Raw genomic sequence first — 115,343 nt, forward strand, 5'->3', positions numbered from 1 at the left:
TTAACCGTTTTACAAACCCGTGTTGGCCCGTCAACCCCGGCCGGGTTGTTCCGTGGTCTAATCCCCCCCCGGGTGGGCCCTTTTTTAACCCCCCCGCGTTTAACAAAGGCGCACAGCAGTTTCTAGCGAGGGTTCTCAGCTCCGACAGCCTGCGTAATCGACGAGAAGCCTGCCGCGCGCACGCGCTTGGCGATGCCTTTGTGGATGCTGCGAGCCCAGAACGGTCCGCCGTAGATGAAGCCGGTGTATCCCTGCACCAGCGTCGCGCCGGCGAGGATCCGTTCCCACGCCTGATCGGCCGTCTCGATACCGCCGACCGAGATGATGGTCATCTTGTCGCCCACTCGGGCGTACAGGCGCCGAAGTACCTCGAGCGAGCGCTCGGCAACCGGTGCGCCGGACAGCCCGCCCGCGCCGAGTGCAGCTACCTCGGCGTCCGGGGTCTTCAAACCGTCGCGTCGGATCGTGGTGTTGGTCGCGACGATTCCGGCAAGTCCGAGTTCGACGGCCAGATCGGCGACGGCGTCGACGTCGTCGTCGGAGAGATCGGGAGCGATCTTCACCAGTACCGGCACGCTGACGGTATCGAGCACGGCCTGCAGGATCGGGCGCAGTGATTCGACGGCCTGTAGATCACGGAGTCCGGGTGTGTTCGGCGAGCTGACATTCACGACCATGAAGTCGGCCAGCGGTCCGAGAAGCTGCGCGCTGGCGGTGTAGTCGGCAGCGGCGTCGGCGGCTTCGACGATCTTGGTCTTGCCGATGTTGGCGCCGATCGGCACCGTGACGCGGCGCTGCCGGAGGAAGTTGGCTGCATGACCGGCGCCGTGGTTGTTGAAGCCCATCCGGTTGATCAGAGCGTGATCGGCCGGAAGTCGGAACAGACGCGGCGCGGGGTTACCGGGCTGAGCCTGGGCCGTCACCGTTCCGACCTCGGCGAAACCGAAGCCCAACGGGCCCCAGGCGTCGACTCCGGTGGCGTCCTTGTCGAATCCGGCCGCCAGACCGAGAGGTGCGGGGAACGTCAGACCGAAAGCCTGACTGCGCAATACCGGGTCGTCGACGACAAGAACTTTTGCGACCAGCCAGCGAAGGGGAGCGAACCGTGTCACCAGTTTCATCGCGGTGAAGGCAATGTGGTGGATGCGTTCCGGTGGTACCCGGAACATCAGGCTCAGCAGCAGTTGGTACACGATTCTCCAGCTCTTCGGTGGTGTGATGTTGTCAGCGGCTTCGACAGCGGCGGGCCCTGGTCGTCTGTTGGACGATCAGTGCTGAATGCCGTCCGGATCGGTCACGTGCAGCGGCGTCTTCTTGCGCTTGAGAAGCACACGTCGGCTGCCGTCGGGATAGAGACGAACACGGGAGAGTTCCCAACCGCCGAACTCGGCGGAGATCGCCAGGCGCATCGACGCCGTGACCCGCGAAACATTCGGCGGTAGCCGGAGTGGCACGTAGTCGAACTTGTCGTCCGACGTTTCCCACTGCGCGGGGATCCCGCGCGCACGCTTTTCCATCAGTTCTCCCGTGACGGGATGACCTGCAGCCCGTCACCGGTTGCCGATCCGACGATCAGATTGCCGTTGGAAGAGTCTACGGCCAACGAATTCGGCTGTCGCACCGTCTTGAACCGTCCGGTCTCCACAGGGATGCCGGACGACAGGTCGAAGCCGACTACCTCGTTGGTTGCGGTCAGCGTGACCCACACTCGATCCGCGGTCTCGTCGTAGGCAACGGCGTACGGCGACTCGCCGACGGGGTAGCGCTGGTGCATCAGGAGCGGATCGGCAGTGAAGACGAGCAGTTCGTTGCCGGTGGTGTCGGTGACAAGGATGCGTCCGAAGCGATCGGTGGCCAGGTGGGTCGCACCCTCACCGGCACGGAGTGCAACGCCGAGTTTGCCGTCTTCGAGGTTGATCGCCGTCAGCGAGGTCTGACGGTGATCGAGGGCGCTCAGGTTGTCGCCGGTCACCGCGAGTTCGTCCACGGATGCGAATCCCGAAACCTTCTGTGACTGATCGGTCTTAGGGTCGACGATGTGAACTGAACCATTGTCCGTACCGATCGCGATGCGGCCGTCGGTGAGTTCGACCGCGGAGTTCGTCTGGCCGTCGACCGGGATGGAAGTCTGTTCGCCCGAAGTCAGTTTCAGCTTCACTACCTGGCGATCCATTGACAGCAGTGCGTTGCCGTCAGCGGCGATCGAGACGTCGCGTACGTCCGAATTCAGGGTGATCGGACGACCTGTCGAGGCCGGGTCGGCGCCGGACAGGCCGTCCGCAGGAACGACCAGCACCGAGCGTGGGTTGTCGGCGACCAGGACAGCGCTGCGCGTGATCGGGTCGAATGTGATGGAATCGATCAGACCTGAATACGGGTGAACCACGCCGTCCGGGGTGCTGGTGGTGGCCGGCGAGACCGCGGCCGTTGCGGGATCGATCGTGATGAGGTCGTCACCGCCATCTCCGGAAGAACATCCTGTGACCAGCAGAACCGCCGCTCCCATTGCTGCTGCAGTGGTGCGGATCCCTAGGCGAGCCATGTGTAGTTCCTCTTTTTCTTGTCATCTGTTCTTCACGCAGTGCGACTGTCATCGATCATCCCTGATCGCAGTCGGGCGCCGTTCATCGCGTCGAGGAACTACCGACCATTCCGCTCACACCCTTGACGCGATACCGTACGAACAGCGATTGCGGTTAACGCTGCAATCACCGAGGAGATCATTGTGATTCCCACAGAACCCACCGATTCCGGCGCGCAGTCGCCCGAACCGGTGCGGCCGGGCTTCGAGATCGAGGACCTCACCGTCGGCGCTCACGCACACGGTTTCGGCAGGTCCGACGGTCGAACTTTCGCGTTTCGCGTACGCAAGAGCGTGTTGTTCGTCGAGGTTTACGGCGAATACTGCGAGCACAGTGTGCCGACCCCGTCGGATGTCATCGCTACGGCCGAGCGATCGGTGACCGATATCGATCTGACGGACGAGCGAAGCATCGCCGGTGTGGTCCGCGACGCAGTTCTGTCGACGGAGACTGATTGGTCACAGCCCATTCCCGGTGACGGAGTTCGTGAGGGCGACGGTCGCAGCCTGCCGACGGTGAGAGCCGTCCTCAACAGGCTGGGATCGATCATCGATTCTGTTCGGTGAATTCTCGGCGCGGGATCACCAGGGTTGCTCCGGTCTTCGGATGTGGGAACACCTCGACCGGATAACCGTAGACGCGGGTCAGAAGTTCTTCGTGCAACACCGATTCCGGGGGACCGTCAGCGGCGATCCGTCCATTTTCGAGCACGACGATCCGATCCGCGTACGCCGCTGCCAACGCGAGATCGTGCAACACGACGACGACGGCATCGCCGTCCGCAGCGCGGGCGCGAGCCACGGACATCACTGCCTCCTGGTGTCCGAGATCGAGTGCTGCCGTCGGTTCGTCCAGCAGGATGGTCGACGTCTCCTGCGCCAGTACCCGCGCAAGTGCGACTCGCGCCTGCTCGCCACCGGACAGCACGGCAAACGGCCGATTGGCGAACCCTTCGACATCGCAGGTCTTCATCGCCGCGGTGATGGCAGCGCCGTCGCGGTCTTCTCGGCGAGTTCCGGCCCACGGTGCGCGTCCCATGCGAACGACCTGGCGAGCACTGAACGAAAATCCGATGGTGTGTTTCTGGGGGAGCACCGCGCGTCGGCGCGCCATGTCGATCGGTGACCACTGTGTGAGGTCGGTGCCGCCGACCTCAACCCGCCCGGCGATGACAGGCTGATCACCGGCCAACGCCGCAAGAAGTGTCGACTTACCGGCGCCGTTCGGTCCGACGAGGACGACGACTTCTCCGGCCCGAACTTCGAGGGACACACCTTCGAGAATGTGCCGACCACCGCGCTCGACAGTGATGTCGCGCGCCTCGAGGGTGACATCACCGACGCCAGGGCTCTCCGGTTCGGGGGTGACGCGGCCGAAGAATTCGCGCCAGTTTCGGACGAGGCTGCTCATGCCCACCCGCCCTGTTGTGCGCGAGTGCGTCGGAGAAGCCAGAAGAAGAACGGTCCACCCACCAGAGCGGTCAGCATTCCGAGTGGCAGGTCCGCGTTGTCGATCAGCGACCGCGAGCCGAGGTCTGCGACCAGCAGAACCAGTGCGCCGGCGAGGGCGCTCGCGGGAATCAGCGCGCGGTGGCCAGGTCCGACGAGAATGCGCATCAGGTGCGGAACAACCAGACCGACGAAGAGGATGATGCCGGTGAAGGCCACACTCGCCGAGACCAGGAGAGCGACGATCAGAACCGCGAACTGGCGAAGCCGTTCGACGTTGACGCCCAGGTGACGGGCCGCGTGTTCACCGAGCGCCAGCAGGTCGAGACGCGGGGCGATCATCATGGTCGCGGCGATCCCGACGACGGTCATCGGGGCCACGATCAGGACTGCGTTCCAGGAAGCGCCGTTGAGTGAGCCGAGTTGCCAGAACACGATCTGATCGCGAGCAGACGGGCTGGCGACAAAGGTGAAGAAGGCGATGAGACCGCCGGCGAACGCGTTGATCGCAACGCCGGTCAGCACCAGCGTCACCACTTCGGTTCTGCCCTCGTGCCGAGCGAGCAGATACACCGCAGCTGTGGTCACCAGTCCGGCGACGAACGCGGCGGCAGCTACAGCCCAGCCGGCCACGAACGTGCCGCCGACGACGATGACAGCGCTCGCGCCGACCGCCGCACCCGCGGACACCCCGATCACTCCGGGCTCGGCCAGCGGATTGGAGAACACACCTTGCAGAAGCGCACCGGAACATCCCAGCGCCGCGCCGACACAGATGGCGAGCACGACGCGGGGGAAACGAACCTCCCACAAGGTCACTTCACCGCTGGGATGGGCGGGCATCGGACCGAGATCGAGCCCGATGCGGTGCAGGATGCTGCCCAAAACCTCGAGTGGTGACGTCGGAACCTGACCGATGCACGCCGACAGCACTGCGACGATCACCAAAGCGAGAGACAAGCTGATCAGAACTGCACTCACCCGCGACCGCGACGCGGGGCGAGATGCCGACTTGTCGGCGCCCTTGACCTCGTGTGAATCCTCGGCTGCGGACCCAGTCTTACCTGCGTCGGAACTATCTGTTTCTGTACTCACGAATCAGCACTCACAAATCTCTGCTCACGATCCACCGGGCTCGTAGATCGCTTCGGCAAGTGCCGCCATGACACGTCCGGTGTTCGGCCCGAAGCTGAGCAACACTCCGTCCTCCATGTCGACTACTCGTTTGTTCTTTCCGGCCGGTGTCTGAGCAATGCCAGGGACCTTTTCGAGGCCGTCGATACCGCCGATCGACGCCAACCCGTCCGTCATCATGAGCAGGGCGTCCGGCGCGGCGGCGATGAGCGCCTCGCTGGTGATGGGCACGAACTGTTGTGCGATGCCCGAGGCGGTTCCTGCATCGGTGGCGCCGAGTGCCTCGATCAAGGAATCGGCTCCGGACCCTTCACCGCCGATCATGGTGATGGCCGATCCGCGCATGTAGAGGAACGCGATCTTCAGCGGATCGCCCTCGGCGGGGACCAGATCACGAGCTCCAGCGATTTCCGATTCGGTCCGATCGACCAGCGCCGCGCCCTGGGCGGGGACGCCGAGCGCGTCGGCGACGGCCTGGAGTTGCCCCGGCACACCCTCGAGTGTTCGGGTGGGATCGAAGAAGACGACTGGAACACCGGCGGCGCGCAACTGATCCTGGACGCTCTTGGGCCCGATACTCGTGTCGGTGAGAACCACGGTGGGATCGAGGTCGAGGATCGCCTCGGTGTTGAGCGATTGGCCGCCGACCGTGACAACCGGAACGTCTGCGACTGCGGGGAACTTGGCTGCAGTGTCGCGGCCGACAAGATTGTCACCGAGGCCGAGCGCCACCGTCGTCGTCGCGAGCGTCCCGTAGCGGTCGGCCGCAACGATCCGGCTGTTGTCGGTGATGGTCACGTCGACGCCGTCGAAGCTCTTCACCGTCACGGGCAGTGTCGCGGTCGGGTTGTCGGAGACGGGAACCGGGCTGGAATCTTCGAGTACCGCGGTCCGGGCACCCTGAGATGTCGTGGAATTGTCGCTGGACCCGCAAGCCACCAAACCGAAACCGGCTGCTGCGACCAGCGCCGCCGCGGCCAAGCGCTTCATCATTTGACGAGGTAGCTCTCGATGTCGCCTTCGAGGTCGGCGAACAGGTCGCCGTTGAGGCGGTACGCCAGATTCACCTCGTCGATGAAACGCTGCTGTTCCTCGGCAGGAATCTGCAGTGCATCCAGATTCGAGCGGTAGTCGTCCTTGAAGGGCTTCGGCTTGGGGATGCCTTCGAAGATGTAGAAGCGAAGTCCGTCGGTCTCGAATCCGTAGGCGCGTTCGAGCATGCGGCGGATGATCTGTCCGCCGGACAGATCGCCCATGTAGCGCAGGTAGTGGTGTGCGACGAACCCGGCGGGCCAGTCGAACGCCACCTCCTTCAGGCGGGCGATGTAGCGCTCGGTTGCCGGCAGTGCCACGAGTTCGTCGCGCCAGTTCGGTCCGCCGAGGAATTCGAGATCGGACTCGAGTGAAGCCACCCGCAGCAGATCCTCGGACAGGAACGGAGTGACCAACTCGTTGTCGGCGTGGGTGCGGCCGGCTTCTTCGAGGCTGGTGTAGACGAGGTAGGTCTGCCCCAGGAGAGCGGCATAGCCTGCGGTGGTCAGCTCACCGCCGAGCAGAGCACCCACGAAACGCGACTGCTCGGTCTCGCGGTGCGCAGCGTCCGTCTCGGTCTTGATTCGTTCGGAGAAGGCGGGGCCTGCGTCTGCGGAAAGGCTGTCTGCGTCGAGCGTGGTCATGGATTCTCCTGAGGCTGTAGTAAAGCGTTGCCTACTAGGTTAGCCTGCCCTCGCAAAGACGATACCTTCGGTATTTCGATCAGCGGGACGAACTAAGCGCTCACGTCGTCGAGAGCCGCGGCAATCGCTTTCGGAAGTTCCAATTCTTCGGTTGCCAGTACTCCTGTCAACTGGGCGAGATCACGCGTGCCGACGACGGCGCTGGCCACACCGGCGCGATCGCGCGCCCAGGCCAGTGCCACCGCCAGTGGGGAAGTACCCAGACCGTCGGCGGCGGTAACGACGGCGTCGACCACCCGGATCGAGGAATCGGTCAGGTAGCTCTGAACATCCTGTGAATGTGCTTCGTCGGCGCCGCGGGAATCGACGGGAATGCCGTCGCGGTATTTGCCGGTCAACACGCCGCCCGCGAGGGGTACGGCGGCGAACACTCCGACGCCGTGATGGGCGGCCGCTGCGAACAATTCCTCCTCGACGCCGCGTGCGAGCAGTGAGTACTCGGCCTGTGTCGCGGTAAGTTTTGTTGCGCCACCGGCTCCGACGGCCGTCGCCAGCTGCCAGCCGAGGTAACCGCGCACCCCGACATACCGCACCTTGCCGCTCGAGACCGCGTAGTCGAGGGTTGCTGCAACCTCGTCGACGGGCGTGAGCGGATCCCAGGTTGCGACCTGCCACATGTCGAGGAAGTCGGTTCCGAGTTCACGAAGAGTCGCGTCGAGTTGGCGGAGCAATCCGCGCCGCGAGCAGTCGACGCGGTCGGTGCCGATCGGAGTGGGATCGATGCCGGCGCTCGAGCTGATGATGAGTTCGTCACGCGGAACGACGTCGTCGAGCAACTCGGCGAGGATCCGTTGCGCCGCACCGGCGCCGTACGCGGGCGAGGTGTCGACCAAGGTTCCGCCGGCCTCGGCGAAGGCGAGCAGCTGCGCCGCAGCCTCGTCGCCGTCCGTGTCGCGTCCCCATGTCAGTGTGCCGAGCCCAAGTCGCGAGACCCGAAGTCCGCTCGTTCCGACAGATCTGTGCTTCATAACCGCCTGCATCTCGCGCCCGACTCGTGTGCGCAAGTGCGGCACCCGAGAGATCTCACCACGTGCAGACTAGTGGGCGCTCGCCGCGAGTCGGGGTATTCGGACACGGACGTGCCGGGCGCGGCGCGCTGCAGTGAGCACCGGTAGCGTGGCGCCGGTGAAACGTGAACCCGACACACGAAACCTGTGTGCAGTAACCCCATTCGAATCAGCCGGGATCGGTGAGTGATGGGCGAAGCGATGACCTGGCTCCAGGCCGTGATCCTGGGCCTCGTGCAGGGATTGACCGAGTTCCTGCCGATCTCGTCTTCCGGACATTTGCGAATCGTGTCGGAGATATTCTTCGGCAGTGACGCCGGTGCGTCCTTCACCGCGGTGACGCAGCTCGGCACCGAGCTGGCAGTGCTGATCTATTTTGCGCGCGACATCGTGAGGATCATCACTGCCTGGTTCCGGGGTGTGTTCAACGCCGAGCATCGGGGCGATCTCGACTACCGCATGGGTTGGTACGTCATCATCGGCACCATTCCAGTCGGCATTCTCGGGTTCTTCTTCAAGGACCAGATCCGTACCGGCGCACGCAATCTGTGGTTGATCGCCACAATGTTGATCGTGTTCGCGCTTGTCATCGCCGCTGCCGAGTACTACGGGCGCAAGACTCGGCCCATCGAAACCCTCACAGCGCGCGACGGCATCATCATGGGTTCGGCGCAGGCACTCGCGCTCATCCCGGGCGTCTCGCGCTCAGGTGGCACGATCAGCGCCGGTCTTTTCCTCGGGCTCACCCGTGAGGCCGCAGCCCGTTACTCGTTCCTCTTGGCGATTCCGGCAGTTCTCGCCTCCGGTTTGTTCAGCCTCCCGGATGCCTTCGAGCCGGCCGGTGAGGGTCTGAACGCGAGCGGTCCGCAGTTGCTGGTGGCAACCGTCATCGCCTTCGCGGTCGGTTACGCAGCGATCGCCTGGCTGCTTCGATTTGTTGTCGATCACTCCATGTACTGGTTCGTCGGATACAGAATCGCTCTCGGCGTAGTCGTCCTTGCGTTGCTGGCCACAGGGGTCGTGTCCGCGACATAGGGCCCGTTTCGACGTCGACCACCCGTCCGTGCGGCCACCGCCCCATTAGGGTTGTGGAATGACAGTTGTCCTACTGCGGCACGGGCGGTCGACGTCCAACACTGCCCATACCCTGGCCGGTCGAACGCCGGGTGTGGAACTCGACGATCACGGCCGGAAACAGGCCGAAGGCGTCGTCGATCGGCTGGTCGGTCTGGACATCGCGGAGATCGTCCGCTCGCCGCTGTTGCGGTGCGAGCAGACGGTCGGCCCCATTGCCGTCGACCGTGGTCTGACGCCGCTGGTGGAGGATCGCCTCATCGAGGTCGACTACGGAGACTGGACGGGCCGCCCTCTCAAGGAACTGCTGGAGGAACCGCTCTGGAAAGTGGTGCAGCGCCACGCTTCCGGTGCCGTGTTCCCGGGCGGTGAAGGACTGGCCCAGGTCCAGGCGCGAGCCGTTGCCGCGATCCGCGAGCACGACGCACGGCTGGCCGAAGAACACGGCAAAGACGTCGTCTGGATCGCGTGCACGCACGGCGACGTCATCAAATCGGTTCTCGCCGATGCGTTTGCGATGCACCTCGATTCGTTCCAGCGCATCGTCGCCGAGCCCGCTTCGGTCAGCGTGATTCGGTACACGGCCACTCTGCCGTTCGTACTGAGGGTCAACGACACCGGAGACGTGCTCGCAGCGATCGGTGCAGCGAAGGCCGCGACCAACGGCTCGGCTCCTGCACAGGAGTCCGTCCCCGGCGGAGAGGTCGGTGCGTGAGCTGTGACGGATAATGGGTACTCAGTGATGTTCTGCTCGAACTCGAGGAGGTGCAATGTCGCGCGCGATTCACGTATTTCGCACTCCTGACCGATTTGTCGCAGGGACGGTGGGCGAACCCGGTGACAGGTCTTTCTATCTCCAGGCCGTGCACGAAGCACGGGTGGTGAGTGTGTTGCTCGAGAAGCAGCAGGTTCAGGTCCTTGCCGACCGCATGGGCCTACTCCTCGAAGAGGTACATCGCCGGTTCGGAACCGAGGTTCCGCCGCAAGCCGACGACGTCTCCGATCTCAGCCCGTTGGTCACTCCGCTCGACGCGGAGTTCCGGGTGGGCACGATGGGACTCGGCTGGGACGCCGATGCCGGCGCGGTCGTCGTGGAGTTGCTTGCCGTCAGCGAGACGGAGTTCGACGAATCGGTTGTCCTCGACGACGCCGACGACGGTCCGGACGCGGTCCGTGTGTTTCTGACACCTGAGCAAGCGCGCGAATTTTCGCTGCGGTCCGAACGCGTCATCGCGGCGGGACGCGCGCCGTGCCCGCTGTGTGGTGAACCGTTGGCACCCGAGGGGCACGTCTGCATCCGCACCAACGGCTACCGACGCGGCGAGTCCTTCGGTTTTGCGATCGACGACGCAGACGACGACGAGGTCTGACGTCGTGGCCGAACCTGGAGTGCCGGACGTTCTGCTCGAGGGTGATCTGACTCTGATCGGTCAGATCACCACGGCGAGCAACGCCACGCTGGTGTGCGAGTCGACTCTGGGGGAGCAGTCCACCCGTGTGGTCTACAAGCCGGTGCGTGGGGAACGCCCCCTGTGGGATTTCCCGGACGGCACTCTGGCGGGGCGTGAGGTCGCGTCGTACCGAGTGTCCGAGGCGCTGGGCTGGGGAGTGATTCCGCGAACAGTGTTGCGGGACGGTCCTTTCGGGCCAGGAATGGTGCAGCGGTGGATCGACACCGTCGATCGCCGCGCGGACGGATCGGGCGGCCTCGAGATGGTCGACCTGTGCAGTCCCGGCAATGTCCCACCCGGGTGGTTCGAGGTTCTGCAGGCCTTCGACTCGGAGGGCGAACCCGTCTCCCTCATCCATGCGGACGATCCGCGGCTGCAACGAATGGCCGTTCTGGACGTCCTCATCAACAATGCCGACCGCAAGGGCGGTCACGCCCTCGAGGGCGTCGACGGCTCGGTGTACGGGGTTGATCACGGAATCTGTCTTCACTCGGAGAACAAGCTGCGGACCGTGTTGTGGGGGTGGGCCGGGCAGCCAGTACCGGGCGCCTTGATTACCGACGTCGCCGAACTCGCGACAACTCTCGACGGGGATCTGGGCGACGAGTTGTCCGAACTGATCACCGAGGAAGAGATCGTGGCTTTGGCGGTGCGGGCGATGCAGTTCGCAGAGTCCGCTGTGATGCCCGAACCGAACGGCCATCGAACGATTCCCTGGCCGGCTTTCTAGTCTCGAGACGTTTCCTGCTGTTCGCGAGTTGCGGTCTTCAATCCGGGTGAGCGAACCAATCGCAGTAGTTGTTCTCGCAGCGCGGCGACATCCCCGACCCCGACGGTCAATGCCGCATCTTCCTTCTCGAGCGTCAGCAGTCGCTCGTACGTCTGGCGGCCGGCGTCGGTTATCGCGATCACGCGCCGACGCTCGTCCCGCGGATCGGTGTCTCGGGTGACGTGCCCCGCTCGTTCGAGACGGTCGATCGTGCGACTCATCGTCTGATCGGTGACCCGGGCGTTCTTCGCGATATCGCGTTGCGACGCGGGTCCACCAGCGATCGAATGGAGCACGATCAGGCCCGCGTGAGTCATGTCCTGAGACCGCAGAACCTTCTCCCACGAGTGCTCTACCAGGCGTGCAGCGGTGGACAACAGTCGGCCGGTGGGCCAGTCGTCCAGGCCGTCGCTGCTCATGTTTTTGCCTTCCGTTTGCAATTACTCAGCATGCTGAACAAAATAGTCGGCAAGTCCTCATCTGTTGCCGATCTCTGGAGACCCAGTGAGCACACCAGTACAAAATCGTCCTGTTCGTCGCCTTCGATGGATTGTGCCAGCTCTCCTCGTGATCGGCTGGCTGGCAATCGGAGGGTTCGGGGGGCCGTTCGCCGGAAAGCTCAGCACGGTGCAGCAGAACGACAACACCTCGTTCCTGCCCGCCTCGGCCGAAGCCACCGAGGTCGCGAAGCTTCAAGAGAGCTTCACGGACACACGCTTCGTGCCGGCCATCATCGTGGCGGAACGATCAGGTGGACTCGAGCCCTCGGACTCCACCTTCCTGTCCCAGACCGTCGATTCATTCGTCGGTACCGAGGGGTTCGGGGACGCGTCATCGCCGCCGATCCCGTCAGCCGACGGCCAGGCACTGCAAATGTTTTTGCCGGTCGACAGCACGCTCGAGGTCAAGGACAGCGTGAAAGCGCTGCGCACGGCGCTGGAATCGAGCCCTGATGGACTCACGGTCAAGGTCACCGGACCCGCGGGACAGGTTGCGGATCTTTCGGCAGCATTCGCAGGCATCGACGGATTGCTGTTGTTGGTCGCCGGGTCCGTCGTGATCTTGATTCTGATCGTCGTCTACCGGAGCCCGATCCTGCCGTTCGTCGTGATCTTCTCGGCGATCTTCGCCCTCGGTCTGTCGAGCTTGCTCGTATATCTGCTCGCGGACGCAGACGTCATCGCCTTGAACGGTCAGAGCCAGGGCATTTTGTTCATCCTCGTGTTCGGCGCCGCCACCGACTACGCGCTGCTCCTGGTCTCGCGCTACCGCGAAGAGTTGCGGATCAAGAAGGACAAGTACGCGGCGATGCGTACCGCGTGGCGCGCGACGCTCGAACCCGTCGCAGCGTCCGCCGGAACGGTCATCGCGGGCGTTCTGTGCCTGTTGCTTTCCGACCTGAACTCCAACCGCGGACTCGGTCCGGTGGCTGCCATCGGAATTGCCGCGTCCTTCCTCGCGTCGATGACGTTCCTACCGGCAGTGCTGGTGTTGTTCGGGCGAACTGCCTACTGGCCGACCAAGCCGAAGTTCGACGCCGACCGCGAGCACCACGACGAGGCGAACGATCACCGGTTCTGGGCCGGGCTCGCTGCTCGAATCGGTAGGCATCCGCGCCGCTTCTGGGTGGCGTCGACGCTGGTGTTGGTGATCTTCGCGCTGATGATGCCGCAGTTCAAGGCCAGCGGTGTCTCTTCGTCCGACATCTTCTTGCTCGACGTCGATTCGGTTGCAGGCCAGGAGATTCTCGGTGAGCACTTCGACGCCGGTTCAGGGTCGCCGGCCGTGGTGATCGCCAATGCCGACCAGGTCGATGCAGTCGCGGCAGCAAGTCGCGTCGACGGTGTCAGTGATGTGAGTGTCGTCCAGAACGGGGGATCACCTCTGGTTGTCGACGGACGAGTCTCCCTGCAGGCGACGCTGACTGACGCTGCCGACTCACTCGCGGCCGAAGACACGATCGTCCGTCTACGTGATGCAGTTCACGCCGTGGACGGCGCCGACGCACTGGTGGGTGGCGTCACAGCGACCGATCTCGACACGAAGACCACCTCGACTCGTGACCGAACTCTCATCATTCCGGTGGTGATCATCGTGGTGTTCGTCATTCTTTCGCTCCTGCTGCGTTCGCTTCTGGCGCCGTTGCTCCTCATGGGCACCGTTGTGCTCTCGTTTGCTGCGACACTGGGCATTTCGTCGCTGGTGTTCGACCACGTCTTCGGCTTCCCCGGCGCGGATCCGGTGGTTCCGCTGTTCGCATTCGTGTTCCTCGTGGCGCTGGGAATCGACTACAACATCTTCCTCATGACGAGGGTGCGGGAGGAAGCGCTGAAGATCGGCACTCGCGCGGGTGCTCTGCGGGGGCTCACAGTTACCGGCGGGGTGATCACTTCTGCCGGAGTTGTTCTGGCAGCAACCTTCTCGGCGTTGGCGGTGATCCCGCTGTTGTTCCTCGCGCAGATCGCGTTCATCGTGGCGTTCGGCGTCCTGCTCGACGCGCTGATCGTCCGATCTCTGCTGGTACCGGCCTTGACCTACGACATCGGTCAGAAGATCTGGTGGCCGAGCAAGCTCGCGTCGACGCCCGAACCGGAGCAGGATCAGCCAGCACCTTCCCAGCCTCAGAGCAGCCTCCACTAGGCTCGGCAGCATGCAGTCTTGGTCCGATACCGCACTCCCGTCCGTTCCCGGTCAGGGGCCGCCGTTGCGGCTGTACGACACAGCCGACCGTCAGGTTCGTCCCGTCACGCCGGGCAAGAAGGCGACGATGTACGTCTGCGGCATCACCCCGTACGACGCCACCCACCTCGGTCACGCGGCCACGTACCTCACGTTCGACCTCGTGAACCGCATCTGGCGTGACGCCGGACACGACGTCCACTACGTCCAGAACGTGACCGACGTGGACGACCCGCTGTTCGAGCGGGCCAATCGCGACGGCGAGGACTGGATGGTCCTCGGCATGCGTGAGACGGCACTCTTCCGTGAGGACATGGAAGCGTTGCGGGTACTACCGCCGAAGGACTACATCGGCGCCGTCGAGTCGGTGAACGAAGTAGTCGAGTTGGTGGAGAAGTTCGTGGCGTCCGGCGCCGCCTACGTCGTCGACGACGCCGAGTTCCCCGACGTCTACTTCCGCGCCGACGCGACCGAGCAGTTCGGTTACGAGTCGGGCTACGACCGCGCGACGATGGAGAAGTTCTTTGCCGAACGCGGCGGAGATCCCGATCGCGTCGGCAAGCGCAATCCGCTCGACGCACTCGTCTGGCGGGCGGAGCGTCCGGGCGAGCCCTCGTGGCCCTCGCCCTTCGGGCCGGGTCGCCCCGGTTGGCACATCGAATGCGCTGCCATTGCGCTCAACCGCATCGGCTCCGGCTTCGACGTCCAGGGCGGTGGCAGCGACCTGATCTTCCCGCACCACGAGTTCTCGGCTGCGCATGCCGAATCGGCGACGGGCGATCGCCGTTTCGCGCGGCACTACGTGCATACCGGCATGATCGGCCTCGACGGCGAGAAGATGTCGAAGAGTCGCGGAAACCTGGTCTTCGTCTCCAAGTTGCGCGGCGAGGGCGTGGACCCCGCAGCAATCCGACTCGGACTGCTCTCCGGCCACTACCGCCAGGATCGCGCGTGGACCGAACAGGTCCTCGAGGATGCTCAGTCGCGTCTTCAGGTGTGGCGGGAGGCAGCGGCCCTCGGTTCCGCACAGTCCGTCACCGACACCGTCGCACGGTTGCGTCAGCACCTGGCCGACGACCTCGACACCCCGAAGGCTCTCGACGCGCTCGACGGTTGGGCACGCCGCGCAATCGAAGGTGGCGGATCCGACGCACAGGCACCCGGCGAGTTCGCCGATGCCGTGGATGCGTTGCTGGGTATTTCGCTTCGCTGAAGTCCTGCTGTGCGCCTTTATTAACCGCGGGCGGTTAATAAAGGCGCACAGTGGTTTCTAGGCGTAGTCCAACGCACCCTCGGCTGGGGTCGGAACCCGGCGCCGCAGCGGCGAGCCCAGCGCCCGCGCCAGATCTGTTCCGTCGTGCTCGGCGAGCAACTCACCGTTCGACCACACCAGCAGCGCGGCGCTGACCGCCTGCTCGGCAGTGGAGTGCGCGAGGTCGTAGTGCGCACAGCCGGGGACGTCTGCGTACGTGATCCACAGGTCGTAGCCGGTCATGAAGAGATCCAGGTCGAACTGAACGCTCAAGCCGAGTAGCTCGCTGCGACCGTTGTCGTCGACACCGGCGAAGGCCTCGTCCAGTGCCAGTAGACGCGGGGCGTGTGGGTCGGCCGAGTCCAACATGACGTGCGCCGCGGCGAACAAAGGAAGGTGCAGCGAAACCGATTGCTCGCCACCGGACAGCGCGCTGTGCCGCGCGACGGTAAGGCGGTCTTCCTTGCCCTCACCGCTGATGAGGGTGAACGAGAACACACGCCACTGCCGGTAGTCGAGCGCCGAGGACAGGATCTCCGGGTACGAGCGTTCGGGGTGCGCGGCGCGGGCGGTGCGGATCTGGGTCGCGAAATGTGCTCGCAGAGTAGCGAGTTCATCGACGCCGAGGGCCGACGCATCTCGATCCAGCAGTTTGGAGATCGCCCGCGAGCTGTCGTCGAGGTTGTCGGCCAGCACCCAGTGAACGCCGATGGTGTTGCCCGAGGACATGCGACGCTCACGCATCTCGGTGCCCATCTGTGCGATCAACTCTCGTGCGTCGACGGTGCGCTCGTGGATCTGCTGAGCCAAACCGGTCAGCAGGGCATCTTCGAGAATGCGACGCTCGGATTCGGTGAGCAACTGCTCCTGATCGCCGCGAGCGTCGTGGATCCGTGTCGCGAATTCACCGATCGACGAATAGCCCTGATCGTCCTGCACACGTACGACGGTCAGTCCGTCCGGTGCATCCCACTGCAGGCGGTAGTCCTGTCCGGCGGCGGCGAGTTGCGCGTCGAAGTCCTGCAGCGCCGAGGTCAGTGCCGTGCGGGTTGCCTTGCGGGCGCCGTCGGTGACGCGGACCGCCGAGGTCGCAGCCTCGAGCGCTCGGTACAACTTGTCGACGTCTTCGGGGAGGACAGGCGGGTGGGCGGCGTCCTCGCTGCGATCTTCGTTCTGGATGCGGTAGACCAACTGATCGGGACTCATCCACGCCGCCGAACTGGCCGGCCAGCTCAGGTGCTCCTTGACGCCCAACAATTCCAGTAGATCCGGACGAGCGTAGGGCGCGAGTCGCTCTGCATCACTGCGGGTTTCGGTCAGGGTGTGACGCAACGTCTCGACAGCGGTGTTGTATGCACCCTCTGCCGTGCCGATCTGGAGGACTGCAGCGTCGTACGCCTTTCGCGCAGCACGCTGTTCGACCTTGCATTCTTCGATCTTTGCGCGCGCTTTTGCCAGGTCGAGATCGATCTGCTCGGCGCTGGCACCGAGAGTGTCGCGGAGCGTCTCGAGACGTTGCACCTGCTGGAGCAGACTCTCCTCGGCGATGGCGGCTTCTTCGGCGAATTCCTCGGCGTTGGCCCGTGATTCGTCGAGGCGGTCGCGGGACTCGCGCTCGAGTTCGACTTCCTTGGCGTGCTCGCGCCGGCAGCGCAGCGCCAGTTCACCCTGCTTCTCGAAGTGCCGGATCGCTGCGGCAAGGGAGTCCAGTTCACGGCCGACGTGCGGCGTCCGGTGCTGCGACGCCGTTGCCCGGAGTTGCTTTTCCTTCGCTGCGAGATCGGCGATCGCCGCGTCGAGTTCGCGTTGCGCAGTTTCGGTGGCCTCCGAGCGAGTGCGGAGGGCACCGGCTGATTCGGTGACGGTCTTGAGTGCGCGCAGGATCGAACCGGTCTTCGGCAATTCCTTTGCCGCAGAGTTGATCCGGCTCAGCTGCTCGTTGGTCTGCGTCACCAGTGCCTTGGCTGCATCGACTGCAGCCGCAAGCTCTTCCAGAGCCGCGTCGATCTCGGTGATCCGAGCTTCGCGTCGACGCGCCCGTGCTGTCGTACCGATGTACTCGGCGTCGGCCTTGACATGCCGGCCACGTGCGACGCCCTGCCAGAAGCGGCCGTCGACGCCGATCGCGACGCTTGCATCGGAGTCGCCCGGTGCCTCGACGAGACTGATCGACGCGAGAATGTCCTGCACCCGAGCGTCGGGTACGTCGGCATTGCCTTCGACCTCGAGGACGTCGGCCAGCGTTCGTCCCTTCGGGCGCTGCTTGACCGGAAGAGCGGTCAGGAACTGCTCGCTGACGTGCTCGGGAATCTTTTCGTCCGGGCAGACCCAGCCGTCCAGCAGATTTGCCGCCTGGAGTGCGGATTCGATACCTGTGGCCACGTCTGGTTCGACGGAATCGGCGAAGCGCACCAGCTGCCACAGCGGTGCACCACCCAGTTCACTGCGGTTGTCGGTGCGTGCGTGGAAGGCAGGCGGAGCGTCGTCGTGTTCCGCCGAGACGGCCTTGCGCTCGGATTTGAGAGCCGCGATGGAGGCGTGTGATGCCGAGATTTCCGCTTCTGCTTCGCGACGACGCTCGCGCAGCGTCTCGGTTCCGGCCTCGGTGTGCTCGGCGAGAACTGCGGACAGCGCCGGCGCGTCCTCGTCGCCGACCTCGGCGAGCGCTGCGTCGAGAGCCTCGAACAGCGACGTGTCGGCGCCGACAGCCGAGAACAGAGAGGAGTGATCGGTCCACCACGCGCGGAGCCCACTCGCGCACTGACTGCGTGCGAGTTCCACGGCAGCTTCGCCCTCGAGCACAGCCGCCTTGGACGCTTCGAGCAGCTCTTGTCCACGGCGAGAGCTGTTTTCGGCCCGGGTTCGTTCGGTCGCCGCCTTCTCGACGGTCGCCAGTGCGGTGCGGACGACGCGTACGTCACCGTCACGCTCCTCGGCATGGCCACGGACGGCTGCCGTGATCTGGTCGCTGCGTGAGCCGTCGGGCAGGGGAGTCCAGACGATGCCGGCGTCCTCGGCTGCAGCCTGCAGTTCGTCCTCGGCGCGCGAGAGTGCTTCGGCCGCACGCTTGACCGACGATGCGGCCTTGTCGGCTTCGTCGCCGCGTTGGGCGAGTGCGGCCTGCGCTTTTCGTGACTTGTCTGCTTGCTGCTCGGTCGAGAGCTTCAGCGTCGCGACGGCCTGGGCGAGATCGTCGAGTTGCTGCTTGCCTTCGTAGGCGCTCGAGCGTTGCAGTGCTTCGACATTGGCGCGCGCGTTCTCGAGTGCCTGCTCGGCCAGGTTGAAGCGTTCCTCGGCAGCTGCCCGTGCCTCGCGGCTGCGGGTCTGGGCGAGCGACGACTCGTCCATGGCGGCAACACCTCTGGTGACCGCTGCGAGGCGGGTGCTGACCTGTTCGATCTCTCCGCGGGACTGTTGACGCAGGTACTTGGTGTAGACCCCGATGAAACTCTGGGCTGCCTGATCGGCGGCCGCCAGCCCCTCGAGCGCCCGGCCGACCTCCTCCATGTCGCTGAACGAACGCGCAGCTTCGAGGACCAGCTGGTCGTCGAGCGGCCGGAGACCGTCGGTGAGCGCCTGCGAAAGGCCCTTCGGGTCAAGGTTCTTCGCGAGCTGGGGGCGGCGAAGCGTGAGAATGAGGTTGATCAGCTGGTCGTAACGCTGCACACCGAGACCGAACATCCGCGCATCGATCGCAGTGCGGTAGTCGAGGGGACGGTCGGTGATGGAATCGCTGCCGAGTTGTTCGGCCAACTGCTTCTTGGTCAGGGGACGATCGTCGTTGCCGATCAGCGAGAAATCGACCCCGACGCGGCCGTCGGCGACGAAGTACCAGCGAGTGACCTTGTCGTTGGTGCGTGTTGCACGCATGCCGATTCCCACGGTCACCGACTCGGGATCTTCGAGTGAGCCGCGGCAGAACTCCATCCACACGTAGGAGTGCGCGCTGTCCTGACCGCGGTAGAGCAGGTTGGACTTCATGGTGCGCTCTTCACCGGCGAACGGGTTGAGGCGCCGCGGTTCGATGCGGCCGTCGAAGACGAACGGGAACAGGACCTCGAGGGCCTTCGTCTTGCCGGATCCGTTGGGTCCTCGCAGAACCAGTCGACCGTCGGCGAACGAGAACTCTTGGTCTCGGTAATCCCAGAGGTTGATGATTCCAGCCCGAGTAGGTCGGAAGCGGGCGTTGCTCATACGTTCTCTACCTCTGATAGTTCGCCGTTGGGGGAAGGTTCGGGGCCGAATTCGTCGACCGGATCCGGTGCGGAGTTGTCCACCGCGAAGTCGATCTGAGGGTCGCGTTCGCGCACGGAGACCACGACGTCGCGGTACCGGGCCAACACGGGCAAGACCAGAACTCCGCCGTCGACCGCGTGCGTCAGTCGTAGACGTTGCAACAACCCGAGCGCCTGCTTGCGCAGTCCGTTGTGATCGGCCTGCCACTGTGCCGCGAAGGTTCGCCCGAACTGGTCCACCAACTCGGTGACCTTGTCGGCGAGCCAGTCGTCGTCGATTTTCGGGTACGTGACGGGTTCCGGTGGCTCGGCCGGTTCGCCGGCGGGCAGCACGAAGTCGTCGTCCTCGTCGGCGAGGTCCTCGAAGATTCCAGCCTCGGGGATGGCGGCATCGAGTTGTTCGATCAGGTGATCGTCCGACACGTGCGGGATCGGAAGTTTCGGCAGTTCGGGAGCGTCGACGTCGAGTACGCGGTCGGCAATCTCGCCGGCCAGGAGAAGTGCCACCTGAGCGATCGTCCCGGTGCTCGGGAAGCGGACGTCGGAGAGTCGACCGGTGGGATCGATCATCGCGATTCCCTCGGCGCGGCGCTCGGCCACCAACCCCGTCAGGAGTTCGACTTCCGACGCGGTCTTGGGCTGCGCCAACGCGATCAACTCGTGCTGATCGAGTTCGCCGGCCAGTACGACCGGGCGCTCGACGAGTGCCCGACGCACTCGGCGTCCGATCTCTTTCGCGTCCACGGGAATTCCGTCGTCCTCGGAGGCGCTCGAGGTCTCCGCCGCCAGTAGCCCTCGGATGGAGTGCAGGTGCTGCAGGGCGCGCGGCGGACGGAACAGGGCCACGACGACGGACCGATCGATGTCGTAGAGCGCTTCTCCCGCTTCGGGATTGGACGCCCAGCCGTTTGCGTCACCGTCGGCGAGGGCGATGGCGCCCCGGACGCCGAGCCACCCGACGGCATCGACGAAGGCGTCGCGGTCCGACGCACGATCGGTGGACAGTTCGACGCCGTCGACCTGCGCGGCGTCGGCCGCGACGTGATCGGCCAACTCCGACAACGTGATCTGGTTTCCGGCGCGGCCCAGAGCGGCCAGGCACAACGCCAGATAGGCGTAGCGCGTGCGATCGAAAGTTCGCTCGGAGGCAGTTCTGGCCGGTGCCGACGGGTTGAGCCGATCCGACACCGTGAACAGGCGCGCGGTGGTCTCCGTCACCTCGAGGCGGTATCCGAACAGCTCCAGTAAGTCGTCGCGCAGCTCGGTGGCCCAACGGCGCAAGAGCGGCAACGCAATTCGATCCGGGTACGTCGAGGTGATCAGGTGATTGGACAGAATCACGCGCGCCGCTCGTTGGTACGAATCGAGGGCAAGGGGCGTGATCTCGCGAGCTCTCATCGAACACTGACCTCGATACCGTCGAGATGCATACGTCCGCGGGCGGTCTTGATGGTGGTCGAACCGTCCGAGGGACTGAGCGTGAGCTTCACCCCGTTCTCGCTACCGGTGGAACTCTTGACGCGTCCCACCACCGGAACGCGCGCGGTCAGTGCTGCATTGAGCAGACTCAGCAAAACTTCGGTCTCCTGCTCGTTGAGTTCGCGTTGATAAACACCGTTCGACGCGAGAGATTGCGCGGCGGCGCTGCGGGTACGTTGCGCCGCCAACTGCTCTTCGCGCAGTCGGCGGATGCTGCCGTCGTTGCGGGCAACTTTGCTCGGCAGCCCGGGTGAGGGGGGCCGGCCGGTTTCGGCGAGTGTCCGCGCGATCTCCACCGGCGGTGCCTCCCACCACGAACGCGAGTGCGAAATGATGTCGGCGTCCGGATGCACCATCGACAGGTGGCGGGGTCGGCCGAGATCGAAGACAGCTTGAAACAGAGCGTGAGCTGCGTCTTCGGACGGGGTGGCGGCAAACCAACCGGCGAGGTGCCTGAGTTGGCTCTCACGGCTGACGCCGCCGCGACGGGTCTCCGTGACGCGGCGAAGGAGCGCCAGAACTGCGGCGATCGCACTCATCGTGCCTTCACGCAGGCGTTCGGACTCGCTGATCCCCGATTCCGCGGAGACGAACCAGGCGGTCAATCCTCGCCAACGCGCAGCCCAGTCGTCTTCGCGTTCGGCGATCGGGACGAACACCCGCTCGTCACTGGCGGCGGCGAGGCGGATCATGCGATCGACACCGGTGGATTCGACGTGCTCGATCGCTTCCTTGAGCTTCGGGGCGTAGCGCGCCAGATCGGAGCTGAACTCGCGCATGTGGGTGAGCAGAGCGTCCTTGTGCGTGAGGAAAGCCTGCGGAGTGATCTCCGTGGTCCGCACCAAGTCGCCGAGGGTCAGATAGAAGTGCGCGGCTCGATCGGCCATGTCGGAGAGCGTCGAGTCGAGGCGCTTGAGCTTGCGGAAGATCAGATCGCCGTCGGAGCTTCGGTTGGCTTCCGCGAGTTCGGACATGTCTGCGAGCAGGTCCGCCAGAGCGAGACGAGAGAGCGACGCCGAGTCCAGGCGTGCGGCAAGAACGTCCTCGACTGATCGATAGACCTGGTATCCGGCCTGACCGAACTGGTAGACAAAATGGCGATTCCGGTACTCGGCCAGCGTCGCCGCACGGGTGCCGTCGTAGCTGCGTTCGAGGATCTCCCACACGTGGAGCTGATCCAACAGGGGAGTGACCTCTGCTGCCGACAGATCGGCGGCCGGATCCGAGCCGCCGATCTTCTCGAGGATGTGCGCGACGGTTCCGGCATGCAGCAGCACGGTGTAGTTGGCCCGAGCATGGTCGAAGGCACGAAGCACCCAGAGGTACTCGGCCCGTTTTTCCGCGATCGTGAACGAAAACAGCTTCAGTCGATTGGTGTCGGCGTACGCGGCGTAATCGGGCGCACTCGTTTCTTCCACCATGACAGGGTAGGCGAGAGACGCCCCCTCTTTTTCCTACGGGCGATCCGTAGCAGGGGATGCGGCGCGTCGCCACTGTGATTCGTTCTCGATCATCCACGTGAGCAGGTGCTCGGCTGCCGCTTCGTCGGAGTCCGGGCCGACCAGAAGATCAGCGAACGCCTGGCTCGGCGCGACGATGCGGATGCCGTCGCGAGTGAGTAATCGATCGAATGCGGACGGTGAGAGGGGAGCGGTGATCCACACGTCACCGCCGGATTCCACACGTCGAAGGCCGAGAGCGTCGGCGAACTGGTCGACGTTGTCGGCATGGAAGTGCGCGCGTTGGGTGGGGGCGTACCGAGCAAAGGGCGCCGCGGCCACCGAGGCGGTACCGGCATAAATGTGACCGCTGAGCTGACGCAGTTGGTCGAAGAGTGCTTCCAACCCGTCCGGCGCGTGAAAGCCGTGAGGCGTTGGTGCTTTGGCCCCGGCCTCAGCCGCCCATTCACGAAGCATCTTCGGCCAGCGGACGTCGCCAATTCCGCCGCGGGGGAGACGCGTCACCAGTTCGCGATCCGAAAGTGTCTGAACCACCCGATAGGTTGCTCCCGTCGACGCACCGGCCAGGCGCACCAAGGCAGTGATCGCCAGTGGCGCCGCGAAATCGGCAAGCGCACGCACGACGCGAGCTGACGGATCGCCCGTCAGCTGTCCGGAAGGACGTCCGGGCCCCCGCCACGGATCGGCATCTGCTCCGCGTCCGCGAACCCAGACGGCGGGTCGATCTGCGGTCAACGACACGTTGCCCGTGGCATCTGCGTACGAGATCGCGTGGGAATCGAGCTGCCGGCGGACCGGCTCGGACAGATATTTTGCGCACACGAAGCCCGATTGACCGGTGGGGAAGCGGTCGGCAATACCGGGAACGTCGCTGCTCAGGACACCGTGAGCGGCGTACACGCCGAATTTGGCTACGGCGCCGTCAGGGGAGCGGAGGTCGAGGCGGAGCGGCGCCTCGGACAGGTCGGGGGAGCGCTGAGTCGACAAAGACCAGGTAGGAGGCAAATTTTCTTCGATGACGGCAACCGATCGCCGAAAAATGTCGATCGGCCGTTCCGGTTCCGACTCAGATTCGCTCATGTTCCAATGGTATCAATATCTGTCGCTGACGGAAACACACGATTTTCCGAATATGGCTCAACCGGTCGGTCTCAAGACAACGGCGGTCCCTTTCCTCAAACACCTCGGCGTTCGCACCACAAAATGTCCGAAACCAGCCAAGACCGATCAGCGTTGCTTCGGCATCACCAGGGGAGCGACGACGGCGAGCAGTATCGCGGGGATCAGGAAGCTCGCGGCAGGCGAAGAGTCGTAGATCGGTGTCAGGGCCAGGGGAGCAAGGGCAGCGCCGCCGAAGCGCATCGCTTGCACGACCGACACGGCGCCGCCGCGGTTGGGCCCCTCGGAGCCGAGTACCGCAGCGTTGACGCCTACCAGGACGAACTGGCTCGCGACGCCTGCGACAAACCATGCGATCGCGATCACCGGCACCAAGCCGGCGAGGCCGACGACGGACACCAGAACTGCACCGCCCAGGGCGCCGATCATCACGGAGGACCGTGCGCCGATGCGATCGATGAGGATTCCGATGCGTCGGGCCGAGAGGATGCCGGCCACACCGAAAACGGTGAGCAGTAGGCCGCGGACGGTGGGGGACAGTCCGAACTCGTCTTCGAAGCGGAAGGCAAGCAGGAAGCTCAGCCCACCGAGGGCGCCCCAGCCGAGCAGTGCAGCGATGCCGATCCGGAGCACTTCGGGGCGCAGTGCATCGCGTAGGCGTGCGGGAGTAGTTGCCGTCGGCGCTTCGGACTTCGGGAGCCCGACGGCTCCCAGGATGCCTGCGACCACAGCAATGACGAGAAAGGCCAGACGCCAGTCGAATTCGGCCGCGAGGCCGCCGATCAACGGAGCTGACGACTGCCCAGCAGCCTGGAAAGCGCCGAAGGCTCCGAGCGCTCGGCCCAGTCGGGCCTGCGGTGTTGCGGCCGCCAACGAAGCAAGCAGTAGCGGTGTGGTGAATGCGTTCGCCGAGCCCTGCAGTACCCGGGCGGCCAGGAAGATCTCGAGAGTCGGGGCGAGGAAGCACGCCAACGACGCGAAGACGTAGACCCCGTATGCGATCCGCACGGTCCGGACTTTGCCCCACCGCGTCCCGAGTGTCCCGGACACCAACATCAGTGCGGCGAAGGGGAGCAGGTACGCGGTGAGCGAGGAGGCGGCCGCCGACGGCCCGACCCCGAGATCGTCACCGATCTCGGGGAGGATCGAAGCAACCACACCGCCGCCGAACGGGCCGAGGAACCCGCCGGCGTACAGCGCGATCAGTTGAAGCCGGAGACGCACGGGGCGCTGTGTACTTCCGCCTTCTTCCTCTGGAGTGTTCTTGCTCACAGTCCGAAGCTGCCGGGGCCTCGCCGTCTGAGGTAGCGCTCGAATTCCGCGGCGATGGCGTCGCCGTCGATCTTGGAGATGGCTTCGCTGATGTCGGTTTCAGCGTCGCCCCGTTCTTCCAGGGTGCGCACGTATTCGCCGATTTCCTCGTCGTCCGCGGTCATTTCGTTGACCGCTTCCTCCCAGTCCTCCGACTGAGCTGGGAGCTCCCCGAGGGGGACCTCGATGTCGAGAACATCCTCGACGCGTTGAAGGAGGGCCACTGTGGCCTTCGGGTTGGGTGGCTGCGACACGTAGTGCGGAACCGCTGCCCAGAACGAAATAGCCGGTACACCAGCACGAACGCACTCGTCCTGAAGGACTCCGGTAATACCCGTCGGGCCTTCGTACCGGGTCTGTTCCAGATTGAACCGGGCGGCGGATTCACTGCTGTACGCCGTGCCCGTGACCGGGACCGGGCGTGTGTGCGGAGTGTCTGCAAGCAGTGCACCGAGAATGACCACGGTCTTGACGTTCAGCTGGTCGATCAACTCGAGCAGATCCTCGCAGAAGCTGCGCCACCGCATGTTGGGTTCGATCCCGCGCAGCAGGACGATGTCGCTCTCGCTGCCAGGGGGCGAACAGACCGACAAACGTGTTGCCGGCCAGACGATTTCGCGGGTGACTCCGTCGACCTGACGGACCGTGGGACGGTTGACCTGATAGTCGTAGTAGTCCTCGGAATCGAGTTCGGCGAGCGGCTGGGCATCCCAGATCAGCTCGAGATGTTCGACCGCACCACTGGCCGCGTCACCGGCGTCGTTCCAGCCCTCGAAAGCTGCAACGAGGATGGGGTCACGTAGGACAGGGATGTCGCCCTCGAGGCGGTCGCTGGTGTCGACGGCAAAGCCGTCAGGGCTCTCGAAGGCCGCGGAATCGTCGAAATCGACCGGGCCGTCGGGAGTGACGGGGAACTCACTTGGACTCACCCACCCAGCCTACGGCCAGAGCTTGTCGGTGCGCCCACTACTCTGGACGGCATGTCTGCCCCATTTAACTCTGCCCTGCTTGATGCGCTGAAACAGCGCGTTGTCATCGGCGACGGAGCGATGGGCACCATGTTGCAGGCCGCGGACCTCACCCTGGACGACTTCCTCGGCCTCGAGGGGTGCAATGAGATCCTCAACGACACCCGTCCCGACGTGCTCAAAGACATCCACCGTGCGTACTTCGCCGCTGGTGCCGATGCCGTCGAGACCAACACCTTCGGTTGCAACCTGCCCAACCTCGCCGACTACGACATCTCTCACCGGATCCGCGAACTCTCGGAAAAAGGCACTGCTCTCGCCCGCGAAGTAGCGGACGAGATGGGACCCGGCCGCGACGGAATGGCCCGATTCGTACTCGGCTCGATGGGGCCGGGAACCAAGCTCCCCAGCCTCGGACACGCACCGTACGCAGTCCTTCGTGACGCGTACACCGAAGCTGCGCTCGGCATGATCGACGGTGGCGCCGACGCCATCCTCGTCGAAACCTGCCAGGACCTGCTTCAGGTGAAAGCTGCAATCCTCGGCAGTCAGCGCGCGATGGAGCAACTCGGACTGCGGCTGCCGATCATCACGCACGTGACGGTCGAGACAACCGGAACGATGCTCCTGGGCAGTGAGATCGGTGCGGCGCTGACGGCACTCGAGCCGCTCGGTATCGACATGATCGGCCTGAACTGCGCCACCGGGCCGGCCGAGATGAGCGAGCATCTCCGACATCTCTCCAAGTACTCGACGCTGCCGGTGTCGGTCATGCCCAATGCCGGCCTGCCGCAACTCGGCCCCAAGGGTGCCGAGTACCCGCTGACCGCCGACGAATTGGCCGAAGCCCTCAGTGGTTTCGTCTCCGAGTTCGGACTCGGTCTCGTCGGTGGCTGCTGCGGTACGACACCGGAGCACATCAGCGCGGTGGCCGAGGCGGTCCGCCAGGTCGAGAAGGCCCAGCGCACTCCGATCCACGAGCCGAGCACCTCTTCGCTGTACTCCGCGGTGCCGTTCGAGCAGGACGCCAGCATCCTGATGATCGGCGAACGCACGAACTCCAACGGCTCCAAGGCTTTCCGCGAGGCAATGCTCTCCGCGGACTACCAGAAGTGCCTGGACATCGCCAAGGACCAGACCCGCGACGGCGCACACATGCTCGACCTCAACGTCGACTACGTGGGCCGTGACGGTGCCGCCGACATGTCAGAACTGGCAAGCCGTTTGGCGACGTCCTCGACGCTCCCGATCATGCTCGACTCCACCGAGCCTGCCGTGCTGCAGGCCGGTCTCGAGCACCTCGGTGGCCGCTGCGCGGTCAACTCCGTCAACTACGAAGACGGCGCCGGCCCGGAATCGCGTTTCCACAAGATCATGACGCTGGTCAAGGAACACGGCGCGGCCGTTGTCGCCCTGACCATCGACGAAGAAGGCCAGGCTCGCACCGCCGAGACCAAGGTTGCCATCGCCAAGCGTCTGATCGAGGACATCACGGGAAACTGGGGACTCGCCGAGTCCGACATCATCGTCGACGCGTTGACCTTCCCCATCTCGACCGGTCAGGAAGAGGTTCGACGCGACGGCATCGAGACCATCGAAGCCATCCGTCAGCTCAAGGCCGCCTACCCGGAACTGCACTTCACCCTGGGTATCTCCAACATTTCGTTCGGTTTGAACCCGGCCGCACGTCAGGTCCTCAACTCGGTGTTCCTGCACGAGTGCACCGAGGCCGGTCTGGACACGGCGATCGTTCACGCGTCCAAGATTCTGCCGATGGCCCGCATTCCGGACGAGCAGCGTGAAACCGCACTCGACCTGGTCTACGACCGTCGTCGCGAGGGTTACGACCCACTGCAGAAGCTGATGGCTCTCTTCGAGGGCGTTTCGGCTGCGTCGGCGCGTGAGTCCCGTGCACAGGAACTCGCGGGACTTCCGCTGTTCGACCGCCTCGAGCGTCGCATCGTCGACGGTGAGCGCAACGGCCTCGACGACGACCTCACCGAGGCGATGACGATCAAGCCGCCGCTGGCCATCATCAACGAGACTCTGCTGTCCGGCATGAAGACCGTCGGTGAGCTGTTCGGCTCCGGTCAGATGCAGCTGCCGTTCGTGTTGCAGTCGGCCGAGGTCATGAAGGCTGCGGTTGCCTTCCTCGAACCGCACATGGAAGCCACCGACGAGGACGGCAAGGGCCGTATCGTGATCGCGACCGTCAAGGGCGACGTTCACGACATCGGCAAGAACCTGGTCGACATCATCTTGAGCAACAACGGCTACGAGGTAGTCAACATCGGCATCAAGCAGCCGATCGCGACCATCCTCGACGTCGCGTTGGACAAGAAGGCCGACGTCATCGGCATGTCCGGACTGCTCGTGAAGTCCACTGTCGTGATGAAGGAAAATCTGCAGGAACTCAATGCACGCGGTGTCGCCGAGAAGTTCCCGGTTCTGCTCGGCGGTGCGGCGCTGACGCGCTCGTACGTCGAGAACGATCTGCAGGAGGTGTACGAGGGCGACGTCAGCTACGCCCGCGACGCTTTCGAGGGTCTGAACTTGATGGACCAGATCATGACGACCAAGCGTGGCGGCGGCCCAGCGCCGGACAGCCCGGAGGCCATCGCAGCGCGTGAGAAGGCGGCCGAGCGTAAAGCCCGTCACGAGCGTTCCAAGCGAATCGCCGAAAAGCGTAAGGCTGCAGCGGTTCCCGTCATCCTGCCGGAGCGTTCCGACGTTGCCACCGACATTGCGGTGCCGACACCTCCGTTCTGGGGTTCGCGCATCGTCAAGGGAATCTCGCTGTCCGAGTACTCGGGCCTGCTCGACGAGCGCGCTCTCTTCCTCGGCCAGTGGGGTCTCCGCGGTCAGCGCAAGGGCGACGGTCCGACGTACGAGGAACTGGTCGAGTCGGAAGGCCGTCCGCGGCTTCGATACTGGCTCGATCGCCTGACGTCCGAGGGAATCCTCGCGCACGCCGCTGTTGTGTACGGGTACTTCCCGGCGATCTCGGAGGGCGACGACGTCATCGTGCTCACCGAGCCGAAACCGGATGCACCCGAACGGTTCCGGTTCACCTACCCGCGTCAGCACCGCGATCGCTTCCTGTGCATCGCGGACTTCGTCCGCTCGCGCAAGGACGCCGAGGCCACCGGCCAGGTCGACGTTCTTCCGTTCCAGCTGGTGACGATGGGGCAGCCGATCGCGGACTTCGCCAACGAGTTGTTCGCGTCGAACTCGTACCGCGATTACCTCGAAGTACACGGAATCGGCGTCCAGCTCACGGAATCTCTGGCCGAGTACTGGCATCGACGCGTCCGTGAAGAGCTTGTGCTTCCCGAGGGCCACACCGTCGCGGAGCAGGATCCGACCGAGGTTGCCGGGTACTTCGATCTCGAGTACCGCGGCGCTCGTTACTCGTTCGGATACGGCGCGTGCCCGGACCTCGAGGATCGTGCCAAGTTGGTTGCTTTGCTGGAACCCGAGCGGATCGGCGTCGAACTGTCCGAGGAACTGCAGCTGCATCCCGAGCAGTCCACCGACGCTTTTGTCCTGCACCACCCGGAAGCAAAGTATTTCAATGTCTGAGTTGTTGACCGAAGTATCCGAAACGACCCTCGGTGGTGTCCTGTGGGACATGGACGGCACGCTGCTCGATTCGGAGAAGCTGTGGGACATCGCGCTACGTGAGCTGTCCCTGCGCCTGGGCGGACCGATGACGGAAGCGACTCGCATCGCCGTCATCGGTGCGTCGAGCCCCTTCGCCCTGGCGACGGTGTTCGACGCGCTCGGCCTGGAGAAGCATCCCGATGCCATCGCCGAGGCGAAGGACTGGATGTACACCCGCGTCGGCGATCTGTTCGAGGACGGCGTGACCTGGCGACCGGGCGCTCGCGATGCTCTGTCGACCGTGCGTGACGGTGGTCTGCGTTCTGCACTGGTCACCAACACCGAGCGAGTTCTGGTCGATCGGGCACTCGGCATGCTCGGCCGTGAGTTCTTCGACCACTCGGTGTGCGGCGACGAGGTCCCCAACGGGAAACCGGCAGCGGATCCGTACCTGCGCGGCGCGCACCTGCTCGGACTCGAGCCGGCGCAGTGCCTCGCGATCGAGGACTCACCGACCGGTACGGCGTCGGCCAGCGCCGCGGGTTGCGCGGTGCTCGTCGTTCCGTGTGAGGTCGACGTCCCGGCCGGTCCTGGCCGCGTGTTCCGAGAGTCCCTGGTGGACTTGTCCATTCACGATCTTCACGACGTTCACTCGAGCGCGGCACGTTAGGCTGGATTTGCTGTGGCTATTCCGAAAATTGTTCTGTTCTACCAGTTCACGCCCTTGGCGGACCCGGAAGCGATCAAACTGTGGCAGCACAGCCTCGCGGAGTCGAACAACTTGACGGGTCGGATCATCGTCTCGCCTCACGGGATCAATGCGACGGTCGGCGGAGACATCGAGGATGTCAAGCGATACGTCCGAGGTACGCGTGGCTACGAGCCGTTCCGCACCGCTGACATCAAGTGGTCGGACGGACTCGGTGACGATTTCCCTCGCCTGAGCGTCAAGGCTCGCTCGGAGATCGTGACGTTCGGTGCCCCCGACGAGCTGAAGGTCGACGAGAACGGTGTAGTCGGCGGCGGAGTTCACCTGGCGCCCAAAGAACTACACGAACTCGTCGACAGTCGCGGTGACGAGGTCGTGTTCTTCGACGGGCGCAATGCGTTCGAAGCCGAGATCGGCCGTTTCCGAGATGCAGTGGTTCCAGACGTGGCCACCACTCGCGATTTCGTCGCCGAACTCGACAGCGGCAAGTACGACCATCTCAAGGGCAAAGCCGTGGTCACCTACTGCACCGGGGGAGTGCGCTGCGAGGTGTTGTCTTCACTGATGCGCTCACGTGGCTTCGACGAGGTCTACCAGTTGGACGGCGGAATCGTCCGTTACGGCGAAACTTTCGGCGACCGCGGTCTCTGGGACGGTTCCTTGTACGTGTTCGACAAGCGGATGAACATCGAGTTCTCATCCGAAGCCAAGACGCTCGGCGTCTGTGTCGATTGCGGTACTCCGACGCCGCGGTTCCGCAATCGGATCGACGGCGACGGTCGCACCCTCGAATTGCTCTGCGAAAGTTGTTCACCAGACCTCGAGCAGGACTGAGCAGTGCCCAAGGCTCCGTTGCCGATCCGAAACGGTCTCGGGCCGGATCGGCTGCGGATGCCGGCCGAGTCGTCCGCGCGTACCGTCCTCGAGCACCTGATCGCCGACAATCCGGGGGAGCGGGATCTGTGGGCGGACCTCGTCAGCGCCGGGGATGTCGTCGACGAGCACGGGCGCGAGATCACCGGCGAAACGCCTTATCAGCCGACCCGTTTCGTGTACTTCTACCGCGAACCAGCTCCCGAGATTCCGGTCCCGCACGAGATCGAGATCCTGTACCGCGACGACTCGATTCTCGTGATCGACAAACCACACTTCCTGGCGACCATTCCGCGGGGAGCGCACATCGTCGAAAGTGCGGTCGTGCGGCTGCGTCGCGACCTGGACCTTCCGGATCTTGCGCCGGTTCACCGCCTCGACCGGATGACGGCGGGGGTCATCGTGTTCACCGTGACACCGGACCTACGACGGCCGTACCAGGAACTTTTTGCCGAGCAGCGGATCGTCAAGGAATACGAGGCGATTGCGGGCTTCGATCCGGAACTGACTTTCCCGCGCACAGTGCGCAGTCGCATCAACAAGGTTCACGGCGAGATGACGGCCACCGAGATCGCGGGTGAGCCGAACAGTGAGACCTCGATCGAACTGATCGAGGTGATCACCGACTCTGTCGGCCGGACACTTGGGCGATACAGGTTGCTCCCACGGACCGGCCGGACCCATCAGCTTCGCCTGCATCTGAACTCTCTCGGTATCCCGATCGTCGGCGACAATTACTACCCCCAGTACCTCCCCGCGGTGCCCGGCGACTTCTCCACGCCATTGCGATTGTTGGCGCGGGCGCTGGAGTACCCGGATCCGATCACCGGGCAGACCCGCAGGTTCGTCAGTTCGCGCAGCCTCGACGCAGGGCTGTGAACACCGCTGTTCGTGGGCGTGTGAAAACCGCTTCCGTCCTCGTGAAAGAATGTCTACCCGTGAAGACCTTCGAATCCTTGTTCGCCGAATTGACCGAGCGTGCTGCTACTCGCCCCGAGGGGTCCGGCACTGTCGCCGCCCTCGACGCCGGTGTGCATGCGCAGGGCAAAAAGGTCATCGAGGAAGCCGGTGAAGTGTGGATCGCTGCGGAATACCAGAGCGATGAGCAGCTAGCCGAGGAAATTTCCCAGCTGCTGTACTGGACGCAGGTGTTGATGGTCGGTCGCGGACTGACCCTCGAGGACGTGTACCGACATCTGTGATCGGAGCTGACCAGCGAGATGTTCGCCATCTCGCTCGTCCAGGGCTTCCGATCCACGTCGTCTCACGTCAACCACACCTTCCGAAAGGACATCCACCATGCTGCGCGTAGCAGTTCCCAACAAAGGCTCACTGTCCGAGTCAGCCGCCGAGATTCTCAGCGAGGCCGGCTACCGTCGACGCACCGATTCCCGTGATCTGACGGTCCTCGATCCTGCCAATCAGGTCGAGTTCTTCTTCTTGCGCCCCAAGGACATTGCGATCTATGTCGGCTCCGGTGAACTGGATCTCGGCATCACCGGTCGCGACCTCGCCGGCGACTCGGGAGCTCCCGTGTCCGAGCGTCTGTCGCTGGGCTTCGGCCGTTCGTCGTTCCGCTACGCAGCACCGGCCGGCAAGGATTGGACGGTCGAGGATCTGTCCGGCCTTCGTATTGCGACGTCGTACCCGAACCTCGTCCGCAATGACCTCACAGATCGCGGACTCGACGCCACCGTCATCCGTCTCGACGGCGCCGTGGAGATCTCGATTCAGCTCGGTGTCGCCGACGCGATCGCCGACGTGGTCGGATCGGGTCGCACTCTCCGTCAACACAACCTCGTGGCTTTCGGCGAATCGCTCTGCGATTCCGAGGGTGTCCTGATCGAGCGCACCGGCGCTCCGCAGGACGATCCCGCCCGCAACCAGCTCATCGAACGCGTACGGGGAATCGTCTTCGCTCAGCAGAACCTGATGATCGACTACGACTGCCCGCGCACCATCCTCGACGACGCCATCAAGATGACCCCCGGTATGGAGTCGCCGACGCTCTCGCCGTTGGCCGATCCTGACTGGGTCGCGGTTCGCGCGATGGTCCCGATCAAGGGACACAACCAGGTGATGGACGCCTTGGCCGAACTCGGTGCCAAGGCCATCCTCGCGTCGAACATCCGCTCGGTACGCGCTTTCTGATCACTGCCTGATAGATCTACGCGCATTCGCGCCCGTTCCTGAAAGTCAGGAACGGGCGCGAATCTGCAAAGTCTGGGCGATACGGCCGACGGCACCCTGCTCGTCGTAGAGCACACCCGCACACATGCCGACGCCGTCCGGACCGGTTGTGGTTTCGGCGGCGACACCGACCCAGTCGCCCTCGGGCACGCGGAAGATGTGCACCGTGAGATCGGTGTTGAGGAACGTCCAGTGCTCCGGGTCGAGCTTGGCGCCGACGCCGTTGGAGATGTCGGCCACCGCGAACAAGCGCTCGAGGGCAGACATCTTCTCGCCCTCGACCAGTTCGGGCTTGGGGCGTGCCCACACCTTTCCGGTGCCCACGCACCCGATCGGAGCAATCCAGGACCAGTCGAGGGTCTTGAGGTAGCCAACGCTCCAGAGACCCTCGAGCACGCCCGGGGTTCCACTGTCGCGGGGTTCGAGCGGGGGATCGACTACGTGGACGACGTCACCGGTATCCACCGTCTCCATCCGCCACGCCGTCCCTCGCGCAACAGCGCGTGCAGATCCGTCGGCGGTGGTCGCCCACAGTTCGGCGACGATCAATTCGATACGGCGACCGGGTCGTTCGATCCAGGACCGGACTTCGAGGTCGGCGATCGGAATCGGTCCGAGAATCTCGACGACGACACGCGTCAGACGGGTCTCGTCGCGCGCACCGCACCGCTCGAGGGCTCGTACCAACAGTGCCGACGGGGGAGCGCCGTGCTGCAGCGTCGGGCCCCAGATGCTGACTGTTGCCTGGGTGCTCGCGAACCGCTCGTGCCCTTCCTCCGTCGTTCCGAGGTAGCGGTAGTACGAACTGTCCGTCATGTTATGACTTCTCCTTTGCGGCAACAGGTTCGGTGCTCAGCAGGTCCGGCCAACCTGGATACGGCGGAGGTGTTCCGCCGAACGAGGGGCACAGTGACTTGTGATCGCACCAGTCGCACAGTTTGCCAGGCTTGGGTCTGAAGTCTCCGGTCGCACCTGCTGCGAGGATCGCTTTCCAGATGGCGGAGAGGGTTCGCTCGAATCGAATGAGCTCGTCGTGATCCGGGGCGTACGTGAGAATCGAGCCGGAGGCCAGATAGATCAGGCGCAGTTGTGCGGGAACGATTCCGCGAGTGCGCAGCAGTACGAGCGCGTAGAACTTCATCTGGAAGAGCGCCTTGGACTCGGTGAACTCACGAGGAGCCTTCCCGGTCTTGTAGTCGACCACCCGCACCTCACCCGTCGGTGCAACGTCTATCCGGTCGACGAAACCGCGGAGTCGAACGCCGTTCTCCAATTCTGTCTCGACGTAGACCTCGCACGCCTCGGCATCGAATCGAGTGGGATCTTCGAGCGTGTAGTAGGTCGCGACGAGCTTGCCGACTTCACCGAGAAACGAGTCCAGCTCGTCGTCCGGAACAAGATCGGCGGCCTCGGGAGACTCGGCACTGACACGTTCCCACGCGGGCCGGACGAGTTCGGCTGCGCGATCGGGAACTCGGTGACCGGTCGGGAGTGCAAACAGCGCTTCCAGTGCCGCGTGTACGACGGTGCCTCTGACCTGCGCTCTGGTTGGTGTTTCCGGAATTCTGTCGACCGCTCGAAACCGATAGAGCAGGGGGCATTGTTTGTAGTCACCCGCCCGAGACGGAGAGAGCGCCGGCCGACTACGCGGGCGCTCGTGTGATGTGGCACCCGTTGGAGTGGGGGTTGGCAATTCGACAGAGCTCACACCTGGCAGGCTATGCGGTTGGTCCGACAACTCCGTCGGAGCCGGTGGCGAGGACACCGGAAACAAGCGAACAGGGATCATCTGCGCATGGCGAACGAGCTGCAACCAGAAGAAGTCACGACCGAAGTGGATGAGGTTGTGCAGTCCGCTGTCGCCGAGATTCCCGAACCAGAGCTTTTTGACGCTGATCTCACCGCGCCGGGTAAGCGGCCGTCGGGACCGTTCCGCGTAGGCGATCGCGTCCAGCTGACCGACGGCAAGGGACGCCACTACACGATCGTCCTCGAGGCGAACCGTGAGTACCACACCCACAAGGGCGGAATCGTTCACAACGACCTGATCGGTGCCGACGAGGGCAGCGTCGTCAAGTCGGTCAACGGCACGCCTTACCTCGCTCTTCGTCCACTACTGGTGGACTACGTGCTCTCCATGCCGCGCGGTGCCCAGGTCATCTACCCGAAGGACGCGGCTCAGATCGTCCACGAGGGCGACGTGTTCCCCGGAGCACGCGTGCTCGAAGCAGGAGCCGGCTCCGGCGCACTGACGTGTTCCCTGCTGCGTGCCGTCGGACCCGAGGGCAAGGTCATCTCCTACGAGGTCCGCGACGATCACGCCGAACACGCGGTCCGCAACGTCGAGACCTTCTTCGGGGAGCGTCCCCCGAACTGGGAACTGACCATCGCCGATCTCGCGGAGTTCGATCCGGAAGCGCACGGCGGCAAGGTCGATCGCGTCGTACTCGACATGCTGGCTCCGTGGGACGTCCTGCCCGCCGTCTCGAAGGCGCTCGTGCCTGGCGGCGTTCTGATCGTCTACGTCGCGACCGTTACTCAGCTCTCGAAGGTCGTCGAGGCGATGCGCGAGCAGGAATGCTGGACCGAGCCACGCTCGTGGGAATCGATCGTGCGCGGTTGGCACGTCGTCGGTTTGGCGGTGCGCCCCGAACATCGGATGCAAGGCCACACCGCGTTCCTCGTGAGCGCTCGTCGTCTCGCCGAAGGAACTGTCACCCCGAAGCCCCAACGGCGTGCGGGCAAGGGCTCGAATACCGCGGCCAAGTAATTACACGAAAACAACAAGAGCGGCGATCCGGTATCCGGATCGCCGCTCTTGTCGTAGCTGGAAGTTATGCGGTGCAGGAAGCGCGGCCCATTTCCAGGAGCACGCAAGCCGAGGTGTCGGACAGCTTCCAGGACCCGTCTTCGAGCTCCCAGGTCCACGGGGTGGCCGGGGCGGCGCCGTGCGGGCTGACGACGGCGACGTCTGCAGTTGCGGTCTGACCGTCGACCTTGACGTTGTCCACGTTGAACGTGATCGCGTAGGCCGGGTTACCGCCCAGCGCAGCACTCATCGTCTCGATGTTGGCCTGACGCTTGGTTCCGTCGACCACCAGAGCGGTCTTCTCCTCGATCGGCTTGGCCGGATCGATCAGAGCGACCAGCGAAGCGTTGAGCTCCTCGGCCGTCGGAGCCGCTGCGGCAGCGGCAGCTGACGTCGTGGCGGAAGCCGAGGCCTTGGCCGTGGTGCTCGAGGCGGCGGCGGAAGTCGAGCTGGCAGCCGTCGAATCCTTGTTGTCGTCCGAGCTGCATGCACCCATGGTCAGGACGGCAGCGACGGCACAAGCGCTGATGAGAGTCTTGCGGATGATCACAGCGTTACCTTTCGTTGTAAAGAGAGACAGGCGCTGTCTCCATCTTGTAGGCAAGGCTAACATGACAAAATTCTGGCTCGAGACCAGTCGGCACGGTCCTCGTGCGGGTGTGAATTCGCACTCGCGCACCGTGTCTGGCGACAGTTGGGGCCTTATGCCGGTAGCGTTGATGGATCGCACTGGGAGGAGACGCACATGAGCTCGACAGAGAACCCGGATTCGGTTGCGGCAGCAGAAGAACTCCACGCGCTACGAGTGGAAGCACAGGTACTGCGCCGACAACTGGCACAATCGCCGGAGCAGGTGCGTGAGCTGGAGTCGAAGGTGGACTCGCTGTCCATCCGAAACAGCAAGCTGATGGACACCCTCAAGGAGGCCCGTCAGCAGCTCATCGCACTTCGTGAAGAAGTCGACAGACTCGGTCAGCCGCCGAGCGGTTACGGAGTCCTTCTCTCGGTACACGAGGACAAGACCGTCGATGTGTTCACGTCCGGTCGCAAGATGCGATTGACGTGCTCACCGAACATCGACACGGACACCCTTGCCCTCGGACAGACGGTTCGCCTCAACGAGGCACTCACCATCGTCGAGGCGGGCACCTACGAGCAGGTCGGCGAGATCAGCACGCTCCGTGAGGTACTCGACGACGGACTGCGCGCGCTGGTGGTCGGGCATGCCGACGAAGAGCGCATCGTCTGGCTCGCAGCACCGTTGGCGGCCGTCTTCGCCGATCCCGAAGCCGACATCATCGCGTACGACGCTGACTCCCCGACCAGAAAACTGCGTCCCGGTGACTCGTTGCTCGTCGACACCAAGGCCGGATACGCCTTCGAGCGCATCCCGAAGGCCGAGGTCGAAGATCTGGTTCTCGAGGAAGTTCCGGATGTTCACTACGACGACATCGGCGGTCTCGGTCGTCAGATCGAGCAGATCCGTGACGCCGTCGAGCTTCCGTTCCTGCACAAGGACCTGTTTCACGAGTACTCGCTGCGACCGCCGAAGGGAGTACTGCTCTACGGTCCTCCCGGTTGCGGTAAGACGCTCATCGCCAAGGCCGTAGCGAACTCGTTGGCCAAGAAGATCGCCGAAGCCCGAGGTCAGGACAGCAAGGACGCCAAGTCCTACTTCCTGAACATCAAAGGCCCGGAACTTCTGAACAAGTTCGTCGGCGAAACCGAGCGTCACATTCGGATGATCTTCCAGCGTGCTCGCGAGAAGGCGTCCGAGGGCACTCCGGTGATCGTCTTCTTCGACGAGATGGACTCGATCTTCCGTACCCGTGGTTCGGGAGTCTCCTCCGACGTGGAGACTACGGTCGTTCCACAGCTGCTCAGCGAGATCGACGGCGTGGAAGGGCTCGAGAACGTCATCGTCATCGGTGCGTCCAACCGTGAGGACATGATCGACCCGGCCATCCTGCGTCCGGGGCGACTGGACGTGAAGATCAAGATCGAGCGCCCCGACGCGGAATCTGCTCAGGACATCTTCTCGAAGTACCTGGTGGACGGTCTGCCGATCAATGCGGACGACCTCGCCGAGTTCGGTGGAGATCGTACTGCATGCTTGAAGGCGATGATCGTTCGCGTCGTCGATCGCATGTACGCGGAGAGCGAAGAGAATCGTTTCCTCGAGGTCACGTACGCCAACGGTGACAAGGAAGTTCTGTTCTTCAAGGACTTCAACTCGGGTGCGATGATCCAGAACATCGTCGACCGCGCCAAGAAGTACGCGATCAAGTCGGTGCTCGACACCGGTGCTCCGGGCTTGCGTGTGCAGCACCTCTTCGATTCCATCGTCGACGAGTTCGCCGAGAACGAGGATCTGCCCAACACCACCAATCCTGATGACTGGGCACGTATTTCGGGCAAGAAGGGGGAGCGGATCGTCTACATCCGCACTCTCGTCACGGGCAAGAACGCCAGTGCAAGCCGCGCGATCGACACGGAGTCGAACACGGGCCAGTACCTGTAGCGAAAACCAACACCGATCGGGCCGGCCACTCCTCGAGAGTTGTCGGCCCGATCTCTGCGTCGCCCCCGTTGACTTCGTTGCGATTGGACCGGTCGGTCGCGCTGGTTTAGAGTCCCGCCGTGCAGATACATCTTCGACACAATCCGTCGTCCACCGTCGCTCGCTGCTACCTCGCGCCCGGCGAACCGCTGCGCGTGGAGAGCGGGGCGATGCTCGCGCATTCTGCCGGCGTGGTTCTCGAAGCGAAGGCGCAGGGCGGCGTCCTGCAAGGCCTCAAGCGGTCGATGCTCAGCGGAGAATCGTTTTTCGTCACGACGTATACCGCTCCGCCGCAAGGTGGTTGGGTCGATGTGACGGGCGTTCTTCCCGGCGATCTGATCCCGCTGACCATCACGTCCGATCGCCCGTTCTTCCTCAACCGTGGAACCTGGTTGGCCAACTCCTACGGCGTCACGGTCGAGTCCAAATGGGGAGGCATGTCCAACCTCTTCGGCGGTGAGGGCGGATTCGGCCTGCGGGCAAGTGGCGACGGTGAGGTAGTGCTGGCCGTCTACGGCGCGATCGACGTCATCGACTTGCAGCCGGGCGAGACGATCACGATCGACACCGGTCACGTGGTCGCCTACGACCTCGGGATGAACTTCAACATGCGGCGCGCCGTTCAAGGGCGCACCATTCAGTCGATGAAGTCCGGCGAAGGATTTGTCTTCGACTTCACCGGCCCCGGACGCGTTCTCGCGCAGACCCGCAACCCCAGTGCGTTTGCGGCGTGGCTCTCGGCGATCACCCCGGGCTGATCACCGACCAGTGCTGTTCAACTCCAGTGCTGTTCAGCCCCAGTGGTGTTCAGCTCCAGCAATAGTCGGCCAGCAGAGCGCGTGAGTCTGGAACGAACGGCCACGACGGGTCTTGCAGGTGGGCGCCGAGTTCTTTCGGCGTCCACCACCAACCTTCGGCGATCTCGCTGGGCTGATGAGCCATCGGACCGTCGTACCTGAGTTCGAACGCAAACAGGTGACAGCGCAGCGGAGAGTTGTTCCACTCGCCGTCCCAGGATTTTCGAGCGATCTCCGTCAGTTGGAGTGGCTGATCTGCCGTTCCGAAGATTCCGAGTTCTTCACCGACTTCACGGATCGCAGTTTCCTGCGGCGTCTCACCTGGATCGACGACGCCTCCGGCAAGACAGTCGTGATAGCCCCCGAATACTGCCTTCGTGTCGGTTCGGCGATGAACGTAGATACGCGAACCGTCCCCGGTGCGAACGAGGACTCCTGCGCTCGCGTGCCAGAGCCCGCCCGAGTAGACGACGGAACGTGTTGCTCGGCCGATCGGATTACCCGTCCGGTCGTACACGGCGACTACCTCGTCCGCGGGATTGAGGTCTGCGGTGAGAGGTTGGTGCATTCCTCCAACTGTGCCACGCCTGTAGGCGCCGCGCCTCAATCACATAGGCTCTTGTGTCATGCAGCGGATCATCGGTGTCGAGGTCGAATACGGAATATCTTCACCCAGTGAGCCGTCGGCGAATCCGATTCTCACTTCAACCCAGGCGGTGCTTGCCTACGCCGCCGCAGCGGGCGTGCCACGAGCCAAGCGCACACGCTGGGACTACGAGGTCGAATCTCCGCTCCGTGACGCCCGAGGCTTCGATCTGGGGCGAATGAGCGGCCCCGCACCGGTGATCGACGCGGACGAGATCGGCGCCGCGAACATGATTCTCACCAACGGGGCACGGTTGTACGTCGATCACGCCCATCCCGAGTATTCGGCCCCCGAGGTCGCCGACCCGCTCGACGCAGTGATCTGGGACAAGGCCGGCGAACGAGTGATGGAAGCTGCTGCGCGGCACGCATCCAGCGTGCCGGGTGCGCCACGGCTGCAGCTGTACAAGAACAACGTCGACGGCAAGGGTGCCTCGTACGGCACGCACGAGAATTACCTGTGCTCGCGCGACACCCCGTTCGCCTCGATCGTGACCGGCTTGACGCCGTTCTTCGCGTCCCGGCAGGTGATCTGTGGTTCCGGTCGTGTGGGTCTCGGTCAGTCCGGCGACGAGGCCGGATTCCAGCTTTCGCAGCGATCGGACTACATCGAGGTCGAAGTAGGCCTCGAGACCACGCTCAAGCGCGGAATCATCAACACCCGCGACGAACCGCACGCGGATGCGGACAAGTACCGCCGGCTGCACGTCATCATCGGCGACGCGAACCTCGCGGAGATGTCGACGTACCTCAAGGTGGGAACAACGGCGCTGGTACTCGACCTGATCGAGGCTGGTGTCGACCTCACCGATCTGCAGCTGGCCCGTCCGGTCACCGCCGTCCATCACATCAGCCACGACCCGACTCTGCGCAAGACCGTGGCGCTGGCCGACGGCCGTGAACTGACAGGACTTGCGCTGCAACGTATTTACCTCGAGCGTGTCTCGAAGTTCCTGGACCGTGAGACCGATCGTGATCCGCGAGCGGACGACATCGTCGCCAAGTGGGCGATGGTTCTCGACCTCCTCGAGCGCGATCCCATGGAGTGCGCGAACATCCTGGACTGGCCGGCCAAACTGCGTCTGCTCGAAGGTTTCCGCAATCGTGAGGGACTCGCATGGTCGGCGCCGCGGTTGCATCTGGTGGATCTGCAGTACTCCGACGTGCGGCTCGACAAGGGGCTGTACAACCGCCTGGTTGCTCGCGGCTCCATGGAGCGGCTTGTCACCGAACAACAGGTTCTCGACGCGGTCATGAACCCTCCCACCGACACTCGCGCATACTTTCGCGGCGAGTGCCTACGTCGATTCGGTGCCGATATCGCGGCCGCGAGCTGGGATTCGGTCATCTTCGATCTCGGGGGCGAGTCGTTGATCCGAATCCCCACCCTCGAGCCGCTTCGCGGCACCAAAGCGCACGTCGGAGCGTTGCTCGACTCCGTCGACAGCGCCGCGGAATTGGTTGATCAGCTCACTCACTGAAATCAGCCGATGCGGCTCGCCGTCGCGTCTCTCCACACCTGACGGTGCCGCTCGGTAGGGTGAAGGTCCGAGCGGGATCAGTTACCGACTCTGCTGGGCCGAACAGGATGCTCGCGAGAGCTCCCTTCACACAAGGAGGTCGACGGCGATGGCTCAAGAACAGACGCAGCGTGCCGGTGGCGGCGAAGACGACGAAACCACTGGTGGCGACGGCAGTGCCGGCCAGGAACGTCGCGAGAAGCTGGCTGCAGAAACCGACGACCTGCTCGACGAGATCGACGACGTGTTGGAAGAGAACGCCGAGGACTTCGTCCGTGCCTATGTCCAGAAGGGCGGCCAGTGACGGTGGATCGCGCGCCCCGGATCACAGACGGGGACACACGGTTGAGCTTCGGCTCGAATCTGTCGTCATTCTCGGAATACCTTCGGGTGCATGCACCGGAGCACCTTCCGCAGAACCGCTTCGCCGACACAGGAGGTGTTGTCATGGGCGGGGGAGACATAGCTCCGCACGGCACCACCATCGTGGCGATCAGCTATGCGGGTGGTGTTCTGCTCGCCGGTGATCGCCGAGCGACGATGGGCAACCTCATCGCCAGCCGTGACGTGCAGAAGGTGTACGTCACCGACGATTACTCGGCTGCGGGTATCGCCGGAACGGCCGGGATCGCAATCGAACTGGTTCGGCTCTTCGCAGTCGAACTCGAACATTACGAGAAGATCGAAGGCGTTCCACTCACGTTCGACGGTAAGGCCAATCGACTTTCGTCGATGGTTCGCGGAAATCTCGGAGCAGCGATGCAGGGACTGGCGGTCGTGCCGCTGCTCGTGGGTTACGACCTGGACGCGGTCGATCCGTCAACGGCCGGCCGGATCGTCTCCTACGACGTCGTCGGTGGGCGATACGAGGAGCGCGCTGGATATCACGCAGTCGGGTCGGGTTCTCTGTTTGCGAAATCGGCGCTCAAGAAGCTGTATTCCCCGGGAATCGACGAGGACACTGCACTTCGATTCGCAGTCGAAGCGCTGTACGACGCAGCAGATGACGATTCGGCTACCGGTGGTCCCGATCTGACACGCGGGATCTATCCGACAGCGGTCACCATCACCTCTGCCGGTGCGGTGGAGTTGTCGACAACGCGGGCTGCCGAGATTGCCAGGGAGATCGTCGCGGCTCGCACTGCGACCGCGAGTCCGGAAGGGGAGTCTGCGCTATGACGATGCCGTACTACGCATCAGCCGAACAGATCATGCGCGATCGTTCGGAATTGGCGCGCAAGGGAATTGCCCGCGGACGCAGCGTCGTCGTTCTCACCTACCGCGACGGAGTTCTCTTTGTCGCGGAGAATCCGTCGCGGGCGCTGCACAAGGTCAGCGAACTGTACGACCGTCTCGGATTTGCTGCAGTGGGCAAGTACAACGAGTTCGAGAATCTGCGCCGCGCGGGCATCGTGCACGCGGACATGCGCGGGTACTCGTACGACCGTCGGGATGTCACGGGGCGTTCCCTCGCCAATGCGTACGCGCAGACGTTGGGAACGATCTTCACCGAGCAGCCCAAGCCGTACGAGGTCGAGATCTGCGTTGCCGAGATCGGCCGCTTCGGAAGCAGTACGCCGGCTCAGCTCTACCGGATCACGTACGACGGTTCCATCGTGGACGAGCAGGAATTTGTCGTCATGGGCGGTACAACCGAACCGATCGTGACGGCGATGCGTGAGTCGTACCAGCGAGATCTCGACCTCGAATCCGCAGTGCGAATCGCGGTAGGGGCGCTTCAAAAAGGTGGCCCGGCACCGGCCGGAACCACTGAGGCGGAACCGCGAACACTCGACGTGAGTGCGCTCGAGGTTGCTGTCCTCGACAGCAACCGTCCACGCCGCGCGTTCAAACGAATCGCTGGAACGGTTTTGGAAGGGATGCTTCCAGCTCCGGCAGCAACTGGGGATGCGCCGCCGGCAAACGGCGACGCACCCTCATAGTTACTGCAGGTCTGGGAGTTACTGCGTGATTCTGTAGACGGCCACCGCGCCCGGTTCGGTGTCGAAATCGAACCGGCGCGCGTCTGCCACCACTTCGCCGTCGGTGGCGATGGCTACCGGTGAATCGGCCACCCGCACCGACATCGACGACACGAGTTCGCGAACGTAGACCCGCGAGCTGCCCAATGTTCCTGTGGCAGCTGCAAACAGAAGACGTGAGCGCGAGAACTTCTTGTCTGCGCGCAGGTAGCGGACGTCGAGTAGTCCACGGTTCATCTCCGGACGCGACATCGGCACCTGATCAGCGGGGGAGTATCGCCCGTTTCCGACGAACAGCATCCAGATGGTGGTCCGTTTCCCGTCGATGGTGACAGTCATCGGCTCCGCCGCCGCGAGAACACGGATCATTGCGGCGCCCGCGGCCGGCCACTTTCCGAAGCGCGGTTCCCACTTCTCCCGCAGCCGCACGGCGTCCGGGTATCCACCCAGGCTGGCGGTGTTGAGAAAGCGTGCAGTCACGCCGGAATCCGTGCGCACCACAGCGTGGTCGACAAATGCGGCCTGCCCGGACTCGACTGCCTGCGCGGTCTCCTCGACGTTCACCGCGCCGACGTCACGGGCGAAGTGGTTCAACGTTCCGCCGGGAAAAACCGCAAGGGGTAGGTCGTGCTTTGTTGCCGCGGTCGCGACCGTGACCACTGTTCCGTCGCCCCCGCATACGCCCAACGCTTTCGGCGAGAGTTCGGGGATCTTGGCGTCGATCTGCATGTCGAAGTCGATGTCGGCGTCGAATTCGTAGATGATCGCTGCCGGTAGTGATTCTCGAATCGATTCGACGATCCCGTCGTCCTCGGAGCCGGAACCCGGATTGGTGAAGACCAGCAAGCCTTCTCCCCGAGGGAGTGCGGGAACTACGCACTCCGGTCCGAGTTCTGCGGGATCTTCGTCGCGCACCGCCCACCAACGTCGTGTGCCGGCAGCGATTGCGCCGCCAACCGCGAGGCCGGCGAACACGTCGGACGGCCAGTGCACTCCGTTGTGAACGCGTGAGTACGCGACCGCTGCGGCCAATGGTGCGATGGCCGCGCCTGCCGCCGGGGATTCCATGGCCACTGCCGCGGTGAATGCCGCCGCTGACGACGAATGACCGGAGGGGAACGAGGACGACGTCGGAATGTCGACTCCTCGCTTCGGGCTCAGCCAGACACGCGCCGGTGGGCGCCGCCGGGGAAACAGGGGCTTGAGTATGCCGTTGGCCAGCGCGCTCGAACCGGCAAGGGCGAGCATCCCACGTGCCGCAGCCCTCCTGGGCCGGCCACCGATCAGCGCGAGCAAGGCGGCGACGACCATCCACAAAACGCCGTGATCGGCCGCTCTGGAGAGAAACCGCATGGTCGGGTCGAGCACGGAAGGGCGCAGTGCTCCAGTGCTTTCCATGACTTTGATGTCGCTTCGGACAACTTTTCGGCGAATAAGGCTCACACCGTCACACTATGCCGCCGCCCGACGTTGTCGAGTCGTGACTTACGACGCGATCGAAGTACAGGGGTGAACCTCGCATTCTGGTTGTACTGTCGAAGTGTGCAGAGACGAATCATGGGTATCGAGACGGAATTCGGCGTTACCTGCACCTTTCACGGGCACAGGCGACTGAGCCCCGACGAGGTTGCTCGTTACCTCTTCCGTCGTGTCGTGTCGTGGGGTCGCAGCTCCAACGTCTTCCTCCGCAACGGAGCCCGCTTGTACCTGGATGTGGGTTCGCATCCGGAGTATGCGACGGCCGAGTGCGACAGTCTCATCCAGTTGGTCAATCACGACCGAGCTGGTGAGCGTGTGCTCGAAGAACTGCTGATCGACGCCGAGGCGAGACTCGCCGAGGAGGGGATCGGTGGCGACATCTACCTCTTCAAGAACAACACCGACTCGGCCGGAAACTCGTACGGATGCCACGAGAACTTCCTCGTCGCGCGCGCCGGGGAGTTCTCCCGGATTTCGGATGTCTTGTTGCCGTTCCTCGTCACGCGCCAGTTGATTTGCGGCGCCGGCAAGGTGCTGCAGACACCGAAGGCTGCGACGTTCTGCCTCTCGCAGCGTGCGGAACACATCTGGGAAGGCGTCTCGTCGGCGACCACTCGCTCGCGTCCGATCATCAACACTCGCGACGAACCGCACGCGGACGCCGAGAAGTACCGCCGTCTCCACGTGATCGTCGGCGACTCCAACATGGCCGAAACGACGACGATGCTCAAGGTCGGTTCTGCAGCACTCGTGCTCGAAATGATCGAAGCCGGAGTTTCGTTCCGCGATTTCGCCCTGGACAACCCGATTCGTGCCATCCGCGAGGTCAGCCACGACGTGACCGGCAAGAAGCCTGTCCGGCTGGCCGGTGGACGTCAGGCCAGTGCTCTCGATATTCAGCGTGAGTACCACTCCAAGGCAGTCGAACATCTGCGTAACCGCGAACCGGACCCGCAGGTCGAGCAGGTTGTCGATCTCTGGGGTCGTACCCTCGACGCCGTCGAAGCTCAGGATTTCGCGAAGGTCGACACGGAGATCGACTGGGTCATCAAGCGCAAGCTGTTCCAGCGCTACCAGGACCGTCACGGCTTCGATCTGTCCGATCCCAAGATCGCGCAGCTCGACTTGGCCTACCACGACATCAAACGTGGCCGCGGCGTCTTCGACGTGCTGCAACGCAAAGGCTTGGTCAAGCGGGTCACCGAGGACGAGACGATCGACGAAGCTGTCGAGAATCCGCCGCAGACCACTCGCGCCAAGCTGCGGGGGGACTTCATCACTGCAGCCCAGGCCGCCGGCCGGGACTTCACGGTCGACTGGGTTCACCTCAAGCTCAACGATCAGGCGCAAAGAACTGTGCTCTGCAAGGACCCGTTCCGTTCTGTCGACGAGCGTGTCGAGCGTTTGATCGCTTCGATGTAGGTCACTCATTTTCGAGATGTACAAGACGGCAGGTCTGTTTTGCGGCGACGCGCCGGGCACGAAAGTGTCCGGCGCGCGTTCGGTTATCGGATAGCCACTAGGATTTCGGCGTGGCGACATCAAAAATCGAGCGGTTGATGAACCTGGTGATCGCATTGCTGTCCACCAGACAGTTCCTCACGGCGGAGAAAATCCGCGACAGTGTGGCCGGGTACAACGATTCCGCGAACTACGAAGCGTTCAGTCGCATGTTCGAGCGCGACAAGAACGAACTTCGTGACCTGGGTGTCCCTTTGGAAACCGGTCTGGCAGGACGGTTCTCGACGGTCGAGGGGTACCGGATCAATCGCAATGCCTACGAGCTTCCGGACGTGGACCTCACCAGCGAGGAATCTGCTGCCGTCGCCGTCGCAGTACAGTTGTGGGAGTCTCCGGAACTTATTTCGGCAGCCCAGAGTGCGCTACTCAAACTCCGAGCAGCCGGCGTGCAGGTCGACGCGGAGGTCAGTGCCGCACCGGTAACTGCGATTCCGGCACGCACCCGTGGCTCGGAGCCCGCCCTCGGAAAGCTGCTTGCAGCGGTCGACGCCGGCCGAGCAGTTCATTTTCAGCACCGCGGCGCATTGAACGAACCGTTCACCGAACGCACTGTGGAACCGTGGGGCGTCGTCACGCACAACGGCAAGTGGTACCTGGTCGGGCACGACGTCGACCGTGATGCGGTGAGAACCTTCCGGCTCTCCCGGATCGGTGACGACGTCAGGGAGTTCGGGCCCGCCGGATCGGTCCACAAACCCGAGGGTGTCGATCTTCGTGAGGTCGTCGACCGGGTGACCGGGTCGGGCGTGGTGACCGGGACCGCTACGGTGTGGGTCGCAGACGGTCGCGCACACGAGCTTCGCCGGCTTGCGACGGCGTCGTCCGATCGGCGGTTGACCGATCGCGACGGCAGCGTGCTGTCCATCCCCGTCCGATCCTGGGAGTGGACCGCTCGGTTGATCGCCGGACACGGGGTGGATGCACTGGTGTTGGACCCACCGGATTTGCGTGCGGAAGTCGTCGCGAAGCTACGCGCCGCGGCGAGCCCGATCACCGGCAATGACGGACAGGGGGAGAACTGATGAGCAATCGACTGTCATCTCGGTTGGCGCGGCTGCTCAACCTCGTGCCGTACTTCATCGCGAATCCGGGTATCAGTCCCGCCGAGGCTGCCGAGGAACTCGGTGTCAGCACCACTCAACTGATGACCGACCTCAATCAGCTGTGGGTCTGTGGACTGCCCGGCTACGGTCCGGGCGATCTCATCGACCTGTCTTTCTCCGAGGAAAGCATCGAGGTCACGTTCTCGGCCGGAATCGATCGCCCGTTGCGCCTGACCTCCACGGAAGCGACTGCATTGCTGATCGCGCTTCGATCATTGGTGGAAATGCCGGGCATGGTCGATCCGTCTTCGGCCCAGCGCGCTATCGCGAAGATCGAGGACGCAGCAGGCTCGGCCGCGGCGCGAGCCGTCGGCCAGGATCGCAGTACTTCGCCGGCTCCGGATATTGCCGAAGACCCGATCGCCGCGACGGTCAGAGCCGCGCTCGCTGACAAGACCGCCCTTCGATTGACGTATTACTCGGCCTCGCGCGACGCGGTCTCGGAGCGCATCGTCGATCCCGTTCGTATCGTGTTGGTCGACAACTACAGCTACCTCCAGGCCTGGTGTCGCCAAGCCGAGGGTGTGCGGTTGTTCAGATTCGATCGGATCGACGCAGCAGTCCAACTCGACGAACCTGCCGATCCTCCGCCACAAGCCCTCGAGGAGGATTCGAATCTCGAGTTGTTCAGCGGCGACGGTTCCCTTCCGGAAGCACGGTTGTTCATCACCAAAGAATGGGTGTGGATGCTCGACTACTACCCAATGGACGTCGTGCACGTGAACGACGACGGGTCGGTCGAGGCGACGATGAGTTTCGGAACTCTCGAATGGATGGCAAGGCTGGTCCTCGGGTTCGGTGAGGGTGTTCGGGTCCTGCATCCGCCGGAATTGGTCTCCGAAGTACACGATCGGGCCGTTGCGGCACTCGACGCGTACGACGTAATCGGTTCGTAAAACTTCGGGAAACTTCACCCTCAGTGAGTTCGCAGGAAACAAACAGGTAAAAGGTAGCTGAAGTAAGTGCTTTGACACCTCCGAGCGCCGGTTGTGTCCGGTAGCATCGAGGAATCTGATCATGGGAGGTCGTTATGGGTGCAATGCAGCCGATGCATTGGCTGATTGTCGCTGTTGTCGTCGTAATTCTGTTCGGGTCGAAGAAGCTTCCCGATGCAGCACGCGGTTTGGGTCGTTCCCTCCGCATCTTCAAGAGCGAAGTCAAGGAAATGCAGAACGACGATGCGGCGCCCGCAAGCGCGCCGGTCGCGCAGCCTGCTCCGGCACAGTTGCCGACGGCCAACACCGCGGTGGTCGCAAACGGTGCAGCGGCACCTGTTGTGCAGCCGACCGAAGTCAAGCCGCTCTAGTACACACTGCGTTCTAGCCGGGGTGAAATATTCGTTCACCCCGGTTGTCTGCTGACCAAGACCAGGATGCACAGTGCGTATTCCGTTAGACCCGCGTAACCGCAAGCGGAAGGTCAATCCAGACGGCACCATGTCGTTGGTCGACCACCTGTACGAATTGCGGACTCGTTTGTTGTTCGCATTCCTCGGCGTGATCATCACCACGGCGTTCGGCTTCTTCTGGTACTCACACTCGATACTCGGTCTCGAGAGCCTGGGCGATCTGCTTCGCGGACCGTATTGCGAGCTTCCGTCCGAGAGTCGCGCCAACCTCAGCACCGACGACGCGTGCCGATTGCTGGCGACCGGGCCGTTCGAGCAGTTCATGCTGCGATTCAAAGTGGCGCTCACCGCCGGTATCGTCCTTGCCTGCCCGGTGTGGCTGTACCAACTGTGGGCATTCATCACCCCGGGCCTCTACGCAAAGGAACGTCGATACGCGGTCGGATTCGTCACCGCCGGTGCTGCCCTGTTCATTCTCGGCGCGATCCTGGCGTACCTCGTCGTGGCAAAGGCTTTGCACTTCCTCCTGACCATCGGCGACAACGTCCAGATCACCGCGCTCAGTGGTTCGGAGTACTTCGGCTTCATCATCAATCTGCTGCTGATCTTCGGTGTCAGCTTCGAGATTCCGTTGCTCGTGGTCGTACTGAACTTTGCCGGCATTCTGACGTACGAGCGTTTGAAGGCCTGGCGTCGAGGATTGATCTTCGGGCTGTTCGTTTTTGCCGCAGTTGCCACCCCGGGTTCGGATCCGTTCTCGATGCTGGCGCTCGCATTGGCCCTGACGCTTCTCTTCGAGGTCGCGGTCCAGATCGCTCGCCTCAACGACAAACGTAAGGCCAAGCGATCCGGTGAAGACTGGGGCGCAATCTCCGACGAGGAAGCTTCCTCCATCTCGGCTCCGTCCGATCTGAACGAGGCTTTCGACAATCCGACCAAACCCAAGGCCGAATCGAGTGGATTGTTCGGACGTAAGTCCAAGCCCAAGGCTCCGGCCGCGAAGAAATCCGACACCGCCGGCGACAACGCACCAGGCCAGGATTTCACTGACACTCTCTGAGCGCCGTGCCACCACGTCGGCGGCGTGTGAAACCCTGACGAGGTGGTTATGAACAAGAGTGAACTGAGCACGTTTGCGTCCAGCCTGAAGTTCGAACTCGATCCATTCCAGGTGAAGGCATGCGTTGCGCTCGAAGCGGGCCACGGTGTCCTTGTCTGTGCACCAACCGGCGCAGGCAAGACCGTGGTCGGCGAGTTCGCTGTCCATCTGGCTCTCGCGGCCGGCCGGAAGTGTTTCTACACGACGCCGATCAAGGCATTGAGCAATCAGAAGTACGCAGAGCTCGTCGAGCGCTACGGCGCGAGCGAGGTCGGCCTGCTGACGGGTGATTCGAGCATCAACTCCGACGCACCGGTGGTCGTCATGACCACCGAAGTCCTGCGGAACATGCTCTACGCCAACTCCGAGGCACTGCGCGGGCTTTCGCACGTCGTCATGGACGAGGTGCACTACCTGGCCGACCGGTTCCGTGGGGCGGTGTGGGAGGAAGTGATCCTGCACCTGTCCGAGGATGTTCGCCTGGTGAGCTTGTCGGCGACCGTGAGCAACGCCGAAGAGTTCGGCGCCTGGATGGAAACCGTCCGCGGCGACACCACCGTGGTCGTGGACGAGACGCGGCCGATCCCGCTGTGGCAGCACATCATGGTCGGTCGACGGATCTTCGATCTCTTCGACAGTCGTAGTCATCCCGCCGCTGGGCCGAAGACCGTACTCGTCGACCAGGATCTGGTTCGCCACGTCAAGCAGCGTCAGGCGCTCGAACGCGTCGAGAGCTGGCAGCCGCGTGGCCGCGGACGGCGTGGCAGCTACCAGAGTTCCAACGATTTCCGGCCCTTGCCGCGACCTGAGGTCATCGCTCAACTCGACCAGTCCGGACTGCTCCCGGCGATCACTTTCATCTTCAGCCGCGCCGGTTGTGATGCGGCACTTGCACAGTGCCTGCGGTCCAGACTCGATCTCACTTCGCCGGAGCAGGTTCGCGAGATCGACACCATCATCGAGAAGCACACCGGGGAACTACCCGAAGAAGATCTCGAAGTCCTCGGATATCGGGACTGGTGCAAGGCACTGCGACGCGGACTGGCCTCCCACCACGCGGGCATGCTGCCGGCATTCCGCCAGACAGTCGAGGAACTGTTCGTCAAGGGTCTCGTGCGAGCGGTCTTCGCGACCGAGACGTTGGCCCTCGGTATCAACATGCCGGCACGCACCGTGGTGCTCGAAAGACTGGTCAAGTACAACGGCGAGACGCATGCCGAACTGACGCCGGGGGAGTACACGCAGCTGACCGGTCGGGCCGGCCGACGCGGTATCGACGTCGAAGGACACGCTGTGGTCCTGTGGCAGCCCGGGGTCGAGCCGACGGATGTCGCCGGTTTGGCGTCGACACGGACGTTCCCGCTCCGCAGTTCGTTCCGCCCCTCGTACAACATGTCGATCAACCTGGTCGAGCGCATGGGAGCGGCCGATTCACGCAAGCTGCTCGAGCGTTCCTTCGCGCAGTTCCAAGCGGACCGCTCGGTGGTCGGCCTGGTGCGTGGCATCGAGCGGAACGAAGAAGCACTGAAGGGTTTGCAGGAGAAGCTCGGTGGTGCAGACGGCGAGTACTTCGAATACGCGTCGTTGCGTGAGCGGCTCAGTGCGCGCGAGCGGGCGCTCGAACGTAAGGGCCGCGAGGATCGCCGCGAAGATGCGGTGGAGTCCCTCCGTGTACTCACCCGCGGTGACGTGATCGCGATTCCCATCGGTCGTCATTCCGGAGTGGCCGTGGTCCTCGTCCCGGACAGCGATCCGAAAGACCCCCGTCCGCTGGTTCTGACTGCCGATCAGTGGGCCGGCCGACTCTCCTCGAGCGATTTCCCGGAAGCAGCCGAGGCTCTGGGAAAGATGCGCCTACCCAAGCATGTAGATCACCACACCGCCCGGATTCGGCGCGATCTGGCCTCGGCGTTGCGTAGCACCGGAATCAGCGCCCCTCGGCGGAAGAAGCGCCACAAGGCGGGCGCGTCCGAAGACGCCGAGGTCGCTACTTTGCGACGCGCTATTCGCTCGCATCCGTGCCACAGCTGGCCCGATCGCGAACATCTGAGCCGGATCGGTGAGCGCTACAACCGATTGGCCCGCGAAACGCAGGCGATGAGGGAAAAGGCCGCGGCCACCACCAACTCGTTGGCGCGCACGTTCGACCGAATCATCGCGCTACTCAAAGAGCGTGAGTACATGACTGCCGAAGCAGCGCCCGAAGTCACCGAATCCGGACGACGACTCAGTCGCATCTATTCGGAAAGCGACCTTCTGGTCGCCGAGTGCCTGCGGACCGGTGCGTGGACAGGTCTCAGCCCGGCCGAACTGGCAGCAGTCGTGTCCTCGGTGGTCTACGAATCGCGTCGAGACGGCGACACGGTCGATCGGGTGCCGACTGCGGCACTTCGTCACGCGCTCAACGACACTCAACGACTGTGGAGCGAACTGCGGTCGGACGAAATTCGCCACAAACTGCCGCCGACGCGCGAACCCGATCTCGGATTCGTCACTGCCGTTTACCACTGGGCTAGTGAAAATTCGCTGGTCGACGCTCTGATCGCAGCCGGAGTGCAAGGCCGCGCGCTGTCTGCGGGTGATTTTGTCCGGTGGTGTCGTCAGGTGATCGACCTCCTCGATCAGGTCCGACTGACATCGACGGACGCCGACGTGGCGAAGACCGCGGCGCGGGCGGTAGCTGCCATTCGTCGCGGGGTAGTTGCTGTCGACGCAGCATGACCACAACTATGTGGTTTGATTCGCAGACTGGTATTTCGAGTGGGAGGCGAACATGAGCGGGCCTTACGGACCGAACGATCCGAATCGGCAATGGGGTCCTGGTGATCAGCAGCAGCCGAACGAGCAGCAGTGGGGGCAGAATCCTCAGCAGCCGGGCGGACAGCAGCAGCCGGGCGGTCAGCAGCAGCCTGGTCAGCAGCCCGGCCAGCAACAGCCGTGGGGTCAGCCGCAACAGCAGCCCGGTCAGCAACAGCCTTGGGGCCAGCCTGCCTACGGTCAGCCTGGGCAGCCGGGTGGTCAGCCTGCGTACGGCCAGCCCCAGCAACCAGGCCAGGGGCAGCCTGGTCAGCAACAGCCGTGGGGCCAGCCTCAGCAACAACCTCCGGCTCAGCCGTGGGGTCAGCCCGGGCAACAGCAGGCACCGGATGCAACCCAGGCGTGGGGTCAGCCTCCTGCTGCCGCGCCTCAGCAGGCGTTGGGCGCCACAGCACCCGGCCAAGCTCCGGGACAACAGAACCAGTGGAACCAGGCCCAGGCGTTCCCGAGTCCCGGTGCGCCCGGAAACCAGGCGGGTAAGTCGAAGAAGCCCCTGATCTTCGGTGCGATCGGTGTTCTCGTTGTTCTGGCGGCCGTCGTGGTTGCCCTGGTGCTCGGTGTTTTCGGCAAGAACACACTCGATCAGAGCGCAGCTCAGGCCGGCGTCGAAAAGATCGTCACCGAGTCCTACGGGGCAAAGAACGTGAGCAACGTTCAGTGCCCCGCGGACCAGGAAGTCAAGTCAGGCAACAAGTTCACCTGCACGCTCTCGATCGCGGGCGTGAAGTCGAACGTGACCGTGACGTTTGTCGACGACAACGGCACGTACGAGGTCAGCCGCCCGAGCTGACGCTCTACTGGTCGGAACGGCCTGCCGCCGCAGCCTTCAGCGCGGCGGCAAGCCGGCCGGCCGAGCGTTCGATGTTCAGTGAAGCGGCCACTTCCTCGAAGCGTGTGGGATCGACGGGGGTCGCCGGGAGTCGGTCATCCTTCGAGAACTGAACGTCCGCGTCGCGAACTACTCGTACCACCGGCAACGCAGCGTCGAGGTATGCCATTGCCTCTGGTGAGGTGAGTTTCGCGCGAATTCCCTTCGCCATGTCGGATTCGGGGTCAGCCGCGGCCGCACGAAGTCCGGCCAGCGAGCCGTAGCGCAGCATCAGCGTCGACGCAGTCTTCTCACCGACACCCTTGATGCCGGGTAGACCGTCGGAGGCGTCTCCGCGCAGTACCGCGAGTTCGGCGTAAGCCTCGCCCGCACGGTCTCCGGGTACCCCGTACTTCTCGGCGACCTCGACCGGTCCGAACAATTCCGCCTTGGACAAACCGCGGCCGACGTAGAGAACACGAACGGGCACGTACTCGTCGGTGACGACCTGCAGAAGGTCGCGGTCACCGCTGACGACGACGGTGAGATCCTCGCGCTCGGTAGCGGCAAGCGTTCCCAACACGTCGTCGGCTTCGAGGCCGACAGCACCCGCCGTCGCGATACCCGCTGCTGCGAGCACGTCCATGATCATGTCGACCTGAGGTGTCAACGTGTCCGGGACTTCCTCGGACGAACCGTCAGAGCCTTCCTGGACGCGATGCGCTTTGTACGTCGGAACGGCGTCGACGCGGAACTGTGGTCGCCAATCCAGGTCCAGGCACACCGCGAGACGACTCGGCTGGTGTTTGGTGATCAGGGAAGCAACCATGTCGGTGAATCCGCGCACGGCGTTGACAGGTCTGCCGTCGGGGTCGACGAATGACTCGGGCAGTGCGTAGAACGCACGAAACCACAGGCTGGCACCGTCGAGGAGAAGCAATGGCCCACTCATGGTCACCATCCTGCCAGTCGGCACTAACCTGTAAGCCATGACGTCTCCAGCCGAACAGGATTCCCGATTCTCCAGCGCCGTGTACGGCGCACGTATCGCTCGTGCCGCCGAGTTGGCTCGATCAGCAGGTCTCGACGGTCTGGTGGTGACTCCCGGTCCGGATCTGCGGTACCTGACGGGTTCTCGGGCTGACTCGTTCGAGCGCTTGACCGCGTTGGTCATCGCCGCGGACACGGCGAAGGCGTCCGTTGTGCTTCCTCGCTTGGAGTTGGCGTCGCTGAAGGAATCGGCGGTGAGTGATCTCGGGTTGACCGTCCTCGACTGGGTCGACGGTGTCGATCCGTATGCGATTGTGGCGGCGCAACTTCCGGCCGGCGCCAAGGTTGCGGTGACGGATGCGATGCCCGCGCTGCATCTGATCCCGCTCGCAGACACGTTGGGTGCGTTGCCTATTCTCGCCACCGGAGTGTTGCGTGAATTGCGGATGGTCAAGGACGACGCCGAGATCGAGGCGTTGCGACGGGCTGGCGCGGCGATCGATCGTGTTCACGCTCGCATGGCCGAGTTCTTGATCGTCGGCCGCACGGAAGCCGAAGTGGGTGAGGCGATCTCAGCCGCGATTCTCGAAGAGGGGCACACCGAGGCCGCGTTTGTGATCGTCGGATCGGGCCCGCACGGTGCCGATCCGCACCACGAGGTTTCGGACCGGGTGATCGAGAGCGGTGACGTCGTGGTGATCGACATCGGTGGACCGGTCGAGCCTGGATACAACTCGGACTCCACCCGCACGTACAGCATGGGGCAGCCGTCCGCCGAAGTAGCAGCACAGTTCGCAGTACTCGAAGCGGCGCAGCAGGCTGCTGTCGACTCGGTGCGGCCAGGAGTATCCGCAGAATCCGTGGACGTTGCCGCCCGCGAAGTGCTTGCCGCACAAGGGCTTGCAGAGGTCTTCGTTCACCGCACCGGTCACGGTATCGGACTGTCCGTACACGAGGAGCCGTACATCGTCGAGGGCAACACCATCGAACTCGTCGAAGGTATGGCGTTCAGCATCGAACCGGGAATCTACTTCCGCGGCAATTGGGGCGCCCGTATCGAGGACATCGTCGTCGTGACCGCCGACGGTTGCGAATCGTTCAACAACCGTCCGCACGGCCTGACGGTCCTCGACTGATCAGTTTTCCTTGAACGCCGCGGATCCGAGTATGCGTGTGACGTCGATTTCGATGACCACACGCGCGGGGTTGACCCGTGGCTGGCGGTACCGCTCGGCGTAACGCCGAACGGCGTCGGCCACGGAGTCCGCGTCGGTGAGCACGCGTGCAGGCCCCTCTAGCGTGAGCCAGCGTCCACCGTCGACCGAACTGACGGCGGCGTATCCACCCCGGGCGGCGTTGATCGCCTTCTGTGAGCCACCGCTGGTGATCACGCGCGCCTTTCCGGCTTCCTGATCCCAGGTGAATCCGACGGCTACGACGTGCGGGGTGCCGTTCGGACGCAACGTCGTGAGTGTCGCGAGGTGGTATTCGCCGACGAACTTCAGCCCGTCTTCGGTGAGAGTCTGCTGTGACGATGGCGTGGTGGAGGGGGTGAGCGTCATGCCACGACGGTAATCCAGGACACTGGAGCGGTGACTGCGGGTGCGAACGTGAATGACATCGAGACAGTGCTGCTCCTCGGTGGACGAAGTGAGATCGGGCTCGAGATCGCGGTGCGGCTCGCTCCGGGCCGCAACATCGTTCTGGCTGCCAGGCGCAGCGGAGAGCTGTCGGAGCAGGAGCAAAGGCTCAAGAACGCCGGCGCTGTCGACGTCTCCACCGTCGAGTTCGACGCCGACGCCGTGGAGACTCACGGAGACCTCCTCGGCGCCGTGGTCGCCGAGCACGGCCGGATCTCGGTTACCGTGCTGGCTTTCGGAATTCTCGGCGATCAGGCGCGTGCCGAAACCGACGCGGCGCATGCGGTAGCAGTGGTGCACACCGACTACGTGGCTCAGATCAGCATCCTTACTCACCTCGCGGAGATCATGCGCCGACAGGGAACCGGAAAGATCGTGGTGTTCTCGTCTGTTGCCGGCGTTCGCGTTCGCCGCGCCAACTACGTCTACGGCAGCGCAAAGGCCGGCTTGGACGGGTTTGCCAGCGGCCTCGGCGACGCACTGCACGGTTCGGGCGTTCAATTGATGCTGGTTCGTCCGGGATTTGTCATCGGCAAGATGACCGAGGGAATGTCGCCCGCCCCGATGTCGAGCACCCCGTCGCAGGTCGCCGACGCCGTCGTACGGGGACTGAATTCCGGGGCGACGCGTGTGTGGGTACCGCGAATTCTGCAGCCGGTGTTCTTCGTCATGCGGCTTCTGCCTCAGACGATCTGGCGCCGGATGCCGCGATGACCACACACCCGGTGGTGATCGTCGGTATCGGTGCCGACGGCTGGGAAGGGCTGTCCGAGAGCGCAAAGGGCGCGGTTCTGGGCGCGGAGGTCCTGATGGGATCACCGCGCCAGTTGGACTTGGTCCCGACTACACATCTCGGGGCACGGCGAGCGCACACCAGACTGACCTGGCCGTCTCCGATGATTCCGGCCTTGCCGTCGATGTTCGCCGAGAGCGCCGATCGCAGAGTGTGTGTACTCGCGAGCGGTGACCCGATGTTCCACGGTCTCGGGGTGACTTTGGTGCGGCTGCTCGGCGCGGACAACGTGCGAGTGATCTCCCACCCGTCGTCGGTGGCATTGGCGAGCGCGCGAATGGGATGGGCATCGGCCGAGATCGACGTCGTGAGCCTGGTCAACCGAGACTCGGCGACCGTGTTGGCCGCCGTGACCGACGGCGCCCGCCTGCTGGTTCTGAGCAACGGGCGCTCGACTCCGGGCGAGGTGGCACGCCTGTTGTCCGGCGCGGGCTTCGGTCGATCGAACATGACCGTGCTGGCCCAGCTCGGTGGAGCCGACGAATCGCGGACCGTCACCGTCGCAGACGAGTGGGATCACGCGGACGAGGACGTGGACGCGTTGAACGTTCTCGCCGTCGAGTGCATCTCGGCGGATCTTCCGATACGGCTGACTCGAATCCCGGGGCTACCGGATGCTGCTTATGTCGGAGACGGTCAGATGACCAAACAGGAGATCCGTGCGTTGACGTTGTGCGCGCTCGCTCCGGCGCCGGGAGAACACCTCTGGGACGTGGGCGGCGGTTCGGGAACCATTGCGGTCGAGTGGATGAGGACCCACCCGCGTTGTAGCGCAACAGCATTCGAGAAGGTAGCGAGCCGCGTTTCACAGATCGGCACCAATGCGCGCAATCTCGGCGTTCCAGCGTTGAACGTCAAAGGGGCCGCGCCCGAGGCGTTTGCGGATGAGATCCGCCGACCAGATGCGGTGTTCGTCGGCGGCGGCGTCACGCAACCAGGAATGCTCGATGCATGCTGGGAACAGTTGAGCGTGGGTGGCCGACTGGTCGCCAACGCCGTGACCGCCGAGTCCGAGTCGTTGCTGCTCGGCTGGATGAGTCGCCATGGTGGGACACTGCGACGCTTTCAGGTGCAGCGCGCCGAGCCTTTGGGCACGTTCAACGTTTGGCGACCGCAACTTCCGGTGGTCCAATGGTCCGTCACAAAAAGTCAGCCGTCTGCAGGCGCAGACACAGATACGCCGGAGGAATCCACACAATGACCGTTCATTTCATCGGTGCGGGCCCCGGTGCGGCAGATCTCATCACTGTCCGCGCGCAGCGCATCATCGCGGCGAGCCCGGTGTGCCTGTACGCAGGCAGCCTTGTTCCAGCGGAGTTGCTCGAGTGGTGCCCGGTAGGCGCTCAGGTCGTGGACACTGCTCGCCTGAGCCTGGACGAGATCACCGCGATCCTTGTCGAAGCGCATTCGGCCGGACTGGACGTCGCGCGCCTGCATTCCGGTGATCCGTCGATCTTCAGTGCGGTGGCCGAGCAGGCTCGTCGTCTGGACGCCGCAGGGGTCGAATTCGACATGATTCCCGGTGTTCCTGCATTTACCGCGGCAGCAGCCGCGCTGGGACGTGAGTTGACCGTCCCAGGCGTCTCGCAGACCATTGTCCTCACCCGAGTCTCCACCTTGTCGACGGCAATGCCGGAGGGCGAGGATCTGCGGTCCCTCGGCCGCAGCGGCGCAACGATGGTGGTCCACCTCGGCGCTCATCGCATCGAACAGATCGCATCCGAGTTGGCCGACAATTACGGCGAAGACTGCCCGGTTGCGGTGGTCGCCTTCGCCTCGCGGCCCGAGGAGATCGTTGTTCGAGGCACTTTGAAGACGATCGTCGAACTCGTTCATGCGGCCGGCATCACGAAGACAGCCGTCGTGATCGTCGGCCGAGTGTTGACGGCGGAAGGATTCCCGGACAGCTACCTCTACTCGGCAGCGCGTGAGAGAAGCACACACTGACCCCGACGAGTCGTCGCGTACTCCTACTCGGAGGTACGAGCGAGGGCCGCGCGATCGCATCTCGGTTGGCCGGTTCAGCCGACCTCGACGTTGTCACCTCACTGGCCGGCCGCGTTCGCGATCCTCGCTGGCCGGAGGGAGAAGTGCGCATCGGCGGGTTCGGGGGAGCCGAAGGCCTGTCGGAGTGGTTGTCGGCCAATGATATTCGTGCAGTGCTCGACGCCACGCATCCCTTTGCTGCTCGCATCACTCAAAATGCATTCGAAGCGTGCCTCGCGAATTCCGTGCCACACGCCATGTACCGACGCCCACCGTGGCGCGAGCATCCCGGCGACACGTGGTTTCCGGTACGCGATCTCGATCACGCCGCAGAATTAGTGCCGACGCTCGGCTCACGCGCTTTTCTGACGATCGGGAGGCAAGGAGTCTCGGTGTTCGACCGCGTGAAGAACGTCTCGTTTCTCGTGCGCTCGATCGATCCGCCTTCGGGTACGTTGCCGCCTCGCTCGCGATTGTTGCTCGCACGTGGCCCATTCGACGTCGATGCAGAAGTCGATCTGATGATAACTCACGGCATCGACGTCGTGATCACCAAGAACAGTGGCGGCGAGCAGACGTACGCAAAGATCGCCGCAGCCAGGCAACTGTCGATCCCGGTCATCGTCGTCGAGCGACCGCCGATCCCGGCGGCCGCCCTGGCATTCGACACAGAAGCAGCGGCGGTGAACTGGCTCACGGCTTTCGGCGGGGGATCGGGGCCATGAGGCGAACTTCGCGTTCGCTTCAGGTTCGTCTAAGGTTCCGTGCCCATACTGGAGGGATGTTGGGATCTTTCGACGCCGCACTGCGGGGCCGCGCATGAGAGTGTCGGTTCCCGGAATGAGCCGTCGAAAACCATCGGGAATTCATGTGCGGACGCTCCATGCCCGCGTGAAATTGCTGACCGCAGGCCTGGTGGCGATCGCGGTGATCGTGTCGGCGTCGGCGGTGTACATCGTGTTCAACGCGTATCTGCAGGGCAACGTCGACCGGCAACTCGAGCGCACGAGTGATGCGATCACCGACACCGTCAATTTCGGCGGTGTCACACCGGTTCTGGGATTGACGGCCGGCGCGGATACAGCGGTCATCCAGGCGGTGGGGCTTCTGACTGCTGACGGCGCTTTGGTGACGGCAACTCCGGGTCTGCCGCCGTTCAGCACGAGCGCGGACGCCATCAGGTCGATCGCCGACGGCAATTCGTCGCAGACAATCGCAACCGTCGACGCGTATCGAATTCTTGTCGAGCCCTCGGTTGCCGGGCAGACTTTGGTTGTCGCCCAATCCTTGGGGCCGACACGTTCGGTACTCAAGCGGCTTGCGGTGGTGTTGGCGGCTCTGGGTGCGGCTGGGATCGCGCTGGCCTACGCTGCCGGAGATGCGGTGGCTCGCACAGGATTACGGCCGGTTGCGCGGCTCACTGCGGCGACGCGGCGGGTTGCCGAAACGGATGATCTTGCGCCGATCCCGGTGACCGGTGACGACGAGTTGGCGTCGTTGACAGTCAGTTTCAATCGGATGCTCGGGACGTTGTCGGAATCGCGGGCACGCCAGAGAAGCCTGATCACCGAAGCGGGCCAGGACCTTCTGGCTCCGTTGACTGCACTGCGCACCAATATCGAGTTGTTGATGTCCTTCGATACCAAGTCCGGCGCGATTTCCGAAGCAGATGCAACGCAGTTGCGTGAGGAAATCACCGACCAGATGATGGAGTTAACGCTGCTCGTTGGAGAGTTGGTGGACCGTGCGCGGGTTGACGAAAGTACGTTGGGGAGAGGAGATTCCCTCTAAATCGGACGTCTGACCAGCACTTTTGTTGCATTCGGAATTGATGCAGCAGAAGGAGCACTGGTAATGTGGGGCAATTGCGAAGTTTCTGGGTATAGCTGGAGTGTGGCGCGAACCGTGGGGTTTGCTGGGTGGGGGCCTTTGGAGGGACGAGAGGGTTTCAGTGGTCAAGCAAGCACGCGCCGAGCTGACTCGGCAGCAAATCGTTGCCGGCGCGGCCGCGCAGTTCGAGAAGACTGGTTACGGCAGCACCAGCATGGCCGACATAGTCTCGGGGGCCGGTACTACCAAGGGCGCGTTGTATTTCCATTTCGCGTCGAAGGACGAGCTCGCGCAATTCATCATTGCCGAACAGCATCGACTCTCGATCGAATCGGTGCAGGCGATTTCCGCGACGGGCAAGGACCCGTTGGAACAGATGATCATGCTCACGCACGAAATGGCACGCCAGATTGTCGACGAGCCGATCGTTCGCGCGGGCATTCGCCTCACGCTGGAACTGAGCACGTACGAGGGGCCGGTGGAACCGTACGCCGAATGGATCTCGGCAATCACCGATCTCACCGCCAGAGCTCAGGCGGAAGGTGAAATCCGAAAATCGGTCAGCGCAGAATCGTTCGGCAGGTTCATGCCCTCGGCATTCACCGGAGTACAGCTGGTTTCGAACGTTCTCACCCGACGCTCGGACCTTCCGGATCGTGTCGACGAGATGTGGCAGATCCTGCTTCCGGGAATCGTCAGCGACGACCTTTCCGGCGACATCGAGCGGCTCGTCAAGTCGCGGTGGACTCCGGCGGCGGCGTAGCCTGCGGGACATGACCGTCACGCGGATTGTTTCGGATCTGTCGAGTAGTTCTCTCGAGGCCGCGCAGCGCTTCTACACCGAAGTGCTGGGCCTCGAAGTTGTGATGGATCACGGGTGGATCGTGACGTTGGCTTCGCCGACGGATCCATCCGTGCAGATCAGTGTCATGACGCACGATGCTCACGCGCCCGTAGTGCCGGACGTCTCCGTCGAGGTGGACGATCTCGATGCGGCGTACGAGGTTGCGGTGCAGCGCGGCGACACCATCGTCTATCCCGTCACCGAGGAGCCGTGGGGTGTGCGCAGGTTCTTCGCTGCCGACCCCGATGGCCACGTGATCAACATCCTCAGCCACCGGCACGACCAATGACGGCTTCGGGCCCGGGCGGGCTGACGTACCTCGAGGTGGGCGCAACGTCAGGCGTACTCCCCGCCGGCTATCACCACGTTCACGAGAACGCGACGGTCGGATCCGGACGTGAGGATTTCGAGGTTGCCGCTCGTACAGTCGCGAATTGGGGAATGCACCGCGGAGCTGGTTTGACCGTCCGGGCGGCAGCCCCGACCGCGGCGGCGGGTCAGGATGCGACTTTCGGACTCGGTCCGGTGTCGATCCCAGTTCGAATCGTCTACGTCGTCGACGAACCCAATCGCAAGGGATTCGCGTACGGAACCCGCGCCGGCCACCCCGAATGCGGCGAAGAACTGTTTGTCGTCCAGTTCGACGAGGCCAGCCAAGCGGTTCGTATCGAGATCGTTGCGTTCTCCAAGCCCGGAACGTGGTGGGTGCGTCTCGGCGCTCCGATCGGACGTCGAGTACAGGCGTTTGTCACGCGCCGCTACATCCGTGCCGTCCGCGAGAGCGTCGACCGATCGCGGGTCTGACCCGTTGTCGGTGTCAATTCAATCCAGCGTACGAATGTAACCCCGACACGACGTAGTTGATTGCAAACATGTTGAAAAGCATCGTTGCGAGCGCAGCAACATTTATCCATGCCGCACGCATGTTCTTGAACCCGGCCGTAGCACGCGCATGGAGGTACGCGGCATAGAGAACCCAGGAGATGAACGAGACCGTCTCCTTGGGGTCCCAGCCCCAGAAACGTCCCCACGCGGCTTCCGCCCAGATTGCCCCGCAGATTACCCCGATGCTGAACAGCGGGAACCCGACGATCGTTGTTCGGTAGGCCACGCGGTCAAGCAATTCGGATGACGGCAGCCTGTCCGCAATCCAACGCAACGCGGGATTCTTCGACTGCGGACCTACCTCGGCAATCATGAAAAGTGCGCTGACCGCACTTGCGAACGTAAGGATGCCGGAGGCGGCGACGATGATCGTGACGTGTACGCCGATCCAGTACGAACGAAGAGCGGGTACGACCGGCGCTGCCTCGGCATACATGCTTGCGGCGGCGACGAACAGAAGCACCACCGTGGGTGACAGAACGAAGATTGTCAACGATCGAATCGGGTACCGCCGCAGAATGACCAGCCAGCACGCCACCAATGCCGAGCTGAGGAAAAGCGCGTACTCGTAGAGGTTTCCGAGAGGCCATCGGTGCGTCGAGATGCCGCGAAGTGCAAGCGCGGCAATGTTGAGGACCAGGGCGACGACAGTGAGAGACACGGCAGCGCGACCCGCACGATGGGTGCGAGTTCGATTCGGCGGCATAGCAATCCGGCCCGGCACTGCCGGATTTGATGCACTTCCCGCACGTGCAAGTCCCGGTCGCACTGTGGCCGAGAGGGGTGCGCTGGAGAAGTCGACAATGGAAAGAACCAGGGCAAGAACGTAAATCGCGAAAGACGACGCGAAGGCGTAGTCGCTGTACTGCGCAAGAACTGGATCGACCGACATTTAACTCCCCATAACGACCGGTTGGTTGTCATTCGAAATCTACTACACATGATCGTAGAAGTGGATGAGCCGGCTGTCGGATCGGTCGGCCGGAAAATGATTGGACGGTCTTCGGTTCGGGTTGATAGCTTGTGCGAGACCGTGACAGCACGCCAGGAGGTGAGACCCATGAACGCAGTAACCATGTGGGTGCTCCCACTCGTGTTCACGGATCGGCGATTGACGTAGGTGTCGCCGGGAGCGCCTCGAGTAGGCAATCCCGAAAGGTAACACCATGCAATCCAATTCTCAGACCATCGAATTCACTTCCGAGACAACGTCGAACGGTGTCATCGAACGCCATTTCGTTGTAGACGACATCACCGGCGTGCTCTGGTCACTCGCGTCCGGATCTGTCGAATCACCCCTTCTGCTGTCCGGGCACTCCGGCGGCATGCACAAGAAGGCACCAGGACTGGTTGCCAGCGCACTCCACAGTGTGAGCTCCCACGGGTTCGCAGTCGCCGCGATCGACGCGCCCGGACATGGCGATCGGCCGCGGAACACACAGGACGAACAGTGGGTCGAGGCGATCCACCAGGCTAGGGCGGCCCACGAGCCGATCGCCCCGATCGTCGTCGAGTACAACCGATCGCTGGCGGAGCGTGCAGTGCCGGAATGGCAGGCGACCATCGACGCTCTGCAAACGCTGCCCGACGTCGACGCCGACGCTCCGATCGGCTTTGGCGGCGTGTCGCTAGGGGTCGTGACCGGGCTGATGTTGGCCCCGGTCGAATCCAGGATCGCTGCCGTGAGCTTCGGGGGAGTTTTTGTGGACGAATCCCTCATCGAAGCGGCACGAAAGCTCACGGTCCCGGTCGAGTACCGGATCCCTTGGGACGACAAGGATTACGACCGCACGTCAGGGGTAGCGTTGTTCGATGCCTTCGGCTCGACGGAGAAGACGCTGCACGCCTACTCGGGCAGGCACTATCCGGTGCCCGACTACGAGCGCGACAGTTCGGCTCGGTTCTTCGCCCGCCACCTCGGCGGGAGCGGTGGCACTCCTGTGAGCTGACGTGAACACGTATCGGCGTCCGGCCTGTGTCGGACGCCGATACGATCTCGACCAGGTTTCGTTTCTCAGCAAGACCCGAAGTAGTGGCGTCAACGTATCCTGCATCAATTTGACCAAAGCTTTTCAGATGATCATTTTTGTGGCGCTCGCGATGGTGGCGATTTCGATCCTTCGCTCGCTAGTAGCCGTCCAGCTTGGCAATTTTTGCTGAGGCGCTCGATGGCGACATATGTCCTTACGGTCCGCCGGGCGGAATGAACTTGTTCGTGATCCAGTTCGATGCTTCGATCTCGTCGAGGGTTGTCCGGAGACTTCGGTGGCTAATGTACATGCTGTGCCGAGTGTCCGGTCAATACCGAACACCGAACAAGACTGGGAACTCTTCTCGCGTCCGAACTGAGGCGACGACATGTCTTTCAACCGCGCATGTCCAGCCATGCGTCGACTACCCGTCCGATACCTGACCCGGGGGCGGTATTTGAGTGGGCCGATATCGCACGGCGACTGCACCCGACTGGAACTCGTGGCGATCGACGAGTTCGAGTTGGATGCGCTTGCGCAGACCGGCGAGCAACGTCGGTCCGTGTCCGGCGAGGACCGGTTGCACAAGGAACTCGTACTCGTCGATCAGTCCCAGGTCTGCCAATGCCAGGGGGAGTGTTACGCCGCCAACCCACAGGCCTTCGCCGGGCTGCTCCTTGAGTCGCTGAACTGCTGGCCCCAAGTCGTCCAGCACCAGTTCGGCATTCCAATCGACCCCGCTCAGCGTGTTCGACACGACGTACTTCTTCGCCCGGTCCATTGCCTCGGCGAACGGGATCTCCCACTCGTCCATCCAGTCAGGCCACGCGCCCGTTGCAGGCTTCCGCCACGCCGACTCCATCATCTCGTAGGTCACCCGGCCGAACAGCAAGGCATCGGCTCGTTCCATCTGAGCGGTCCAGTAGCGCATCGACTCCTCGTCGGGTGGGAGCCCCGCCTCGTGATGGCAGCAGCCGTCGAGTGTGACGTTGATCGAGTATCGAAGTGGTCTCATCTCGTTGTTCTCCCTGATAGGCGCAGAGTGACAGCACCGGACCGTACTCAGACTATTGCCGGGCCGTCGGTGTAGATCAGGTTCGGGACCTGGAGTCACGCGGGGGTCGACCGAACAGTAACCAGACGAGCGCACCGAGTACAGGCACCGCGATCACCAGTGCCGACCACCAGAATTTGCCGCCCGAGCGTTCGAAGTCAGTGCGCACGATCGCCACGAGCGCGCTAATCGTGATGAAGATCCAGGCAAGAACGAAGGCGGTGAAGGTGATGTCCATCCAAAGCGGAATGGTGGAGTTGGGGGTCGATTCGTTCATGCTTCCAGACCCCTTTCAACTTCTGCGACTTGATTGGAATAACACGCTCCAACTCTTAGGCTTACTGCGAGATCGACGATCCCTCGGTACCCCGTCGATCACGCGGACGCGAGACGTTCGGAGATCAACGCGTTGAGGGAAACCCCTTCCTCGGCGGCGGCGCGTGCCAGCTTGCGGTGCAAAGTCGGGGTGATCCGGACCTGGAACTTGCCCGAATATCCGCGCTCGCTCAGCGGTTCGGGGATCTGCTCACCTGTCTCCGCCATGTCCTCGAGCGTCTCGGCCACCGCTGTACGGATGCCGTCGAGGGCGGCTGCTTGGGTATCCGCGAGCCACGACAGGCCAGGGAACTCCGTGCAGGTTCCCAGAAACTCTCCGTCGGGTTCGTACCACTCGACTCGGTATGTGTAGTGCTCCACTGCGGGGATCACGGCGATTCTCCTTCCATGCGTTCGATTGCTGCCAGAACTTGCCCTACCTGGTACTGCTTGGCCTTACCGCCCGAACCCTTTTGAATGTTGATGCGTGGTCCCGGCCACGGCGTCTGGAACTTGGCGTGAGACCCGGCGTTCTGCCTGGCCTGGCCGAAGAAATCGATGCAGAGTGCGAACAGTTCGTCGTAGGTGACGTTCTGCGGCGCGGTCCGCATTTGCGCGAGCAGCTTGTCTCTCTTCCCCATCCACTATTGATACTGCATCTAGTATCACCGTGGGTCAGCGGAGTGCGCAAGGTGTACGTGCCCACACCGTGCAATTCTCTCTCCCGAGGCGGAGTCTGGAGCTGTTCACGCTTCCAGGTCCCTTTCGACGACCGTGCCCTGGTGGAACACCACGCTCCATCGATTCTCCGTGAACCGCCAGATGGATGATCGCTCGGTAACCCGATGCGCCTGCGCCAGCCGATACGTCACCAGATACAGGTCCGGAGCGATTCGGTTCAGCGCAGGTCGGTCAACCCTCCATCCGAGTTCGGCCGCGTCATTCACTTCGCCGCGGAGTCGCCGGGTCTCGACTACCGACTGCACGTAGTCGCGGGTGTATCGCGCACCGGAGGCTCCGATTTCCCGGAACTCCGGGTCGACCACCGCATCGAACTCGTCTCGCGACATGGCTACTCGCGTCCGGTGAAACAGAGGTTCGAACTCCATCAGCTCGTCGAGAATCAGGCGCAACTCGTCCGGGGCAGTCACGACTGCTCCGAGAACTGCGCCCTCATCTCGATACCTATCTCCGCGTGGCGCAGGAGGAAGGCCTTCTCGTCATACCCCTTGCGCCGCAACCAGAGAGTGACCTCGCTGTTGCATTTGCTCGCATTGCACGAGCGGCAGGCCGGTGCGATGTTGTCGAGTGTGTAGCGCCCACCGCGGGAGATCGCCAGCACGCAGTCACGTTGCGGCGACTCGTCCGGCTCGCCGCAGTACGCGCAGCCACCCCAGGCCGCTTTGAGCGCGGACCACTGCTCGACGGACAGGTCGTGCTCCACCAGATCCATCCGGCGTTTGCGTTTACGCGCGTATCTGGCTTTCCGGGTCCGGTTGACGGGCATGAGGCCATGCTATCGCTGTGCGATGTTCACTCCGGGTAGCGCCGCGGGGTGAACACCTGACGGCCCGAACCGGTTTCGACGACCGTCGTCATCGAGGAGCCGACGATCAGCAGAGTCCGCATGTCGATCTCGGAAGGCTCGAGCTCACCGAGGGTGACGACCCGAACGGATTCCTCGGCGCCTGCAACATCGCGCCCGATGACAACGGGAGTCTCGGGGGAGCGGTGCTCGAGCACGAGGTCCTTCATGGCCTGGACCTGCCAGGTCCGGGACTTCGACGCCGGGTTGTAGACCGCAAATGCCATGTCCGCGGCTGCAACTGCCGAGATCCGGCGTGCGACGACATCCCACGGCTTGAGGCGATCGGACAGGGAGAGCACCGCATAGTCGTGCCCGAGGGGAGCGCCGACGCGGCTGGCGACAGCGTTTGCCGCCGTCATGCCGGGAAGGATGCGGACCGGGACGCCGCTCCACTGGTCTTCGGCGGCAACTTCGAGAACTGCTGCAGCCATGGCGAATACGCCGGGATCTCCCGACGAGACGACAGCTACGCGGGCGCCGTTCTTCGCGAGGTCCAGCGCCATCGCGGCGCGTTCCGCTTCGACGCGGTTGTCGCTGGAATGGCGACGCTGACCTGGACGCGTCGGCACGCGATCGACGTAAGGGCCGTAGCCGACGAGGTCGGTGGCCAACGAAAGCTCATGCGCCACTTCAGGTGTGGTCCAGGCGGTATCGCCCGGCCCGAGTCCGACCACGACAACTTCGCCGCGAGACTCGGTCGCAGGTCGCGGGTTGTTCGACGGGCTCGGAACGATGGCGATCGAGAAGTACGGAACTCCGTCCGGGTCGACGTCGGCAGCAGATTCGACGCGTTGACGTGTGGTGCTCGCACGCTCGACGTAGTGGGCTTCATCCAAGCGGCCGGAATCCGCGAGCGATTGCAGGACTGGCGGGAACGTGCGTCCGAGCTTGAGGATGGCAGCGGCGTCGGTTCCCTCGAGCCGCCTGGACAGCTCGGCCTGCGGCAACGTGCCGGGCAGGATCGTCAGGATTTCTTCACCCTCGACCAGCGGCTTTCCGAGTGCAGCCGATGCCGCGCTGACGGAGGTGACACCGGGAATCACCTCGGCGTCGAAGCGATCGGCCAGCCTCTTGTGCATGTGCATGTAGGAGCTGTAGAAGAGCGGATCGCCGGCAGCGAGCAACGCGACGGTTCGACCGGCTTCGAGGTGAACTGCCAACCGCTCGGCAGCCGCTTCGTAGAACTCGTCCATCGCGCCCTGATATCCGCCGGGATGATCAACGGTCTCGGTGGTGACGGGGTAGACGAGGTGTTCTTCGATCTGCCCTTCGCGCATGTACGGCGCTGCAACGCCGCGGGAGATGCTCTTGCCGTGCCGCGCAGAGTGGAACGCGACGACGTCTGCCTCGCCGATGACGCGGGCGGCCTTGACAGTCACCAGTTCGGGATCACCGGGGCCGATTCCGACACCCCAGAGCTTGCCTGCGCTCATTCGACTTCGCTCGCAATCGCATTGACGACCGCCGCAGTGATCGCGCTGCCGCCGCGTCGGCCGCGGAGCACGAGATGATCGATTCCGCTGGCGTGTTCGATGAGAGCTTCCTTCGACTCGGCAGCGCCGATGAAGCCGACCGGACCTCCGACGATCGCCGCGGGACGGGGCGCTCCGGCTTCGATGAGATTCAGGAGATGGAACAGTGCGGTGGGTGCGTTTCCGATCGCGACAACAGCGCCCTCGAGCTTGGCTCCCCACAGTTCGAGGGCAGCGGCCGAGCGAGTGTTGTCGATGGTCGACGCCAGCACGGGAACCCGAGGATCGCCGAGGGTGCAGATGACGTCGTTGCCGGCGGGCAGACGCTTGCGCGTGATGCCGGCCGCCACCATCTGGGCGTCGCAGAAGATCGGCGCGCCGTCACGCAGAGCGGCACGCGCGGCCGAGACGACTCCGGGCGTGAAGGCGACGTCGTCGACGAGATCGACCTGGCCACTGGCGTGAATCATGCGAACTACAGCTTGCGAGACATCCGCCGGGAAACGGCTCAGGTCGGCTTCGGCCCGAATGGTGGCAAAGGACTGGCGATAGATTTCCGCGCCGTCACGGATGTACTCGATCATGTGCCACACGATAGAGGCATCACCGATTGGCCGGATTCACCCGGTAACCGTCACCCGTCGCAACCACATCCGCTACGTCCCCGCGGGGACGTCCGCAACTGCGCTCGCACCCGGCCCAGTGCTGCCGTCCAACGACGGGTAGCTCTGCTTGCTCGACGGCGTTGATCGCGTCGGTGCGCACGTCGGCGAGTGACTTCTCGCATCCCGGACTTCCGGTGCACGCGGTGACGTCGAGCCACGGCGAGTTCTCGTCGAAGATCAGCCCCATGGGGGCAAGCACTCGGACTACCTGCTCGGCTGCCCATTCGTCGAGGTCGAAGATATGCACCGATCGCCACGGCGTCACGACGACAGGCTTGTCGACGGCGGCGAGGAACTCGGCCAGCCGAGCGTCGAGCAGCCCGAATCGCAGGCCGCCGCCCAGGGCAACCGTTCCGTCTCGCTGTTCGAGCCAGCCGATGGTGGGCCGCGCTTCAGGCGTGAGGTCTGCCTCGCCGATGGCCTCGGCGCTCAGGCCCAACTGCTCGAGGGTGCGCTCGATTCCGTCCGGAACCTCGGCCAGGCGCCAGTGCTTGTCGCGAACGTCGAGGAACGATCGAGCCGCCTCGAGGAGCAATTCGACGGCGTCATCTGCATGTACGCGGTGAGTGGTGTGGTGACCGGCGAGCACCAGGGAATGCTCGGTGGCGCTGTGCGCATGGAGTCCGAAATCGCCCCGCAGCCCGGTGATGTCTCCGCGCCCGTCGTCAAGGGTGAACAGGGTTCGCCCCGGCAGATCTGCCAATGCCTGATCCGCTTGGATGGCCGAATCGAGACGGTGGACCAGTTCACGAATGTCGGCGACGCCCCCGATACGGCCGGACAGTGGGGACGCGAGAATGTTGCGTACTCGCTCGTGCGTCGCGGACGGCAGGAGACCGGCCGACGCGATGCGCGCCGCGAAGGCTTCGGGATCCGAGACCGAGCGCAACTGAACGTTGCCTCTCGAGGTGAGTTCCATCTGCCCGTTCCCCAGATCGCGCGCCGCGTCTGCAAGCGTCTGCAATTGGGCCGGGTTGAGGAGACCGCCGGGGAGGCGCACGCGTGCCAGTGCGCCGTCGGCGGCGTGGTGAACTTGCAGTGCACCCGGGCACGCGTCTGGCTGTGAACGGTCCGTGGGCATGGCTCCAGGGTACGACCTGTCATGAGTGCCTTCTGCGGACCGGTAGCATCACCACCACCAGTGACGGCAGTTGAGGAAACCGGTGAAAGTCCGGTGCGGTCGCGCCACTGTGAGTGTTCTTTCGAACGGAATGTGTTTCCGCTCGGAAACACGAGTCAGACCCTCAACCGCCGTCGATGACAGATCTGTGCCACGGGGCGCGAAACCCCAGGAAGGCTTCACCCGTGATTCTTCTGCTCTCCACGTCCGACACCGATCTGCTGAGCGCCCGCGCCAGCCAGGAAGCCGGCGACGGAGTTTCCTACCGCTGGGCCAACCCCTCGCGCCTGCTCGTTTCGGAAGACTTGCCGCCGCTGCTCGACGGCGTCGATCTCGTGATCGTTCGCATCCTCGGCAGCCGTCGTAGCTGGGAAGACGGCTTGGACATGGTCCTCGCTTCCGGACTCCCCGTAGTCGTGCTCGGCGGCGAGCACGCACCGGACGCCGATCTGATGGAGTGCTCGACGGTATCCGCCGGCGTCGCTGCGGAGGCCCACAACTACCTGGCCGAGGGTGGCGCACAGAATCTGGCACAGCTGCACCACTTCCTCTCCGACACCGTCCTGCTCACCGGTCACGGTTTCGAGCCGCCGGCACACCTGCCTTCCTGGGGGATCGCGGATTTCGCGCCCGATCTCGACTCGGCGACCGGTCCCGTCATCGCCGTTCTGTACTACCGCGCTCAGCACCTGGCCGGTAACACCCGGTATATCCAGGCGTTGTGCGACGCCGTCGCCGAGGCCGGTGGCACCGCGCTCCCGATCTACTGCGCATCACTACGAACCGCAGAAGCCGAACTTCTGACCACTCTCCGCCGCGCCGACGCCATGGTCGTGACAGTTCTTGCTGCCGGTGGCACCAAGCCTGCGACGGCGTCCGCCGGTGGCGACGACGAAGCCTGGGATGTTGCCGCACTCGCTGCTCTCGACGTCCCGATCCTGCAGGGGCTGTGCCTGACCAGTAGCCGCGCCACCTGGGACGAGAACGACGACGGACTGTCGCCTCTCGACGTCGCGACGCAGGTGGCGGTGCCGGAGTTCGACGGCCGCATCATCACCGTCCCGTTCTCCTTCAAGGAAATCGACTCCGACGGACTGTCCACGTACGTCCCCGACGTCGAGCGCGCTGCCCGTGTCGCCGGCATCGCTGTCCGTCACGGCAAGCTGCGCCACATTCCCACCACCGAGCGTCGCGTTGCTCTGATGCTCTCGGCGTACCCGACCAAGCACGCCCGCATCGGCAACGCCGTCGGTCTCGATACCCCGGCGAGCGCAATCGACCTGCTCACTGAAATGCGTTCTGCCGGTTACGACCTCGGTCCGGTCGACGGTCCGGACGCAGTTCCCGGCCTGGCGGCGAAGGACGGCGACGCGCTGATCCATGCCTTGATCGCGGCCGGCGGCCAGGATCCCGACTGGCTCACTGCCGAGCAGCTCGAGGGAAATCCGATCCGAATCTCGGCAGCAAAGTACCGCGAATGGTTCGCAACGTTGCCCGAAGAGCTGCGCAGCGGCGTCGAAGAGCATTGGGGCACAGCGCCCGGCGAGCTGTACGTCGACCGCTCGCAGGATCCGGACGGCGAAATCGTCATCGCGGCACTGCGATTCAACAACATCGTGCTCATGGTCCAGCCGCCCCGAGGATTCGGCGAAAAGCCCGTCGCGATCTACCACGATCCGGATCTGCCGCCGAGCCATCACTACCTCGCGGCCTACCGCTGGATCGCGGCGACGCCCGATGCTGGTGGATTCGGCGCCGACGCGGTTGTGCACCTCGGCAAGCACGGCAACCTCGAATGGTTGCCGGGCAAGACACTCGGCATGTCCAGCAACTGCGGCACCGACGCAGCCCTGGGCGACCTGCCGCTGATCTACCCCTTCCTGGTCAACGACCCGGGTGAAGGAACACAGGCAAAGCGTCGTGCCCACGCGACGCTCGTCGATCACCTGATCCCACCGATGGCCCGCGCCGAAAGCTACGGCGACATCTCCCGTCTCGAGCAACTGCTCGACGAGCACTCCAACATCTCCGCACTGGACCCGTCCAAACTGCCGGCCATTCGCCAGCAGATCTGGACGCTGATGCGGGCAGCCAAGATGGACCACGACCTAGGCCTCGCGGAGCGTCCCGAAGAAGACGTCTTCGACGACATGCTCCTGCACGTCGACGGTTGGCTGTGCGAGATCAAGGACGTCCAGATCCGCGACGGCCTGCACATTCTCGGTCGCGCTCCCGAGGGCGACGCCGAAATCGAACTGGTACTCGCGATGCTGCGCGCCCGCCAGATGTGGGGCGGCGAACAGAGCGTTCCCGGTCTGCGTGAGGCCCTCGGACTCAGCGAAGACGGCGACGAGTCCCGCAACCGTGTCGACGACATCGAGGAAAAGGCGCACGCTCTGGTTCGCGGCATGTACGACGCCGACTGGAGCTCCGCTGCCGCCGAAGACCTCAGCGACGACGAGACCGTCGTGAAGATCCTGCAGTTCGCCGCCACCGAAGTGGTTCCGCGTCTGCGCCAGACGAACAACGAGATCAAGCAGGTCCTGCACGCGCTCGACGGCGGTTTCATCGCCGCCGGTCCGAGCGGCTCGCCGCTGCGCGGCCTGATCAACGTGCTTCCCACCGGTCGCAACTTCTACTCGGTCGACCCCAAGGCAGTTCCGTCGCGTCTGGCGTGGGAGACCGGTCAGGCGATGGCCGAGTCGCTCGCCGCTCGCTATCTCGCCGATCACGGCGAGTACCCGCGCTCGGTGGGTCTGTCCGTGTGGGGAACCGCCGCCATGCGTACCTCCGGCGACGACATCGCCGAAGTATTTGCGCTCCTCGGTGTTCGCCCCGTCTGGGACGAAGCAAGCCGACGCGTGGTCAACCTCGAAGTCATCGATCTCGAAGAACTGGGCCGACCACGCATCGACGTCACCGTCCGCATCTCCGGATTCTTTCGTGATGCGTTCCCGCATGTGCTCGCATTGCTCGACGACGCCGTTCAGTTGGTGGCGGCGCTGGACGAGACGGACGAGCAGAACTACGTGCGCGCTCACGCGCAGGCCGACCTTGCCGAGCACGGCGACGCCAGGCGTGCGACCACCCGTATTTTCGGTTCGAAGCCCGGAACCTACGGCGCCGGCCTGCTGCAACTCATCGACTCCAAGACCTGGCGCGGTGACGACGACCTCGCCGAGGTGTACACCAACTGGGGCGGCTTCGCGTACGGCCGTGGGCTCGACGGAATCCCGGCAGCCGACGACATGCGCAGCGCATACCGTCGAATCAACGTGGCGGCCAAGAACACCGACACGCGTGAGCACGACATCGCCGATTCGGACGACTACTTCCAGTACCACGGCGGCATGGTTGCCACCGTGCGCGCGCTGACCGGAAAGTCACCCGAGGCGTACATCGGGGACAGCACCCGGCCGGAATCGGTTCGTACACGCACACTTTCGGAAGAGACCGCCCGCGTCTTCCGGGCGCGTGTCGTCAATCCCCGCTGGCTCGACGCCATGCGCCGTCACGGGTACAAGGGTGCATTCGAGATGGCGGCCACGGTCGACTACCTCTTCGGTTACGACGCCACCACCAACGTGGTTGCGGACTGGATGTACGAGAAGCTCGCCGAGACCTACGTTCTGGACGAGCAGAACCAGAAGTTCATGACCCAGTCGAACCCGTGGGCCCTGCACGGAATCGCCGAGCGACTCCTCGAAGCCGCCGAGCGCAACATGTGGGAGCACCCCGAGCAGAAGACACTCGACGGCTTGCGTCAGGTGTACCTCGAAACCGAAGGCGAACTCGAGGGGGAGTAGATCTCGAAGATCACCGGCGGGTCCGGGCGCTGAAGTGTTTCAGCGTCCGGACTTGATGATCTGAGCGACGTTCCGCTCGGCCAGAGCCGTAATGGTCAGTGACGGATTGACAGTGCCGGTACTTCCCGGAATTGCGGCGCCGTCCATCACGTACAGACCGTCGTAGCCCTTGACTCGCCCGTAGCCGTCGGTGGCCTTGCCCAGAACCGCACCGCCGAGGGGATGTGCGGTGAACGACGAATTGACGTCCTTCGCGAACGGCAACGCGGACGGCAGGGTGGTCCCGGCAAACGCCATCGTGTTTTGAACGGCGCGCAGGGCCTCGACGGTGGCGTCGTTGCCGTTCTTCGGCCAGTTCAACACCACCCGATCGTTGCCGCCGTCGTAAGCGAAGTCGGCGCGCTGTGAGTCGAGAGTCATACCCAAGGTTCCGAGCATGCCGATGTTCACGGGCAAGCCGGGAACGTACCAATTCTCGAGGGAGAGCGGCATTCCCGACTCGTCGACGATGCGCGACGCCGACGGCGCGGCCTGTGCGTTGCCGTCGCTGAAGCCGAACGAGCGCACCATTCCGGCGTCGCCGTTGGTTCCCCAGCCTTTGCCGATGTGTTCGTTGAGGTTCGGCAGCGCGCCGGTCGCTTGGGCGCGTACCAACAGTTCGGACGTGCCGATGGAGCCGGCGCCGAGGAACAACCGGTCACAGGTGAGAGTCTTGCGCGCCAGAACGCCGCCCGTCGGATCCGTCGATTCGACGTCGACGACGTAGCGTCCATCGCGTTCGCGACTGATTGCGAGCACCTGATGTCCGTAACACACGGTGGCTCGTCCGGTGGCTTCGGCGGCGGGAATGTAGTTCTGCGTGAGGTCGAACTTCGCCCCGTTGGAGTTGCCCATGTTGCTGTCACCAGCGGTGGCCGACGCGCGGGTGCGGCCGGCGAGTTCTGCGCGAACCACGTCCCAGTTCCAGATCCCGTCGATCCGCTGCGGATCGAAGCCCGCACGGCGAGCGTCCTGATCCCAGCGGCGCGAGTGACCGAAGTTCGGGGTTTGGTAGATGTCTTCGGGCAACGGACTCAGGCGCAGCATCTTGCGCACTTTGGGGTACCACGTCGCCGTCATCTCGTCGTAGTCGAGGGAGTTGCCGAAGACCGCGTCGAAGAATCGGCGCTCGGGGGCGATCATCACGCCGGTGAAGACGATGGACCCACCGCCGACTGCAGCGCCGCGCCAGACCGAGATGTGTTCGTAGTCGGTGGCATCGAGGACGCCGCTGAAGTAGTCGCACGCCACGGGGAGTCCGGTGAGGTTGGTGAACGATGTTCGCCGGAAAACTCCGCGGCCGTCAGCCAGCATGTCGGAGGTGTGAATCTCCCGCTGCGGATCGTGAGGCCATCGAAGTCCACGTTCGAGGATGGTGACCTGGGTGCCGCTCTGCGCCAACCTGAGGGCGGTGGCGCTTGCGCCGAATCCGGAGCCGATGACGATGGCTTCGGAATGCTCCGGGGGAGTAGGCGAGGGTACGAACAACTCGGGAACGAGCGCGCGGTAGTGATCAGCACCCATCGGTAGCGCCCGCAGAGGTGCGGGGGCTGCGTGGCTGATCGACGTCGACATGAGCGGTGCCGCGGCTGCAACTGCCGCCCCCACCCCGGCCGCCTTGAAAAAGTCACGACGCTGCATGTCACGGCGCTGCATGTGTAAGTTCGACTCCCCAGTTCGACGGTTTGCCTCAGAATAACTCGAGATGGAGTTTGGGGACGAAACGGTGTGTCAAATGCCTATTGAAACCGGATAAAACGTGCATAGGAGGCAAGTTTCAGTCGAGGATGAGCAGTCGCCAGATAGTCGCGGAAGCCTGTCGGTGTTCAGCGGGAGGCGCTCGCACCTATCCTCGAGGAGTGAACCCCGACTTCAAGCGTGTCTCCGAGGCCAAGTACGTCCTACTCACGACCTTCCGCAAGGACGGAACGCCGGTGGCGACTCCGCTCTGGGCCGCGCCGGACGGCGACAAGCTCCTGATGTGGACCGTCACCGATTCCTACAAGGTCAAGCGCATCAGGCGAAACCCGTCGGTCACCGTCGCTGCGTGCGATGCTCGGGGAAATCCCAAGGGTGAACCGGTTGCCGCTGTCGCCGAGATCCTCGACGGGCCGGGCACCGATCATGCTCGCGACGCGATAGCACGTCGGTACGGAATCCTCGGCTGGATCACCATGAAAGGCAGTCTCCTTCGCCGCGGCAAGACCGGAACGATCGGCCTTGCCATCACTTCGGCCTGACCGCGCGTCACTTGCCGAGCAGATCATCCAAGGCTGTGTCGAACTGCGGATAGGTGAATGGGAAGCCGTTGTCCGTCAACACTTTCGACACGGCGTGTCGACCGGTCAGGCCAAGGGCCGCGTCGCTGCGCAGCAGGAACGCGCCGAGCCGGACCATGAAAGCGGGTGTCGGCGGGGCAGGTGGCCGGTGAAGGTGCTTGCGCAGCCCGGCCATCAGTTCTGAATTTCGGACAGGATCCGGGGCAGTAGCGATGACCACACCCGAGGCGACCGAATCGGGTTCGAGGGCCCAGCGCACGATCGACAGCCAGTCCTCGATGTGAATCCAACTCGTCCACTGCCTGCCCGAGGCAACGCGTCCGCCCAGACCGAAACGCACGAGCAACAGCAGTCGCTCGAGCGCCGGTGTGCCCTTCTCCAACACGACGCTGGTCCGCAGGATCACTACTCGTGACGTGTGGGCGCCCTCGACCGCTGCCTCCCAGTCTTTGGCGACGTCGGTCATCTGAGGAGGCCCGTCAGCGAGGGGAGAATCCTCGTCCAGACGGGACTCACCCGCATCGCCGTAGATCGCGAGCGTGCTCGCCTGGATCCAGACCGGAACAGGGCTCGCCAGTAGTTTCGACGCTTCGACCAGCGCACGGGTCGGATCGACTCGGGAGCTGGTGAGCAGTGCGATGTTTGCCGGTGTGGGTCGGCGATCGACCAACTCTCCGGCCAGATTGATCACCGCGGCGCCGTCGAGTTCTCCTGCCCAGTCGCCCACCGTGACGCCGTCCCACTGAACCTGCCTGTGCCTGCCGGGTTTCGGTGACCGAGTCAGGACCACGACGTCGTACCCGCGGCCGGCGAGATCGTCGCTGATCCGGCGGCCGAGAGCGCCGGTGCCGCCGGCGATCACGACCTTCGCCATCACTGCGCCTGACTGACCGAGGACATGTGGAAATCGGGAATGCGCATCGGCGGCATCGCCGTTCGAGTGAACCAGTCTTTCCACTCGCGGGGGAGCGTGATCTCGGTTCGGCCCGCCTCCGTGACCCGCCGCAGGAGATCGAGAGGGCTCTCGTTGAAACGGAAGTTGTTGACGGCGCCGACGATCTTGCCGTCCTCGATTAAATACACACCGTCACGCGTGAGTCCGGTCAGCAGCAGCGTCGTGGGATCCACCTCGCGGATGTACCAGAGGGTTGTGAGCAGTAGACCCTTCTCGGTACCTGCGATCATGTCCTCGATCGAGGTGTCGTCACCACCGGTCAGGATGAGATTGTCGCCGGGAACTGCGACAGGTCGACCGAATTCTCGCGCAGCGTGGCGCGGGTACGCCAGCGCATTGACAACCCCGTCGCGGACCCAGTCGACGGGTTCGATCTCCATACCGTTGTCGAACAGTGAGACGGATTCGCTCGACGACGTCGTGATCACGAACGGCGCGGACTGCAAGCCCTCGGCCTCGGGGTCGGAGGTCAGCGTGAGTGGCAAAGCACCGAGTTTCTCGCCGATCCGGGTGCCACCGGTGGAGGAAAGTGCGGTGTGCCCCTCTTCGGCGCCGCGACCCTCCATGGTCCACATCAGATAGATCATCAGGTCCGCCACAGCAGATGGCGGAAGAATCGTCTCGTAGCGGCCGGCGGGCAGGCTGACGGAATTACCCGCCCAGTCGAGTCGAGTGGTCAACTGTGACAAGAGCTTCGGTATTGAAATGTCGCTGAAATCGACAGTTCCGGATCCGACCCAGGCACTCGCGTCGCCGCGCTTGCCGTTGATTTCCACTGACCCGGTCGCCTGAGCCGTTCTGCGTCGCACGCCCGTCGAGGATCCGAGCCAGGTGGTGTGCAACTGGTGGTGGGCGAAGCCGAACAACTGGTCGCCGCCGTCGAAGGCCTTCGACAGGTCGGCAGCCAACTGAGCAAAGACACCGATGTCGGTCAAGGCGGGCGGCAGGTCCCAGTCGGTCTCCGCCGCCGATTGGGTGATCAAGTCGGATGCGTCGTCAGCGGGAGTGGCTGTGCGAGCAGCTTCTTCGCTTGCCTGCACGAGCGCGGAGATCTGCTCCAGATCGACACTGCTGGAACTGACGGTGCCCACCTTCGCGATGTCACCTTCGCGCACGATCGAGATCACCGTCCACGTCCGGGACAGTGAGACTCCGTTGGTGGTCATCGAATTGTTGGCCCACCGGAGCGACGCTTCACTCGCGTCGGTCACGATCACCAACGATTCGTCTACCGTCCTCGCGGCCAATGCACGCTCGACGACCTGCTGCGGATCGATCACTGCTGAGCCTCCGAACGGGTATTGAGGATGTTGACTCCGCGGAACAGGGCGGACGGGCAGCCGTGGCTGACCGCCGCAACCTGACCGGGTTGCGCCTTGCCGCAGTTGAATGCGCCTTGCAGTCGCCAGGTCGACTCTCCGCCGACGGCTTCCATCGAGCCCCAGAAATCTGTCGTCGTCGCCTGATACGCCACGTCACGCACCTGACCGTCGAGCTTTCCCTCACGGATCTTGAAGAACCGCTGACCGGTGAACTGGAAGTTGTAGCGCTGCATGTCGATCGACCAGGACTTGTCACCGACGACGTAGATGCCGTTCTCGACTCGTGAGATCAGGTCTTCGGTCGACGTGTCCGTGTGAGGGTCGGGGGAGAGCGAGACGTTGGCCATACGCTGGATGGGAACGTGATGTGCGGAGTCTGCATACGAGCATCCGTTGGAACGCGTCAGTCCCAGCCTCGGGGCGAACACGCGATCGAGTTGATACCCGACCAGTGTTCCGTCGGCGACCAGATCCCACCGCTGAGCGGCGACGCCGTCGTCGTCGAATCCGACGCTGGCCAGACCGTGCTCTTGGTTTCGATCGGCGGTCACGTGCATCAGCGATGTTCCGTACTTCAGCGTTCCCAGCTTGTCCGGCGTCGCGAACGACGTACCGGCGTAGGCCGCTTCGTAGCCGATTGCCCGGTCGTATTCGGTGGCATGTCCGATGGATTCGTGGATCGTGAGCCACAGATTGGTCGGATCGATCACGAGGTCGGTCGGGCCCGCTTCGACGGTCGGTGCCTTCGTTTTTTCGGCCAGCCACTCCGGTATCCGGGCGAGCTCGTCGCCCCAGTTCCACGTGCTCTCCGCCCCGAGATACTCCCATCCGCGCCCGACCGGCGGAGCCAAGGTACGCATCGATTCGAAGCTGCCGGCCGACTTGTCGACGGCTGTCGCTTCGAACTCGGGGTGCAGACGCACCCGTTGCTGGGTGATCGACGAACCAGCCAGATCCGCGTAGAAGGTCTGTTCCTTGACCTGGAGGACGCTCGCCGTGACGTGATCCACGCCGTCAGCGGCTTGAAGCCGCCCGGAATAGTCGACCAGCAGGGCTACCTTGTCGGACGTCGGTGTCGCGAAAGGATCTTCGAAGTACGGCGACACCCACGTCGCGTCGGCATAGACGGGCTCGTCGGCGAGGGTGACCGGATCACGATTGAGTGAGCGCAATGCCTTCGCAACCTCGACGGCTTGGCGCGCCAGCGCAGCCGCGACGTCAGGGGACACCTCGGCGTGGGAGGCGAACCCCCAGGTGCCGTCGACGATCACGCGGACGGCGACCCCGATCTCGTCTCCGTCGGACACGGCCTGAACTACGCCGTCGCGCAACCTGATCGACTGTGTGAGCACGCGGTGGACACGAACGTCGGCGTGCTGGGCTCCGGCGGATCTTGCTGCCGACAGCGCCGCGTCGGCGACGGCTCGCAGCGGGAGGGCGAGGAAATCTGCATCGACATCTCGGGTGACGGTCACGCACACGACGCTAGTCGACGACCGCCGATCTCAGCCGAACTGCTGCCATCCGAGGCGGATCACCATGGCGATCACGACAACCAACAGCGTGATCCGCACGAACCCCGATCCCTTGCTCAACGCCATCCGCGAACCGATGACCGCGCCGAGAACGTTGCAGACAGCCATCGCCAAACCCAAACTCCACCAGACATGTCCGGTGACGGCGAAGTACGCGAGCGCGCCGAAGTTGGAACCGAGATTGATCACCTTCGCCATCGCTGCGCTGCGGACGAATTCGGTTCCGAGGAAGGTCGCGAAGCTGATGATGAGGAACGTGCCGGTGCCCGGCCCGAGCAGACCGTCGTAGAGGCCGATGAGTCCGGCGGAGAGCAGCAGGACGAGAACGGTCTTACGCTGCGTCGGACGATGAGTGGCGATGGTGGTGCCCAGCGTCGGACGCATGGTCACGAAGACGGCGACAGCGACGAGGACGACCATCACGATCGGAATGAAGTACTTCTTGTCGATCAGTGAAACGGCCGCCGCTCCGCACGCGGCTGTCACCGCAGCCAAGGCAGCTGCCGGAGCCAGCTGCCGCCACTCCATCGGGATTCGCCGGGAGAACGTGTACACCGCGGCGCTCGTCCCGGTGAAGGCCGTGAGTTTGTTGGTGGCCAGGGCCGCCTGCGGGGTCAATTGGGGCGCGACCAGAAAGAGCGCGGGCAACAGAATCAATCCGCCGCCGCCGACGACGGCGTCCACCCAACCCGCCGCCGTCGCTGCCGTCATCAGCAGTCCCCAATCAGCAATATCCACGGCGGTGACTCTTTCACAGCTGTGACACTCTTGAGCACATGCGGAGGTTCAGCCTGTGGCTGCGAGGAAAGCCGATGATCGCGGACAGCGCTCTGGCGCTCGTGTTCTTCGCGCTCGAAGTTGTCACGTTCGTGAGCTCACCTCGCGAGGAACGATGGCCTCAGCTCGTCGTCGGATTTCTGATCTGCCTGCCGGTCGTATGGCGTCGCAAATTTCCCCGCATCTCCGCAGCTGCCATATTGTCCATGTCGTATTTCGCGACCCTGATGATGTGGGCGACAGGGGACCCGGCTGCGGAACATCCAGGACTGCTGGCACTCGGCGTCTCGCTCTACACACTCGTTGCGTACGTAGATCGGCGCACAGGGGCAATCTTCGCGTGCTTCCTGGCCCTCGACATGACTCTCTCGTTGCTCGTGATCCGCGAAGACGTGATCCTCACGATCATCATCGCGACGCTGCTCTATGCGCTCGCCTGGATCACCGCAGAGTTCTTGAGCGCGCGGCGCGCATACGACGAGGAAGTGGCAGCCAGACTCGAAGTGGCCGAGTACGAACGGGATCGGCGCGCCGAGGATGCGGTGGCCACGGAAAGAACCCGGATCGCCCGCGAGCTCCACGACGTCGTTGCCCATGCGGTCAGCGTGATGATCGTGCAGGCGGACGGAGCGTCGTACGCGGTCGAATCCAATCCGGCGTTGGCCAAGAAAGCGCTGGGCAATATCTCCAGCACCGGACGCGACGCGCTTGCCGAACTTCGCCGGACCGTCTCGCTCCTGCGCACCGAGGTAAGCAGTGACGCGATGCCGCAACACGGAACGGCTGGTATTGCCAAGGTCGTCGAGATGATGCGTGCCGCCGGACTCGGCGTGCGCCTCGAGCTGACCGGTGAACTCGACGACGTCAGTCCGTCGGTCAGCCTGGGCATTCATCGCCTCGTCCAAGAGTCCCTGACCAATGTCCTCCGTCACGCCGGCGCAAATCCGAAGGCACGAGTCACCGTGCGCCGCACCGAAACCGCGGTGCTGCTCGAGGTGGTCGACAACGGAACGTCGAGTTCGACCTTCTCCCACGGTTCGGGGAACGGACTGGTCGGCATGCGCGAGCGGGTGGCAGTACTGCACGGGACACTCGAAACCGGACGACGACCCGACGGCAGTTGGCGTGTCTATGCGGAACTACCACTCGAGATCCACGACTGATCCAGGCGATGTCTCTGTAACCAGGTGTCGGAGCAATCGCGTTGGCACCGACGTCTCAGGCCCGATAGGTTTACGCCGTGCCCATCACCGTGCTGCTAGTCGACGATCAGGAACTCATGCGGATGGGCCTGAACATGGTGCTCGAAGCACATGAAGACATCTCGGTCATCGGTGAGGCCGGCGACGGAGCCGCGGCGGTCGCAGCGGCGGTGGCGCTGAAGCCTGACGTCGTGTTGATGGACGTGCGGATGCCGATTGTCGACGGAGTGAAAGCCACGGAGCAGATTCTTGCCTCCGGGATCGAGTCGCGAGTCCTGGTGATGACGACGTTCGATCTCGACGAACACGCGCTCGGCGCCCTGCGAGCCGGAGCGAGCGGCTTTCTTCTCAAGGACACCCCGCCAGAGGATCTGGTGTCGGCCATCCGCAGCGTGGCGGCCGGTGATGCGGTTGTCTCCCCGAAAGTGACTCGTCGTCTGCTGTCGAGGTTCATCGTGGACGGTCCGGCGCCGCGACGCGATCCGGTTGTTCTCGACGTCCTGACCGAACGCGAACGCGAAGTCCTCGGACACGTGGCCACTGGCCTGTCGAACATCGAGATCGCACAGCAGCTGTACCTGTCCGAATCGACTATCAAGTCGCACGTCGGACGCATTCTCACGAAACTCGACCTGCGCGATCGTGTGCAGGCGGTGGTGCTGGCCTACGAGACCGGATTGGTGACTCCGGGCGCGTAGGCCGGCCACCTGTCAAGCGGCGAGCGGTTCGCTCTGGTCAGGCATCGAGCGCTTCGCTCTGGTCAGGCATCGAAGGCGCCCACTGTGGGGAGCACGATGCAGGACTTTCCGTCGGCGTAGTCGACATTGCCGAACAGTGCGGCAAACACCTTGCCGTCACCGGTGTCGACGACCTTCGAGAGCAACGGCGTATCGAGTACCGGCAACTTCTCGTCCAACGGGACGATGCCGCCCTTGAACGTGCCCACGTTGATCCAGGCGACACTCAACCCTGATGTCTTGGGGATGCCCACGTAACCCGGGATTGCCTGGAAACGAAGGTGATCGGCCTCGACCCACGGCGGCAAGGGGAAGTTCGGACCGGCCTGCGCGGAGCTGAGCGTGACGGTGACAGGCTCGCCGGCGATGCCGCACCCGATCGTCGGTGCCGGGTACATGAACGACTGAGGCTTCGTGACGCCGACGGCGGGGATATCGAGGGCTGCGGTGATCTGGTCGGCGCCCGCCGCGCCGATCAGCTGCTGGACAGCGGCAGAAGCTTCGGGGGAGATGGCCGCGGCCTGGGCGATCAGCGCAGCAATACCCTCGGGTGCAACCGGTTCTGCGGCGGCGGTTCCGGCGCTCATCATCGTGCTGCCGGCGGTGAGTGCCACGACGGCGGCAGTGCCGGCGAGGGCAGCCGGGATGCGTCGGGCGAGTGTCTTGCCGGGGAGTCGGCTCATGTCGGGCTCCTTCATTTCATGAGGCCGGGAAATGCGGCCCGAAGTGACTTGACCACGTCCAGACTCTCAACGTCAACTTGAGGTTTAGAATCGTTAGCGGAGCGTTAGTTAACGCCAGGCAAGTCGACGGCGCCCCGCAGAGGCCCCATGTGACTCACGGCACCCGTCTGTTTTGCAGGTCTGCATCGTTGTCGGGAGAAAAACCGGCCCCTCGAGCGTTGAACGGGTAGACCGTCTGAAAGGGGACGTCATGATCGCCGCCGTATTCCTCCTCTACGTGATCGTCGAGATCGCAGCCTTGGTCATCGTGGGCAACGCCATCGGTGTCGCCTGGACCGTGCTGCTGTTTCTCGCCGGATCGCTTGTCGGATTGATCCTCATGCGTTCGCAGTGGCGACGGGTCATGGACGGATTCCGTAAGGCCACGCGGGGTGAGGGATCGCCGTCACTGGCAGTCGCCGACGGCGCCTTGGTCGCGGCAGGCTCCGCGTTGATGTTCGTGCCCGGACTCGTGACTTCCGTTCTGGGCCTGCTGCTTCTGATTCCGCCGACCCGCTGGGCACTGCGCCCGCTTGCCGTCCTCCTGGCAGGCAAGCGCGCAGCAGCATTTGCTGCCGGTGGTGACGCCTTTGCCGGAACCGTCGGCTACGCGGCGCGGATGCGCGGAAACGGCGAGGTGATCGACGGCGAGATCATCGTCGAGACACCCGAAACCACCGAGTACGTAGCCAGCAGCGGCAAGGAACTGGTCCTCGAGGGTGAGATTCTGGACACGGATACACCCACCCGTTCGCGGGGGCCGCAGTACTAACAGGCAGACTGGGTGCTCGTGACTACTCGTCTGCTGGTCAACGGCCGGATCTACAGTTCATTTGCACCTGACGCGACCTCGATCGCCATCACCGACGGCACCGTCGTGTGGGTCGGCGACGAGCGCGCCGGACGGGCGTTGCACCCCGCCGCGGAGATCGAAGACCTGGGCGGTGCGTTTGTCACTCCAGGGTTCGTCGACACTCACGTCCACATCACCGCACTGGGACTCAATCTCGTCGGCCTCGATCTCGTGGGCGCGAACTCTCTGGACGAATGCCTCTCGCGAGTACGAACATTCGCAGCCGCGAACCCCGAAACTGCCCATCCCGACGCAGTCATCTGGGGACACGGTTGGGACGACACCGAGTGGGCCGAGCAGACGCCGCCGTCGACCGCAGATCTCGACGCCGCGGCACCTGGCCGCAAGGTATATCTCTCGCGGATCGATGTTCACTCGGCCGCGTGCTCGAGCGCATTGCGCGACGGCATCTCCGGCCTCGCCGACACCGCTGGATACTCAGCCGAGGGCCCGTTGACGTTCGACGCACACCACCTGGCGCGCAATGCCGCTCGGAATCTGCTGACGGAAACGCAGCGCGCTTCTGCTCGTACCGCTGCGCTCGATCTCTGCGCCTCACGCGGAATCGTTGCCGTTCACGAGTGCGGGGGACCGGACATCTCGGGATTGACCGACTTTCAGGAACTCCTGTCCCACGATCACGGCGTGGAGGTTCGGGGCTACTGGGGTGAACGCGTCGACAGCGAGGAGGACGCGCGCGCGCTCCTCGACAAGACCGGTGCCCACGGACTCGGCGGGGATCTCTTCATCGACGGTTCTCTCGGTTCACACACCGCCTGGTTGCTCGAACCCTATGCAGACCAACCTGATTCGACGGGAAACGCCTACCTCGACGTCGACGCGATCGCCGCACACATCCGGGCCTGCACCCTCGCGGGTGTCCAGGCCGGATTCCACGCCATCGGTGACGGCGCCGTGTCGTCCGCAGCTGCCGCGTTCCGGAAAGTGGCCGACGAACTGGGTGGCCCCAAGGTCGCCGCGCTGGGTCACCGCCTCGAACATGCGGAGATGATGTCGATGGCCGACGCGGAAACCTTTGCCGCCTTGGGCGTCATCGCGAGTGTCCAGCCGGTGTTCGACGCACTGTGGGGCGGTACCGACGGCCTGTACGCGACACGTCTGGGCCTCGACCGCGCGGCAGCTCTGAATCCGTTTGCACCCGCTGCCGGTAAGGGCGTCTCACTCGCATTCAGTTCCGATGCGCCGGTCACCCCGATCGAGCCGTGGGCGATGCTGCGCGCCGCTGTTCAGCACCGCACCGACGGAAGTGGGATCTCGCCGCGTGCGGCCTTCTCCGCAGCAACACGCGGTGCTTGGCGCGCGGGCGGCGTGCGGGACGGCGCCGCGGGAACGCTCAATCCGGGCGCACCGGCGTCCTACGTGTTGTGGGAGGCAGGCGAACTCGAAGTGAGTGCACCGGCCGACTCGGTTCAGCGATGGTCCACCGATCCGCGCTCGCGAGTACCCGCTCTGCCGAGGCTGGCGGAAGATGCGCCGATTCCGGTCTGCATCGAGTCCGTGCATCGCGGACGCGTCGTCTATCAGCGCAGCTCGACGAGTGAGTGAGCGCAGCGCCGAGGCGCCCGGCAACGATCGCTCCCGCGTGAACGCTGTGCTCACCGGTTCGGCATGGCTGCGTTCGCTCTACGCAGCCGCAGGTGGATTCCTGATCTTTGCCGGGTTCCCACCCCGCCCACTGTGGTTCTTGGCGCCCGTCGGGATCGCTCTTCTGACGTGTGTCTTGACCAACTTCGGCCGCGGCGGACTTCGCCTGCGGGCCGGCTTCGGTTACGGGTACCTGGCCGGTCTCGGATTCCTGGTGCCGCTGCTTCCGTGGATCGGTGTGTTCGTAGGCGCGGTCCCGTGGATCGCGTTGGCCGCGGTGGAGTCGTTGTTCATCGGACTGTTCGGGTTGCTCGCTGTCCTGGTGGCGAGGTTGCCGTGGGCACCGTTGTGGATTGCCGCGACCTGGACGCTCACCGAGTGGCTTCGTTCCAGCGTTCCTTTCGGCGGATTTCCCTGGGGCAGGCTCGCATTCGGTCAATCCGAAGGGTGGCTCCTTCCCCTTGCGAGTGTCGGCGGTGCGCCGCTGCTCAGTTTCGCGGTGGCCCTGACCGGTACCGGCTTGGCAGCAATTGCCGTCGCTGTCGCAGCCAAGCGGTGGGACCGAGGATTCTTCGGAGCTGTTGCCGCTGCCCTCGTGCCCGTGATCATTGCCCTTGTGGCGTCGCCGTTCCTGGCCACCATGGATTCCGGCGACCGAACTATCACCGTCGCCGCGATTCAGGGAAGCGTTCCGCGGTTGGGCTTGGACTTCAATTCGCAACGCAAGCAGGTCCTCGACAATCATGTGAGCGAAACCGTGAAACTTGCCGCCGAGGTGGACGCGGGCCGTGTCGATCGGCCTGACGTCGTGATCTGGCCGGAGAACGCCTCGGACATCGACCCCCTGCGAAACGCCGATGCCGCGGCCGACATCACCCGAGCCTCCGAAGCGATCGGGGCGCCGATTCTTGTCGGCACCGTACTCGTCAATGCCGATCGCACGACCACGAACTCGGTGATCGTGTGGGACGGCGCCGACGGTCCTCAGGAACAACACGACAAGAAGATCATCCAGCCGTTCGGCGAATACCTGCCTTACCGGAGCTTCTTCCGGAACTTCTCGTCCTATGCCGATCGCGCGGGCAACTTCGTGCCCGGCGAGGGCAACGGGGTCGTCCACGCAGCGGACGTACCCATCGGCGTCGCAACGTGTTACGAGGTGGCGTTCGACCGAGCCTTCCAGGAGTCGGTCCGCAACGGTGCACAACTTCTCGCGGTACCCACCAACAACGCCACGTTCGGCGACACCGAGATGACGTATCAGCAGCTGGCGATGTCGCGCGTGCGGGCAGTCGAGCACGGCCGCGCGGTGGTCGTTGCTGCGACCAGTGGTGTCAGCGCGATCATCGGTCCCGACGGCGCGGTGACTTCGCAGACCGAACTGTTCGTGCCTGCCGCACTGGTGGCGAAGGTGCCGCTCTCGACCAGCACCACCCTCGCCACCCGAGTAGGCCCGGCGCCGGAAATCGTGCTCAGCATCATCGCTGTCGGCGCGATTGCCTTCGCAGTGATCGCCAGGCGCCGGGACAAGGCCGAGCTACCTGCCGAAAAGACGGCAGCAACCTGAGCTGAGCATCGGATACCGGGCAGTCGATGTTCCGAGGGGCGCCTGGGCGGGTACTCGCTGTGCCACCCGTTCCAGCGCAAAGGCGGCGTTCCGTGACCGAGCCCGAGAAGACCCAGCCACAGAAGACCGAGCCCGAAAAGGCCGAGCGACAGATTGCAGTTCGTAAAACGAGCGTGGTCGATGCGGTTCTGCAATCACCGCTCGCGGGCCTGTCGCCGTGGATCCTGCTGTCTTTGCTCTCCGGGCCGGGAAGGTTCGAGGAATCCGCAGCTGCCGCGCTGGGGTTGTCACTGCTGATTTTGGCGGCCAGTTACCGGCGCGGTGGCACCGTGAAGCTGTTGGAGGTCTTCGACGTCGCGTTCTTCGGCGTTCTTGCGGCCATCGGGCTCCTCGCGTCGGCGAACACGATTCGGTGGTTCGAACTCTGGGGAGGCGAACTGACCAACATCGCACTGGTGGTCTTCGCCTTCGGGTCGATCCTGCTCCGCAACCCTTTCACCTTGCAGTACGCGAAAGAGTCGACGCCCGAGGAGTATTGGACGACGCCCTTGTTTCTGCGCATCAACCACGTCATCACGGCAGTATGGGCGCTCGCCTTCACCTGGTCGGCTGCGGTGGGCCTGTTCGGAGATGCACGGCTGCACGACGGTGACAACTTCTGGACCGGGTGGATTCTGCAGTTGCTCGGAACCTTCTTCGCGATCTCGTTCACCGAGTGGTACCCCGAGTACGCGCCGAACAAGGCGGCTCAGGCGCAGGGCCTCGATACCGAACCCCCGCAGTCGATTTTCCGGCTGTTCGACTTTCTGCCGGTGTTCATAGCCGTGACCGGAATCGCAGGGCTGGTGACCGACTCCGTTTCCGTGACCGCAGGCGTCACGTTGATCCTGGTCGGCGTTTTCGGATATCTGGCGATGCGAAGATTCACGGTCGACTAGAAGGTCGCAGTCATCGCGCGCCGACGGGAACCTGGTGCACGATTGTTTCGGTGACCGGCAGAGTGTTGACCGCCTCGATCGCATCCCACCTGTACTGGCCACAGGCGCCCTGGGGAACGAGCGGCCGCATACCGTACCCCTGATCGTCCACAAGCCACACGGTCGGCGGAACAAGCTGGTCGGTCATGCACGAGGGATCCCGAGGGTCGGAGGGCACTCTGAAGGCGGACAGAACAGCCGACAGATCGCCCCTACGATGCTGCTCGACCCAACCGATCGTGTCATCGCCATTGTCATCGCCATTGTCATCGCCATTGTCATTGTCATTGTCATTGTCATTGCCATCAGTACCGAAGTCGCAAGTGATCACGTGAGTGGGGGTGAATCCGTCGGGGATCGGTTTCGGTTCGGAAACGAGCACTCCGGTGCCGAGCGACGCGCCGAGATTGTCGGCGAGGCAGGTCGCCGGCTCGAGCATCGAAAGATCGGCTGTCGGGGGAGCCGGGGCGGAGCCCAGCACCGGGGACTCGGCACTTCCGCAGCCCACAAGGAGAAGCAGTGCGCCCGCGCCGACAAACATTCCTGACGGTCTCATTTCGACACCGTATCCGAGGTGTCCCAATGCCGTGTCGAAGTTTCATGCCGTATCGAAGTTTGGTGCACCGAAGTTTGGTGTGTCGCAGGGTGGGGGATACAGCTCACACTGGTGCACGAAGCAGTGCCGATGGTTCTCCAGCGCGAATCCAGCATTCGCGCACTGTCGGCTCGCGAGTGCGCCTGGATGCTGAATGACGTTGTACTGAAATATCTTTCAGTACGGCGAAGCATCTGGAGTTGCCACGTCGAAGAAGGGCCGAAGTATGACGTCGACTTGTGAACGATCACTCCCCGAAGAACGAGAAAGACCGCCCGGTGTAGAACCGGACGGTCTTGATCGAAGTGCTAGTTCATGCGCCGCGACGCTTGGCCTTCAGCAAGTCGAGACGCTCTTTGAGGAGCTCTTCGAGTTCCTCGACCGAGCGACGCTCGAGAAGCATGTCCCAGTGGGTACGGGGAGGCTTGACCTTCTTGGCTTCGGGAGCAGTTCCCTCCATGAGGCTGCCTTCGAGGCCGTTACGGCACAACCAGGTACCGGGGATCTCGGCTTCGTCCGCGAACGGGATGTCGAAGATCTCGCCGTTCTCGCACTTGTACTTGGCCATACGACGGGGCGCGAGGTCATGGTCACGGTCGGTCTCGTAGCTCACAGCTCCGAGTCGGCTACCTCGAAGTACGCGATCTGCCATGGTGGTGTCCTCTCTTCGTTCGTCACCGCTGGTGGGCGCCCTGACTTGGGGAGTAGACGCTCACACTCATCTACAACGCCACGAGCACCCGATTGGTTCCCGTGTGGCGAGAAGACGCAACCTCTCCATCTTACCGGGTACCGTGCGCGTTCATCGAAGGCGTCCGAATCTCGAGTACAGTGTCGACTCATGGCTGAGAGCACACGCGTCGGATCACCGCAGACTGCGCGTTCCGGAAACCCGTGCGTGTGGTGCGGCCGCGAGGTCGCGGTGACGGGAGTGGGTCGTCGTCGCCGGTACTGCAGCCAGTCTTGTCGCCAGCGCGCCTACGAACAACGCAGTGCCGTCAAAGGCACCTCCATCCCGGCTGACGCCGTCATCTTGACCGCCGTCGAGGCTGTCGAACTGGTGGATCGGATGTTCGAGGTCCGCTGCGCCGCCGAAGATGTGGCGACTGCTGTTGCCGAGGGCGCCGAAAGTTCGGAACTCACACAGTTGTGTGAACGGTTGACCGAACTTGCCCGCGAAGCCGAACGTTTCCGGTGAAGCAGGTGTGGGCAACCGGTTTCTAGCCTTGCGTTGAGCACCGCATCACTGCGGTGCGCCTGACGCCTGACGACGACAAATTCTGATCCTGAGTTCGGACCTTCGGGGAGGTTCGGACTTCGAAGCGACCCTTCGTCGAGGTCGATGACCTTCGGCTGCGCTCTCGCAGGATCGCCACATGGTTTCCACTCGATATCGAGGCGGTGCGATGTTTCTCTTCAATCCCCGAACCACAGTTCCCAGCGCTGATCGTGGCAACGCTGATCGTGGCACCGCTGATCGCGGTAACGCTGATCGCGGTAACGCTGTGTGGGGGTGGTCGTGATGGATACCGACAAGAGGATCGATCCGCTGACCGGATCACGGAGTCTGCCGGCCGGGGCATTTCCTCTCTCGGCCGTCCAGCGCAGCATGTGGTTCGCGCAGCAACTTCACCCGACGGTCCCGTACTTCATCGCGCAGTACATCGAATTCCACGGCGACCTGGACATGCAGCTGCTCAGCCGCGCTGCGGTGGAGGCTGCCCACGAGTTCGAATCGCCATTTCTGCGGTTGATGTACCCGGACGGGGAACCGTGCCAGATCGTGGACTTCACGATCGATCCGGGCATCGATTACTTCGACTTCCGTGAGCGCGAGAATCCGAGGCTCGCGGCGTCGGAGTGGATGGACAACGACTACGCGACGACGCTCGACTTGACGCGCGATCGCCTTGTCGAAATGACAATCCTCCAAACTGGTGATCGAGATTACCTGTGGTACACCAGGATTCACCACGTTGCACTCGACGGATACAGCGGAATGACGATCGTCAATCGGATCGCGGCGATCTACACCGCCGCCGTCGAGGGTCGAGAGCCTGCGGTGAACAAGGCGCTCGACGTCACGACACTGTCCGAACTCGACCAGAAGTACCGTGAATCAAGCCGATTCGACGCCGACCGCGAATACTGGGCCCAGCGCGTGTCCGGCGTCGAACACGGTTCTACGTTGGCCACGCGGGAGGGACCGCCGACTGCGCACAGTGAACTCGTCAGCGCCGCGATGTCGCCGAACAGTCTTGCCGCGTTGGACGAGTGGAATACACGTTCCGGTGCCACTGCGGCGGCGGTGCTGATTTCGGCACTGGCGTGCTATTTGTCCCGCAACACCGGCTACGACGACGTTCTGATCAACCTGCCGGTCTCGGCCAGGACCACGGCGCCGCTGCAACGGTCGGGCGGCATGCTGGTCAACGTCGCGCCGCTTCACATCCACGTCGACCCCGGCGAAAGCGTCGACGATCTGGTCGGGCGGGTTCAACTCGAACTTCTCGGTGCGCTTCGTCATCAGCGGTGCAGTCTCGAGGACATCCGGCGTGATGCAGGCCTGGCGGTCGGCGACGCGCGTCTGTCCGGTCCGATGATGAATGTGATGCTTTTCCGGCAGGAGATCACGCTGGGATCACTGACCGGCGAGTTCCACATCGTCACGTCGGGGCCGGTCGAAGATCTCCTGGTCAACGTGTACCAGAGCGGCGATCCGGCCCAGACGTTGATCGATTTTCGTGGCAACCCCAATCGCTACGGTCACGACGAACTGGCTGATCACCACCGAGCCTTCACCGAGTTGGTCGCTGAACTGACAGCAGCGCCCGCCGGTACGCCGATGAACCGGATTCATCCGGCAAGTGCCGAGGCTGGAGCACGCAGTGCACAGCGGAGGGAACACGAGCGGTTCTGGGCGAGATACCTGGGGGACGCCGACGAGGGTTCGACCCTGGGCCTCGAGACACTGGGCCTCGAAACACTGGATCTCGGGCGAATCGACGCCGAATCGGAGCCGACCGGTACGAATCGACTGAGCGTCCCGCTCGATCCCGCGGTCGCCGAACTCGCACGCTCGGAAGGTGTCTCGCTCTTTGCCGTTGTCCATGCGGCATTTGCTGCATTGCTGTCGAGATCGACCGAGCGCCGGGACGTGTTGATCGGGACGAGGACCGAGCTGGGGACCTTGCCCCTACGCTGCGAGGTCGATCCGGCAGCGCCGTTCGATGAATTCGTGGGTTCTCTTGCGCAAGAACGCGATACGTTGCTGGTTCGATCGGCGACAGGTGTCCCCGAGCTGCCCGAGCTGCACGTCCGTCTCAACGACGGATCGCGGGAGACGACGATAGCCGGCCTCGACGTGGCGATCGAGGTCCACGCGGAGGCCAATGCCCTCGAGGTGGCGTACTCCGCACAGCACTACGCCGAATCCACGGTCCGAGGTTTCCTCTCGAGACTGGTGTGGGTCCTCTCCGGCGCAGCCGCAGCCCCGCAAACGCCGATCGGAGACCTCGATCTCCTCGACGAGTTGGAACGTGAGTCCCTGGTACCGGCACGGGGAGAGGTTGCGTCCGACCCGCTGACCCTCCCCGACCTCCTCCGCCGAGCCGCAGCTGTAAACCCCGATGCCCCAGCGCTCGTGTTCGGCGATCGTGAGGTGAGCTACCGGGAACTCGACGCCGAGTCGAACAAGCTCGCCCGCGAATTGATCGCCCGCGGGGTTGGCCCCGGCACCTACGTCGCCCTGGCATTGTCGAGGTCGATCGAATCCGTGACCGCGACGTGGGCGGTAGCCAAGGCCGGCGGAGCTTTTCTCCCGATAGATCCGCACTACCCCGAGGACCGTATTCGGCACATGCTCACCGATTCGGGAGCTGTTGTCGGAATCAGCGTGGGGGAGCACCACGGCGGGCTCGCCGACTCGGTGGATTGGCTTCTTCTCGACGAATTGAACGCCGACTGCTCGGATGCACCGGTTGACGATGCCGAACGTCATTCACGCGTGCACTACGACGATCCGGCGTACCTGATCTACACCTCCGGCTCGACCGGTGTCCCCAAAGGCGTGGTGGTCAGCCACCGCGGGCTGAGCAGCTTCGCCGACGAGGAGCGAGACCGGTTCGGAGTCGAACCGGGAGACCGCACACTGCATTTCTCTTCGCCGAGCTTCGACGCTTCGGTCCTCGAACTTCTCCTTGCCTTCGGCGGCGCAGCAACGATGGTGATCGCGCCACCGACGGTGTACGGCGGCGACGAACTGGCCCAGGTGATGCGCGTCGGCCGGGTGACACATGCCTTCGTCACCCCGGCCGCGCTCGCAACCGTCGATCCCGCCGGCCTGCCGGATCTTCGCGTGATCGTGACCGGCGGCGACGCCTGCTCGCCCGCACTGGTCGATCAGTGGTCACACGGACGCTCGATGTTCAACGCGTACGGACCGACCGAAACCACCGTCGTCGCCACCCTGACCGGACCGCTGAGCAGCGATGTTCCCGTCACCATCGGAAAGCCGATGCGCGGCGCCGCGGCCGTCCTCTTGGACTCACGGCTTCAACCGGTGCCCATCGGTGTCGCCGGCGAGCTCTACGTGAGCGGTATCGGTCTGGCGCGCGGGTACCACGCGCGTGCCACGATCACGGCCGAACGATTTGTTGCCGACCCCAACGGTGTTGCGGGAGAACGTATGTACCGCACCGGCGACCTCGCGAGGTGGAACGGCGCCGGTGAACTCGAGTACCTCGGCCGTAGCGACTTCCAGATCAAGATCCGCGGTTTCCGCGTCGAACTCGGTGAGATCGACGACGTACTGCGCCGCCATCCGAGCGTCGCCCAGGCCGTCGCCGCCGGAGTTGCGGGCCCGAGCGGGGAAACACTGTTGGCGGCGTACGTCACGGCGGCTGCGGGTACACACATCGACAACTCCGAGTTGATCGCCCACGCCGGATCCTCGTTGGCAGCTCACATGGTTCCGTCGCGGATCGTCGTACTCGATTCCATTCCCTTGACTCCGGCAGGAAAGATCGACAGGAAGGCGTTGCCGGACATCGATTCGGCGGGCGGCTCGGCCGAATACCGTGCACCCGAGACCTCGACCGAGAAGCGGATTTCGGCGGTGTTCTGCGATCTGCTCGGCATCACCCGGGCGGGAGCAGACGACAGCTTCTTCGACCTCGGCGGTGACTCGCTGATCGCGACTCGCGTCGTGTCCCGGGTCAACGGAGCGCTCGGGACGACGCTGAGCGTTCTCGACCTCTTCGAGGCACCGACAGTCTCCGCTCTGGCTGCACGCGCCGACCTCGCGGACTCGCGGAATACCCGCGCGCCTGCACTGACGCGTATCGATCGCCCTGATCGGATACCGGTATCTCTGGCGCAGCAACGAATGTGGCTGACCAATCAACTCGATCCGAACTCGCCGGCGTACAACATCCCGATCGCGGTGAGAATGACCGGCGCTCTCGACGTCGATGCCCTGTTCGCCGCCCTGCGGGACGTGATCGTCCGGCATGAGGTCTTGCGGACCGTTTTCCCCGAGAGCGCTCGCGGTCCGGTACAGCACGTTCTCGGTGTGGACGAGATGTTCGATCACCTCGAGGTGGAAACCGTTCCTGCCGCAGCGGCTTCCGTACGAGCGAGCGAACTGGCGCGAACGGGATTCGACGTCAGCGAATCGGTGCCGATCCGCGCGACTCTGCTCGAAGTGAACGAACTCGAACACACCTTGGTCCTCGTCGTGCACCACATCGCCGCGGACGGCCTGTCGATGGCCCCGCTGGCCCGTGACGTGATGGTCGCGTACGCCTCGAGGGCGAGCGGACGTGTACCGGCGTGGCTGCCACTGGAAGTGCAGTACGGCGATTTCAGCGAATGGCAACGCGGAGCGCTCGGCGAAGCGTCCGACCCGGATTCGATACTCGCCGAGCAGTTGCGGTTCTGGTCGCACACGCTCACCGAACGCGGCGAGCTTGCGGAACTGCCGATGGATCATCCGCGGCCGGCCGGTGTCTCGCTGCGCGGTCACGATCTCGATTTCCGTATCGACTCCGCGACGTACCGCCGGGTCGGCGAGATCGCGGCGCGCAGCGATGTCAGCGTCTTCATGGTGATCCACGCCGCGCTGGCCGTCCTGCTCAGCCGAGAATGCGGAGCGAACGACATCACGATCGGCACCCCGGTGGCCGGGCGTAGCGAGCGAGCCCTCGACGACGTTGTCGGAATGTTCGTCAACACGGTGGTGCTGAGGACGGTTCTCGACGGGGGACTCACCTTCGGCGAAGTTCTCACCCGTGTGCGCGACGTCGACGTGGCGGCCTTGCAGCACACCGAAGTGCCGTACGACGTACTCGTCGAGTCCCTCGCAGACAACCAGGCGCCGCTGTTCCAGGTAATGCTGGTGATGCAGGGCGCCGCTCCCACCGAAGTCACCTTGCCCGAACTCGACGTCACGGTTGACGAACTCTCCACGGGTGCAGCAAAGTTCGATCTTCAGGTCATTCTGACCGACCGCGGCGACCATCTCGACGGCCAGTTGAACTACGCCAGCCAACTGTTCGACTCGGACACCATGTCGGGCCTCGCCGATCGCTTCACGATGCTCCTCGACGCGGTAGCTGCCGACCCGGAATCCGTCGTCGGCGACGTCGACCTCACAGCCCCGGGCGAGGCGGAACTGGTCCTCGAGCGTTGGAACTCCACCGAGCACGTAGTACCGATCACCACCCTGGCCGACCTGGCGGCGGAGCAGGCAGCCCGAACACCCGAGCGGGCCGCGCTGATCTTCGGTGAGCGGACACTGACGTATGCGGAGTTCGATGCGAGGGTGAGCGAACTTGCCAGAACCCTCATCGGCCGCGGCGTCGGCCCGGACATGCGCGTCGCGGTGTCGATTCGCCGGTCGGCCGAACTGCTCATCGCCGTCCACGCCGTGATCCGTGCCGGTGCGGCATACGTCCCGGTGGACCCCGATCATCCTGCCGAGCGCATTGCTTACGTCTTCGACATCGCGGAACCGATCTGCGTGCTGAGCCGCCCCCAGGATCGGGGCGCCCTTCCCGCAGAAGTGCCGATCGTCGACGTCGATGTCGATCATCCGGTTCCCGCGACGGCGCCGATCACGGACGCTGATCGGGTCGCGCCCCTCCGTCCGGACAATGCTGCATACGTGATCTTCACGTCCGGATCGACCGGTCGACCGAAAGGCGTTGCAGTATCGCACCGTTCGATCGTCAATCGCCTTCTGTGGATGCAGGACGCGTATCCACTTCACGCGTCGGACGTGGTGCTGCACAAGACTCCGGTGACATTCGACGTTTCGGTGTGGGAACTCTTCTGGCCCCTGCAGACCGGCGCGCAGTTGGTGATCGCGGAACCGGAGGGGCACCGTGATCCCGGGTACCTGTCGGCGTTGATCGCCGAAAAGGGAGTCACGACGGCGCACTTCGTACCGTCGATGCTCGCGGAATTCGTCGCCGTCGCGTCTCCCGAGCAGTGCGCGAGCTTGCGCCAGGTGTTCTGCAGTGGTGAAGCTCTTGCGCCCACCACAGCGGAGGCGTTCACTCGTCTGAGTCCTGCAGGGTTGTTCAACCTGTACGGACCCACGGAAGCGGCCGTCGACGTGAGCGCCGCCGAATTCACCCCAGACATGACCGTCACCGTTCCCATCGGTGCGCCCGTGTGGAACACCCAGCTCTATGTCCTCGACGGAAGGCTGCACCCCGTCCCGGTCGGCGTGCACGGCGAGTTGTATCTGGCGGGAGTGCAACTGGCGCGCGGATACCTCGGGCGTAGTGACCTCACCGCCGACAGATTCGTTGCAGATCCGTACGGCCCGGCGAGCACACGGATGTACCGAACCGGCGACGTCGTCCGATGGCGCGCCGACGGGCTACTCGACTACGTCGGCCGACGCGATTTCCAGGTGAAGATCCGCGGCCAGCGCATCGAACTCGCCGAGGTCGAAGCAGCATTGCTGAGGCTCACAGGTGTCGCGCAAGCTGCTGCTCTCGTCCATCACGACAACGTGGTCGGTGACAGTCTCGTCGGCTACGTCATCGCCGAAGCCGGGACTTCGATCGACACGGACAGCCTACGCACCGAGTTGAGAGGCCTCCTCCCGGCCTACATGGTTCCGGCAGTGGTCATCGACCTCGACGTGTTCCCACTCGGCTCGACCGGCAAGCTCGATCGGAAGTCCCTGCCCGCGCCCAGCTTCGACAGCTCGCAGACGTATCTGGCGCCGCGAACGCCGATCGAAGCCCAGTTGGCGTCGATCTTCGAAGAACTCCTGGAATCCGGTGCCGTCGGTGTGCACGACAATTTCTTCGAGATCGGCGGGAACAGTCTCGTCGCTGCCCGTGCCGTGGCGCGAGTGAACGATTCGCTGTCGCTGAACTTGTCGATCAGAGAGTTGTTCGACGCGCCGACCGTTGCTCAGTTGGCGGTCGAGTGCGCCACGGCGCGAGGGGGACCGGCCGTCCTTCCGCTCGAGGCGTTGCCGAGGCCACAGTCGATTCCGCTGTCGCTGGCGCAGAAGCGCATGTGGTTCGTCAATCAATTCGACGTCACCTCCGCGGCGTACAACGTCGCCATAGCGATCAGGCTGAGAGGCCGGTTGGACGTTGCGGCCTTGGAAGGCGCGATCACCGATGTGCTCGATCGCCACGAATCGCTGCGCACGCTGTTTCCCATGATCGAGGGAGTGCCGGCGCAGGTGATCGTGGAACCCGGTGAAGCGTTGGGCACGATGCCGGTTGTCGGCGCAGACGCCGAAGCGGTACTCACGGAGATCGAGCGCGTCACCTCGACAGGCTTCGACGTCACGCAGGCCCCGCCGATCAGGGCCGAACTGATCGAGGTCGACGAAGAAGATCACGTCCTGGCTGTGGTCGTCCATCACATCTGCGCCGACGGATTCTCGATGGCACCGTTGGCGTTCGACGTGATGAGCGCGTATTCGGCCAGACATCGAGGGGAGACCCCGGACTGGGCTCCTCTCCCGGTCCAGTACGCGGACTTCGCGATCTGGCAGGAACGGGCGCTCGGGCGGATCGACGAACCGGACAGTACGCTCGCCGGTCAGCTCGAGTACTGGACACGTCAGCTGGCAAGTGTGCCCGAGCTTCTCGCGCTTCCTGCAGATCGTCCGCGGCCGCGTGTGCAGGATCTCTCGGGCGGCGTCGTCCGGTTCGATATCGATGCCGGCATCCACCGTCGTCTGAGCGAAACCGCGATCGAACACCGAAGCAGTATGTTCATGGCGATTCACGCCGCCTACGCAACGCTCTTGGCCAGATTGTCCGGCATGGAAGACATAACGATCGGCTCACCGATCGCCGGGCGCGGAAATGCCCTGCTCGATCCGATGGTCGGTATGTTCGTCGGAACATTGGTCCTGCGCGCCGACGTGGACCCCTCGGCCTCCTTCACCGATCTCCTGGCCAGGGTTCGCAGCACCGACCTCGACGCCTTTGCTCACGCAGACGTCCCCTTCGAGCGCGTCGTCGATGCGCTCGCTCCGGAGCGGTCGACGTCGCATTCACCGCTGTTCCAGGTGATGCTCGAGTTCAAGAACACCACTCGACCAGTTGTTCGTCTAACGGATCTCGACGTCGAAGTCCTCGAACTCGAATCCACCGTCTCGAATTTCGATCTGCAGCTCACTCTGGCCGAGACTTACGACGAGGACGGTCAGCCGGCGGGCATCGAGGCCGGATTCACCTACGCGAGAGCGCTGTTCGACGAGGCGACTGTCGACGGTTTTGCTCGGTATCTGATTCGTATTCTGGATGCCGTGACGGAGTCGCCGCACACACCGGTCGGCGACATCGATCTCGTGAGCGATCTCGACACGATCCGCACCGTCGCACCGGAACTTCCCGAGCAGGTTCACTTCTCGACGTTGCTCGAGCGGAGGTACATTGGCGAACCGCAGAGAACCGCGCTGGTTTTCGGCGACCGACATCTGACGTACTCCGAACTCGACCGCCGCGCCAACCGGCTCGCGAGACTGTTGATCAGCCGCGGGGCCGGCCCGGAATCCGTTGTCGCTCTGGCATTGCCGCGCTCACTGGAATCCGTGGTGGCGATCTGGGCGGTTGCTCGGACCGGCGCTGCGTTCGTACCCGTCGACCCGGCGTATCCCGTCGATCGTGTGCACCACATGATCAACGACTCGGGATCGGGCGTCGTTCTCACCACCGCCGAGCATGCCGGTGTCGTCCCGAACGAGGCGGACGCGATTCTGCTCGATCAGGCCGAGATCCTCGAGACCCTCGAACAGACCGGTGATCACCGGATAGAGGCTTCGGAACTGCTGGGAACCGCGTCTCTCGACAATCCGGCCTATGTCATCTACACCTCCGGTTCCACCGGCGTCCCCAAAGGCGTCATGGTCACTCACCGTGGGCTTTCGGCGCTCGCCGAGCAGGAGCGCAGTCGCTTCGGAGTCGAGTCGACCTCCCGCACGCTGCATTTCAGCTCACCGAGTTTCGACGCCTCGATTCTCGAGCTCCTCATGGCGGTCGGTGCCGGGGCCACGATGATCATCGCTCCACCGAGCATCATCGGCGGAACCGAACTGACGAGCCTGATCGCCGATCAACACGTCACTCACGCCTTCATCACCCCAGCCGCTCTTGCCACGGTCGATCCGAGTGGACTGGACGAGTTGGTCTGCATCGGAACCGGCGGCGATGTCTGCCCGCCCGATCTCGTCGCCGCCTGGGTCAGTGATCACCGGATCATGATCAATGCCTACGGACCGACCGAATCGACGGTCGTAGCCAGCATCACCGAGCCGATGTCACCGACCGATCGGGTGACCATCGGACGGCCGTCGACAGGCATCACCGCGTGGGTTCTCGACAATCGCCTACACCGCGTCCCGGTCGGAGTGACGGGGGAGTTGTACGTCAGCGGCGACGGACTCGCCCGCGGCTACCGCAACCGCGCGGGCACCACCGCCGAACGGTTCGTACCCAATCCCACGGGCGGTGCCGGCACGCGGATGTACCGCACCGGCGACCTCGCCCGGTGGAACAAGAACGGAGAACTCGAGTATCAGGGCCGCGGCGATTTCCAGGTCAAGATTCGCGGATTCCGCATCGAACTCGGCGAGATCGAGGCAGTTCTGGCTCGCTATCCCGGCGTTGCACATTCCGTGGTGACGACGCTCGAACGTGAGGGAGGCGCCGCACGGATCGTCGGGTACGTAGTGCCTGCCAGCGACGCTCAGACTGTGGATCCCGAGGCCGTCATCGCGTTCGCGGGTTCGGCTCTTGCCCCGTACATGGTTCCCGCAGTGGTGGTCGTCCTCGACGAACTTCCGATGACAGCCAACGGAAAGCTCGATCGTCGAGCACTGCCGATTCCCGACTTCCGGGTAACCCAGGCACGCTCACGGGCAGCCGAATCCGATACCGAGCGCACGCTGGCCGCCCTGTTCGTCGACGTCCTCGGTATCGAATCGGTGGGCGTCGACGACTCGTTCTTCTCGATGGGCGGCGATTCGATCATGTCGATTCAGCTTGTCGCCCGCGCCCGCGACGCGGGACTCGTGTTCACCCCGCGTGACGTCTTCGAGGTGAAATCGGTCGCCGGTCTTGCGGTATTGCTGGCGTCGACCAAGGACGACGAACCCGAGGTGCTCGAGGAACTTCCCGGAGGCGGCGTGGGCCACGTGCCCTTGTTGCCGGTAGCGCAGTGGTGGCTCGACCGGCTCGGCTCCGAGCACCGAGGGCTCGATTCGTTCTCCCAGGCCACCCTTCTCAATGCGCCGCACGGGCTTCGCAGTGTGGAGCAGTTGACCGCGGCTCTTCAAGTCGTCCTCGATCGTCACGACATCCTTCGCGCGCGCCTCGAACTCGACGGCGAGCGCAGGCTCGTCGTCGACGAGCCGGGAGCTGTTGCAGCCGAGGACATCTGCCAGGTACTCGAGGTAGAGGCCGAGCCGGGCACCGCAGCGTTCGACGCGGCGATCGTCGACGCCCTGGGCGGTGCACGCCGAGAACTGGACCCCAGCCGGGGTGTGATGGTCCGTGTCGTCTGGCTGGCCGGCGTGCACAACACCGGCCGGTTGCTCCTGGTGATCCACCACCTCGCAGTCGACGGTGTCTCCTGGCGCGTCCTCGTACCGGAACTTGCGTCGGCTTTCCACCGCATCGATGCAGGCGAGGAACCGGAGCCTTCGTACTCGGGAACGTCGGTTCGTCGTTGGTCGTACGCGCTCCGTGACATCGCGCCCGATCGAAGAGTCGAATTGCCCAGGTGGCGTTCGATACTCGAAGGTGCCGACCCGCTGATCGGAACCCGGCCGCTGGACCCGCGGCTCGACACGTTCGATTCGGTCGGCCGAGTTGTCGCCGACGTACCCGTCGAACTTTCCGAAACAGTCCTGACCACGCTTCCGGCGCTGTTCGGTGGATCCGTCAATGACGGCCTCGTTGCTGCTCTCGCGCTGGCACTGACGCAGTGGAGGCAGGCACAGGGCATACGAACCGACAACGTGCTCGTCTCGATGGAGGGCCACGGACGCGAAGCTCACGTGGTCCCCGGAGCGGATGTGCTGCACACCGTCGGCTGGTTCACGAGCGTTTTCCCGATGCGGATCGACCTCGCCGACATCGACATCGCGAACGTGATGAGCAGCGGCCCCGACGCCGCGGTGGTGCTCAAGCGCGTCAAGGAAGAGCTACTGGGTGTTCCGGACAGCGGTATCGGGTACGGAGTTCTGCGTTACCTCGACGAGGTAGGCCGAGCGGTACTCGAAGACCTCCGCCAACCGCAGATCTCGTTCAACTATCTGGGGCGTTTTTCCGGCACCGAAGCCGGAGAGTCGCTGGGGGACTGGGCACTGGCCCGTGACGTCGATCTGGAAGCGGCAGCTCAGTCCGACATGCCCGTGGGTTCGGTACTGGACGTCAATGTCGTCACCACCGAAATCTCGGGTGCACCGCACATCGGCGCCACTATCGCCTATCCCACCGCCGTGCTGGCGGACGGTGATGCGCGCGCCATCGCAGAACTCTGGGTACAGGCATTGCGTGCTCTGGCCACATACGCCGAGCAGAGCGAACACGGTGGACTCACACCGTCGGACATCGACCTGGTCGACCTGGACCAGGAGTCCATCGATCGCCTCGAGCTCGAGTTCCCGACGCTGACCGACATCTGGTCCCTCTCGCCGCTGCAATCCGGACTGCTGTTCCATGCCCGCTACGCAGAACACACCGTGGACGCGTACACCGTCCAACTCACACTCGAACTCGACGGCGTCGACGCGTCCCGGTTGCACCGTGCCGCACAGGCGCTGCTCGACAGACACGAGAGCCTACGCGCTGCGTTCACGACCGACACCGGTGGGAGATCGGTGCAGGTGATCAGCGCCGCCGTGGATGTGCCGTGGACCGAGATCGATATTTCCCCGTTGGCTCCCACCGAACAGGCGACCGAGATACGCGAACTCCTCCATGCGGATCGGGTGCGCGGCTTCGACATGGACACGCCGCCCCTACTGCGGTTCCTGCTTCTGCGTACTGGTGACGACGCATACCGGTTGATCCTGACCAATCACCACATCCTCCTCGACGGATGGTCGATGCCGCTGCTGGTCCGCGATCTACTCACCCTCTACGCCACGGACAGTGATCACAGCGCCATCCCGCGCGCGCATCCGTACCGGGATTATCTGAGCTGGATCAGCACTCGCGACGAGAACGAGTCGATCGAGGCCTGGGACGAAGCGCTTCGCGGTCTCGACGATCCGACACTGCTCACCGGAACCCACGCAGTCGACGAAGACGGTGCAACCTCACGCTCGACCACCACCGCGCTCGGAGAACGTGAGACGGAACTCCTGCGCGGATTCGTCCGCTCCCGCGGTCTGACGACAGCATCCTTGATCCAGGTGGCCTGGGGAATCGTGCTCGCCGAACTCCTCGGCCGCGACGACGTCGTCTTCGGCGGAACGGTCTCCGGACGCCCACCCCAGGTTCCGGGCGTCGAGTCGATGGTGGGCCTGTTCATCAACACCGTCCCCGTGCGAGTTCGCCTCGACCCGCGAGAGTCTTTGGCAGCACTGTGTGTTCGTGTCCAAACCGAGCAGGCGCAGCTGTCCGATCACCACCACGTGGGTCTTTCCCACATCACATCGGCAGTAGGGGGTGCTGCATCATTCGACACCTTGACCGTCTTCGAGTCGTATCCCGTCGACCGCGGTGGACTCTCGTCCGGCACGGACATCGCCGGAATGCACGTCCTCGACGTCCACGACGCCGAGGACGCGGCGCACTATCCGCTCGCGATCGTCGCTTCCACAGCAGACGGACGCTTGCGGCTCAAGTTCGAGTATTTCCCGGGAGTCCTCGGCGATCACGACATCGACGCGATCGCGGACCGGTTGCTCCGCACCCTCGAACTGATCACTGCGCAACCGGATCTTCCGCTGGCAAAATTGCGTCTGATGCCGGATTCCGAAGTGCAGCAACTTGTTCCCGCGCGAGGAAAGCAAGGGCGCTCGGTCAGGACACTCGATCGCATCTTCGAGGACACGGCGAGCAGATTCCCCGAACGAATCGCACTGTCCTGTGGTGAGAGAAAGATGACCTACCGAGAACTGGACGAAGCCTCGAATCAGTGGGCACGCGTGCTGATCTCCGAAGGCGCCGGCCCGGACTCACGGGTGGCGATCTGTGTGGAACGTTCCTTCGAATCCGTGGCAGCCGTCTGGGCGATCACCAAGACCGGCGCCGCCTTCGTGCCGATCGATCCGCGCTACCCGAGTGACCGGATCTCGTTCATGCTCGAGGACTCGGCATCCTCGCTCGGATTGACCACTGCAGCCCACCGACCCGGCGAAGTTGGTGCGACGCAGTGGCTCGAACTCGACGACCCGACGAGCATCGCTCGGCTCTCCGGAGTGTCCACGGCGCCGCTACGCGAAGACGAGCGCCGAGGAACCCCGCGGTTGGAGAACACCGCCTACCTCATCTACACCTCGGGCTCGACCGGCCGACCCAAGGGCGTCGTCGTCACGCACACCGGTCTCGAGAACTTCGCCGACGAACAGCGCCATCGCTACGGTCTCACAGAGAATTCACGCGCACTGCACTTCGCCTCACCGAGCTTCGACGCCTCCGTTCTCGAATATCTGCTTGCCTTCGCCGTCGGCGGCGAATTGGTCGTAGCTCCCACCACCGTCTACGGAGGAACCGAACTTGCCGACGTTCTCCGGGAAGGACACGTCACCCACGCGTTCATCACGCCCGCAGCGCTGACGTCGGTGGACCCCGAGGGAATCGACGAACTGACCACCATCACAGTGGGCGGCGAGGCCCCCTCGGCAGACCTGGTGCGCACCTGGGCGCCGGGAAGATCGTTCGTCAACGTCTACGGTCCCACCGAAACCACCATCTCCTGCAATCTCAGTGACCCCATACCAGCCGGCGACAAGGTCTATCTCGGGCCGCCGAACCGAGGATTCAGCGAAGTTGTCCTCGATCGCAGACTCCAACCGGTATCTGTCGGTGTTCCCGGGGAGCTGTACGTGGCGGGCGTCGGACTCGCGCGTGGCTATCACGGGCGCTCACCACTGACGAGCGAACGATTTGTCGCCAACCCGTACGGCGAGCCGGGGGAGCGGATGTACCGCACCGGCGACGTCGTGCGCTGGCGCAGTGATCGCACCATCGAGTACCTCGGACGCAGCGACTTCCAGGTCAAGATCCGCGGTTTCCGCATCGAACTCGGCGAGGTCGACACTGCACTGGGTCAGCTGCCGGGCGTCGAGTACGCGGTCACGCTGGCGGTGCGCGGACCGTCGGACGAGCAGGCTCTGGCGGCGTACGTCGTCTGCGACGACGAACACCCCGTGACCGCCGAGGACATCCGGGCAGCGGCTCGAGACGTGCTGCCGGCACACATGGTGCCCGCGAGCGTCGTCGTGCTCGACGAACTGCCACTCACCGGCGTCGGCAAGGTCGATCGGGCTGCTCTCCCGAAGCCTCGCTTCGACACCGATGCCGAAATGTTCACGGCAGCGACCACCGAGTTGGAACGACTGGTGGCGGGCGTCTTCGAGGACGTGCTCGGAGTGACCCCCATCGGCATCGACACCCACTTCTTCGACGTCGGCGGAAACTCACTGACCGCGACGCGCGTCATCGCCCGCGTCAACGCGCTACTCGGCACCGACATCGGCGTACGAGGATTGTTCGAGTCTCCGACAGTTCGGCAGCTCTCGCGTCTGGCCGAGAGTGTCGGCCGCGGCGAAAACCCCCGACCACCGTTGACTCGACGGTCTCGTCCGGACCCACTGCCCGTGTCGCTGGCGCAGAAGCGGATGTGGTTCCTCAACCAGTTCGACGTGACGTCACCGGCCTACAACGTTCCCCTGGCCGTGCGCCTCGACGGCGATCTGGACTTCGCCGCATTGCAGGAGGCCGTAGCGGACGTACTGGGCCGCCACGAGAGTTTGCGGACGAAGTTCCCTTCGATCGACGGACAACCGGTACAGCAGGTTGTCTCCGCCGAGGCCGTCATGCCGATCCTGGAACCGGAGATCGTCGCTGCTGCACAAGTTTCCGATCGAATTCTCGAATTGGCCTCGGAAGGGTTCGACGCCTCGGCCGACGTCCCGATCCGCTGCGCAGTCCTACGCGTGGACGGGGACACACGCAGACACGTGCTCGTGATCGTCGTCCACCACATCGTCGCCGACGGGTTCTCGATGAACCCCCTGGCCGTGGACGTGGCAGCGGCATATGCGGCCCGCAGCGCCGGCAGCGCGCCGAGCTGGTCGGAACTGGCCGTGCAGTACGGCGACTTCGCGTTGTGGCAGCACGAGGTACTCGGCTCCGAAGAAGATCCGGACTCCGCCCTGACCCGTCAGCTCGACTACTGGAAGGACCGTCTCGCGGGACTCGGTGAGCCGATCGCGCTGCCGACGTCGTTCCCGCGTCCGGCGAAGCCCTCCATGGCGGGCTCGGTGCACCGGTTCGCTGTCTCACCGCAGATCCATCGAGCGCTGACCGACCTGGCACGCGAGCACGGCAGCACGATGTTCATGGTCATGCATGCAGCGCTGGCAGTGCTCGCAGCGCGTCTGGCCGGAACCGAGGACATCGCCATCGGTACACCCGTCGCCGGCCGCGGAGAGGCCGAACTCGATCACCTGGTCGGAATGTTCGTCAACACACTTGTGCTGCGAACACAGATCACGCCCGACGCATCGTTCGAGGACGTACTCGCCCAGGTTCGTGAAGGTGATCTCGGTGCGTTCCAACACGCTGACCTGCCCTTCGAAAGGTTGGTCGACGCACTCGACCCGGAACGCTCGACTTCACACACTCCGTTGTTCCAGATACTCATCGAGTTCCGCAACAACGCACTACCGCAACTCGAACTGCCGGGGCTGTCGGTTTCGGGAGTCGAGTTCGACCTTCCTGTCGCCAAGTTCGATCTCCAACTCGCGGTCACCGAAAGGTACGGTGCGGACGGAGATTCGGATGGTATCGACGCCGAATTCGTCTACGCCACAGACCTGTTCGACGGTGATTTGATCGAATCGTTCTCACACCGGCTGATCACCCTCCTCGAGGCGGTCTCCCGAGACCCGTCGACTCCTACCGGCGACATCGACGTCGTCGGCGCCGACGAGCGTCGACAGATGCTGACCGAGTGGAACACTCACGCCGAACCGGCTCCGGCCGACAACATCGCGGACCGATTTTTCGAGGCTGTTGCAGCGCATCCGTCGTCGACCGCGGTCAACGACAGCGACGGCGCAATGACGTACGCCGAACTGGACGGGCGCGCGAACCGCCTCGCGCGGCTTCTGATCAGTCGCGGTATCGGTCCGGAATCCGTGGTGGCCGTTGCGATGCCCAGAACGACCGACCTCGTGCTCGCCCTTGTCGCCGTCATCAAGACCGGCGCGGCATACCTGCCGGTCGACATCACCTATCCGGCGGAGCGGATGCGATTCCTCTTCGACGACGCGCGGCCGGTGTGCCTGGTCACGACCGGAGACTTCCGCAACGATCTGCCGTCGGAGATCATCGAATCCGGCATCGACATCGTCGAACTCGGATCGTCGGAGATCGCCGTACGCCTCGATCACTCCGCGCCACATCGCATCACCAACGCGGACCGGACGACACCACTTCTGCCCGACGCGGTCGCGTACGTCATCTACACCTCCGGATCCACAGGGCGCCCCAAAGGTGTCCAGGTCAGCCATCGAAACGTCCTGACTCTGATGGACAACACGTCCCCGACGTTCGGGTTCGACGACTCGGACGTGTGGACGATGTTCCACTCGTACGCATTCGACTTCTCCGTCTGGGAACTGTGGGGTCCGCTGCTGCACGGTGGCCGGTTGGTCGTCGTCGACTACTACACGACCAGATCGCCCGACATGTTCCACGAACTGCTCCGCCGCGAGCGAGTGACGGTGCTGAACCAAACACCCACCGCCTTCTACCAACTCGCCGAAGCCGACCGCGCGTACACACCCAGCGGCACGGACCCCGACCTTGCACTGCGTTACGTCGTCTTCGGTGGCGAAGCTCTCGATCTCGGCCAATTGCGCAAGTGGTACGACCGGCGCGCCGACACGGCGCCGACGCTGGTCAACATGTACGGGATCACCGAGACGACAGTGCACGTCAGTCGAATCGCGCTCGACCGCTACGACAGCGAGCACGCGTCGGCGAGCATCATCGGGCGAGCGGTACCAGGATTGTCCGTCTACGTACTCGATCGGCGACTGAACCTGGTACCACCAGGTGTTGTCGGCGAAATGTACGTCGCCGGTGATCAGGTGACTCGGGGATACCTCGGGAAACCCGCATTGACTTCGGTACGGTTCCTTCCCGATCCATTCGGTAGTTCGGGGGATCGAATGTATCGGAGCGGGGACCTGGCGAGGTGGAACGACGCGGGGCAGTTGGAGTACGTGGGCCGCAGTGATTTCCAGGTGAAGGTGCGCGGTTTCCGCATCGAACTCGGAGAGATCGAAGCCTCGATGCTCCGCTGCCCCGGCGTCGCGGCCTCCGTGGCGCTCGTGCGTACCGACGGCGCCTCACCCCGGATCGTCGGGTACGTGGTCGCAGAGACAGGCAGTGCCGTCGATTCCGCAACGGTGACCGACTTCGTCTCCGCCGAACTCGCGGAGTACATGGTGCCCACCGCGATCGTCGTCCTCGAATCACTTCCGCTGACCGTCAACGGAAAGCTCGACCGACGCGGCCTCCCGGCACCGGACTTCGCCGTCGTGGGAACAACGGAGACGACGCGGGCACCGGCCACCGCTACCGAGGCGGTCCTCGCGGACCTGTTCGCGGAAGTGCTGGGGCGGGGCAGTATCGGAGTGGACGATTCGTTCTTCGGTCTCGGCGGCGATTCGATCATGTCGATCCAACTCGTCTCACGGGCGAAGTCCGCAGGCCTCATCTTCACTCCGAGGGACGTCTTCGAAGCGAAGACGGTTGCCGGCCTGACGAAGGTCCTCCTCGTCGAATCAGCGGAAGCTGCACCGGTTCTCACCGAGCTACCCGGCGGGGGAGTCGGGACACTACCGCTCACTCCGATCATGGAGTGGCTGGTCGAACGCAGTCGCGGAGACCTGAGCACGATCCGCAGTTACAGCCAGAGTGCGCTCATCGCACTGCCCGCGGATGTCTCCGGCCCCGCGCTGGAGCGTGCACTGCAAACGATCCTCGATCGTCACGACGTACTGCGGGCGCGTCTGGACACCGCGACTCACCAACTCGAGATCCGCGAACCCGGCACCGTCGCCGCCTCCGACGTCCTGCGCCGAACCCCCATCGTGTCCACCAGCGGCGAAGAATTCGTGGCTGCCGCGGAAGCGGCGATGCAGGACGCATCCAGCCGTCTCGATCCCGAGCACGGAAAGATGATCAGCGCACTCTGGTTGGATCCCGTCAGCGCGAACGGCAACCAGGCCGAGGCCGGCCGGTTGCTCCTGGTCCTTCACCACCTCGCAGTCGACGGTGTGTCCTGGCGAATGCTCGTCCCCGGCCTGGTCACCGCTTACGCCTCGGCGTTCGACGGCGAAACGCCGATGCTTCCGCCCGGCGGAACGTCGATACGGCGTTGGGCGACAGCCCTCGCCGAGACCGCCGCGAATCGACGTGACGAGATCGAATTGTGGTCGAGAATGCGGGCCGACGAGCCACCGCTCGGAACACGCGGACTCGACCCTGCCGTGGACATCGGTTCCACTGTCGACCGCGTCAGCGTCGACGTTCCGACCTCGGTAACCGAGAACATCATCTCGACGGTGCCTCAACATTTCGGGGGCTCGGTCAACGACGGGTTGCTCGCAGCTCTCGCGATTGCCGTCACCGCCTGGCGTCGATCACGCGGACAGCGCAGCGGGGAAGTGCTTCTCAACCTCGAAGGACACGGCCGCGAGGAGAACGCCGCACCGGGTGCCGACCTCTCGCGCACGGTCGGCTGGTTCACCACCTTGTTCCCCGTGCGGATCGACCTGACCGGACTCAACGTCGTCGATGCTCTGTCCGGTGGAACAACCGCGGCCTCGGCCGTGAAGCTCGTCAAGGAAACGCTGCTCGACATTCCGGACAACGGAATCGGTTTCGGCATGCTCAAGTACCTCGATCGAAACGAAGACCTGCGGGAGCTGCCCACACCCCAGATCTCGTTCAACTACCTCGGACGATTTGCCGGCTCGGATCCCGAGCACGGCGAAGTGCCGTGGCTCCCGATCTCCGAAGTGACCCTCGACGAAGCGCACAGCGGAGAGCTTGCTGCCGCGTCGGTACTCGACATCAACGCCGTCACCACCGACACCGCACACGGTCCCATTCTGCGGGCTACCTGGTCCTTCCCCCGCGGCATCCTCAGTGAGGCTGAAGTCACCGAACTGGCGGAGCTCTGGGCCACTGCACTCGGCGCGCTGAGTTCGTACGTCGACGAACACTCCGAGCGTGAGCTCACGCCCACCGATCTCGATCTCGTCACCGCGGACCAGCAGAGCATCGAACAACTCGAGCACAGATTCCCCAACTTGACCGACATCTGGTCACTGTCACCTCTGCAATCGGGCATGCTCTTCCACGCTCAGTTCGACGAAACGGAAATCGATCCGTACATGGTGCAACTGACCCTCGAGCTCGGGGGACGGGTCGAGGCGCCGCGACTGCGCCGCGCCGCGCAGGCCTTGGTCGATCGTCATCCGAGCCTGCGCGCGGGATTTGTCGCCGCGCCGGGAGGTCGGGCGCTGCAAGTGATCCGGTCCGGAGTCGAGATCAGCTGGACCGAAATCGACCTGTCCGGGGCCGAAGACAGCGAACTCGCGTTCGCTCAGCTGCTCGAGAGTGATCGCGCTGAGCGTTTCGACATGGAAACAGCCCCACTGATCCGGTTCATGCTCGTGCGAAACGGACCTGACGCGGCACGCTTCGTCGTGACGAACCATCACATCCTGTTCGACGGCTGGTCCACTCCGCTGTTGCTTCGAGACCTGCTCACTCTCTACGCAACTGACGGCGACCCCGAGATTCTGCCCAGAGTTCAGTCGTATCGCGACTACCTCACCTGGATCTCGAAGCAGGAACCCGAAATCTCGCTGCGGGCGTGGCAGGAAGCGCTACGAGGCGTCGACACATCCACCCAACTCTCGCAGGCAAGCACCGCCGCCGAAACCGTGGCGAGTGACATTCACTCGTACTCACTGCCGACCGAACGAGCCGAGACTCTTCGGGCATTCGCGCGAAGCCGCGGTCTGACCATGGCGACCCTGGTCCAAGTGGCCTGGGGAATCGTGCTCGCCGAACTCCTCGGCCGCGACGACGTCGTCTTCGGCGGAACCGTCTCAGGACGCCCACCCCAGGTGTCCGGGGTGGAATCGATAGTCGGCCTGTTCATCAACACCGTCCCGGTGCGAGTCCGCCTCGACGCCCGAGAAACCCTCGCGGAACTGGCCATTCGCGTCCAATCCGAGCAGGCGGCACTGCTCGACCACCACCACATCGGCCTGTCGGACATCGCGGGAGCAGTCGGCGCCGCCGGATCCTTCGACACACTGACGGTGTTCGAGTCGTATCCCGTCGACGAGGCAGCTCTGACCGCCGAAACCGACATCGCAGGTATGCACGTTCTCGGCATCGACGGACGCGACTCGGCGCACTACCCGATCGCCGTGGTCGCGTCGGAAAGTCACACACTCAATCTGAAGATGGAGTACCTGCCCACACACTTCTCGGCGCGCGAAGTCGCGAAGATCACCGAGCGCGTCGGCATCGTCCTCGAACATATGGCCTCGGCACCGGATCAACCGCTCGCCCGCCTGCAGGTACTCACGGAGTTCGAAAGCCGCGATCTTGCGCCGGTCTTCGGATCCCCGGGTCGCTCCGCTCGAACGCTTCCGGAGATACTCGCCGACGTTTCCGCCACATATCCCGACCGCATCGCGCTCTCGTCCGGCAATCGCTCCATGACCTACGCCGAACTCGACCGGCGCTCGAACCAGTTGGCCAGAGCCATGATCCGCCGCGGCGCCGGACCCGAAACGTCGGTTGCCATCGGCATCGAACGGTCCATCGAATCGGTTCTCGCGGTCTGGGCGGTCGCCAAGACCGGCGCAGCTTTTGTCCCCGTCGACCCCACCTATCCGGCCGACCGAATCGAACACATGCTCAGCGATTCCGAAGTGCTGTTCGGGTTGACCGTCGTCGACGCCATCGAGACATTGCCACCGATCGTGTCCTGGTTGGTGCTCGGAGAAGAAGCCTTCGACGACGACGTCGCCACCAGTTGCACACTGCCGATCGCCCAGGACGAACGGCTCGCACCGGTGGCCATGGACAACGCCGCCTACGTGGTCTACACCTCGGGATCCACCGGACGACCCAAGGGAGTAGTCGTCACCCACACCGGGCTCGACAGCTTCGCACTCGATCAGCAACGCCGATTCCACGCCGATCACCAGTCTCGGACCCTGCACTTCGCCACCCCGAGCTTCGATGGAGCCATCTTCGAGTACCTGCAGGCATTCGGTGTCGGAGCAACCATGGTGATCGTCCCGACCGACATCTACGGCGGAGCCGAACTGGCAAGTCTGATCCGCAGCGAACACGTCACTCATGCGTTTGTCACCACGGCGGCACTCGCCACCGTCGACCCGGCCGGCCTGGACGAATTCCGGCACGTTGTCGTCGGGGGAGAGGCACTGCCACCGCACCTCGTCGGTCTGTGGGCTCCCGGACGCGAATTCGTCAACGCCTACGGCCCAACCGAGACAACCGTCATGGCAGACATCAGCGAACCCATGACGGTGGGCGCACCCATCACTATCGGTGGCCCGATCCGCGGTGTGCACGAGATGATCCTCGATTCGCGCCTGCAACCGGTACCCGTCGGAGCTCCCGGTGAGCTGTACATCGCCGGAATCGGCTTGGCTCGCGGATACCACCGGCGTCCCGGCCTGACGAGTGAGCGATTTGTCGCCGACCCCTTCGGCAAGCCGGGCGACCGGATGTACCGCACCGGTGACATCGTCTCCTGGCGAAGCGATCACACCATCGAATACGTCGGGCGCAGCGACTTCCAGGTCAAGATTCGCGGATTCCGCATCGAGCTCGGTGAGGTCGACGCCCAGATCACCGCAATGGCGACTGTCACGAACTGCGTGACACTCGGCGTCGACGGACCGGCCGGAGCGACTGTCCTCGCGTCCTACCTCACAGTCGAGGAAGGATCGACGCTCACGGGCGCCGAGATCACCGCGCACCTTGCCGGACGTGTTCCGTCGCACATGGTTCCGGCCAGCATCATGATCGTCGACGAGCTTCCCCGCACCGCGGTCGGCAAGCTCGACCGAAAAGCGTTGCCGACCCCGGAGTTCACCGGAACCGCCGTGGAATTCCGGGCCCCCGGTACCAGCCTCGAACGCCGGATAGCCGATGCGTTCATCGATGTACTCGGCGTCGAGCGAGTAGGCCTGGACGACAACTTCTTCGAACTCGGCGGCAACTCACTGATCGCCACTCGCGTCGTCTCGCGGCTAAACTCCGCCCTGAACATCGACGTCGGGGTACGCGTGCTGTTCGAAGCGCCCACGACCGCCCAGCTCGCCGAGCGGCTTTCCAGCGCCGTCACTGCCGTCGGCACAGTGCCGCTCACTCCCATGGAGCGCGTCGGCAACGTCCCGCTGTCACTGGCGCAGAAGCGCATGTGGTTCCTCAACCAATTCGACACACGATCGGCCGCCTACAACATCCCACTGGCAGTGCGTCTTACCGGTGATCTCGACGTCGCCGCCATGCAACAGGCGATCGCCGACGTCGTCGAGCGCCACGAAACACTCCGGACCGTGTTCCCCGCCGTCGGCGGCGATCCGATTCAGAAAGTCCTCACCGCCGACGAGGCAATACCTCCGGTCCGTGAAATGACGTTGGGGGAGCACGAACTCGCAGAGCGCATGCAACGGATCGCCACCACCGGCTTCGACGTGTCGGTGGACCTGCCGCTGCGCGTGGCACTCTTCCGACTCGACACCGACGAACCCGTTCACATTCTGTTTGTCGTCGTCCACCACATCTGCGCCGACGGTTCGTCGATGGCGCCGCTCGCACGCGACGTCATGGCGGCTTATCTGGCGCGTACGGCCGGAACCGAGCCCACGTGGGCGCCACTCGAAGTGCAGTACGCGGACTTCACGTTGTGGCAGCATCAGGTCCTCGGATCGGAAGACGATCCGGAATCTGTCATCAGCCGCCAACTGCGCTACTGGAGTGAGCAACTCGCCGGACTCGACGATGTCATCGCTCTGCCCACCGACCACCCGCGGCCCGTGCAACAGACCTTCCACGGTGACCGATTCACCTTCGAGATCGACGCAAACACCCACCGCGCGCTCGCGGACCTGACCAGATCCCACGGTGTCACGATGTTCATGGCACTGCACGGCGCACTGGCCGTGCTGATGTCGAAGCTGTCCGGCGCAGACGAGGTCACCATCGGCACCCCGATCGCCGGCCGCGGTCAGGCAGCGCTCGACCACCTCGTCGGAATGTTCGTCAACACGCTGGTCCTGCGGACCAGCGTCGATCCCGACATCACGTTTGCCGAACTGGTGGATCACATCCGCGAAATCGATCTGGCCGCTTTCCAGAACTCGGATCTACCTTTCGAGCGGCTCGTCGACGTGATCAACCCGACCAGATCCACGTCGTACTCGCCGCTGTTCCAAGTAGCCCTCGAACTTCAGAACAACGAACCCGCGCACTTCCATCTGCCCGGCCTCGACATCGACGGGCTGACCGTGGAAACCAAATTCGCGAAGGAAGACCTCGAGCTGATCGTCGACGAGAAGTTCGACGAGACCGGCGCCCCTGCCGGGATGTCCGCTGCCTTCGACTTCGCGACGGATCTGTTCGAACCCGGCACCATTCGGCGGTTTGCCGACCGACTTCGCCTGATCCTGGGCGCTGTCGGACGTGAACCGGCAACACGCATCGCCGACATCGGTATCCTCGCCGCCGACGAAACAGCCGCTCTGGTGCCGGCATCCGGGGCAGCCGCGACTCGAGCGCGCGTGTGGCCTGAGATCCTCGCCGAAGCAGTCGCCTCGAACCCGGATGCACCAGCCCTCTCGAGTCGTGAGAG

At 63.9% G+C, this 115,343-nt stretch carries 88 protein-coding genes and 1 riboswitch (1 of these 89 running past the window's edge); of the genes, 48 read left to right on the top strand and 40 right to left on the bottom strand.

Annotation, left to right across the window (positions count from 1 at the left end):
• Positions 1-122: 122 nt before the first annotated feature.
• The 3 genes from ACFWAD_RS12045 to ACFWAD_RS12055 all read right to left on the bottom strand — a co-directional run bounded on the left by ACFWAD_RS12045 (position 123) and on the right by ACFWAD_RS12055 (position 2,542).
• Positions 123-1,193 (bottom strand): quinone-dependent dihydroorotate dehydrogenase, encoded by a 1,071-nt coding sequence (locus ACFWAD_RS12045; RefSeq protein WP_378544012.1) that lies wholly within the window; start codon positions 1,191-1,193, stop codon positions 123-125.
• Between the two features lie 75 nt (positions 1,194-1,268).
• Positions 1,269-1,517, bottom strand: coding sequence for a DUF5703 family protein (locus ACFWAD_RS12050; protein WP_007733391.1), 249 nt, complete (start codon positions 1,515-1,517; stop codon positions 1,269-1,271).
• A complete protein-coding gene (locus ACFWAD_RS12055; RefSeq protein WP_378544015.1) occupies positions 1,517-2,542 on the bottom strand; it encodes a YncE family protein in 1,026 nt (341 codons plus the stop codon). Before ACFWAD_RS12055 ends, ACFWAD_RS12050 begins: the two co-directional genes overlap by 1 nt.
• Before the next feature lie 183 nt (positions 2,543-2,725).
• On the opposite strand from ACFWAD_RS12055, the gene ACFWAD_RS12060 reads away from it, so the two are divergent.
• Positions 2,726-3,148 (top strand): hypothetical protein, encoded by a 423-nt coding sequence (locus ACFWAD_RS12060; RefSeq protein ID WP_378544018.1) that lies wholly within the window; start codon positions 2,726-2,728, stop codon positions 3,146-3,148.
• On the opposite strand, the gene ACFWAD_RS12065 is transcribed toward ACFWAD_RS12060, so the two are convergent.
• From ACFWAD_RS12065 to ACFWAD_RS12085, 5 genes are all read right to left on the bottom strand, one after another.
• Complete coding sequence (locus ACFWAD_RS12065; RefSeq protein ID WP_378544021.1) at positions 3,129-3,992, bottom strand: heme ABC transporter ATP-binding protein; 864 nt, start codon at positions 3,990-3,992, stop codon at positions 3,129-3,131. The genes ACFWAD_RS12060 and ACFWAD_RS12065 overlap by 20 nt on opposite strands.
• On the bottom strand, positions 3,989-5,011 hold the full coding sequence (locus ACFWAD_RS12070; protein WP_378544591.1) for a FecCD family ABC transporter permease: 1,023 nt from the start codon (positions 5,009-5,011) through the stop codon (positions 3,989-3,991). The genes ACFWAD_RS12065 and ACFWAD_RS12070 overlap by 4 nt, the downstream gene beginning before the upstream one ends.
• Positions 5,012-5,149: 138 nt before the next feature.
• Positions 5,150-6,157 carry a hemin ABC transporter substrate-binding protein gene (locus tag ACFWAD_RS12075; protein WP_378544024.1) on the bottom strand — a complete coding sequence of 336 codons (1,008 nt, stop codon included), beginning with the start codon at positions 6,155-6,157 and terminating at the stop codon, positions 5,150-5,152.
• Positions 6,154-6,840, bottom strand: a complete 687-nt coding sequence (locus ACFWAD_RS12080) for a heme oxygenase (biliverdin-producing) (protein WP_378532906.1) — start codon at positions 6,838-6,840, stop codon at positions 6,154-6,156. The genes ACFWAD_RS12075 and ACFWAD_RS12080 overlap by 4 nt, the downstream gene beginning before the upstream one ends.
• Positions 6,841-6,932: 92 nt before the next feature.
• Complete coding sequence (locus tag ACFWAD_RS12085; RefSeq protein ID WP_378544026.1) at positions 6,933-7,868, bottom strand: aldo/keto reductase; 936 nt, start codon at positions 7,866-7,868, stop codon at positions 6,933-6,935.
• 228 nt (positions 7,869-8,096) lie between these two features.
• Between ACFWAD_RS12085 and ACFWAD_RS12090 the strand changes: the two genes are divergently transcribed.
• The 4 genes from ACFWAD_RS12090 to ACFWAD_RS12105 are packed head-to-tail and all read left to right on the top strand — an operon-like array spanning position 8,097 to position 11,162.
• On the top strand, positions 8,097-8,942 hold the full coding sequence (locus tag ACFWAD_RS12090) for an undecaprenyl-diphosphate phosphatase (protein ID WP_378446071.1): 846 nt from the start codon (positions 8,097-8,099) through the stop codon (positions 8,940-8,942).
• Between the two features lie 58 nt (positions 8,943-9,000).
• A complete protein-coding gene (locus tag ACFWAD_RS12095) occupies positions 9,001-9,696 on the top strand; it encodes a histidine phosphatase family protein (RefSeq protein WP_378446070.1) in 696 nt (231 codons plus the stop codon).
• A 55-nt stretch (positions 9,697-9,751) separates the two neighbouring features.
• Positions 9,752-10,351 carry a DUF3090 domain-containing protein gene (locus ACFWAD_RS12100; protein ID WP_030537532.1) on the top strand — a complete coding sequence of 200 codons (600 nt, stop codon included), beginning with the start codon at positions 9,752-9,754 and terminating at the stop codon, positions 10,349-10,351.
• 4 nt (positions 10,352-10,355) lie between these two features.
• Positions 10,356-11,162, top strand: a complete 807-nt coding sequence (locus tag ACFWAD_RS12105) for an SCO1664 family protein (protein WP_378544029.1) — start codon at positions 10,356-10,358, stop codon at positions 11,160-11,162.
• Here ACFWAD_RS12105 and ACFWAD_RS12110 read toward each other — a convergent pair.
• Complete coding sequence (locus tag ACFWAD_RS12110; RefSeq protein ID WP_378544032.1) at positions 11,159-11,620, bottom strand: MarR family winged helix-turn-helix transcriptional regulator; 462 nt, start codon at positions 11,618-11,620, stop codon at positions 11,159-11,161. The two genes, ACFWAD_RS12105 and ACFWAD_RS12110, sit on opposite strands and share 4 nt — an antisense overlap.
• A 133-nt stretch (positions 11,621-11,753) precedes the next feature.
• On the opposite strand from ACFWAD_RS12110, the gene ACFWAD_RS12115 reads away from it, so the two are divergent.
• A complete protein-coding gene (locus ACFWAD_RS12115; RefSeq protein ID WP_378544035.1) occupies positions 11,754-13,841 on the top strand; it encodes an MMPL family transporter in 2,088 nt (695 codons plus the stop codon).
• A 10-nt stretch (positions 13,842-13,851) separates the two neighbouring features.
• A complete protein-coding gene (gene mshC / locus ACFWAD_RS12120) occupies positions 13,852-15,093 on the top strand; it encodes a cysteine--1-D-myo-inosityl 2-amino-2-deoxy-alpha-D-glucopyranoside ligase (RefSeq protein ID WP_378532915.1) in 1,242 nt (413 codons plus the stop codon).
• A 57-nt stretch (positions 15,094-15,150) separates the two neighbouring features.
• On the opposite strand, the gene ACFWAD_RS12125 is transcribed toward mshC, so the two are convergent.
• From ACFWAD_RS12125 to ACFWAD_RS12150, 6 genes are all read right to left on the bottom strand, one after another.
• Positions 15,151-19,326: a TIGR02680 family protein gene (locus ACFWAD_RS12125; RefSeq protein ID WP_378544038.1), complete on the bottom strand. Its 4,176-nt coding sequence runs from the start codon at positions 19,324-19,326 to the stop codon at positions 15,151-15,153.
• Positions 19,323-20,765 (bottom strand): TIGR02678 family protein, encoded by a 1,443-nt coding sequence (locus tag ACFWAD_RS12130; protein ID WP_378544041.1) that lies wholly within the window; start codon positions 20,763-20,765, stop codon positions 19,323-19,325. The genes ACFWAD_RS12125 and ACFWAD_RS12130 overlap by 4 nt, the downstream gene beginning before the upstream one ends.
• On the bottom strand, positions 20,762-22,267 hold the full coding sequence (locus tag ACFWAD_RS12135; protein ID WP_230815680.1) for a TIGR02677 family protein: 1,506 nt from the start codon (positions 22,265-22,267) through the stop codon (positions 20,762-20,764). Before ACFWAD_RS12135 ends, ACFWAD_RS12130 begins: the two co-directional genes overlap by 4 nt.
• A 33-nt stretch (positions 22,268-22,300) precedes the next feature.
• Positions 22,301-23,386, bottom strand: a complete 1,086-nt coding sequence (locus ACFWAD_RS12140; protein ID WP_230815679.1) for a hypothetical protein — start codon at positions 23,384-23,386, stop codon at positions 22,301-22,303.
• 147 nt (positions 23,387-23,533) lie between these two features.
• Positions 23,534-24,697 carry an MFS transporter gene (locus ACFWAD_RS12145; protein WP_378544045.1) on the bottom strand — a complete coding sequence of 388 codons (1,164 nt, stop codon included), beginning with the start codon at positions 24,695-24,697 and terminating at the stop codon, positions 23,534-23,536.
• Positions 24,694-25,548: a PAC2 family protein gene (locus ACFWAD_RS12150; protein ID WP_223257810.1), complete on the bottom strand. Its 855-nt coding sequence runs from the start codon at positions 25,546-25,548 to the stop codon at positions 24,694-24,696. Before ACFWAD_RS12150 ends, ACFWAD_RS12145 begins: the two co-directional genes overlap by 4 nt.
• A 168-nt stretch (positions 25,549-25,716) precedes the next feature.
• Here ACFWAD_RS12150 and metH point away from each other — a divergent pair, with 168 nt between their 5' ends.
• From metH to hisG, 6 genes are all read left to right on the top strand, one after another.
• Positions 25,717-29,286: a methionine synthase gene (gene metH / locus ACFWAD_RS12155; RefSeq protein ID WP_378532925.1), complete on the top strand. Its 3,570-nt coding sequence runs from the start codon at positions 25,717-25,719 to the stop codon at positions 29,284-29,286.
• Positions 29,279-29,977, top strand: a complete 699-nt coding sequence (locus ACFWAD_RS12160) for an HAD family hydrolase (protein ID WP_378532927.1) — start codon at positions 29,279-29,281, stop codon at positions 29,975-29,977. Before metH ends, ACFWAD_RS12160 begins: the two co-directional genes overlap by 8 nt.
• Before the next feature lie 12 nt (positions 29,978-29,989).
• Positions 29,990-30,850: a rhodanese-related sulfurtransferase gene (locus ACFWAD_RS12165; protein ID WP_378532928.1), complete on the top strand. Its 861-nt coding sequence runs from the start codon at positions 29,990-29,992 to the stop codon at positions 30,848-30,850.
• A gap of 57 nt (positions 30,851-30,907) precedes the next feature.
• The gene (locus ACFWAD_RS12170) at positions 30,908-31,768 is read left to right on the top strand and encodes a pseudouridine synthase (protein WP_378544594.1); all 861 of its coding nucleotides are present in this window, start codon (positions 30,908-30,910) and stop codon (positions 31,766-31,768) included.
• A 59-nt stretch (positions 31,769-31,827) separates the two neighbouring features.
• Positions 31,828-32,091, top strand: coding sequence for a phosphoribosyl-ATP diphosphatase (locus ACFWAD_RS12175; protein ID WP_003944933.1), 264 nt, complete (start codon positions 31,828-31,830; stop codon positions 32,089-32,091).
• Positions 32,092-32,188: 97 nt separating this feature from the next.
• A complete protein-coding gene (gene hisG / locus ACFWAD_RS12180) occupies positions 32,189-33,040 on the top strand; it encodes an ATP phosphoribosyltransferase (protein WP_378544048.1) in 852 nt (283 codons plus the stop codon).
• A gap of 45 nt (positions 33,041-33,085) precedes the next feature.
• Here hisG and ACFWAD_RS12185 read toward each other — a convergent pair whose 3' ends face one another.
• Both ACFWAD_RS12185 and ACFWAD_RS12190 read right to left on the bottom strand, forming a co-directional pair.
• Entirely contained in the window at positions 33,086-33,895 is an 810-nt protein-coding gene (locus ACFWAD_RS12185; protein WP_378544051.1) for a thioesterase family protein, read from the bottom strand.
• A gap of 1 nt (position 33,896) precedes the next feature.
• On the bottom strand, positions 33,897-34,787 hold the full coding sequence (locus tag ACFWAD_RS12190) for a RecB family exonuclease (RefSeq protein ID WP_378544054.1): 891 nt from the start codon (positions 34,785-34,787) through the stop codon (positions 33,897-33,899).
• 138 nt (positions 34,788-34,925) lie between these two features.
• On the opposite strand from ACFWAD_RS12190, the gene ACFWAD_RS12195 reads away from it, so the two are divergent.
• Entirely contained in the window at positions 34,926-35,849 is a 924-nt protein-coding gene (locus tag ACFWAD_RS12195) for a tRNA (adenine-N1)-methyltransferase (RefSeq protein WP_378544597.1), read from the top strand.
• 64 nt (positions 35,850-35,913) lie between these two features.
• Here the strand turns inward: ACFWAD_RS12195 and ACFWAD_RS12200 are convergent, their stop codons facing one another.
• Positions 35,914-36,438: a hypothetical protein gene (locus tag ACFWAD_RS12200; protein WP_003944789.1), complete on the bottom strand. Its 525-nt coding sequence runs from the start codon at positions 36,436-36,438 to the stop codon at positions 35,914-35,916.
• 195 nt (positions 36,439-36,633) lie between these two features.
• On the opposite strand from ACFWAD_RS12200, the gene arc reads away from it, so the two are divergent.
• Entirely contained in the window at positions 36,634-38,409 is a 1,776-nt protein-coding gene (gene arc / locus ACFWAD_RS12205; protein ID WP_003944870.1) for a proteasome ATPase, read from the top strand.
• Positions 38,410-38,528: 119 nt separating this feature from the next.
• Complete coding sequence (locus tag ACFWAD_RS12210) at positions 38,529-39,206, top strand: TIGR00266 family protein (protein WP_230815672.1); 678 nt, start codon at positions 38,529-38,531, stop codon at positions 39,204-39,206.
• Between the two features lie 49 nt (positions 39,207-39,255).
• Here the strand turns inward: ACFWAD_RS12210 and ACFWAD_RS12215 are convergent, their stop codons facing one another.
• The gene (locus tag ACFWAD_RS12215) at positions 39,256-39,813 is read right to left on the bottom strand and encodes an NUDIX domain-containing protein (RefSeq protein WP_378532934.1); all 558 of its coding nucleotides are present in this window, start codon (positions 39,811-39,813) and stop codon (positions 39,256-39,258) included.
• Between the two features lie 58 nt (positions 39,814-39,871).
• Between ACFWAD_RS12215 and dop the strand changes: the two genes are divergently transcribed.
• The 4 genes from dop to prcA all read left to right on the top strand — a co-directional run bounded on the left by dop (position 39,872) and on the right by prcA (position 43,353).
• A complete protein-coding gene (gene dop / locus ACFWAD_RS12220) occupies positions 39,872-41,371 on the top strand; it encodes a depupylase/deamidase Dop (protein WP_283304750.1) in 1,500 nt (499 codons plus the stop codon).
• A gap of 148 nt (positions 41,372-41,519) precedes the next feature.
• On the top strand, positions 41,520-41,714 hold the full coding sequence (locus ACFWAD_RS12225; protein ID WP_003944925.1) for a ubiquitin-like protein Pup: 195 nt from the start codon (positions 41,520-41,522) through the stop codon (positions 41,712-41,714).
• On the top strand, positions 41,711-42,589 hold the full coding sequence (gene prcB, locus ACFWAD_RS12230; RefSeq protein WP_378544057.1) for a proteasome subunit beta: 879 nt from the start codon (positions 41,711-41,713) through the stop codon (positions 42,587-42,589). The genes ACFWAD_RS12225 and prcB overlap by 4 nt, the downstream gene beginning before the upstream one ends.
• The gene (prcA, locus tag ACFWAD_RS12235; RefSeq protein WP_378544060.1) at positions 42,586-43,353 is read left to right on the top strand and encodes a proteasome subunit alpha; all 768 of its coding nucleotides are present in this window, start codon (positions 42,586-42,588) and stop codon (positions 43,351-43,353) included. The genes prcB and prcA overlap by 4 nt, the downstream gene beginning before the upstream one ends.
• Before the next feature lie 18 nt (positions 43,354-43,371).
• On the opposite strand, the gene ACFWAD_RS12240 is transcribed toward prcA, so the two are convergent.
• Positions 43,372-44,790 (bottom strand): phosphatase PAP2 family protein, encoded by a 1,419-nt coding sequence (locus tag ACFWAD_RS12240; protein ID WP_378544063.1) that lies wholly within the window; start codon positions 44,788-44,790, stop codon positions 43,372-43,374.
• A gap of 144 nt (positions 44,791-44,934) precedes the next feature.
• Here ACFWAD_RS12240 and pafA point away from each other — a divergent pair, with 144 nt between their 5' ends.
• The 7 genes from pafA (at position 44,935) to ACFWAD_RS12275 (ending at position 53,549) form a co-directional block, all read left to right on the top strand.
• Positions 44,935-46,293, top strand: coding sequence for a Pup--protein ligase (pafA, locus tag ACFWAD_RS12245; RefSeq protein ID WP_230815667.1), 1,359 nt, complete (start codon positions 44,935-44,937; stop codon positions 46,291-46,293).
• A 110-nt stretch (positions 46,294-46,403) separates the two neighbouring features.
• The gene (locus tag ACFWAD_RS12250) at positions 46,404-47,414 is read left to right on the top strand and encodes a helix-turn-helix transcriptional regulator (protein ID WP_378544066.1); all 1,011 of its coding nucleotides are present in this window, start codon (positions 46,404-46,406) and stop codon (positions 47,412-47,414) included.
• Entirely contained in the window at positions 47,414-48,391 is a 978-nt protein-coding gene (locus tag ACFWAD_RS12255; protein WP_230815665.1) for a YafY family protein, read from the top strand. The genes ACFWAD_RS12250 and ACFWAD_RS12255 overlap by 1 nt, the downstream gene beginning before the upstream one ends.
• 134 nt (positions 48,392-48,525) lie before the next feature.
• On the top strand, positions 48,526-48,801 hold the full coding sequence (gene tatA, locus ACFWAD_RS12260) for a Sec-independent protein translocase subunit TatA (RefSeq protein ID WP_378544069.1): 276 nt from the start codon (positions 48,526-48,528) through the stop codon (positions 48,799-48,801).
• A gap of 73 nt (positions 48,802-48,874) precedes the next feature.
• Positions 48,875-49,903, top strand: coding sequence for a twin-arginine translocase subunit TatC (gene tatC / locus ACFWAD_RS12265; RefSeq protein WP_378532946.1), 1,029 nt, complete (start codon positions 48,875-48,877; stop codon positions 49,901-49,903).
• 48 nt (positions 49,904-49,951) lie between these two features.
• Positions 49,952-52,663 carry a DEAD/DEAH box helicase gene (locus tag ACFWAD_RS12270; protein ID WP_378544072.1) on the top strand — a complete coding sequence of 904 codons (2,712 nt, stop codon included), beginning with the start codon at positions 49,952-49,954 and terminating at the stop codon, positions 52,661-52,663.
• A 52-nt stretch (positions 52,664-52,715) separates the two neighbouring features.
• Positions 52,716-53,549: a DUF4333 domain-containing protein gene (locus ACFWAD_RS12275; RefSeq protein ID WP_378544075.1), complete on the top strand. Its 834-nt coding sequence runs from the start codon at positions 52,716-52,718 to the stop codon at positions 53,547-53,549.
• A gap of 4 nt (positions 53,550-53,553) precedes the next feature.
• On the opposite strand, the gene ACFWAD_RS12280 is transcribed toward ACFWAD_RS12275, so the two are convergent.
• Positions 53,554-54,519 (bottom strand): 5'-3' exonuclease H3TH domain-containing protein, encoded by a 966-nt coding sequence (locus ACFWAD_RS12280; protein ID WP_378544078.1) that lies wholly within the window; start codon positions 54,517-54,519, stop codon positions 53,554-53,556.
• 37 nt (positions 54,520-54,556) lie between these two features.
• On the opposite strand from ACFWAD_RS12280, the gene ACFWAD_RS12285 reads away from it, so the two are divergent.
• Entirely contained in the window at positions 54,557-55,693 is a 1,137-nt protein-coding gene (locus ACFWAD_RS12285; RefSeq protein ID WP_378544081.1) for a M24 family metallopeptidase, read from the top strand.
• Here the strand turns inward: ACFWAD_RS12285 and ACFWAD_RS12290 are convergent, their stop codons facing one another.
• Positions 55,694-56,119 carry a PPOX class F420-dependent oxidoreductase gene (locus ACFWAD_RS12290; RefSeq protein ID WP_283304740.1) on the bottom strand — a complete coding sequence of 142 codons (426 nt, stop codon included), beginning with the start codon at positions 56,117-56,119 and terminating at the stop codon, positions 55,694-55,696.
• 30 nt (positions 56,120-56,149) lie between these two features.
• On the opposite strand from ACFWAD_RS12290, the gene ACFWAD_RS12295 reads away from it, so the two are divergent.
• The 8 genes from ACFWAD_RS12295 to ACFWAD_RS12330 all read left to right on the top strand — a co-directional run bounded on the left by ACFWAD_RS12295 (position 56,150) and on the right by ACFWAD_RS12330 (position 62,454).
• Entirely contained in the window at positions 56,150-56,911 is a 762-nt protein-coding gene (locus ACFWAD_RS12295; RefSeq protein WP_378544084.1) for an SDR family NAD(P)-dependent oxidoreductase, read from the top strand.
• Complete coding sequence (cbiE, locus tag ACFWAD_RS12300; RefSeq protein WP_378544088.1) at positions 56,908-58,191, top strand: precorrin-6y C5,15-methyltransferase (decarboxylating) subunit CbiE; 1,284 nt, start codon at positions 56,908-56,910, stop codon at positions 58,189-58,191. Before ACFWAD_RS12295 ends, cbiE begins: the two co-directional genes overlap by 4 nt.
• Positions 58,188-58,937: a precorrin-4 C(11)-methyltransferase gene (gene cobM / locus ACFWAD_RS12305; RefSeq protein ID WP_378544091.1), complete on the top strand. Its 750-nt coding sequence runs from the start codon at positions 58,188-58,190 to the stop codon at positions 58,935-58,937. Before cbiE ends, cobM begins: the two co-directional genes overlap by 4 nt.
• Positions 58,934-59,701: a cobalt-precorrin-6A reductase gene (locus ACFWAD_RS12310; protein ID WP_378544600.1), complete on the top strand. Its 768-nt coding sequence runs from the start codon at positions 58,934-58,936 to the stop codon at positions 59,699-59,701. Before cobM ends, ACFWAD_RS12310 begins: the two co-directional genes overlap by 4 nt.
• A 166-nt stretch (positions 59,702-59,867) precedes the next feature.
• Positions 59,868-60,767: a HAMP domain-containing protein gene (locus ACFWAD_RS12315; protein WP_378446042.1), complete on the top strand. Its 900-nt coding sequence runs from the start codon at positions 59,868-59,870 to the stop codon at positions 60,765-60,767.
• A 160-nt stretch (positions 60,768-60,927) separates the two neighbouring features.
• A complete protein-coding gene (locus ACFWAD_RS12320) occupies positions 60,928-61,569 on the top strand; it encodes a ScbR family autoregulator-binding transcription factor (protein WP_003944965.1) in 642 nt (213 codons plus the stop codon).
• Between the two features lie 10 nt (positions 61,570-61,579).
• Entirely contained in the window at positions 61,580-61,939 is a 360-nt protein-coding gene (locus ACFWAD_RS12325; RefSeq protein WP_378544094.1) for a VOC family protein, read from the top strand.
• Positions 61,936-62,454, top strand: coding sequence for a DUF1990 family protein (locus ACFWAD_RS12330; RefSeq protein ID WP_378544098.1), 519 nt, complete (start codon positions 61,936-61,938; stop codon positions 62,452-62,454). The genes ACFWAD_RS12325 and ACFWAD_RS12330 overlap by 4 nt, the downstream gene beginning before the upstream one ends.
• 13 nt (positions 62,455-62,467) lie before the next feature.
• Here the strand turns inward: ACFWAD_RS12330 and ccsB are convergent, their stop codons facing one another.
• Positions 62,468-63,427 (bottom strand): c-type cytochrome biogenesis protein CcsB, encoded by a 960-nt coding sequence (gene ccsB, locus ACFWAD_RS12335; RefSeq protein WP_378544101.1) that lies wholly within the window; start codon positions 63,425-63,427, stop codon positions 62,468-62,470.
• Between the two features lie 274 nt (positions 63,428-63,701).
• On the opposite strand from ccsB, the gene ACFWAD_RS12340 reads away from it, so the two are divergent.
• Positions 63,702-64,484: an alpha/beta hydrolase gene (locus ACFWAD_RS12340; protein ID WP_378544104.1), complete on the top strand. Its 783-nt coding sequence runs from the start codon at positions 63,702-63,704 to the stop codon at positions 64,482-64,484.
• A 445-nt stretch (positions 64,485-64,929) separates the two neighbouring features.
• Here ACFWAD_RS12340 and ACFWAD_RS12345 read toward each other — a convergent pair whose 3' ends face one another.
• From ACFWAD_RS12345 to cobG, 9 genes are all read right to left on the bottom strand, one after another.
• Positions 64,930-65,520, bottom strand: coding sequence for a dihydrofolate reductase family protein (locus ACFWAD_RS12345; RefSeq protein ID WP_378544107.1), 591 nt, complete (start codon positions 65,518-65,520; stop codon positions 64,930-64,932).
• A 76-nt stretch (positions 65,521-65,596) separates the two neighbouring features.
• Positions 65,597-65,836, bottom strand: coding sequence for a PLDc N-terminal domain-containing protein (locus ACFWAD_RS12350; RefSeq protein ID WP_378446035.1), 240 nt, complete (start codon positions 65,834-65,836; stop codon positions 65,597-65,599).
• Positions 65,837-65,934: 98 nt separating this feature from the next.
• Positions 65,935-66,267 carry a toxin-antitoxin system HicB family antitoxin gene (locus tag ACFWAD_RS12355; protein WP_322742449.1) on the bottom strand — a complete coding sequence of 111 codons (333 nt, stop codon included), beginning with the start codon at positions 66,265-66,267 and terminating at the stop codon, positions 65,935-65,937.
• Positions 66,264-66,515, bottom strand: coding sequence for a hypothetical protein (locus ACFWAD_RS12360; protein ID WP_378544110.1), 252 nt, complete (start codon positions 66,513-66,515; stop codon positions 66,264-66,266). The genes ACFWAD_RS12355 and ACFWAD_RS12360 overlap by 4 nt, the downstream gene beginning before the upstream one ends.
• A 105-nt stretch (positions 66,516-66,620) precedes the next feature.
• The gene (locus ACFWAD_RS12365) at positions 66,621-67,025 is read right to left on the bottom strand and encodes a hypothetical protein (RefSeq protein WP_378544113.1); all 405 of its coding nucleotides are present in this window, start codon (positions 67,023-67,025) and stop codon (positions 66,621-66,623) included.
• Positions 67,022-67,381, bottom strand: coding sequence for an HNH endonuclease (locus ACFWAD_RS12370; protein ID WP_078377497.1), 360 nt, complete (start codon positions 67,379-67,381; stop codon positions 67,022-67,024). The genes ACFWAD_RS12365 and ACFWAD_RS12370 overlap by 4 nt, the downstream gene beginning before the upstream one ends.
• A 26-nt stretch (positions 67,382-67,407) precedes the next feature.
• Positions 67,408-68,895, bottom strand: coding sequence for a precorrin-3B C(17)-methyltransferase (gene cobJ, locus ACFWAD_RS12375; protein ID WP_378544116.1), 1,488 nt, complete (start codon positions 68,893-68,895; stop codon positions 67,408-67,410).
• A complete protein-coding gene (locus ACFWAD_RS12380; RefSeq protein WP_007729839.1) occupies positions 68,892-69,518 on the bottom strand; it encodes a precorrin-8X methylmutase in 627 nt (208 codons plus the stop codon). The genes cobJ and ACFWAD_RS12380 overlap by 4 nt, the downstream gene beginning before the upstream one ends.
• A 19-nt stretch (positions 69,519-69,537) precedes the next feature.
• Entirely contained in the window at positions 69,538-70,680 is a 1,143-nt protein-coding gene (gene cobG, locus ACFWAD_RS12385; RefSeq protein ID WP_378544119.1) for a precorrin-3B synthase, read from the bottom strand.
• Positions 70,681-70,754: 74 nt separating this feature from the next.
• A riboswitch (cobalamin riboswitch) is annotated at positions 70,755-70,841 on the top strand.
• Positions 70,842-70,904: 63 nt separating this feature from the next.
• Here cobG and cobN point away from each other — a divergent pair.
• On the top strand, positions 70,905-74,525 hold the full coding sequence (cobN, locus tag ACFWAD_RS12390; RefSeq protein WP_378544122.1) for a cobaltochelatase subunit CobN: 3,621 nt from the start codon (positions 70,905-70,907) through the stop codon (positions 74,523-74,525).
• Positions 74,526-74,564: 39 nt separating this feature from the next.
• Here the strand turns inward: cobN and ACFWAD_RS12395 are convergent, their stop codons facing one another.
• Positions 74,565-76,220: a GMC oxidoreductase gene (locus ACFWAD_RS12395; RefSeq protein ID WP_378544125.1), complete on the bottom strand. Its 1,656-nt coding sequence runs from the start codon at positions 76,218-76,220 to the stop codon at positions 74,565-74,567.
• Positions 76,221-76,423: 203 nt separating this feature from the next.
• On the opposite strand from ACFWAD_RS12395, the gene ACFWAD_RS12400 reads away from it, so the two are divergent.
• A complete protein-coding gene (locus ACFWAD_RS12400; RefSeq protein ID WP_378446028.1) occupies positions 76,424-76,804 on the top strand; it encodes a PPOX class F420-dependent oxidoreductase in 381 nt (126 codons plus the stop codon).
• Between the two features lie 7 nt (positions 76,805-76,811).
• On the opposite strand, the gene ACFWAD_RS12405 is transcribed toward ACFWAD_RS12400, so the two are convergent.
• From ACFWAD_RS12405 to ACFWAD_RS12420, 4 genes are read right to left on the bottom strand one after another with little or no spacing between them, the layout of a single operon-like run.
• Positions 76,812-77,717 carry a TIGR01777 family oxidoreductase gene (locus ACFWAD_RS12405; RefSeq protein ID WP_378544128.1) on the bottom strand — a complete coding sequence of 302 codons (906 nt, stop codon included), beginning with the start codon at positions 77,715-77,717 and terminating at the stop codon, positions 76,812-76,814.
• A complete protein-coding gene (locus tag ACFWAD_RS12410; RefSeq protein WP_378544131.1) occupies positions 77,717-79,078 on the bottom strand; it encodes a metallopeptidase TldD-related protein in 1,362 nt (453 codons plus the stop codon). The genes ACFWAD_RS12405 and ACFWAD_RS12410 overlap by 1 nt, the downstream gene beginning before the upstream one ends.
• Positions 79,075-80,595, bottom strand: coding sequence for a TldD/PmbA family protein (locus ACFWAD_RS12415; RefSeq protein ID WP_378544138.1), 1,521 nt, complete (start codon positions 80,593-80,595; stop codon positions 79,075-79,077). The genes ACFWAD_RS12410 and ACFWAD_RS12415 overlap by 4 nt, the downstream gene beginning before the upstream one ends.
• A 30-nt stretch (positions 80,596-80,625) precedes the next feature.
• Positions 80,626-81,393, bottom strand: coding sequence for a TSUP family transporter (locus ACFWAD_RS12420; protein WP_230815638.1), 768 nt, complete (start codon positions 81,391-81,393; stop codon positions 80,626-80,628).
• Between the two features lie 38 nt (positions 81,394-81,431).
• Here ACFWAD_RS12420 and ACFWAD_RS12425 point away from each other — a divergent pair, with 38 nt between their 5' ends.
• Positions 81,432-82,595, top strand: coding sequence for a sensor histidine kinase (locus tag ACFWAD_RS12425; protein ID WP_378544141.1), 1,164 nt, complete (start codon positions 81,432-81,434; stop codon positions 82,593-82,595).
• A 77-nt stretch (positions 82,596-82,672) separates the two neighbouring features.
• Positions 82,673-83,332: a response regulator transcription factor gene (locus ACFWAD_RS12430; protein ID WP_003945024.1), complete on the top strand. Its 660-nt coding sequence runs from the start codon at positions 82,673-82,675 to the stop codon at positions 83,330-83,332.
• Positions 83,333-83,394: 62 nt separating this feature from the next.
• Here ACFWAD_RS12430 and ACFWAD_RS12435 read toward each other — a convergent pair whose 3' ends face one another.
• Positions 83,395-84,054, bottom strand: coding sequence for a hypothetical protein (locus ACFWAD_RS12435; RefSeq protein WP_378544144.1), 660 nt, complete (start codon positions 84,052-84,054; stop codon positions 83,395-83,397).
• 250 nt (positions 84,055-84,304) lie between these two features.
• On the opposite strand from ACFWAD_RS12435, the gene ACFWAD_RS12440 reads away from it, so the two are divergent.
• The 4 genes from ACFWAD_RS12440 (at position 84,305) to ACFWAD_RS12455 (ending at position 89,056) form a co-directional block, all read left to right on the top strand.
• A complete protein-coding gene (locus tag ACFWAD_RS12440) occupies positions 84,305-84,865 on the top strand; it encodes an FxsA family protein (RefSeq protein ID WP_378544147.1) in 561 nt (186 codons plus the stop codon).
• Positions 84,866-84,877: 12 nt separating this feature from the next.
• A complete protein-coding gene (locus tag ACFWAD_RS12445; protein WP_378544150.1) occupies positions 84,878-86,512 on the top strand; it encodes an amidohydrolase in 1,635 nt (544 codons plus the stop codon).
• A 37-nt stretch (positions 86,513-86,549) separates the two neighbouring features.
• Entirely contained in the window at positions 86,550-88,118 is a 1,569-nt protein-coding gene (gene lnt / locus ACFWAD_RS12450) for an apolipoprotein N-acyltransferase (protein ID WP_378544603.1), read from the top strand.
• Between the two features lie 92 nt (positions 88,119-88,210).
• Positions 88,211-89,056, top strand: coding sequence for a hypothetical protein (locus ACFWAD_RS12455; RefSeq protein ID WP_378544153.1), 846 nt, complete (start codon positions 88,211-88,213; stop codon positions 89,054-89,056).
• A 10-nt stretch (positions 89,057-89,066) separates the two neighbouring features.
• Here the strand turns inward: ACFWAD_RS12455 and ACFWAD_RS12460 are convergent, their stop codons facing one another.
• Together ACFWAD_RS12460 and ACFWAD_RS12465 are read right to left on the bottom strand one after the other, a co-directional pair.
• Entirely contained in the window at positions 89,067-89,534 is a 468-nt protein-coding gene (locus ACFWAD_RS12460) for a hypothetical protein (protein ID WP_378544156.1), read from the bottom strand.
• A 469-nt stretch (positions 89,535-90,003) separates the two neighbouring features.
• Positions 90,004-90,342 carry an RNA polymerase-binding protein RbpA gene (locus ACFWAD_RS12465; protein WP_230815631.1) on the bottom strand — a complete coding sequence of 113 codons (339 nt, stop codon included), beginning with the start codon at positions 90,340-90,342 and terminating at the stop codon, positions 90,004-90,006.
• A 189-nt stretch (positions 90,343-90,531) separates the two neighbouring features.
• Between ACFWAD_RS12465 and ACFWAD_RS12470 the strand changes: the two genes are divergently transcribed.
• The 3 genes from ACFWAD_RS12470 to ACFWAD_RS12480 all read left to right on the top strand — a co-directional run.
• Positions 90,532-90,888: a hypothetical protein gene (locus ACFWAD_RS12470; protein WP_192804714.1), complete on the top strand. Its 357-nt coding sequence runs from the start codon at positions 90,532-90,534 to the stop codon at positions 90,886-90,888.
• A 178-nt stretch (positions 90,889-91,066) separates the two neighbouring features.
• Positions 91,067-91,213, top strand: a complete 147-nt coding sequence (locus ACFWAD_RS12475; RefSeq protein WP_378544159.1) for a hypothetical protein — start codon at positions 91,067-91,069, stop codon at positions 91,211-91,213.
• On the top strand, positions 91,213-115,343 hold the 5' portion of the coding sequence (locus tag ACFWAD_RS12480) for a non-ribosomal peptide synthase/polyketide synthase (RefSeq protein ID WP_378544162.1). The gene runs 2,458 nt beyond the window's last position; only the first 24,131 of its 26,589 coding nucleotides appear in the window; it begins with the start codon at positions 91,213-91,215; its stop codon lies beyond the right edge, outside the window. The genes ACFWAD_RS12475 and ACFWAD_RS12480 overlap by 1 nt, the downstream gene beginning before the upstream one ends.

Origin of the sequence: Rhodococcus sp. NPDC059969 (assembly GCF_042738325.1) — a bacterium.
In the GTDB taxonomy this organism is placed as follows: domain Bacteria; phylum Actinomycetota; class Actinomycetes; order Mycobacteriales; family Mycobacteriaceae; genus Rhodococcus_F.

Excerpts from the sequence above, each read along its gene's own strand:
- ACFWAD_RS12405 (WP_378544128.1), bottom strand. The coding sequence starts at position 77,717 with ATGGCGAAGGTCGTGATCGCCGGCGGCACCGGCGCTCTCGGCCGCCGG.
- ACFWAD_RS12435 (WP_378544144.1), bottom strand. The coding sequence starts at position 84,054 with ATGAGCCGACTCCCCGGCAAGACACTCGCCCGACGCATCCCGGCTGCC.
- ACFWAD_RS12290 (WP_283304740.1), bottom strand. The coding sequence starts at position 56,119 with ATGACGCTCACCCCCTCCACCACGCCATCGTCACAGCAGACTCTCACC.
- arc (WP_003944870.1), top strand. The coding sequence starts at position 36,634 with ATGAGCTCGACAGAGAACCCGGATTCGGTTGCGGCAGCAGAAGAACTC.
- ACFWAD_RS12425 (WP_378544141.1), top strand. The coding sequence starts at position 81,432 with ATGCGGAGGTTCAGCCTGTGGCTGCGAGGAAAGCCGATGATCGCGGAC.
- ACFWAD_RS12160 (WP_378532927.1), top strand. The coding sequence starts at position 29,279 with ATGTCTGAGTTGTTGACCGAAGTATCCGAAACGACCCTCGGTGGTGTC.
- ACFWAD_RS12460 (WP_378544156.1), bottom strand. The coding sequence starts at position 89,534 with ATGCTCGAGCCGGCGACCTGCCTCGCCGACAATCTCGGCGCGTCGCTC.
- ACFWAD_RS12270 (WP_378544072.1), top strand. The coding sequence starts at position 49,952 with ATGAACAAGAGTGAACTGAGCACGTTTGCGTCCAGCCTGAAGTTCGAA.
- cobJ (WP_378544116.1), bottom strand. The coding sequence starts at position 68,895 with ATGAGCGCAGGCAAGCTCTGGGGTGTCGGAATCGGCCCCGGTGATCCC.
- ACFWAD_RS12110 (WP_378544032.1), bottom strand. The coding sequence starts at position 11,620 with ATGAGCAGCGACGGCCTGGACGACTGGCCCACCGGCCGACTGTTGTCC.
- ACFWAD_RS12380 (WP_007729839.1), bottom strand. The coding sequence starts at position 69,518 with ATGATCGAGTACATCCGTGACGGCGCGGAAATCTATCGCCAGTCCTTT.
- ACFWAD_RS12325 (WP_378544094.1), top strand. The coding sequence starts at position 61,580 with ATGACCGTCACGCGGATTGTTTCGGATCTGTCGAGTAGTTCTCTCGAG.
- ACFWAD_RS12140 (WP_230815679.1), bottom strand. The coding sequence starts at position 23,386 with ATGAGCGAATCTGAGTCGGAACCGGAACGGCCGATCGACATTTTTCGG.
- ACFWAD_RS12095 (WP_378446070.1), top strand. The coding sequence starts at position 9,001 with ATGACAGTTGTCCTACTGCGGCACGGGCGGTCGACGTCCAACACTGCC.
- cobG (WP_378544119.1), bottom strand. The coding sequence starts at position 70,680 with ATGCCCACGGACCGTTCACAGCCAGACGCGTGCCCGGGTGCACTGCAA.
- ACFWAD_RS12370 (WP_078377497.1), bottom strand. The coding sequence starts at position 67,381 with ATGCCCGTCAACCGGACCCGGAAAGCCAGATACGCGCGTAAACGCAAA.
- ACFWAD_RS12280 (WP_378544078.1), bottom strand. The coding sequence starts at position 54,519 with ATGAGTGGGCCATTGCTTCTCCTCGACGGTGCCAGCCTGTGGTTTCGT.
- ACFWAD_RS12080 (WP_378532906.1), bottom strand. The coding sequence starts at position 6,840 with ATGACCACGCTCGACGCAGACAGCCTTTCCGCAGACGCAGGCCCCGCC.
- cbiE (WP_378544088.1), top strand. The coding sequence starts at position 56,908 with ATGACCACACACCCGGTGGTGATCGTCGGTATCGGTGCCGACGGCTGG.
- prcA (WP_378544060.1), top strand. The coding sequence starts at position 42,586 with ATGACGATGCCGTACTACGCATCAGCCGAACAGATCATGCGCGATCGT.
- ACFWAD_RS12440 (WP_378544147.1), top strand. The coding sequence starts at position 84,305 with ATGATCGCCGCCGTATTCCTCCTCTACGTGATCGTCGAGATCGCAGCC.
- metH (WP_378532925.1), top strand. The coding sequence starts at position 25,717 with ATGTCTGCCCCATTTAACTCTGCCCTGCTTGATGCGCTGAAACAGCGC.
- dop (WP_283304750.1), top strand. The coding sequence starts at position 39,872 with ATGCAGCGGATCATCGGTGTCGAGGTCGAATACGGAATATCTTCACCC.
- ACFWAD_RS12330 (WP_378544098.1), top strand. The coding sequence starts at position 61,936 with ATGACGGCTTCGGGCCCGGGCGGGCTGACGTACCTCGAGGTGGGCGCA.
- cobM (WP_378544091.1), top strand. The coding sequence starts at position 58,188 with ATGACCGTTCATTTCATCGGTGCGGGCCCCGGTGCGGCAGATCTCATC.
- ACFWAD_RS12345 (WP_378544107.1), bottom strand. The coding sequence starts at position 65,520 with ATGAGACCACTTCGATACTCGATCAACGTCACACTCGACGGCTGCTGC.
- ACFWAD_RS12170 (WP_378544594.1), top strand. The coding sequence starts at position 30,908 with ATGCCGGCCGAGTCGTCCGCGCGTACCGTCCTCGAGCACCTGATCGCC.
- hisG (WP_378544048.1), top strand. The coding sequence starts at position 32,189 with ATGCTGCGCGTAGCAGTTCCCAACAAAGGCTCACTGTCCGAGTCAGCC.
- ACFWAD_RS12255 (WP_230815665.1), top strand. The coding sequence starts at position 47,414 with ATGAGCAATCGACTGTCATCTCGGTTGGCGCGGCTGCTCAACCTCGTG.
- ACFWAD_RS12340 (WP_378544104.1), top strand. The coding sequence starts at position 63,702 with ATGCAATCCAATTCTCAGACCATCGAATTCACTTCCGAGACAACGTCG.
- ACFWAD_RS12125 (WP_378544038.1), bottom strand. The coding sequence starts at position 19,326 with ATGAGCAACGCCCGCTTCCGACCTACTCGGGCTGGAATCATCAACCTC.
- ACFWAD_RS12135 (WP_230815680.1), bottom strand. The coding sequence starts at position 22,267 with ATGGTGGAAGAAACGAGTGCGCCCGATTACGCCGCGTACGCCGACACC.
- ACFWAD_RS12055 (WP_378544015.1), bottom strand. The coding sequence starts at position 2,542 with ATGGCTCGCCTAGGGATCCGCACCACTGCAGCAGCAATGGGAGCGGCG.
- ACFWAD_RS12075 (WP_378544024.1), bottom strand. The coding sequence starts at position 6,157 with ATGATGAAGCGCTTGGCCGCGGCGGCGCTGGTCGCAGCAGCCGGTTTC.
- ACFWAD_RS12285 (WP_378544081.1), top strand. The coding sequence starts at position 54,557 with ATGACGTCTCCAGCCGAACAGGATTCCCGATTCTCCAGCGCCGTGTAC.
- ACFWAD_RS12065 (WP_378544021.1), bottom strand. The coding sequence starts at position 3,992 with ATGAGCAGCCTCGTCCGAAACTGGCGCGAATTCTTCGGCCGCGTCACC.
- ACFWAD_RS12215 (WP_378532934.1), bottom strand. The coding sequence starts at position 39,813 with ATGCACCAACCTCTCACCGCAGACCTCAATCCCGCGGACGAGGTAGTC.
- ACFWAD_RS12360 (WP_378544110.1), bottom strand. The coding sequence starts at position 66,515 with ATGGGGAAGAGAGACAAGCTGCTCGCGCAAATGCGGACCGCGCCGCAG.
- ACFWAD_RS12085 (WP_378544026.1), bottom strand. The coding sequence starts at position 7,868 with ATGAAGCACAGATCTGTCGGAACGAGCGGACTTCGGGTCTCGCGACTT.
- ACFWAD_RS12225 (WP_003944925.1), top strand. The coding sequence starts at position 41,520 with ATGGCTCAAGAACAGACGCAGCGTGCCGGTGGCGGCGAAGACGACGAA.
- ACFWAD_RS12240 (WP_378544063.1), bottom strand. The coding sequence starts at position 44,790 with ATGGAAAGCACTGGAGCACTGCGCCCTTCCGTGCTCGACCCGACCATG.
- ACFWAD_RS12130 (WP_378544041.1), bottom strand. The coding sequence starts at position 20,765 with ATGAGAGCTCGCGAGATCACGCCCCTTGCCCTCGATTCGTACCAACGA.
- ACFWAD_RS12350 (WP_378446035.1), bottom strand. The coding sequence starts at position 65,836 with ATGAACGAATCGACCCCCAACTCCACCATTCCGCTTTGGATGGACATC.
- ACFWAD_RS12100 (WP_030537532.1), top strand. The coding sequence starts at position 9,752 with ATGTCGCGCGCGATTCACGTATTTCGCACTCCTGACCGATTTGTCGCA.
- ACFWAD_RS12090 (WP_378446071.1), top strand. The coding sequence starts at position 8,097 with ATGGGCGAAGCGATGACCTGGCTCCAGGCCGTGATCCTGGGCCTCGTG.
- ACFWAD_RS12050 (WP_007733391.1), bottom strand. The coding sequence starts at position 1,517 with ATGGAAAAGCGTGCGCGCGGGATCCCCGCGCAGTGGGAAACGTCGGAC.
- mshC (WP_378532915.1), top strand. The coding sequence starts at position 13,852 with ATGCAGTCTTGGTCCGATACCGCACTCCCGTCCGTTCCCGGTCAGGGG.
- tatA (WP_378544069.1), top strand. The coding sequence starts at position 48,526 with ATGGGTGCAATGCAGCCGATGCATTGGCTGATTGTCGCTGTTGTCGTC.
- ACFWAD_RS12275 (WP_378544075.1), top strand. The coding sequence starts at position 52,716 with ATGAGCGGGCCTTACGGACCGAACGATCCGAATCGGCAATGGGGTCCT.
- ACFWAD_RS12465 (WP_230815631.1), bottom strand. The coding sequence starts at position 90,342 with ATGGCAGATCGCGTACTTCGAGGTAGCCGACTCGGAGCTGTGAGCTAC.
- ccsB (WP_378544101.1), bottom strand. The coding sequence starts at position 63,427 with ATGTCGGTCGATCCAGTTCTTGCGCAGTACAGCGACTACGCCTTCGCG.
- ACFWAD_RS12475 (WP_378544159.1), top strand. The coding sequence starts at position 91,067 with ATGGTTTCCACTCGATATCGAGGCGGTGCGATGTTTCTCTTCAATCCC.
- ACFWAD_RS12185 (WP_378544051.1), bottom strand. The coding sequence starts at position 33,895 with ATGACGGACAGTTCGTACTACCGCTACCTCGGAACGACGGAGGAAGGG.
- ACFWAD_RS12470 (WP_192804714.1), top strand. The coding sequence starts at position 90,532 with ATGGCTGAGAGCACACGCGTCGGATCACCGCAGACTGCGCGTTCCGGA.
- ACFWAD_RS12395 (WP_378544125.1), bottom strand. The coding sequence starts at position 76,220 with ATGCAGCGCCGTGACATGCAGCGTCGTGACTTTTTCAAGGCGGCCGGG.